This is a genomic window from Azorhizobium oxalatiphilum (assembly GCF_014635325.1).
GTDB lineage: Bacteria > Pseudomonadota > Alphaproteobacteria > Rhizobiales > Xanthobacteraceae > Azorhizobium > Azorhizobium oxalatiphilum.
Genome location: NZ_BMCT01000002.1, coordinates 1 through 114680 on the forward strand (window position 1 = coordinate 1; position 114680 = coordinate 114680).

Consider the following 114680-nt stretch of genomic DNA (forward strand, 5'->3'; position numbering starts at 1 on the left):
TCGAGGAACTTGGTGATGAGGTTGAAACAGGTGGTCTTGCCCGCCCCGTTCGGCCCGATCAGGGCGTGAATCGTGTGGCGGCGGATCTTCAGATTCACGTTCTTGACGGCCGCGAACCCTTTGAACTCCTTCGTCAGGCCTTCGGCCTCGACGATGTATGGAACATCCATTCTTCCTCCCTTTCGGACGTGCGATTTTCGCTTCTGTCCATGAATGCTGACGGTACCGCGGCTCGGCGATGTGCGGTCGTTGGTCCGTTGCTCGGTAAACTTCCTCTATCCGTCCGGCGGATCCCCGGATCGTCCGTCAGCCCCCTGCGGCGATGATCGCATCGCAGGCTGCCATAGCGGGATGTCACAGACCTGAACGCAAGGGAAGCAATCAGGACGTGCCGAAGATGCAACCCCATGTTGCGGAGGCCGATTGTCTAGCCCGTCCGGGCAGGGCAGGGAAGGGCTTACGTCCCGGTTCAGGCCCTGGTGCCGAAGCGGGACAGGAAATCGAGCAGCTGCGGGTGACTGGCATAGGCCACATTGATGCGGAACGCCGCCGGGCCCGGCTGTCGATCGGTGCGGAAAACGTTGCTGGGCGCCAGGAAGATGCTGCGTTCCGCCGCCAGCCGGCAGACCTCCTCCTCGTCCGTGCCCGGCGGCATTTCGAGCCACAGATAGAAGCCGCAGTCGCGCGGCGGGGACAGGGAGAAGCCGATCGCCGAAAGGTCCGCCAGAGCCTGGATGGTGGCGCTCTCGATACGGCTGCGCAGCCGGCGCAGGTGACGCAGATAATGGCCATTGGCGATGAGCCCGTGGACGAGACGCTCCACATGCTCGGAGGTGGCGACCCCCGTCACCAGCTTGATGTCGGCGAGGGCATCCGCAAGCCCCCGGCGGGCGGCCACGAAGCCCACGCGCAAGGAGGCGGAGAGGGTCTTGGAGAAGGTGCCCACATAAAGCACGCGGTTGAGCTGATCGAGCCCGGCAAGGCGCGGGCTGGCGGGCGGCAGCAGATCGGCGAAGGGATCGTCCTCGACGATGGTGAAGCCATATTGCTCCGCCAGCCGCAGCAGGCCGTAGGCGGTGGTCAGGGAGAGCGTGGCGCCGGTGGGATTGTGGGCCAGGGACTGGGTGAAGAAGACCTTCGGCCGCTCCACCGCCAGCTTCGCCTCCAGATCTGCGAGGTCGGGACCGTCCGGCAGGCGGCGCACGCCGACGAGGCGCACCTTGCCGAGCCGCAGCTTGCCGAACAAAGGGTAATAGCCCGGCGTGTCCACGAACGCCGTGTCCCCCGGTTCGAGAAAGTGCCGCATGATGAGGTCGAGGGCATGATTGGCGCCGTGCGTCATCAGCACCTGTCCGTCGTCGCAGCGGATGCCGCGCTGGTTCAGGGTCTGCGCGATCTGTTCACGCAGCGGCAGAAAGCCGCGTGAGCTGCCGTAGCCGTGCTGGAAGGCGCCATGCGGCTTTCCGGCGCGGGCGAACTGGGCGCCGATCTCCGAGCCCTCCATCCATGAGGCGGGCGGGCGGCCATCGCCGGGGCGCAGTTCGTAATGATGATCCAGCTGCTCACGCAGCAGGGACACCAGATCGAGCGCCTCGGCCACATGGGGGCGGGGCTGCACCGCCGGCACCCAGTCGTTTGAAATGACGTAATAGCCGGAGCCGGGGCGGGCCTCCAACTGTCCGGTGGCGACCAGACGGTCATAGACCTCGGCCATGGTGTTTTTCGAGACGCCATGGCGTTCCGCCCCCTTGCGGACGGAGGCCATCTTCTCTCCCGCCTTCAGCTCGCTGGCGGCAATACGCCGCCCCAGCTCCTCCACCAGGGCATCCACTCTGGTCCGTGGCGGCTCTTTGCGTTCGAACTGACCCAGAGATATGACCATGACAGTCCCATTGAAACTCGGGAGAACTGTCCCTTGATTGCTGGCAATCGGGGGGACAGTCTCCGGAGCATACCGCCGGTTCAAAGGCGGAAAAAGGGAGAAGTCGGGAGGAATTCGAGGGGGTGGAGCCCGTCTCGAAAGCCCTGTTCTGTCTGCCTTTTCCGCCAAGACGGCGTTGCAGGATGCAGAGAGAAGGGGTGTTCATGTCCTCCACGTTTCCCCAGAATGCGCGCTCTTCGCGCATCAGCGGCTTCCACAAGATGTCCCCCGAGCAGCGCCTGGCTGAAGTGGAAAGCTTCGCCGGCCTCGACGCGGCGACCACGGCGCAGCTGGGCAAGGCGGGCAACATCGACCCCCATCTTGCTGATCACATGATCGAAAACGCCATCTCGACCATCTCCATCCCGGTGGGCATCGCCACCAATGTGAAGGTGGACGGGCGCGACGTGCTGGTGCCCATGGCCACCGAAGAATCGTCCGTGGTGGCCGCGGTCTGCAATTCGGCCCGCCAGTGCTACGACGCCGGCGGCTTCATCACCTCCATGTCCTCCACCAACATGATCGCCCAGATCCAGCTGGTGGGCGCGAGCGATCCCGAGAATGCCCGCATCCGCATTCTGGAGCGCAAGGCCGAGATCGCCGAGATCTGCGATGCCTGCGATCCCATGCTGGTGAAGCTCGGCGGCGGCTTCCGCGATCTGGAAGTGCGCATCATCGAGAGCAAGGGTGGCCCGATGGTGATCACCCACATCATCGTCGACACCCGCGACGCCATGGGCGCCAACGCGGTCAACACCATGGCCGAGCGCCTCGCGCCGCAGATCGAGGGCTGGGGGCAGGGCAAGGTCTATCTGCGCATCCTGTCCAACCTCGCCGATCGCCGTCTGGCCCGCGCGCGGGCGACCTGGCCGGTGGAAGCCATCGGCGGCGAGAAGGTGCGCGACGGCATGATCGCCGCCTACCAGTTCGCCGCAGCCGATCCCTACCGGGCCTCGACCCACAACAAGGGCATCATGAACGGCATCTCGGCCGTGGTGCTGGCCACCGGCAACGACACCCGTGCGGTGGAAGCCGGCGCCCACACCTACGCCGCCCGCAATGGCCGCTACACCAGCCTCACCCATTGGGAAGCCGACAAGGACGGCAACCTGACGGGCGCCATTGAGCTGCCGCTCGCCGTCGGCCTGATCGGCGGCGCCACCAAGATCCATCCCACCGCGCAGGCCTGCCTGAAGGTGCTGGGCGTCTCCACGGCTTCGGAACTGGCCCAGATCATCGCGGCCGTGGGCCTCGCGCAGAACTTCGGTGCCATGAAGGCTCTGGCCACCGTGGGCATCCAGCAGGGCCACATGTCGCTGCACGCCAACAACGTCGCCATCGCGGTCGGCGCGGTGGGCGAGGAAGTGGCGGCGCTGGCCGCCATCCTGGTGGAGAAGAAGCAGGTGCGTCAGGACGTGGCCGTCGCCGAACTCGCCAAGCTGCGCGGTCAGGGCTGATGGAAAACCGTCCTTCCGATCCCCGTGCCGCCGTGACCGACGGCGCCATGAAATATGCCGAGGTCTGGGGCGATACGGTCGACCTGAAGGACCTGGCCAAGGCCGTTGTGATCGGGGGCGTCATCGCCCTCGCTTGCTACCTTATCGCGGGGCGCGTCCTGATGGCCTATGCGCCCTCGGCGCAGATCGCCCGCACCTACGCCATGCTGTTCGGCCTTCTGGGCTGCATCGGCGCGGGCGCCCTGTGCGCCCGCCTTTTCGCCCCCAAGCGCGATCTCAGCGAGGGCACGCATGACGATGCGTGGCGCGATGAAGCCCTCGCGGCGCTTGCCGAAGGCGGCCGGTTCGGCCGCACCGAGGACCTGCCGGCGGTGGTGCAGGCAGAGATGAAAGAGCTCGGGCTCTACGACACATTCGTGCGTTATGAGGCGGTTCTCCGCCAGGATGAGGCGAAGAACTCATGACACCTCTCATGTACGACATCATGGTCGCAGTGGGCATGGGCCTGCTGGGCGCGGTGCTGTTCAGCGCCATCGGCCTGATCTCCGGCACCGACGAGACCACCACCATCGCGCCGGTGACGCTGCTGGTGGTGCTGCTGGGTACGCCGCCTGCGGGCGTGTTCACCTTCTGGCTGGCGGCGGCCGTCTCCAAGCACATGACGCATGCGGTGCCGACCGCGCTGCTGGGCATTCCAGGCGATACATTGGCGGTGCCGCTGATGCCGCAGGCCACCAGCCTGCGCAATCTCGGCGTGCCGCACATCGCCCTGCGCAAGATGATCTCCGGCGCCATCATCGCCGCCTTCGTCTCGGTGCCGCTGGCGGTGCTGTTCGCCGTGCTGCTGGCGCCGTTCGGACCCTACATCACCAGCTCCGCGCCCTGGATCTTCCTGGCGGCGGCGCTCGGCGTGGCCTATTTCTCGCCGGGCCGCTGGGCTTCGGTGGCGGCGCTCGTCCCGTTCGTCCTGCTGATCGTGGGCCTGCAGACGGTGACGAAGAGCTACGGCATCAGCCTCGGCGTGAGCTACTTCCTCGGCATCGCCATCGGCCCGCTGGTGGCGGACCTGTTCGCCGTGATCTCGCCGATCGATCGCCGGCGCATGATGCGCAGCGCGCCGCGCAGCTTCGTGCTGGCGCCGGACGTGAAGTCCTGGGGCGGCTACTTCCCCAACCCCTTCCGCGTGCTGGATCGCTCCCAGACCGGCTGGACCCTCGTCACCGCCGCCATCTCCTCGGCCACCTTCGTGTTCAGCCCGGTGGCGATGACGGTGATGCTGGGCGAAGTGGTGGGCGCGCGGGTGAAGCATGCCTATCATCGCCTGACCTCGGTGCTCGCCGCGCGAAACGGCGTGTCGGAGGCCACCTATGTGGCCGAGGCGCTGATCCCGCTCATCGCCTTCGGCCTGCCGCTGTCGCCGGTGGCGGCCGGTCCTGCTGCGCCGCTGTTCAACGCGCCGCCGGTCTTCACCATCAACAACGCCACGGGCGAGATCCATAACCTGCACACCATGATGACGCCGCTGGAGTTCCTCGGCTACGGCATGATCGCGGTGCTGCTGGCGGGTCTGATCGCTTATCCCTTCGCCATGAACTACGCCCGCTCGGCTGCGGCTTTCGTCTCGCGCAAGCTCAGCCATGAGGCCATCATCGCCACCTTCGTGGGTCTGGTGCTGGTCATCGGCACCTGGGAAGGCGGGCCGCTGGCCCTTATGGTGATCATGACCGTGGGTCTCGTGGGCGGCACCCTGTACCGGACGCTCGGTCTGAATACCGGCGTGCAGTTCATGGGCTATTACGCCGCCGTCCTGAGCGTGCCCACCATCGCGAAGCTCGTGACCGGAGGGTGAGCATGGGTATTCCATCGCAGGTTCGCATCGTCGAGGTGGGCCCACGCGACGGGCTCCAGAACGAGGCGACGCCCGTCTCCGTGGCGGCCCGCGTGGCCTTCGTCGAGGCGCTGGTCGCAGCGGGGCTGACCACCGTGGAGGCGGGGAGCTTCGTGTCGCCCAAGTGGGTGCCGCAGATGGCCGGGACCGATCAGGTGCTGGCCGCTCTGCCGGCGCGGCCCGGCGTGTGGTTCCCGGTGCTGGCGCCCAACATGCAGGGCTTCCTGGCGGCGCAGGCCGCCGGGGCGCAGGAGATCGCCGTGTTCGGTGCGGCCTCGGAGACCTTCTCCAAGCGCAACACCAACTGCACCATCGCCGAGAGCCTCGAGCGCTTCCGGCCGGTGTGCGAGGCGGCAGCCGCCGCCGGCATCCGCGTGCGTGGCTATGTCTCCTGCGTGCTCGGCTGCCCCTATGAGGGCGAAGTCCCGGTCAGCAAGGTGGTGGAAGTGGCCGGCGCGCTGGCCGCCATGGGCTGCTACGAAATCTCGCTTGGCGACACCATCGGCGTCGGCACGCCGCTCAAATCCCGCGCCATGCTGGAAGCGGTGGCGGGCGTGGTGCCCATGGAGCGCCTCGCGGTGCATTTCCATGACACCTATGGGCAGGCGCTGGCCAACATCCTGGCCTGCTTGGAAGCGGGCGTGAGCGTGATCGACGCGGCGGCGGGCGGCCTCGGCGGCTGCCCCTATGCGGCGGGGGCGAGCGGCAACGTCGCCACCGAGGATCTCGTCTACATGCTGGACGGCATGGGCGTGACCAGCGGCGTCTCGCTGGACGGCGTGCTCGCCGCGGCCCGCCTGATCACGGCGGAACTGGGCAGCGAGCCCCGCTCGCGCCTGTCGAAGGCCCGCCCGGCCATTCAGGGTTGATACGGGACCGCGCCGGCACATCGTCGCCGGCGCGGTTCATGACAATGGGCCGGGGGGCTAAGCCTCCAAGAGCCTTGTATTGTGTAAGGGAGTAGACCATGCCGAATGACCGCACCGCCACCCCGGCGGGAGCCGCCCCGCATGCGGCGGCCGGCGGCCCGCTGAAGGGCGTCAAGGTTCTGGACATCACACGCGTGGTGGCCGGCCCCTATTGCGCGATGCTCCTCGCGGATCTCGGCGCGACCGTGATCAAGGTCGAGCATCCGGACGATCCCGATTATGCCCGCTCCTTCCCGCCCTTCGTCGCCTCCGACGATGCGGAGCTGAGCGCCTTCTTCACCCAGTTCAACCGCAACAAGCTCGGCATCTCGCTGAACATGAAGACGGAGGACGGGCGCGCGCTGCTCAAGAAGCTGGTGCGCGAGGTGGATGTGCTGGTGGAGAATTTCCGCCCCGGCACCATGGAGAAGCTCGGCCTCGGATATGAGGTTCTGAAGCTCGAAAATCCGAAGCTGGTCTACACCGCCATCAGCGGCTTCGGCCGCACCGGCCCCAACTCCTCCCGCCCCGCCTATGACAATACGGGGCAGGCGGTGGGCGGGCTGTGGTCCATGAACGGCTATGCCGACCGTCCGCCGGTGCGGGTCGGCACCATCATCGGCGATCTGGCCGCCTCCCTCTATGCCGCCATCGGCACGCTGGCCGCGCTGCGGCAGGTGGAGCGTGGCGGCGAGGGGCAGGTGGTGGACGTCTCGCAGCAGGATTCGGTGCTTAGCCTCACCGAGAATGCGGTGGTGCGCTACACCACCAAGGGCGAGATCGCCTCGCCGCTGGGCAGCGAGCACCCCTTCGTGCGCCCCTACGGCCAGTTCCCCTGCAAGGACGGCTACGTCTTCTTCGGCGGCTATACGGACAAGTTCTGGAAGCTGACCTGCCAGATGTTCGGCGAACCCGAGGTGGCGAACGATCCCGAGATCGACACCATGGAGAAGCGCTTCGATGCCGATGTGGCGGAGCGGCGCGTGCGGCCTATCCTTGAGCGCTGGTTCAGCAATTACACCAAGGCCGAGCTGGAGGAGATGGCGGGCGACGTCATCCCCATGAGCGCCATCAAGAACATCAAGGAAGTGGTTGAGGATCCGCACATCGCGGCCCGCAACATGATCGTCAACGTGCCTGTGGGCGCGCAGATGGTGCGCATGTTCGGCCAGCCGGTGAAGCTCAGCGGCGCCCCGGAAGGCGATTTCGCCAAGGCTCCGGACGTGGGCGAGCATAATCTGGAGGTCTATGCCCGGCTTGCCGGTCTCTCGCGCGAGGAGATCGAGCGCCTTCAGGCCAGCGGGGTGATCTGACATGGCCATCGAATTCGAAAAGACCGACGGCATTGCCACCATCCGGATCGCCCGTCCGGAGAAGCTGAATGCCCTTTCCCTCCAGATGTATGAGGATCTGGGCAAGGCTTTCATCGCGGCGCGCGACGATGACGATGTGCGCGTGGTGGTGCTCACCGGCAGCGGCGAAAAGGCCTTCTGCGTCGGCGCGGACCTGACCGAATCCATTCCGGCGCTGGCCGAAGGGCGCTTCGACATCAGCGCCTGGGATCCGGCCCATGTGAAGGGGCTGGACTTCTACAAGCCGCTCATCTGCGCCGTGCGCGGCCTGTGCATCGGCGGCGGCTTCGAGATCATGCTGGCCAGCGACATCCGCATCGCCGCCTCGGACGCCGTGTTCCAGCTGCCGGAACCCGCCCACGGCTTCGTGCCGGCGGGCGGCACGCTGGTGCGCCTCGTGCGGCAGATCGGCTATGCCCACGCCATGGAAGTGATGCTCACCGGCCGCCGGCTGTCGGCGCAGGAGCTGGAGCGCTTCGGCATCCTCAACCACGTGGTGGCGGCGGACGAGGTGGAGGCGCGCGCGCAGGAAATGGCGGCGCGGATCGCCCGGCTGAGCCCGCTCGCCGTGCAGACCATCAAGAAGGCCGCCCTCACGCTGCAGGATCTGCCGTGGGACGAAGCCTTCGCGCGCGAGGCGATCCTCGGGCAGGAGACCTTCACCAGCCCCGACGCCAAGCGCGGCCTTGCGGCCTTCGCGGCCCGCGCCAGCAAGGGCTGAGCGGCGCGCCAACGCCGTCAGCCGGATCCGTGGCGCCGGTATTCGCCCGCGGAGAGAAAGATCACCCGCTGCCTTATCGGGCAGGGACACGTTTAACCGCCAGACAAACACAACAAAGGGATGGAAACATGACGACCAATCCGATGACTGCCCTGCGCAAGGCCATGCTGATCGCCAGCACAGCCATTCCGCTCTCGCTGGCGGCGCTGGCCCCGGCCGCCGCCCAGGACGCCAAGATCTCCGACGATGTGGTGAAGATCGGCCTCATCGAGGACATGTCCGGCGTCTATGCGGACATCACCGGTAAGGGCGCCGTCACCGGCGCACAGATGGCGGTGGAGGAGTTCGGCGGCAAGGTGCTCGGCAAGCCGATCGAAGTGGTGTTCGCTGATCACCAGAACAAGGCCGACATCGGCGCCGGCATCGCCCGCAAGTGGTTCGATGCCGAGAAGGTGGACGCCATCCTCGATGTCGCCTCCTCCTCGCCCGCGCTGGCCGCGCTTGAGGTCGCCAAGGAAAAGAAGAAGATCATCGCCCTCAGCTCGCCCGGCTCGGTGAGCATCACCAACGAGGCGTGCGGCCCCTATGTGATCCACTGGGCTTATGACAGCTACGCCATCGCCAACAGCACCGGCAGCGCCCTCGTGAAGCAGGGCGACAACAGCTGGTTCTTCATCATCGCCGATTATGCCTTCGGCCACAGCCTGGCCAAGGACACCGGCAACGTGGTGACGGCCAATGGCGGCAAGGTGCTGGGCAGCACCCGCCTGCCCGTAGGCACCACGGACTTCGCCTCCGCGCTGCTGCAGGCGCAGGGCACCGGCGCGAAGGTGGTGGCGCTCGCCAATGCGGGCAACGACACCATCAATTCCATCAAGCAGGCCAAGCAGTTCGGCATCACCGACAGCGGCCAGAAGCTGGCCACGCTGGCCGGCTTCATCAACGACATCCACGGCCTGGGGCTGAAGGAGGCGCAGGGCCTCACCATCACGGAAGCCTCCTACTGGGACATGAATGACGACACGCGGAAGTGGTCCAAGCGCTTCTTCGAGAAGGTCAACGCCATGCCCAACATGCTGCAGACCGGCGCCTATTCGGCGACCCTCCACTATCTGAAGGCGGTGGAAGCGGCCGGCACGGACGAGACCGAAGCCGTGATGAAGAAGATGCGCGAGATCCCGGTCAACGACATCTTCTACAAGAACGGCCAGATCCGCGAGGACGGCCGGATGGTGCACGACATGTACCTCTTCCAGGTGAAGACGCCGGCCGAATCCAAGCAGCCGTGGGACTATTACAAGCTGCTGGCCACCGTGCCGGCGGATCAGGCCTTCCAGCCGCTGTCCCTGTCGCGCTGCCCGCTGGTCAAGAAGTGAGCCAGGCCCCGCCGCGTCCCGGAGAGGACGCGGCGGGGGGAAGGCTCAGCAACGCGGGGCGCCGGCCGGCTGCTGGTATTGCGCGTCCGTGACCTTTTCCATCCAGTCCACGACCTTGCCGTTCTCGGCTTCCGCCATGGCCACATGACTCATGGCAGTGCCGGGGGCGGCGCCATGCCAGTGCCTGACGTGCGGCGGGATCCACACCACGTCGCCGGGGCGAATGACCTCCACCGGGCCGCCCTCGCGCTGGACGAGGCCGCAGCCGGAGATGACCACCAGCGTCTGGCCAAGCGGATGGGTGTGCCACGCGGTGCGCGCGCCGGCCGGGAAGTTGACCGTGCCGCCGCTGAGGCGGGACGGCGCGTCTCGCTGGAAGCGTCCTTCGGTGTGGACCTTGCCGGTGAAGTTCGCCTCCGGGGTCGGCGTCGGCGGAACCTTGCCGGGGCTGGTGATCTCGATGGCCGCGCTGGCCGGCGTGCTGGCCGCAACCGGCTTGGCGGCGGAGGCGGCGCGGCTTTCGAACACGCTCTTGAGCACCGGAACGGCGGACATGGCGCGCGGCCAGCCGGCATAGAAGGCCAGATGGGTCACGGCCTCGGTCAGCTGTTCCTGGGTCAGGCCGTTATCCATGGCCCGGTTGATGTGGAACGGCATCTGCTCCACCTGTCCGGAAACCATGAGCGCCACCACGGTGACGAGGCTGCGGTCGCGGGGCTCCAGATCCTTGCGCAGCCAGAGGTCGCGGAACAGAACTTCGTTGGTGTAGCGGGCGAGCGCGGGCGCGATGGGGGCGACCGCCGCATTCACCGCTGCCGCGCGCGGGGCATCGGCCTCGGCGTCGAAAGCCATCAGCGCGTCCTCGGCATCGGCCTTCATGGGCGGGAGCTTGCGCTTGGCGAACACCTCATTGGCGACGGCGACCGCCGACATGGAATTCGGCCAGCCGGAATAGAAGGCCAGATGGGTGATGATGGCGATGATCTCCTCGCGGGTCACGCCATTGTCGAGGCCGCGATTGAAATGGCCGGTCATCTGCGCGCTGTGGCCGCCGGCGATCAGCGCGGCGATGGTGATGAGGCTGCGGTCGCGGGGGGCGAGCTGGGGCCGCTTCCATACATCGGCGAACAGCACGCCATCCGTGTAGGCGCCGAGCGCGGGGGCGGTGTCGTGCACGAGCGGCGGGGCGACGCGCGGCGGGCGCTGGCGTTCCTGGGCTTCCACGGGCACGGCCATGCTGGCGAGAGCGAAGGCGGCGAGCGATAGTCTCATGATGATCGTCCTGCGGAAGGGGCGGGTTGCGGGCGGGCGATGCAGGCCGGTCCGGCGCAGGCTCCCGCAGCGAAAGGCAAAGGCTAGCGCCGCCCCTGGATGCGGATAAGCCGCTTCCGCCCGCATGCGCATATGTGTCGGATTCATCAATGGCGGGGCAGGGCGGCGGATGCCGCCCCGCCGGCATCCGCGCGCGCGGACATGCGGCTCAGAGTTCCTGCGCGGTGGGGCGGAAGAGGATTTCGTTGATGTCCACCTCTTCCGGCTGGCTGATGGCGAAGGCCACCACGCGGGCGAAGCTGATGGCCGGAATGGCGACGGTCTCGTAGAAATCCTGCACGCCCTTGGCCACGTCCGCCTCGGTGATGCTGGAGGGCAGTTCGGACTGCACCGCGCCGGGCGAGATGATGGTGGTGCGGATGTTGTAGGGCTTCACTTCCTGCCGCAGACCCTCGGAGAGCATGCGCACGCCGGCCTTGGTGGCGGCATAGACGGCGCTGCCCGGACGCACCTTGTGGCCGGCCACCGAGGAGACGTTGATGATGTGCCCGCTCTTCTGCGCCTGCATGTGCGGCAGGGCCGCGGCGATGCCATAGAGCACGCCCTTCAGGTTCACGTCGATCATCCGGTCCCAGTCGGCGATCTTGCCGCGCTCCAGCGGCGAGTGGGGCATGAGGCCGGCATTGTTGAGCAGCACATCGATACGCCCATGGGCCGAGACGGCGGTGTCCACCAGATGCTTCACCTGGGCCGCGTCGGTGACGTCGGTCTCGATTGCACCCGAGGGGCCGAGCTGAAGCTCCTGCGCCAGCGCCTGCAGGCGGTCGATGCGCCGCGCACCCAGCACGACCCGGGCGCCGAGGCTTGAGAGATGGCGGGCGGTGGCCTCGCCAAGGCCGCTGCTGGCGCCGGTGATGACGACGACCTTGCCTTCGATGAGATTGGACATTGTGTTTCCGATCCGGACAGCGGGCCGCGCCAGGCGCGGCCCGCGATTGGGATGTTCAGATGCCGACCATCTTCATGAGATGCGCGGGATAGCGCTCGCCTTCCACCGGGATGGCATTGGCGGCGGCCTCGATCTGGGCCAGATCGGCTGCCGTCAGCTCCACGTCCGCCGCGCCGAGGTTTTCCTCCAGCCGATGCAGCTTGGTGGTGCCGGGGATGGGCACGATCCAGGGCTTGCGGGCCAGCAGCCAGGCGAGGGCGATCTGGGCCGGCGTCGCGCCCTTGGCCGCGCCGATGGTCTTCAGCAGGTCCACGAGGGCCTGGTTCTTGGCCATGGCCTCGGGCGAGAAGCGCGGCAGGCCCTTGCGGAAATCGGTGTCGCCGATGGCCGTGGCGGCATTCATGGCGCCGGTGAGGAAGCCCTTGCCGAGCGGGCTGTAGGGCACGAGCCCGATGCCCAGTTCCTCGCAGGTCTCCAGGATGCCGTTGGTCTCGGGGCCGCGCGTCCAGAGCGAATATTCGTTCTGCAGCACCGCCACCGGCTGCACCGCATGGGCGCGGCGCACCGTCTGGGCGCCGGGCTCGGACATGCCGAAATGCTTCGCCTTGCCCTCGGCGATGAGGTCCTTGACCGTCCCGGCCACGTCCTCGATCGGCACCTCGGGATCGACCCGGTGCTGGTAGAGGAGGTCGATGGTCTCGATGCCGAGGCGCTTCAGGGAGCCCTCCACGGCGGCGCGGATGCGCTCGGGGCGGCTGTTCACGCCGTTCGGCTTGCCGTCGAGATAGCCGAAGCCGAACTTGGTGGCGATGACCACGTCATCGCGGATCGGGGCCAGCGCTTCGCCGACGATTTCCTCGTTGGTGAAGGGGCCGTAGATTTCAGCGGTGTCGAAGAAGGTGACACCCCGTTCCGCCGCCTGGCGGATGAGGGTGATGCTTTCTGCCTTCCCCAGGGCGCTGGCATAACCGAAGTTCAGTCCCATGCAGCCATAGCCGAGGGCCGAGACTTCAAGACCGCTTTTGCCGAGAATGCGTTTTTTCACTTGCCAATCCTCCAGAGCATGTCCGGCTTTGATTGCTTGGCAATCCAAGCCGCAAGACATTCTCCATCAATGATCTGGAGTGCTTCCGTGCTTCCATGAAACACGGGAGCACTCCAGGCCGCCGGATGCGGCACAATTTTAGGCAAGGGTGTTCATACGCCTCCGGCTCCGCACCGATTAGCTGGCACAATCCGCATGCGGCGATACTCTCCATTCATGAATGGGCGACGGATGGTGGCTGCGGGAGCGGTGCGCCATGGGCCAGACGGCCGTCCGCGAGGCGTATGATCCGGTCCGCGGACTCGAAATAACGGTCATCGTGGCTGATGACGATGCAGGTTTTGCCCTGCCGCTTCAGGTCCGGCAGGATCCTGCCGTAGAAGGTCGCCCGGAAGGACGGGTCCTGATCGGCGGCCCATTCGTCGAACATGACGATGGGGCGGTCTTCCAGACCGGCATGGACGAGGGCAAGGCGCTTGCGCTGGCCCGTGGACAGATCGGTGGTGGTGAAGCGGCCGTCGCGGATCGCCACCTTGCCCTCCATCTCCAGCTCCCGGAGCAGGCGGTCCGCCGCCGTCGGCGCCACATCCCGCCCGGCAAGGTCGGCGAAGAGATAATAGTCGGTGAACACGGTGGAGAAGAGCTGCCGGTAGTCGTCGCGGGTCTCCGCCGTCACCGGGCGGCCGTCGCGCAGGACGGTGCCGGCCTGCGGCACGTAGAGGCCGAGCAGGAGCTTGATGAGCGTGGTCTTGCCGGAGCCATTCTCGCCCACGATGAACAGCGTCTCGCCCGCATGCACCGTCAGGCTCAGGGGGCCGAGGGCGAAGGCCCGTGCGCCGTCTCCCGGCTGGAAGGCATAACGCACGTCGCGCAGTTCGATGGTGGAGAAGCGCTCCGGTGCCCGCCGCGTGCGGTCGAGCAGGCCGGTGTCGGAGCTGGACAGCTCGGCAGAGAGTTCGGCGATGCGCAGGAAGGAGACCTGCGCCTGTCCGATCATCGGCAGGGCCGAGACGAGCTGCTGCAACGGGCCCTTCACATAGAGCAGCACCAGCACGAAGCCGGACAGGGCCTCGTTGCTGACCGCGAACACGCCGCGCAACGCCAGCAGCAGGCCGATGAGGGCGAAGAACAGGATGGAGCTGAAGGCATTGGCCGACATGAAGACGCGCATGGCGGCGACCCGCAGGTCGCGAATGCCGGTGATGGTGGGCCCGAGCTGCCGGTCCAGCAGGAACAGCCGGCGCATGCGGCTGATGCGCAATTCCTTCGCGCCCTCGGTGAGCGCGCGATAGTGCTGCTGGAGTTCGTCCTGCAGGGTGCGCGCGGCCTCGAACCGCCGCCGGCCGGCGGCGCGGGCCATGCCGTGCATGATGCTGCCGATGGCTATCGCGATGATGCTCACCAGCGCCATGCCCGGGGAGAGCCAGACCAGATACGCCAGCGCGCCACAGCTCACCGCCAGCGCGATGGCGAGGCTGGAGAAGGCGAAGGTGAAGCCGCTCACCGTATCCACATCGGTGGTCAGGGTGGTGATCAGGCGATGCAGGCGATAGCGCTCCAGCTGATCGATGGGCGCGGCGAGGATGCGCTCGGAGACATCCCGCCGCATGGCCGCCACCACATGCTGGCCGACGAAGCTGTTGCCGAGATCCGACACGATCTCCCCGCCCACCACCAGCAGGCAGAGCCCGCCGAAGGTGAGCAGGGCGGCGGTGGGCACGCCGCCTTCCGCATGCAGCAGGCGGTTGATGGTGGCGAGCAGGAACGTCGTGCCGATGCCGCTGGCGATCCCCATGGCGGTCGCCAGCAAGGCGATGGGCCAGTAGGGGCGCAGAAGCCGCGTGGCCGCCGACGTCAGCGATACGGTAGATGCAGCCGTCATCGACGTCTCCCGAGCAGCCAGAGGAAGAGGGGGCCGCCGATCAGTGCCGATACCATGCCGGCGGGCAACTGCCATGGAAAAAGCAGGGTCCGGCCGATGAAGTCCGCCGCCACCATGAGCCCGGCCCCCGCCAGAGCACTCCCGGCCACCTGCTGAAGCGGCCGGGTGATGCCGAGGCTGCGCACCAGATGGGGGGCCATCAGGCCGACGAAGCTCAGGGGGCCGATGGTGAGGGTTGCGACGGCGGTGGCGAGCGCCGTCAGGAGCAGGAGCACCACGCGCGCCCGCCCCGTGGCGAGGCCGAGACCGCGCGCGCCGGCCTCGCCCAGCGACAGCAGGCCGAGCCAGCGCAATGCGAGCAATGAGCCACTGATGACCAGAACCGCCGCCGCGAGGCAGATCGCCGCATCGGCAAGCGTCACGCGGTAGGTCGATCCCGACATCCAGGCGAGCAGGACCGCCGTGCGGGGATCGCCCGAGGCCAGCAGCACGGAGGCGCAGGCGCTGAACAGCGTGGCGAGCGCCATGCCACCGAGCAGGATGCGGGACGCGGCATGGCGGCTCAGGAGCAGGATGACGGCCAGCGTGGCGGCGGCCCCCGCGAGTGCGGCGCCAGTCATGGCCTGAGCGGGGAAGGACGGTGCGGCGAAGAACAGCAGCACCACGCCCAGCGCGGCCCCCGACGACACGCCCAGAACTTCGGGGCTCGCCATGGGATGGCCGGTCATGCGCTGCATGAGCACGCCGGCCACTGCCAGCATGCCCCCCGCGCCGAGCGCGGCGAGGACGCGGGGCAGGCGCAGGAGGAGGATTTCCGGGTCTGCCATTTGCCAGCCGTCCGCCGCTCTGCCCCATACCAGCGCCACCGCCACCAGACAGGCCAGCCCCGCGCCGAGCGCCAGCAGCAGGGCGCCGGCATGCGCGGTGCGGTGCGTGCCGGGCGGTGTGCCGGGCTGGAGATCGGCGGCGCGCTGGCGCAGGACGAGCAGCAGCAGGAGCGGAGCGCCGAGCAGCGCCGTGGCGCTGCCGGTGGGCAGGTTGCCGCGAAACACGAAAGGCTGCTGGACGATCTCGTCGGTAAGCCACAGCAGCAGGGCGCCGAGCAGGCTGCTCCAGCCGAGCGCCTGCCTGAGCGTGCGTGCACCCGTCAGGCGAGCCAGATTGGCGGCGGCAAGACCAATGAAACCGATTACCCCCACTGCGCTCACGCAGGATGCGGCCAGCGCCACCGCGAGCGCCACCACTGCGCCACGCAGCCATTGGACGGGCACACCCAGTGCGCGTGCCGCACCATCCCCCAGCGCCAGTGCCTCCAGCGGCCGCACCAGCAGCACGGCGAGCCCGGCCCCGAGGGCGAGGCGAGGCAGCAGCGTGCGCACATTGGCCCAGCCGTTCTGCACCAGAGCGCCGCTCTGCCAGACGAACAGGCCGGTGAGCGTCTCGTGATTGAGCACGGCCAGCGCCGCGCCCGCCGCGCCGCACAGCAGGCTCACGGTGAGCCCGGTGAGCAGCAGCGAGACGGACGAGAAGCCCGCCCGCCGGGCCAGCGCCAGCACCAGCAGCACCGCGCCGCCCGCACCGGTGAGCGCCACCGCTTCCTGCCCGTGGTCGAGCAGCGAGGGCGCGAAGACGCCGGCGGCGGCAAGCGCCAGTGCGGCCCCCGAGGAAACGCCCAGCGTCGCGCCATCGGCCAGCGACGTGCGCAGAACCTGCTGGAACAGCACCGCCGCCACGCCGAGGCTCGCCCCCACCAGCCAGCAGACGATGAGGCGCGGCACGGCCATGTCGGCAAAGACGAGGGCGACCACGCTGCGGTTTTCGCCGGTGAGTGCTGCGCTCCAGAGACCGACGGGCAGGAGGACGGCGAGGCGGGCGGCGCAGAGCCCCAGCGCCGCGAGCCCCAGCGCGCCCGCGAGGGCCGGCAGGATGGGCAGCACGGGGCGCCGGGTGCGCGCGGGCAGGCTAGCCACGGTCGGGCGGCATGAGCGCATCGCTCAACAGCCGGACGCAGCGCCAGACGGAGGGCACGCCGCCGAGGGCATAGAAGGGAGGAATGGCGCGCACCCGTCCCGCCTGCACCATGGGCAGGGCCTGCCAGAGCGTGCTACGGCTGAGCAGGCGCTCGGCACGGCGGGTGCGCGCGCCCTGATCCAGATAGAGCAGGGTGGCCTCGGGCGTGGCGGCGAACTGGGCAAGGTCCACCAGCGCATTGCCGAAAGCGGAGGTGGGGCGGTCGAGCGCATTGCGCAGGCCGAGGCGGTCCATCACCGTCTGCACCCAGCTGCCGGGCCCGTAGAGGAAGACCTGCGTCCCATTCTCATGCAGCACGCCCACATAGACCGGATGCGGCTCCGCTTGCCGGGCCATGGTGCGCGCAAACCCGTCCAGCGCGGCATCGAAGGCGGCAAGATAGGCGGCTGCCTCCCGTTCGCGGCCGAGGCGCGCGCCGAGCCGGGTGAGGGCGGTGCGCGCATTCTCCAGCGGATCGGTGCGCGGCACGATGATGGAGATGGTCTCGGTGGGGCCGAGGGCGCCGAGCAGCCCTTTCAGGTTGGCCTGCCAGTTGGAGATGAGGATCAGCTCGGGCCGCAGCGCTGCCAGCTGCTCCATATTTGGCTCGGCGCGGGAACCGAGGTCCGGCACGCCATCGGGCAAGGGGATCTCCGGCAGCCAGTCCCGATAGGTGCCGGTGTCGGAGACGGCGAGCGGGGCGATGCCGAGCGCCAGCAGGCTCTCTGCCCCCGCCCAGTCCGCCGCCGCGATGCGGGGCGCGGCCTGCGCTGATGCGGGCAGCGGACACAGGGCGGCCGACAGGAGCGCCGTGAGGCAACTCCTGCGGCTGAGGCCATGCCCGCCGCCCCGCATCTCCACGCCCCCGGGATCAGAAATCGAACGTGGTCGAGATCAGATAGGTGCGCGGGGCGCCACGGGCGAGGCCGAAGCTGGAGGAGGCCGCCGCCCAGTAGCTCTCGTTGAACACATTCTCCACATTGGCCCGGATCGTGACCGGCTTGCCGTCCGCGCGGTCGAAGACATAGCGGGCGCCGACATCGGTGCGGTTCCAGTCCGGAATGCTCTGGAGATTGTCCACGCTGGCATATTGCGAGGATGTGTAGATATAGCGGCCGGTGAGGGTGAGGCCCTTCACGAAGGGCAGATCCCATTCCGCGCCGATGTTGAGCTGGATGTCAGGAATGCCCACGGCGGCCTTGCCGTTATAGGTGCCCCCGGCGGTCTTGGTCTGCACGCCGTCCATGAAGGTGACGCCGCCGAGGATGCGCAGTTCGTCGGTGAGGGCGCCGAACACGTTCAGCTCGATGCCCCGGTTCCGCACCTCGCCGTCCACGTCATAATAGTTGGTGGCGGCGTTGAGGATGCCGTTGGGCTGCGAAATCTGGAAGGCGCTGAGCGTCGCCGCCACCTTGCCGAAATCCACCTTCACGCCCGCCTCGACCTGCCTGGACTGGATGGGTGCGAAGATCTGCCCCACGTTGGAGGAGCCGGCGGGGGCCGTGGGCCCCTGGCTCAGGCCCTCCACATAGTTGGCATAGAGCGAGACCCGCTCCCACGGCTTCACCACGATGCCTACCGCCGGTGTGAGGGCCTCATCGTCATAATGGGCGCCCGCCGCGCCGGTGGTGGCGTTCCAGGCCTGCTGGTCCACGCTCTGGTAGCGGGCGCCGAGGATCAGTTGCAGGCGGTCGTCGAAGGCATAGAGGCTGTCGGCGATGGCGACGCTGGACAAGGTGGCGGTGCTGGTCTTCGGCGCGGAGGTGGCGCGGCCGACAAGGCTGGGCGGGGCCACCACGCTCGGGGCGTAGATATTGCCCTTGTAGGTTTGCACCACGGGGGCGATCACGCCCAGCTCGCTCTGGAAGCCGGAATAGCTGACCACCAGCTCATGCCGCAGCGCGCCGGTCTGGAAATTGGCGCGCACGCCGGTCTCGCCGGTGATGGTCGAATTGTAGGAGGGCTGGAAATAGACATTGGCGTCGAAGGCGCCGGTGGGATTGGTCAGATAGATGAAATTGTAGAAGCCGAGGAAGTCGTTCTTGCGCCCGCCCAGCGTGCCGTAGACGGTGATGTTGTCGGTGACATCCACCTCCGCGCGGACGATGCCGAGAAAGTCCTTCCCGTCCGCATAATAATAGTCCTGCCCCAGGTTGGCCGAGGCCGGCGGCGCGGCCGGGACGGGCAGGGCGCCGGCCCGCAGATAGACGGGGCGGGCCGGATTATCGGAAGAATTCTTCTGGTAGATGATGTCGGCGGAAAAACGCGCGCGGTCATTATGGGCGTCGAGGGCGATGGCCGCCTCGCCCAGTTCGTTGCTCTGGCTGGAGACGGGCGTGTCGCCGTTCGAATAGCTGCCGTTCACCCGCACGCCGAACTGCCGGTCGTCGCCATAGCGCCGCGACACGTCGATCTTGCCGCCGAACTGGCTGTCCGAGATGTAGCCCAGCGTCAGCCGGGTGATGTCGTCCATGGGGGCGTGCTTGGTGGTCAGATTGACCGTGCCGCCGATGCTGCCGCCGGGCGGCATGCCCATGACGAAGGCGCTCGGCCCTTTCAGTATCTCCACCCGGTCCACCCATGCGGTGCCCGCCATCTGGTAGGGCACGAGGCCGTAGAGGCCATTGATGGCGATGTCCGTATTGGCCACCGGGAAGCCACGGATGACGAACTGGTTGGAATAGCTGCCATCCGCCCATGTGGTGCGCACGGAGGGATCGTTCTTGGTGACGTCCGCCACCGTCCGCGCCTGCTGGTCGGCGATGGTCTTGGACGTGTAGGTGATGACGTTGAAGGGCGCGTCCATGAAGTCGCGATTGCCCAGAATGCCGAGGCGGTCGCCGGTGGCCACCTGTCCGCCCGCATAGGGGGCCGGAAGGCTGCCATCCACCTGCACCGTGTCGAGCTGGATGCCTTCGCCGCCGGTGACGCGGCCATCCGGGCCCGTGGTGGCGGGGTCGAAGATGCGCACCACATTGGCGGCGCTGAAGCTGTAGCTGAGGCCGGTGCCCTCCAGCAGCCGGCCCACGGCCTGCTGGCTGGTCATCTGGCCGCTGAGGCCACGGGTCTGCTTCCCGGTGGTGAGGCTGCTCGGATAGAGCATGCGCAGATTGGCCTGCCGGCCAAGATTGAGGATGCCGCTTTCCAGCGGCCCGGCGGGAATGGAGAGGGAGAGGCTGGCCGGGACGGCGGCAGGCGTGGTCTGCGCCTGTGCGAGCACAGGAGCGGACAACAGCGAAAGTCCCGCCAGTGCGGCACCAGCCACCGTGGAGCGTTCCCGTTTGCGTGCCACCATCCCCATCTCCCACTTCGTCATCCGGGCGCCCCACGCGCCTCCTGATGATGAAGAGCGGAAAGCGGGGGCGCCTCCTGACGTCGTCCGCGCGAATTTTTTCAGCGGGAGCTCACCAGCACCACCATGCCGGTGAGGTGCGTGATGCGTACGGGCAGGCTCTGCTCCAGCACGGAGAGGGCCTCGTCGGTGTCGGCAAGGTCGAAGATGCCGGAGACGGTCTGGTTCGCCGCCGCATCGTCCAGAATGAGGATCTGGCCGTGGCGATAACGGCGCAGGGTGGCCAGCACGTCGCGCAGCTTCTGGCCGGAGAACACCAGCTTGCCGTCGCGCCAGGCCGTGTCGCTCGACACATCGGCGCGGCTGACGGCAAGGCGGCCGCCGCCCGCGAGCCGGGCCATCTCGCCGGGGCCGAGGATCACGCGCTCCTGCGCGTTGGCCACTTCCACGCGTCCCTCCTCGACGCCGACGCCGCCGGGCCCGTCCGCGCCGGTGAGCCGCACGCTGAAGCGTGTGCCCAGCGCCGTGGCGCTCAGGGCGGAATCCGCCACCACGAACGGGCGATCCGGATTTTTCGCTACGCTGAAGAAGGCTTCGCCGCGCAGCAGCTCCACCCGCCTTCGGGCCGCCGTGTAATGCACGGTGATGGCGCTGTCGGTGTTGAGGTCCACAATGCTGCCGTCCGCCAGCGTCACGCGCCGCACCTCGCCCACGGCCGTATAATGATCCGCGCGCAGGCGCTCCAGCAGCCCCATGCGATAGGCGGTGGTGCCGAGCCCGGCGATGAGCCCGAGGGCGACGATGTTGCCGATGACGCCGCGGCGGGTGAGACCCGCCTTGGCTGCCTTGCCCTCCAGCGGCACGTCCCTGAGATCGGCCCACAGCCCCTTCATTTCCTCGAAGGCCGGGCGGTGGGCGGGGCTGCGGCTGACCCAGTCCTCGAACGCGCGCTGATCGTGCGCGGTGGCGTCGCTGGATTGCAGGCGCGCGACCCAGCCCGCCGCCTCTTCCGCGAGGCGGTCCATGTCGGGCGTGCTGCGTGCGGCTCCTGCCATCCTGCGCAACCTGCTCTAGAGCATGTCCGGCTTTGATTGCTCCGCAATCCAAGCCGAAAGACATTCTCTGTCAAAGAGTTAGAGCGGCTCAGTGTTTCCATGAAACACTGAGCCGCTCTAGAGGGAGAGTTCGGCCCGGACCTTTCGGCAGGCGAGAAGCGCCCGGATGATGTGCTTCTCTACCATATTCCGCGAAATGCCGAGACGGGTGGCGATCTCGCCATTGGGCAGGCCGTGCAGGCGGCTCAGGATGAACACCGTCTGGCAGCGGTTGGGCAGTTCGCGGATGGCGCGGGCCATCAGCAGCAGGCCCTGCCGGGCGGCGACGATGCGCTCCTGTCCGGGGGCGTCGTCGGCGAGATCGACGCCGTCCGTCCCGGGCGCGAACAGGCCCGCATCGGCGACCCGGCGTGCCACCACGCCGGAGGCGACGGAGCGTGCCACCTGAAACAGATAGGCCTGCGGATTCTCGATGATGGTGGTGGCGGGCAGGCTGAGCATGCGCAGGAAAGTCTCCTGCGTGGCATCGGCCGCATCCTCGCGATTGCGCAGCCGGCGCTGGAAGAAACGCCGCAGGCGTCCCTCCTCTTCGGCATACTGCAGGCTCTGGATGGCGCCAGTCATGAATGTCCGCCCGGTTGGAAGGCCATGCCGGGCATAGGGGACGCCCACCGCAAGATCCAAAGCCAGCCATACAGAAAGAGTTTTAGGCGTGCAAATTCAATAGTCTGTATCTATTCCAGACTTCATCGCGCGAGGGGGCGTTTGTCTATGCGTTTCTTGGCTTGCGCGGTCAGGGGCGCTCCAGCGGGCAGGTGGTGCAATAATCCAGTTCCGCCATCAGATAGCGCACGCAGCAGACCCGGCGGGTGCGCCCTTCCGCTGTCCGCCGGATGGGCTCGAACAGCGGATTCGCCGTGCCGTCCGGGAGCCGCCGGGCGGCCATGAGCGCAAGGCCGTCCTGCGCCGCCGGCAGCTTCATCTGCGTTGCGGTGTGGACGATGTTCTCGAACAGGTTGCCGAAATTGCTCCACAGCACCTTCGGCCCCACGCCGCTGGTCTTCGCCACCGCCGTGATGAGCGGACGCAGATGCCCTTCCATGAGCGGCCGGAAGCGCTCGGCGCCGGTGGACACGGGCGTGCCGGCATGGGGCAGGATGAGGGTGCGGGTGGCGCCGCCTGCGTCCGCGATCAGGCGGGTCTCGGCAAGCGCCACGGGCAGATCCCGTCCCAGCATCAGATTGGCGGCGATCACCGGGGTGAGTACGTTGGAGAAATGATGCTTGGCCCAGAGCGAGGCCACCGCGCGCCGCTCCGGCTGCGTGAACCTCCGGGCGAACTGGTCGAGGCGCCGGTTCAGCATCTCCGGGTCCAGCAGGGCTGTCGCCGGCTCCGAGCCGGCATCCTGCGGCGCGAGGCCGAGCGCATCCGCATAGGGCGCCAGCGGGCCGGTAAAGAGCGGGGCGAGTGCGGGGATCATGCCGGCCGCCGCCACAGCAGCCAGAGCACGTAGCCGCCGCCGATGAGGCTCGCCACGAGTCCGGCCGGCATCTGCCACGGAAAGGCGAGGGTGCGGCCCAGAAAGTCCGCCAGCACCATCAGCAGCGCGCCGATGAGCGCGGCGGCGATCGCCTGTGGCAGCGGCCGGTTGAGGCCCATCAGCCGCGCCATGTGGGGGGCCATGAGGCCGGCGAAGGAGAGCGGCCCCACCATCAGCGTGCCGGCGGCGGTGGCCACCGCCGCCACTGCCAGCAGCAGAGGGCTCACGCTTCCGCCAAGGCCCAGCGCACGGCCGAGCGGGCGGCCCAGCGGCACGATCTCCAGCCAGCGGCGCAGCAGCGGCAGGGCCAGCAGGACCGCCAGAAGCACGCCCCCCGCCTGCGCCGCCTGCGAGAGGGTGACGCCATAGGTGGAGCCCGACAGCCATTCCAGCAGGATGATGGTGCGCGGATCGCCGGTGAACAGCACCACGGCGCCGATGGCGGACAGCAGGGCAGTGAGCGCCACACCCGCCAGCAGCAGGCTCTCGCCCGCGAGGCTGGCGCGCCGCGCCAGCGCGACCATGATGGCCAGCACCGCCCCGGCCCCGAGGCTGGTGGCGCCGAGCATCAGGCCGGGCGTGACGGCCGGCGCCAGGAACAGCACTGCCAGCAGGCCGAGGCCGGCCCCGGCGGACACGCCCAGAAGTTCGGGGCTGGCCAGCGGATTGCCCGTGGCACGCTGGAGGATCTGCCCGGCAATGGCGAACAGCGCCCCCGCCGCCGCGGCACCGGCAACACGGGGGCCGCGCCAGTGGAACATGGCGGTGAAGTCCTCGCCCGTCACCAGAGCCCAGCCGCCGGGCGCGCGCCCAAGGCCGAGCGCCACGAGGGTGAGGGCGGCAAGTCCTCCCGCCAGCAGCAGCAAAGGCCACGCGCCTGTGCCGCGTGCGGGCGGCGCGGCGGCGAGGATGGGGGCCGCCACATGGCCCGCCCGCACCCGGCGCAGCAGAAAGAGCAGCAAGGGCGCGCCGAGCACGGCGGTGACGGCGCCGGTGGGCATGGCGCCGCCCAGCAGCATCTGCACCAGTTGATCGGTGAGGGCCAGCAGCGCCGCAGCCATCAGCGGGGCCTGCCAGAGCCGCTGGCGCAGCGTCACCGCGCCCGCCGCACGGGCAAGCGCGGGGCCGGCGAGCCCGATGAAGCCGATGGCCCCCACCGCGCAGATCACCGCCACCGCCAGCCCGACCGCGAGCATCAGGGCGGCAAGGCGCAGGGGGGCCACCGCCACGCCGAGGCTTTGGGCGCCGTTTTCGTCCAGCTCCAGCGCGGTGAGGGCGCGGATGAGGGGGATGGTGGCGAGGGCGCCCAGCGCCAGCACGCCCGAGAGCGCCAGCGCCGGCTCCCAGCTGTTCTGGCTGAGACTGCCGGACTGCCACACCAGCACATCGGTGAGCGCCTCGTGGTGAAACAGCAGCAGTGCCTGCGCGAGCCCGTCACAGACGAAGGTGACGACCAGCCCGCCGAGGATCAGCACCAGCGGCGCGAAACCCCGGCGCGCACCGAGCAGCGCCACGGCGCCGAAGCTTGAGAGCCCGCCCAGCAGCGCCGCGCCCTCCGGACCGAAGGTGAGCAGCACCGGCGCGAAGAGCGTGGCGGCCATCACCGCCAGCTTTGCGCCGGAGAAGACGGCGAGCGTGCCGGGCTCCGCCAGCGGATTGCGCAGCACCTGCTGGAACAGGGTTCCCGACAGGCCGAGCGCGGCCCCTGCCGCGAGGCTCACCACGAAGCGCGGCAGCAGTGCATCGCGCAGCAGCAGCGTCGCCATCTGGCCAGGGGCGGGATCGCGCAGGGCGTCCAGCCAATAAGCGGGCGGCACCAGATGCGCCGCCGCCCGTGCCAGCAGCGCCGCCGCCACCAGCAGCAGCGCGAAACCGATGAGGCCGGCAAGGCTGGTGGCACGGCTGGTGGCGCGGCCGGGGAGGGGACGGGCCGGGTGGGAACCTGTCTGCGACGTCATGACCGGCTCGAGCGGGGCGTGATTTCGGGCCGTGGCTGTTCTCGTGCCCAGCCTTGCCTGCCCTCTCCCAACTGTCCCTTGCGAGGGAGCGTTGGGGAGGGGGCAGGGACGCGCCACTCGGTCTCAAACAGACGCTCAGCCATGAAGATCCGTCCGCGCGGTGAGCAGCGTTTCAGTCTGGCGGGCGAAGCGCACAGCGGAATGCACGCCGCCATTGGGGTGGATCACAGGCATGGACACCACCCGCCCCGCAGCGACGGCGGGCAAGGCGTTCCAGAACGGGCTGCGGGAGAGCCGGGCCATGGCGCGTGCCGTCTCGACACCGCGATCGAAATGGACGATGAGGGCTTCCGGCGCCGCCGCCAGTTCCTCAATGCCGATGGCCGCGACCCCGCTGGCGTTTCCGCGTCCGGTCCAGGCATTGGAAAGGCCCATGCGCACGGCGGCATCGCCGATCATGGAGCGGCTGCCGCACACCGCCGCGTGCCGGCCGTTCTCCATGAAGCGCAGGAAGAAGACCGGCCGCCGGATTTTTGTCCCCACGGCGTCCCGCGTGGCGGCCAAGGCCGCGTCCAGCTGGTTGTTGGCCGCGATGGCCGCCTCCTGACGCCCGGTGCGTTCGGCCAGCGAGATCAGCATCTGCTCAATGTAGGCGATGGGCGTCACGCCGGCTTTTGGCGGCGGCATCCACAGCACCTCGGCGATGCGAGTCAGCTCCTCCTGCCGGAACCCCTGCCACGCCATGCCGATGATGAGATCGGGCTTCAGCGATTGCAGCAGCTCGCGATTTGGCTCCTGCAAGGTGCCCACGTCCACGGTGGCGGCAGGCAGGGGCGGGGAGGCGACGAGGCGCTCGTAGAGGGGGATGTTGGCGCAGGCGAAGGGCGGTGCGCCGAGGGTAAGCAGCTGCTCGGCAACGAGCAGGTCGAGCGCCACCACGTGCAGGGCCGGCGCGGCGGTGCCCCGGACAGCAAGAAGGGGGGATGCGAGCATCCCCCCCAGAACAGCCCTGCGGCTCGGCCTCATGCGCTCACCAGCGATAGGTGAGCGTCGCGGAGACGGTGCGCGGCGAGCCGTAGCGGCAGCCGTCGGAGGCCACGCACACCAGATATTCCTCGCCGAACAAATTCTTGGCGTTGACCGCCAGAATGGCGCCCTTGAGGTTCGGATTGAAGGATTCCAGATCATAGCGGATCATGGCGTCCACCAGCGTGTAGCCCGGCACGGTCTGGCCCACGTCCGGCATGTTCATGTCGGACAGATACCGCACGCCGGCACCGACGCGCATGCCGCGCAGGCCCCAGTCGTCCAGCCCGTAATCCGCCCACAGACCCACCGCATTGTAGGGCACGAGCGCCTCGCGCTGGCCGATCTCGGTGGGATCGATGCTGTCGGTGATGCGGGCATCCGTATAGGCGTAGGAGGCCACGAGGTTGAGCTGGCCGTACTTGGCGTGGGCCTCGAACTCGAAGCCGCGCGAGCGCACCTCGCCGATCTGATACTGGTTGCCGCTGGCATCCAGCGTCAGCACATTGCTCTGGGTGATGTCATAGACCGCGCCGCTGAGCAGGATGTTGGAACCCGGCGGCTCGTAGCGCAGACCGCCCTCGTAGCCGAGCCCCTCGGTGGGCTTGAAGGCATCGCCGGTGATGGCATCCGCGCCCACCTGCGGCGCGAAGGACTGGCTGACGCTGACATAGGGCGCCAGCCCATTGTCGAACAGATAGACGAGGCCGGCGCGGCCGCTGAAGGCGGCGTCATCCTGCGTGGTGGTGCGGCGGGTACTGTAGGCCAGCGTCTCCGAGTTCGACCAGTCGTAGCGCCCGCCCAGCAGGACGACGAACTTGTCGTAGATCTTGATCTGATCCTGCAGATAGACGCCGAACTGTTCGCCGGTGCTGTCGGAACCGAAGTTGGCGCCGTAATTGATGGTCGGCAGCGCGGTCAGGTTGTTCGGCGTGCGGATGTTGAAGGTGTAATCGAGGCCGCTGCGGAAGCGGTCCGAGTCATAGGTGCGGTAGTAATAATCGAAGCCCGCCAGCACGGTATGGGCCACCGGGCCGGTCTGGAACTTCATTTCGAGATTGGTGTCGGCGGCGATGCCGGTAGACGTCTCTTCGCGGTCGCTGGCGCGGCGCACCAGCGTGCCGTTGCCGAGCAGCCCGCCCCACTGCATGTAGTCCCACGTCACGTCCGCCTGGTAGTAGCGCATCGTGTTGTGTAGCTTGATGCCGTTGTCGAACTCGTGGTCGAAGATGTAGCCGGCGCTGTAGGTGTCGGAGATGTAGGTGTCGTAATTGGCGTTGCCGATGAACAGCTTCTGCGGCAGGCCGTAATCTTTCACTGCCGAATAGGGGATCGGCGCCGCGAACTTGGTGTCGATGCGCTGGTAGTTGGCGAGGATGGTGAGCGAGGTGTCCTCGTTCTTCCAGGTGAAGGCGGGCGCCACATAGATGCGGTCGTCATTCACATAATCGACCGAGGTGTCCGCCTCGCGCACCAGCGCGGTGAGGCGATAGGCCATGTTGGACGAGCCGGCGACCGGCCCGCTCAGATCGGCCGAGAGCTGGCGCTTGTCATAGCTGCCGATCTCAAGATTGACCTCGTTGACCGGCGTGAAGGTGGGCCGCTTGGACACCGCATTCACCACGCCGCCGGGGCTGAGCTGGCCGTAGAGGATGGACGAGGGGCCACGCAGGATCTCGATGCGCTCCAGGCCATAGGGCTCCTGCCCGCCGTCATAGACGTTGGACTGGTACTTCAGGCCGTCGCGCAGCATGCCCGTATTGCCGTTGGCGACGTTGAAGCCTCGGATGGTCAGATCGTCCACCATGCGGCTGAAGGCGGGGGCCTGCGCGATGACGCCGGGCGTGTACTGGATCGCCTCGGTGATGGTGGTGGAATTGGTGTCGCGGATCAGATCGCTGGTGACGACCGAGATGGACTGCGGCGTCTCGATGATCGGCACCGCCATCTTGGAGGCGGTGGCGCTGGACGTCGCCAGATAGCCGTCCACGTGCGCGGTGGGGTTCTGGGTGCCGGTCACGGTGACGGTGTCGAGCAGGATGCCGCCCGCGCCCTCGCCATTGCGCACGGCGGTGGGGGCGATCAGCGTCGCCGTCACCGGACCTGTGAGGTTCACGCGGATGCCGGTGCCCGCCAGCATGGCGGTGAGCGCATCCAGCGGTGCATAGCTGCCGGACACGGGGCGCGAGCGCAGGCCCTCCACGAGGTTGGAGGAATAGCCCACCTGCCAGCCGGTGGCGCGGATGAAGGCGTCGATGGCATTGGGCAGCGGCTGGGCGGGAATGGAGAGGCTCAGCGCCTGCGTACGCGCCGCGACCGCCGACTGCGCCAGAGCGGGCGCAGGCACGAGCGGGCCGGCGAGGCAGAGCGCGGTCGAGGCGCAGAGCCAGCGCGCCCATCCAGAAAGTGCCGGAGCCTTGCCCGTGTCGCGCACACCCGTCCCAGCCATCGCCACCAATCCCATCACATGTCACAGGGGGAGCGCTTTCGTGCTCCGATGAGGCTGAGACGTATGGGGGGAGGGCACCTCACAAAAAATTCCGCCTCCTTCCCGTAGATTGGAGGCGTTCAAGGGTGCGCGACGGCTTCAGCGCAGGATGATCAGGCCGCCGGGCAGGACATCCATGCGCGCGCCCATGGCCTCAGCCAGCGAGCGCACGATGAGTGCGGGATCATCGAGCCGGTAGCTGCCGCTTACTTCCCGATCGAGCAGCCCGTCGGCCATGACGAGGATGGTGCCGTCATGATAGCGGCCTACGTCCTCAAGCACCGCGCCGAGCCGCCGCTTGCTGAAGCTGAGGCGGCCGTCCATCCAGGCCAGCTGGCGGGCGGTGTCCACCTGCTGGACGGCGGAGAGGCCGCCATCCCCCACCGACACCATGTCACCCGGCACCAGATGCGCGGCCGGCTGGGCGCCGGCCAGCGGGCGCACGGCCACGGCGCCGCGCGCGAGCACCACATCGTCCGCCCGCGCGCCGGCCCGCACCGCGAAGGCGGTGCCCGTCACCCGCACCTCGCCATAGCGGCCGTCCACCAGGAAGGGATGGGCGGTGTCGTGCACCACGTCGAAGAAGGCTTCGCCCTGAAGCAGGCGCACGGTCCGGCGGCCATTGGAGAAATCCAGCGCGACCGCCGAGGCGGCATCCAGCGTCATGCGCGAGCCATCGGGCAGCGTGATGTCGCGGCGCTCGGCCGTGGTGGTGGTGTAGTCGGCCCGCATGTGCAGCAGGAGGCCCGGCCCGTAGAGCGCGCCGGCCACCAGCAGCAGGACGGCAGCGGCGGCGGAGGCCCAGCCGAGCACGGCACGATGGGGGCGCTGCGCCACGGCCGTCTCGCGCCGGCGCACGGCGGTGGCGAACTCCGGCATGCCCCACATGGCGGCGATGCGCCGGAAGGCGGCGTCATTCTCCGGCTGCCGGCGCCAGCGCTCGAATTGCGCGCGCGCATCGGGCGGCACGTCCCCCGACTGGAGCAGGGTAAACCAGTCCAGCGCGGCCTGATGGGCCGTGCCGGCCCCCCCGCCCGAGATGCGTTCGCCTGTAGTCCGATCGTTCACGTGAGAGTCCCGGCTGGATGGCCCTGCATATCTGAGAATAAGACGATGCAGCACCCCCGATCACACAACGCAGGATGCAAAGACATGGCGCTAGCCCTCTTCGAGACGCATCAGCGCATCGAAGCATTGGGCGAGGGCGGCGCGGATATCGTTGTAGACGGTGTTGGGCGAGACCCCGAGATGGGCGGCGATGCGGGGATAGCTCCAGCCATGCAGACGGTTGAGGATGACCGCCTGCTGCGCCCGTACGGGCGCGCCGGCAAGCGCGCGCTCGAACGCCTTGAGGCGTTCCATGTCGATGACGCGCTGCTCGGTGGAGACGGCGGTGTCGGCGATCTCCGCGATCTCGCCGGCCTCCGAGGGGCGCACTTCCACATTCCGGCGGGTGCGCTCACGCCGCAGATGATCGAGCGCGAGATTACGCGCCGTCTGGTAGAGAAAGGCCTGCACATGGGCTATGGGGCGCTCGCGCACCGCATGCACGGTGCGCAGATAGCTTTCCTGCACCAGATCCTCGGCGGTCTGCCGGCAGCCGACCAGCCGGAACACGCGCCCGATGAGCGAAGCGCGCTGGTCCAGGAAGATCGTATCGAGGGAGGTGGCCATGGCTGCCCGGCCGATCGCGGCGCTCAAGTCACGCAGGGCGCGACCGTGAAGATCATCGGGAACCGCGCGGCCGCTTCACGGCGACGACGGAGCCCGACCCGGCCATTAGCCCAGCGTCGCATAGCTCGCAATGGCTATGATTTTGAGCGATTTCAATCAAGCCGCGCAGATGCGGGGCGGGCGCCTGTCGCCATCCCCGCAGCGCTGGTCCCTCACCGCACCAGACGGAAGCCGCCACCGGCGATCTCTGCGGCGATCTGCGCCGGCAACTGTTCTTCCCAGCCGAGATAGGTGTGCATGGCCTGCGGATTGCCGTCGTGGCGATCGTGCGCCCAGAACAGATAGTCGATGCGGGCGGTGTCCGGCGGAACGGAGGGGCTGGCCTCCACCGGCAGTCCGGCCTCGCGCCATGCGGACACGCCGCCCGCGACCGAGACGATGCGCGCCTTCGACACCTCCCGCAGATCGACGGCGGCAAGTGCCGCGACGGCCGGATCCTGCGCGAACAGGACGATGACCGGCGCCGACGTCACCTCCTGCGGCAAGGCCGAGAGGCGGGGGCGGATGGTCCAGAGCGCACCGGCGGCGTGTTCCGTCCGGAAGGCCGCGCTGGCGTCGAGGGAGAGCGCCCGCCCGCCCTCGGTCAGCAGGGCGGCGGCCTCGATGGGCGACACCTGTTCCAGTGCCGGCGCCTGCCCTTCGCCGGGCACCGGTTGTGGCAGTGCGGGCACGCCGTCATGCACATGCACGTCCTCGCCGATCTGGATCAGCCAGTGGGCGGTCAGGCGGGCGCGCACGCCGTCGTCGTCGAACAGGACGATGCGGGCGCGCTGCACGCCCACCCAGCGGTCGAGCGCCTGCACCAGCTGTCCGCCCGGCGCGGCGATGGCCCCCGGCACGGGCCGGGCCGCACGGGCCGGGGTATCGCGCAGGTCAAACAGGAAGGTGGTGCGGTGGTCGCGTTCCGCGCCGAGCCATGCGGCCAGCGTCGGCGTTTCCACCAGCGGGACGCCGTAGCGCACGCGCACGGCCTCCGCGCGGGCCTGCGCCTGTGGCGCGGGTTCGGCGGGCGCGCGGGCATCGGCGCCGGAAGCCAGCTCCAGCCCGGCAAGGCGCCAGCCCTGCGTGCCGCCCTTCAGCACCTGCACCCGGTTCGGCACCCCCGCATCGATGAGCGACTGGGCACCGATGATGCCGCGCGTGCGCCCGGCGCAGGAGATCACCACCCGCTGCTCCGGCGAGGTGACGAAACGGTCGAAGTTCAGGACCAGATCGGCGCCCGGGCAACTGATCGCGCCCGGCACATGGAAGCGGGCGAATTCCTCCGGTGTCCGGCTGTCCAGCACGACGAGATCAGCGCCTTCCGCCTTCAGGCGGGCGAGATCCTGCGCATCGATGGCCGGCGTGTGAAAGGCATGCTCCACCACTTCCGCGAAGGCCTTGAAGCGACTGTTGGTGCTCTTGTAGACCTCGTATCCGGCCGCCACCCAGGCCGGCACGCCGCCCGCCAGCACCGAGACATCGCCATAGCCGATCGCCGCGAGGCGGTGCGCGGCCCGTGCGGCCACGCCGTCGCCGTCGTCGAGGAGGACCACGCGCGCGGAGCGGCGCGGCGCGAGGGCGGGCACGTCCAGTTCCAGCCGGCTATAGGGGGCATTGATCGCGTGGAAGAGATGGCCCTCGCCGAACTGTCCTTCCTCGCGCACGTCGAGCACGGCGATCTCGCCGTCTCCCGCCAGCAGGTCGCGCAGCAATTGCGGGTCGATGAGCCGGGTGCCGGGCGTGGTGGCGGAGACTGCGATGGTCATGCGTGGATGTCCTTGTCTAGGGCTGCCGTGTCCCCCGCGTGTTGTCCGCCACCGGAATGGCGACTGGCGATCCGCCAGCGCCAGCGGAACGGAGGGTGGCTACGTCGGCTCAGAGCCGCAGGCCCGCCTGCTTCAGCAGCGGCAGCACCGCCTCGCCGAAGAAGTCGAGATCCGGCTGGAAATCGAAGAAGGCGACCTGGATGCCGTCGATCCCGGTCTGCTTGAGGCGGATGATCTTCTCGGCCACCTGCTCGGGGGAGCCGATGATCTGGATGTTGCCGCCGAGCACGCGGTGCTCGCCCTTGTGGTTCTTCCACGCCTGACTGTCGCCCGCCGCATGATGGGCCATGAAACCCTGCACGGCCTCGGTGTCGGCATGGGCGATGATGGCGGCGTGATACGCCCTGGCTTCTTTCTCGGTCGGCCGGCAGACGATCATGGGATTGATCAGTGCCCGGATTTCGCGGCCCGCCGCCCGCGCACGGGCCTTCAGGTTCGCCACATGGGCGGGGAGGGCGGCCAGCGCGGCCTCGATCTCCGCGCCCGCCGGGCTGGTGATGAAGACGAGATCGGAATGGCGCGCGGCATAGTCGAAGCCGGCGGCAGATCCCGTGGCATTGACGAGGACGGGCCGGCCATATTTCGGCCGGGGCGAGACGAAAGCCTCTTCCAGCTTCCAGTACCGGCCGTCGATGGTGACGTTCTCGTTCGACGACCACAGCCGCTCGACGATGCCGACGAACTCGTCCGCGCGGGCGTAGCGCTCGTCGTGCTCGATCTGGGTGGTGCCGAACATGCGCGGCTCGCGCGGGGCGTAGCCTGTCACCATGTTGATGCCGAAGCGCCCGCCCGAGACATGGTCCAGCGTGGCCGAGAATTTGGCCAGATGCAGCGGGTGCCACGGCCCGTAGAGCACGTGGATGGTGGAGATGAGCAGGATGCGGCTGGTGAGCGAGGACAGCGCCGCCACCGTCACGAACGGGTCGATGGTCTGCTCGCGATACTTGAGGGCGCCGCCATAGCCGTCCTTGCCGATCCACTGGGCGAGGCCGAAGGCGAGGTCGAAGCCGAGCGCCTCGGCCTTCAGGGTCAGCGCCTTGTTGTAGTCGAAGCTCCAGTCGGTGGTGCGCGGCAGGGTGGAGGGCGACCAGCCGCCGTTCTGGATCGGCAGGAACAGGCCGAGCAGCAGCGGCTGCCTGAGCGCCTGCGCCAGCGGGCTGTCGGGGAAATCGGCGGGAGAGGGCGTGAACCGTACGGTCATGGCGACTGCTCGAAACGGGGTGATTCAGCTAAGCCGTGAGATGGAACCGCGGCATCGGCGCGTTGCCTTGTGCGCCTCGCGGGATGCCGCGCGCGGAATTTGGTCTGGCAGGTCTCGAAGACGCCGGTTCCACACCCTCAGTCCCTCTCGTGTAGGACCGGGATTTTCATTTGTCGATAAAAAATATTAATTTAATTTATTTATGAGGCGCGGCCACTGGGCCGAGCGCTGTGCGATCCCGCCGCCGGAGCCAGCGCGCAGCTGGCCTAGGGCAATGATCTGACGAGCCTTTTCCGGTGTCGTGCGCCCGGACTGCGACGTCCGGGCGCACACGGGTTCAAGGCAGGCAAGCTGCCCGCGCAGCCGGCCTACGGAGCCGGGCTGCCGTGGATCTGGTAGATGGCGTTCACCTGCTCAACCACTTCCGGCGACAGCGTGATCTCGCTGGTGGCGAGATTCTCCTCCAACTGCGCGAGACTGGTGGCGCCGATGATGTTGGCGGTGACGAAGGGCCGGGACGTGACCCAGGCCAGCGCCAGCTGGACCGGCGTCAGCCCGCTGTCGGCGGCGAGCTTCAGATAGGCATCCACCGCTTCCGCCGTGCCCGGCTTCTCATAGCGCTGGGCGCGGTTGAACAGGGTGGTGCGGGCACCGGCCGGCCGCGCGCCATTCTGATACTTGCCGGTCAGATAGCCCTGTCCCAGCGGCGAATAGGCCAGCAGGCCCACCTGCTCCTGCTGCGCGAATTCCGCCAGTCCGGCCTCATAGGTGCGGTTCAGCAGGCTGTAGGCATTCTGGATCGAGACGATGCGCGGGCCGTTGCCGCGCTCGGCTTCCAGCAGGAATTTGTGGGCGCCCCATGCGGTCTCGTTGGACAGGCCCACGTGGCGCACCTTGCCGGCCTTCACCAGATCGTCGAGCACGGCGAGCGTGTCCTCGATGGGCACCACCGTGCCGTCACCCGCGCCGCGCGCCCGCGAGGTGTTGTCGTGGCCGAACAGGGGGACGGGCCGATCCGGCCAGTGCAACTGGTAGAGGTCGAGATAATCGGTCTTCAGGCGCCGCAGGGAGCCCTCGATGGCCGCCAGAATGTTGGCGCGGTCGAGCTTCGTGGTGGTCTGGCCGGGGCGCAGATAGGGATTGTCGCTGCGGCCGGCCACCTTGGAGGCGAGCACGATTTTATCGCGTCCGCCGCGCGCCTGCAGCCAGTTGCCGATGATGCGCTCCGTGGAGCCCTGCGTCTCCGCCCTGGGCGGGATGGAGTAGGTCTCGGCGGTGTCGATGAAATTGATGCCCCGGTCCAGCGCGAGGTCGAGCTGGGCATGGCCCTCCGCTTCGGTGTTCTGCTGGCCCCACGTCATGGTTCCGAGAGCGATGGACGAGACCTTGATGTCCGTGCGGCCGAGAGTGCGATACGCAACCATTGAGAACTCCAGAAGAGGGATGGGCAGATGAAGCGGGGACGGCCGATGCCGCGGTCGCGGGATGCAGAAGGCCGGAAAAGGGAAGACTGACGGCGGGGAGGCTTACACAACGGCCTCGGCAGGGGAATGCCGTAGCAGGCCGGGCGTCGGGTCGGGCAGGCTGCCGAGGCCGGGCACCGCTGTCAGCAAGTGATCAATAATAGACCACGCCCGGCTGGCCGCCGCCGACCGGGATGAAATCCCCCGTGATCGACACGCTGCGCGGGGAGGCGAGGAAGGCGATGACGTCGGCGATCTCGTCGGCATGGACCAGCCGCCCGAGGATGTTGGCCGCCCGGCGGCGCTCGGCATCTTCGAAGCTCACGCCGAGGCGCGCGGCTTCCTGTGCGAGCTGATGGTCGGTGGGCTCGGTGCGGGTCTGGCCCGGATGCACGCCCGTCACATTGATGCCGTGCGGCCCCAGTTCGTCCGCCAGATTCTTGGTCAGGGCCACCACGCTCACATTGCGAATGGTGCGGGTGATCGACAGGGTGGAGCGCGCGCCGAGGCCGCTGATGTTGATGATGCGGCCCCAGCCCTGCCGGATCATCAGCGGGCTGATGGCCCGCGCGGTGCGCAGATAGCCCACCAGCTTCACGTCGATGTCGCTGTAAAAATTCTCGTCCGTCGTGCCGGCGAGGCCGGGATGCCCCGCGCCCACCTGCTGGTTGGAGGCGGAATTGACGAGGATGTCGGCGCCGCCCAGTTCGTCCTCTGCCCGCTGCGCGAGGGCGCGGACCGCCGCATCGTCGCGGACATCGGTGGGGACGGGGATGGCCTTGACGCCATATTCGGCGGTGATCGCCTGCGCGGCAGCGGCCAGCACCTCCGCATCCCGCGCCGCCAGCACCAGATCCACGCCCTCGGCGGCGAGTGCCCGCGCGGCGGAGAGCCCGATGCCCTTGCTGCCGCCGGAGATGACGGCCCGTTTGCCCTTGAGTTGCAGGTCCATGGTGTCCTCGTGCCTCGCTGTTCGCGGCGCGGCGTGAGACCGCCGGACCGTTGATCCGGCTGGCGCTGAGAGCAGGGATGCCGCAGCCGGGGAGGGCGAAAGGAGCCTGCGGCGATCATTTTGTCAATTAAATCTATTGTATTAGTTTTATATGCAGTGCAGTCTTTGGACAACGCCCGTATCCGGGCACTCCGGTGCGCTGCTCACCCGGCCCCTTCCTTGCGAGCGTGGCCACACGCCGGCTCTCTCCGGTCGCCCGGCGCGGCCTTCCTGCTGTCTCCCATGTGGCGGTTTGCATGACGATCGATTCCCTTGCGGCCCCGTCCGCCGTGCCCCTTGCCTCCTCCGGATGGATTGCGCTGCGGCCGGCCGCCCGCAGCGCCGGATCTTCCGGCCGCTTCCGGGGCGCGGACGCGACGCGGCTGCTGCTGCCGGTCGGTCTGCTGCTGCTCTGGCAGGGGGCCTGCTCGTTCGGCTACATCGGCCCGCGCACGCTGGAATCCCCGCTGACCGTCGCCCGCACCCTCGTGGAACTGACGGTGTCGGGCGTGCTGTGGGAGAGCCTTGTCGCCTCGTTCAACCGCGCTTTCGCCGGCTTCGTGATCGGCGGCGGGCTGGGCCTGCTGCTGGGTATCATCGCCGGCCTGTCGCGGGCAGGCGAGCGCGCCTATGACGCGCTGCTGCAGATGCTGCGCATGGTGCCGTTTCTGGCGGTCATCCCTTTGTTCGTCATCTGGTTCGGCGTGGACGAGGAGCCGAAAATCCTCCTCATCGCGCTCGCGTGCATCTTTCCGGTCTATCTCAACACCTTCTCGGGCGTGCGCAATGTTGACCCCAAGCTCATCGAGGCCGCCACCGTCTTCGGCATGAGCCGCACCGCCATCGCGACCCAGATCGTCGCGCCCATGGCCTTGCCCTCCATCATGGTCGGCGTCCGCTATGCCATGGGCGTGGCGCTGCTGTCGCTGGTGGCCGCCGAGCAGGTGAATGCCACGTCCGGCATCGGCTATCTGGCGCTCAATCCGCGCGCTTCGCTGCGCACCGACATCATCCTCGGCGTGGTGCTGCTCTATTCCGTGCTCGGCCTGCTGGTCGATCTGCTCCTGCGCACGGCGCAGGGCTACCTGCTGCCGTGGCATCGCACGGTGATCGAGAAGGCACGCTGACATGCCCCCTGCCATCCTCTCCTTCCCGAAATCCGCTCCCCGCCCGCTCGCGGAGGATGCGGTCCGCCTGACGGGGGCGACCAAGGGCTTTGGACAGAAGACCCTGTTCGAGGGGCTCGCCCTCACCATCCGGCGCGGCGAGTTCGTCGCTCTGCTCGGCGCATCGGGCTCCGGCAAGACGACGCTGCTGCGCGTCCTGCTGGGCCTCGACAGTCTCGATGCCGGATCCGGCGAAGTCACCGCGCCGCGTGCCGCCGTCTTTCAGGAGCCGCGCCTCGTGCCTTCCCAGCGGGTGTGGCGCAATGTGCTGATGGGCGTGCCGCGCGCCCGGCAGAGCCGGCGGCTGGCGCTGGATGCGCTGTCGGAAGTCGGCCTCGGCGCCAGCGCGGATGCGTGGCCCGTCACCCTTTCCGGCGGCGAGGCGCAGCGGGTAGCGCTCGCCCGCGCGCTGGTGCTGGAGCCGGCGCTGCTGCTGCTGGACGAGCCGTTCGCGGCCCTCGATGCGCTGACCCGCCTGAAAATGCAGGATCTGGTCCGCCGCCTCTGCGACCGCCATACGCCGGGCACGCTGCTCGTGACCCATGACGTGGACGAGGCGGTGCGTCTTGCCGACCGCGTGCTGGTGCTGCGGGACCGGCGGATCACGCTGGACGCCACCGTGGGCGAGGCCCGCGAGGGCAGCACGCCCGCCGGCGCCCGCCTGCGCGCGCAGCTCTATTCCGAACTCGGCGTCGACACTTTCGTGCCGGGCGCGGCCGATCACGCGCCGCACGCGCCCGGCGGCGCGCAGGCCTGACCTTTCTTCCCCGAGATCCTCCCCCCGATCTTCCCTCAGACAAGGATATCGTGATGACTGCCCCGACCTTCCGTCTCTCCCGCCGCCGGGCGCTTGGCCTCGCGCTCGGCAGCATCGCGGCTGCCCATGCCGGCGCAGCGATCCGCCCGGCCGTGGCGGCCCCGCCGGTGGATCTCAATGGCGTGACGCTGCGCATCGGCATCTTCGAGGACGTCACCCGGGACGCCATCGAGGCCACCGATTTCCTGAAGGGCACGCCCTACAAGATCCAGTGGGCGCGCCTGAACGGCGCCGGCCCCACCGTGCAGGCGCTGGGCGGCAACGCCATCGACATTTCGTGGGGCCTCAGCGACACCGCGCCGGCGAAAGCCTCGTCGGAGGACCGCCAGAACTGGACGGCGGAGAACGCACCCCTGAAGGTGATCGCGCTGCTCAAGCCGATCGACTCGCAGAACTTCTCCAACTCCCTGATCGCCGCGCACAAGAGCACCGGCATCAAGTCGCTGGCCGACCTGAAGGGCAAGACCTATGCCTTCAACGAAGGCGGCAACATCCACGCGCTGGCGTTGCTGGGGCTGGCCAATGCCGGCTTGACGCTGAAGGACGTCCAGCCGCGCCTGCTGACCTATGACGCGACCTCGACAGCGCTGATCGCGGGTGCCGTCAATGCCGCTCCGGTGTCGCGGGCGCGCGTGGCCGATGCGCTCGCCGACGGCACGCTGGTGGAACTGGTGCGCGACATCGACGTGGGCTTTCCCGGCTATGTCTCGGTGACGGCGCGCACGGCAGCCCTGAACGATCCCAGGCTGGAAGCGGCCATCGGCGATTTCCTCGGTCGCCTCGCGCGCTATCTGCAATGGGCTTCCACTCGGCAGGAAGAGACCGCCAAATCCTATGTGAAGACGCAGCAGCTGAACGAAAAGGATGCGCTCTTCGCCGCGCGGAGCAAGACCGTCACGCTGATCCCGGTCAATCCGGGCAGCGAGGGCTATGACAAGGAGATCGTCGCCACCAGGCTGCTGGCGGAGGCGGGCTTCTATCCGCGCCCGGTGGACTTCGCCACAGTGATCGATGCCCGCTTCACCGACGCCATCGTGAGCGGCAACAAGGCGACCACGAACTGAGCATCGACTGTTCGGTGTCAGGGACAGCAGGCCGTGGGACGCGATCCGCATCCCACGGCCCTGTTCTTCCGGAGATCAGCGGCCGGGCGAAACCCGCTCCACCAGCGCGCGGGCCAGCGCATCCAGCGCGAAGCCGATGATGCCGATGACGAGAATGGTGGCCATCAGGTCCGGATAGGCGAGGCGGTCGCGGGCATCGAGGATGGAATAGCCGAGGCCGGCGGAGACACCGAGCATCTCGCAGGGCACCAGCACGATCCACGCGATGCCGATGGCCAGTCGCACGCCGGTGAGCACATGGCCAAGAACCGCCGGCAGGATGACGCGCGACAGCGTCTCCCAGCCCGTGGCGGCAAGGCTGCGCGAGAGCAGGAGCCATTGCGGATCGATCTGCCGCACGCCGGCCGCCGTGGACAGCAGGATGGGCCACACGGTGGCGAAGGCGAGCAGGAAATAGATGGGCGCATCGCCGACCCCGAGCACCATCACCGCGATGGGCATCCAGGACAGCGGCGAGATCATGCGCAGGAACTGGAAGGCGGGTGTGGTGGCCGCTTCCGCCTGCCGCGAGGCGCCCACCAGCAGGCCCACCGGCACCCCCACCGCCAGCGCGATGCCAAGCCCCACCAGCACCCGCTTGAGGCTGACGAAGATGTGCAGGGGCAAATCGGAATGGAACACCAGATCCCACAAGGCGGGGAGGGCTGTGGAGGGCGAGAATTTCTGTGCGAAGCTGCCCGGACGGGCGAGCACATCCGAACCGAGCCACCACAGCAGCAGCAGAATGACGAGGCCCACGCCGCCCAGAAGCAGGCGGCCCGCCCCCGAGGTGGTGCGGGCGGCTTTCCGGGGCGCGGTCATCGGCGGGCTGCGGGGCGGCTCGGTTCGTGCGTTCACGCGGAGATCACTTCCGTGCGGGTGAAGCTCTCGGGCAGGCCGAAGGCGGCAAGGCCGCCATTCTGCGCCAGCGCGGCCTTCACGAAGCGGTCGTCCACCAGATCCTTCGCGGCAAACGCCGGGTCCAGTGCATCGAGGAAGGCGCGGTTGCCTTCCACCAGCGTGCCCTTGAGGCGCGTCACCAGTTCCTCCGTGTAGCTGGGGAAGGGATAGGGCTGGAAGTCGATGCGCTTCTCGCGCCATTCCGGATTGCGGATGGCGCCGGAGGCCACATAGGCGCTCTCGTCAGACGGGGCGGGATCGAGCACGCGCCTGAGCACCTCGACGCTGTGCGGGGTGTATTTGTTGGGATTGTCCTTGGAGAGCAGTTCGGCCGTCTCGCCCCGGTTCGTACGGGTCCAGGCCTGCGCCTTTACCATGGCGTTGACCACCTTCTGCGACCATTCCGGGCGCTCGTTGAGGTCCTTCTCCTGCATGAAGACCACGCAGCAGGCATGGTCCTTCCACACATCGCCGGTGAAGCGCAGCACGCGGCCCACCTTCAGCACCTCGGCGGCGGCATTGAAGGGCTCGGCCACGATGTAACCCGCGATCTGGTTGGCGGCGAGCGCGGGCACCATGTCGGCGGGCGCCATGATGGCGAGGTTCACCTCGTTGGCGGCGGGCGCGCCGGTCTTCTTCGATACCGGCGTCAGGCCGTTCTCGCGCAGCAGGGTCTGCAGCACCACATTGTGGATCGAGTACCAGAAGGGGATGGCGACGGTCTTGCCGCCGAGATCCTTCACCGACTGGATGTCCGGGCCCACCGAGAGGCCCGAACCCGCCGTGTGGTTCCACGCCACCACCTTGGCCGGGGCCTTGCTGCCGTAGCGCGCCCACACGGTGATGGGCGAGAGCAGGTGCACCACGTTCACCTGCCCGGAGAGGAAGGCTTCCACGATCTGCGCCCAGCTGCGGAACAGCACCGGCTTCTCGGCCTTGAGGCCCTCGGCTTCATAAAAGCCCTTGCCGTGGGCCACGAGGAGCGGGGTTGCGTCGGTGATCGGCAGGTAGCCCACGCGCACCGGGGCGTCCGGCTCCTGCGCCCGCGCGGCACCCGCGCTGATGAAGGGCGCGGCGCCGGTGGCGGTGAGCAAAGCGGACAGCCGCATCACGTCGCGGCGCGAGAAGAAATCTTCGTTCATGGTGTTCCCCCGATCAATGGTCGCGAATGGCGGCCCGCAGCGTGGTCAGTATCTCCACGCGCAGGGCGCCGAGTTCCGCGAGAAAGGCCCCTCGCGGCTTGGGCAGTGCGATGCGCCACTGGCCGATCTCCCGCCCCGGCGTCCCGCCCAGCAGGATCACCCGGTCGGCCACCAGCAGCGCCTCGTCGATGTCATGGGTCACGAGCACGGCGGCGGTGCCGAAATCGGCCACCACCTTCAGCAGCAGATCCTGCATCTCGGCGCGCGTCACCTCGTCCAGCGCGCCGAACGGCTCGTCCAGCAGCAGCACCTGCGGCTTGCGGGCAAGGCAGCGGGCCAGCGCCGCGCGCTGCGCCATGCCGCCGGACAAGGCCGCCGGCTTGAGGCGGCGGGCGTGATCGAGGCCGACTTCCGCGATGGCGGTGTCCACGCGCTGGCGGCGCTCCTCCCGCGAGAGCTTCGGCTGGCGCTTGAAATCGAGTCCGAAGGCGACGTTGCGCTCCAGATCGAGCCAGGGCAGCAGGCCGGGGCTCTGGAAGGCCAGCGCAAGCCGGGGATGCACGGTGGTGACGGGAACGCCGTCCATGCTCACGCGCCCGCTGTCGGGCGGCTGGAGGCCGGCCAGAACGCGCAGCAGGCTGGACTTGCCGACGCCGGAGGGGCCGAGCAAAGCGACCACCTCACCGGCGGCAAGATCGAGCGAGAAGTCGGCCAGAACCGGCCGCTCCGCGCCGGCATAGCGCAGGAAGATGTCTTCGGCCGTGAGGGCGGACGCAGGCATGCTCATGCCGCGCTCTCGCGCTGCTTGGCGAGCGCGGATTTCAGCTGCACGAGGCTGGGGGTAATGACGGGAATGAAGGCGGCCTCGCGGTTGCGGCGGGCGAAGTCGCGGCCGGGGCCGGCCAGATAGGCCCGGCCGCCGAGCGCCTGAAGTTCGAGGCTGACCGCTTCGGCCACCACGTCCGCCAGCGCGATGCGCAGCTCGAACAGGCCGGAGGCATCGGCCTCGAAGCTGCGGGCGTTGAGGCCGGCCGTCAGCGCGTTGGTGGCGGCCTCCAGCCTCTGGGTGGCGGACTGGATGGGGGCGGCGAGGATGCCGCGTCCGGTGCCTGCCGCCAGCCGCGCCTCGTTTAGCGCCCGCCGGGCAAGACCGATGGACAGGCCGCATTGCAGGCCCACAAAGGCCGGGCGCACGCGCGGCAGCCATTCGCGGGCATTGGCGGAGATGATGCGGTCCGGCCCGATGGGCACCTGCTCAAGATCAAGCGCCGCCGTGCTGGTGGCGCGCAGGCCCATGAGTTCCAGATCGGGTGTGCGGGTGAGGCCGGCATCGTCATGGGCGAAGCTGGCGACGAAGCAGCCGCCGTCGGGTCCATCCACCGCCGCCGCCACGTGGAAGGCGGCGGAGCGCAGGTTCGTCACCCACGGCATCCTGCCATCGACGGCAAGGCCACCGCCTTCCGCCTGCGCGGTGAGCTGCATCGGCTCGATGCCGGCCAGGTGCTTCATGGCATTGGACAGGCCGGTGGCGCCCGCAAGGGAGCCGTCCAGCAAGGCTGGCATCAGGGCCTCGCGCAGGCCCGCATTGGGGCTCTGGAGCAGATACTCGATATAGGTCCGATGCCCCCACAGCACGAAGGCGGCGGCGAGCGAATGCGTCGCCGCCTCGGCCAGCACGGCGATGGCGTCAATGATCGTGCCCCCGCTGCCGCCGAGCGCCTGCGGCACGCCGATGGCGGGCAGGCCGGCCTGCGCCAGCCGGGGCAGGAGGTCCGGGGCGAGCGCCGTCTCGGTGTCGAGCGCGTGCGCCTGCGCGGCCAGCCAGCCGGCGCAGGCGGGGTCGAAATCCGTCGGGGCGGCGGGGGCGGGCGTGGTCATTCGGCGGCTGCCGTCTTGGACGCCGGCTCCCAGCGGAAGGCAGCCAACTGCTCGTTCAGCGGCGGCTGGCCGAGATTGTTAGCGAAGTTGCACAGCGTCGCGAGGCTGACGCCCAGCACCACCTCCAGCGCCTGCTGGTCGTCGAAGCCGGCGGCCTTGAAGGTGGCGAGAGCGGCGTCCGGCACCGCACCGCGATGGGCGATCACCGCCTCGGTGAAGCGCGCCACCGCATCCAGACGCGCATCCGGCACGGGCGCCTTTTCCCGCAGGGCTTCGATGGTCTCGCCCGGCAAGTTGGCCTTCTTCTGGGCGATGGCGGTGTGGCCGGCCACGCAGAAGCCGCAGCCATGGGTGGCGGCTGCGGTGATCTGGACCGCCTCCCGCTCGGGCAGGGTGAGGGAGGCCCGGCCATTGATCCCGGACACGGTCAGATAGGTCTCCAGGGCGACCGGCGCGTTCGCCAGCACGCGCAGAAGGTTCGGCAGAAAGCCGTTGTTCTTCTCGGCCGTCGCGAGCGCCTCGCGGGCAGCTTCCGGAGCGTCATCTGGGGTGCGAAGGGGCAGACGGGACATGTCATTCTCTCACGGCTGTTTCGGGTTCTGATATAAATCCGAAAAATTCTGTGACAAGTAACGTTCATTCCACATGGCTGCGTGAAATGCGTGTTGTGCGTGGCGGACACGTGAAATCGCCCCTTGGACGGCAGCCGGAAGTGAACGCGCGCATGGGTTCTCCGGCGAGTGCCATTAAACGACATTCAGAAATTGTTGTTTAAAATTAATTCCATAAAAATAGTTGACTAAGTTATCGGCGCGCTGCAAGAGGCGTTCACACCGACGCAAAGTGTGCGTCCCGTCGTCCCGCGATCTGCCTGTGCGAGGTCGCTGCGGTGTGCCCGGAGCTTTACCGAAATGTCCGTTCTTTCGCTGACCCGCCGCCAGATCCTCGCGGGCGCCGCCCTCTCGGTGGCCGCCCTCTCCGCCGGCGGCGCCTTCGCCGCCGATGGCACCCTCAAGATCGGCCTGCTGGCTCCGCTCACCGGCACCGGCGGCCCCTATGGCAAGGAAGAGGAGCAGGGCGCCAAAGCCGCCGCCGAGCTGATCAATGCCGCCGGCGGCGTGCTGGGCCGCAAGATCGAGATCGTGGTGGCCGATGACGAGAGCACCCCCACGGCGGGTGTCGCTGCTGCGCGCAAGCTCATCGACGTGGACCAGGTGGCCGCCATCACCGGCGTGTGGAGCAGCGCGGTGGCGCTGGCCGTGCGCCCCGTGGCGCTGGAGAAGGGCACCGCGCTGTTGGTCAACGGCTCGGCCGACGAGATCACGCAGGGCGACACCAAGGGGCTGGTGTGGCGCTTCCAGACCACCGGCAAGGCGTGGGGCAGCGCGTTTGCCCGCACGGTGAAGAAGGATGGCGCCAGGACCGCCTCGCTGCTGGTGCTCCAGACGCCCTTCACGCTGTCCACCGTCCAGCCCTTCATCGACCAGTTCAAGGCCGACGGCGGCGAGGTGCTGGACGTGATCTATTTCAACCCGAACCAGCCCTCCTACCGCACCGAGGTGGAGAAGGTGTTCGGGCGCAATCCCGATGCCGTGTTCGTGGCCAGCTACATCCCCGAGTTCAGCGCCATCGTGAAGGAGGTCTACCGCTCGGGCTATGCGTCCAAGCTCTATACCTTCAGCCATGCGGCCGACAGCCAGGGCAAGTTCGTGCAGAACGTGGGCAAGGCCGCCGCCGAGGGCGTCAACCATGTGCAGGCCGTGCCGGTTGGCAATTCGGAGGCCTACAAGCTCTATCTGAAGGGCACCGGCCAGCCGGCGGGCACCATCGTGCCGTTCGGCGCGGCGGTGTTCGACCAGATCATCGTGCTGGCGCTGGCCATCGAGAAGGCCAAGAGCGACAAGGCCGTGGACTTCGCCAGGCAGATCGCCTCCATCGCCAACGGCCCCGGCCCGGTGGTGGCCGATCCGGCCGAGGCGCTGAAGCTGATCCGCGCCGGCCAGCCCTTCCGCTACAGCGGGGCGACGGCGGACTTCAAGTTCACCGCCACCGGCGACCAGACCGATCTGGACTACGGCCATTTCCGCGTGCTCGACGGCACCAGCAAACTCGTCGGCACCACGAAGTGAGCCTGTCCGACGTGGTTCTGGCGGCGCATGGGGTCGGCGTCCGGTTCGGCGGCTTCACCGCCTTGCAGGACGCCAGCGTCGCCTTCCGGCGCGGCGCGATCACGGGGGTGGTGGGGCCGAACGGGGCGGGCAAGTCCACTTTGTTCAACATCCTGTCCGGCCGCGTCCGGCCCACCTCCGGCGCCGTGCTCTACAAGGGAGAGGACATCACCCGCCTGCCGGGCCATGCCCGTGCGCGCCGGGGGCTCACCCGTACGTTCCAGATTTCGCGCGAACTGGGCGGCCTCACCGTGTTGGAGAACCTGCTGCTGGCCACCCCGGGCCATCCCGGCGAGGGGCTCGTCGGCGGGCTGTTCGGTGGCCGGGCCGCACGGGCGGCGGAGGAGCAGGCGCGGGTGGATGCCCGCGGCCTGCTGGAGCGCGTGGGCCTGTGGCGGCTGGCGGATGCGTCCGCCAGCGCCTTGTCCGGCGGCCAGAAGAAGCTGCTGGAACTGTGCCGCGCCCTGATGCTGCGGCCGGAGATGATCCTGCTCGACGAGCCCGCCGCAGGCGTTAATCCCGTGCTCATCGGCGAGGTGGCGGATTTCATCCGCGTGCTGCAGAGCGAGGGCGTCAGCTTCGGCATCGTGGAGCACAATATGGACCTCATCGCCGCGCTCTGCGACCCGATCTATGTGCTGGCCGAGGGGCGGGTGCTGCTGGAAGGCAGCTTTGAGGCCATCTCCGCCAATGAGGCGGTGATCGAAGCCTATCTCGGGGGCGTCCATTGAGCGCATTCGAACTGGAGGCGGTGGTCGCCGGCTATGGCGGCCGCGCGGTGCTCCATGGCGTCAGCCTGTCCATTGCCGCCAACGGCAGCCTCGCGGTGGTGGGGCCGAACGGCTCCGGCAAGTCCACGCTCATGAAGACCGCCGTGGGGCTGGTGCGGCCGACCTCCGGCCGCGTCCTGCTCGAGGGCGGGGACGTCACCCGTCTCGATGCTCCCGGCCGGGCCAGGCGCGGGCTCGGCTATGTGCCGCAGGAGGCCAATGTCTTCCGCAACATGAGCGTGCGGGAGAATCTCAAGATCGGGCTGGAGTTCGTGCCGGGCCGCGTGCGCGCCTCCTTCGCGCAGCGCCTCTCCGCGATGCTGGAGCTGTTTCCCGAGCTTGAGCCGAAGCTCGGGACGCTGGCGGGCCATCTGTCCGGCGGCCAGCGGCAGATGGTGGCCATGGCGGCGGCGCTCATGCCGGCGCCGTCCTTCCTCGCGCTGGACGAACCTTCCGCCGGCCTCTCGCCGCGCAATGCGGCCCTGCTGTTCGAGGTCATCGGCCGCGTCGCCCGCTATGGCGTCACGCTGCTGATGATCGAGCAGAACACCCGCCTCGGCCTCGGCGCGGCGGACGAGGGCCTCGTGCTGGTGTCCGGCGAGGTGAAGGCGAAAGGCCCGGCCGCCGGCCTGCTGGACGATCCGCAGATGCGCAGCCTCTATCTGGGAAGCCGGTGATGGCCCAACTGCTGTTCAACGGGCTCGTCACGGGCCTGCTCATCGCGCTGCCGGCGCTCTCCCTGTCGCTGACCTTCAGCGTGCTGCGTTTCGCCAATTACGCCATCGGCGCGCAGATCACACTCGGCGCCTATGCGGTCTATCTGTTCAACGTGCCTTTGGGCTGGCCGCTGCTCCTCTCCACCGCCGCCGGCATGGTGCTGGCGGTTGCCGTCGGGTTGCTGGTGCAGGCTCTGGCCTATGAGCCGCTGCGGGCGCGCTCCTCGGTGACGCGGCTGGTGGCCTCCATCGGTGTCGCCCTGGCGCTGGAGAATGTGGTGCGTTTCTTCGCCGGCAATTCCCCGCGCGGCTATGGGGTGGAGATCGCCCGGCCGCTGCGGATCGCGGGCCTGCGCATCAATCAGGAGCAGATCACCATCATGCTGAGCGTGCTGGTGGCGCTGGTGCTGGTGTGGGTGGTGTTCCGCTTCACCCGCCTCGGTCGCGCCATGCGGGCGGTGGCGGATGATGCGGACCTTGCCGCCGTGCGTGGCATCCGGCGCGGCCGGGTGGTGGCCATGGTGTGGGTGCTCGCCAGTGCGCTGGCGACGCTGGCCGGGGTGCTCATCGGCCTCGATGCCACGCTGGATCCGCAGATGGGCTGGAACTATGTGCTGCCGGTGTTCACGGCGGCCATTCTGGGCGGCATCGCCAACCCCATGGCGGCGGTGGCGGGCGCGCTCACGCTCGGCATCGCCAGCGAACTGGCGACACTGGTGATGGCGCCGCACTATCGCGCCATCGTCGCCTTCCTCGTCATGGCGGTGCTGCTGCTGGTGCGGCCCTCCGGCCTGTTCGGCAAGCAGTGGGTGGCGAAATGATCTCCTATCTCATCGCCACCTCCGCCCTCGTCATCATCGCCGCCATTGCCGGGCTGGCGCTCAATCTGCAATGGGGGCTGGGCGGGCTGGTCAATTTCGGCCTGTTCGGCTTCTACATGCTGGGCGCCTATGTGTGCGGCCTGTTCTCCGTGTGGGGGGCGCCGCCGCTGGTCGCCATGGCCGGCGCCATCGTGCTGGTGGCGCTCGCCAGCGCGGCCACCAGCCTCATCTCCATCCGGCTGTCGGAGGATTATCTGGCCATCGTGACGCTGGGGTTCGCCGAATGCCTCAAGCTGTTCATCTCCTATGAGGAATGGCTGACCCGCGGCACGCTGGGCATTCCCGGCATCGTGCGCCCCTTCGCCGCTTACGTGCCGCAGGGCTATGGCGATGCGGCCTTCCTCGGCTTCGCCGTGCTGTGCCTCGTGGTGGTGTTCGCGGTGTTCGAGCGCGTCGCCCGCTCGCCCTTCGGCCGCCTGCTGCGGGCGAGCCGGGAGGACCCGGCGGTGGCCGACACCCTGGGCAAGAATGTGCTGGTGCTCAGGTTGAAGACATTCGCGCTGGGCGGGGCGGCGCTGGGCATCGCCGGCAGCCTGCATGCCTTCTATTACACCTATATCGACCCGACGCAGTTCGGCACCATCATCACCGCTTATGCCTTCATGGCGGTGGTGATTGGCGGGCGGGGCTCCAATGTGGGCGTGCTCATCGCCAGCTTCACGGTGATCGCGCTGCTGGAAGGCAGCCGCTTCCTGATCGATGTGTTTCCCGTGCTCGATGGCTCGCAGCTCGCCGCGCTGCGGCTGTTCCTTGTCGGCGCGGGTCTCGTCGCTATCCTGATCTTCAAACCCGATGGGCTGGTGCGCGAATATCGCCTGCGTGCCACCCGATCCTGAAACCGGAGCCTGCCATGTCGCGTGTTGCCCTGAAGACGCGGGAAGACCTGCCCGCCGAGCTGCATCCCTTGTGGGACCGCATGACCACCTATGGCGATTTCGCCGATCAGGCGGGCGCCATGGCCCAGCGCCTGCCGGTGTTCAAGCATGTGTGGTCGCTGCTCACCGATCTGTCGGACGAGGCGGTGCTCTCCAAGCGCCATCTGGAGCTGGCGTTGGTTACGGTTTCGCTGCTCAACCAGTGCAGCTATTGCGTGGCCCACCATGCGCCGAAGCTTGCCATTCAGGGCGTCTCGGAAGCCGGTGCGCAGCGGCTTCTGGACTATCAGGATCATCCGGAGCTGACTGAGGTGGATCGGCTGGTGGTGGAATACACCATCGCCGTGACCAACAACTGGAGCCGCACCCGCGACGAGATCTTCGTGCGGCTGAAGCGGCATTTCTCCGAGCCGCAGATCGTGGAGCTGACGTGGCGCATCGCCCTGTGCGGCGCCTTCAACCGCTTCAACGATGTGCTGCAGGTGGAGGTGCCGGAAGAGACGGTCCCCGCCGCCGCTGAGTGAGACGCCCGCCCGCCGCCCGGGCAGCGTTGAAGTCCCGGCGGATGCACGCAAGCGCGGCAGTTCGGCATAAGGCTGGTCACTTGATCCGATGATCTTGTTGATCAGCCTTTGTCCATGTCATCGGCTGCCCGCCTGTACCAAGGCGGGCAGCGCGTCTTGACCTTCAGGAGAGACCGTCTTCCTGGCGGGCGTCCGCAGTTCAGAAGTAGGCGGCGTTAGGCAACGGCGTGCCGTCGAGCACATGCTGGCCTATGGCGCGCGCCTTGTAGGACACCGGGTTGTGGGAGGCGATGGTGCGGATGTTGCGCCAATGCCGGTCGAGGCGCTGGCGCTGGGTGGCGGCGGATGCACCGCCGAGTTCGAACAGCTGGTTCGAGGCCCCGAGCGCCAGTTCGTCCACAATCACCTTGGCCTGCGCCGCCTCCAGCGAGGCACGCAGGAACAGCGCCTCGTCCGGCGTGCCGGCGGTGACGCTGTCATAGGCGGCGGCGAGGGCTTCCGCCGCGCGCTGGACGCTCGCCTCGGCCACATAGGCGACGCTCGCCAGCCGGCCGAGCGCCTGCTGGAGCAGGGGATCCTCCGCAGGGCGGGCGGCGGTGGCGTGGTAGAAGTTGCGGCCCCGGCCCAGCACCAGTGCGCTGGCATCCCGCACCACCGCGCGCAGGATGCCGGCGATGATGGTGGTGAGATAGAGCTGCGGGAAGGTGGCGTCATAGGGCAGGCGGCGATCCTCGGCGGCGATGTCGATCACCTCCTCCGGGCGCACCGGAACGTCGTCGAAGCGGGTCGCGCCGCTGGCGGTCTGCCGCTGGCCGATGCCGTCCCAGTCCTGCGCGATGGTGACGCCGTCGCGATCCGTGGGCACCACGGCATTCACACGCCGACCCTCGGGGGTCTGGGCGTTCACGACGATGAAGTCGGAATAGAAATTGCCGGTGCTGTAATATTTTGAGCCGCTGAGCCGGAAGCCGTCCCCATGCGGCGTCAGCAGCGTCTCGCCGCCGCCGGCCCCGATGTTCTGGATGCCGAGTTCGCTGGCACCGAGCCCGAACAGGCGGCCGGCGCGCGCGTCATCCAGCCAGCCCCGGTACTTGGCATTGTCCTGCGTGCGCAGGGCGCGCTCCACGAAGGCGAAGTGGTTGCGTAGGATGTGGGGCAGGTTGGAGTCCGCTTCCGCCAGCCGCAGCACGAGGCCGAACAACTGCGGCAGCGTGGCCCCGCCGCCTCCTTCCGCGCGGGGCAGCCGGAAGGCGCCGAGCCCGGCCCGGCGGATCGCCGCGATGGCGGCCTGCGTCGCCTCCACGTCCCGGTCCTGCGGCAGGGAATTGTCGCGCAGGGTATCGAGAAGGTCGTCCAGCGCCTGCGCGCCGGGGGCAAGGGGAAGCTGCGAGCTGGCCGGGAAACCGGGCGTGGCGATGTTCATGGGAGATCCTGACGTACGAAAGGGGAAGAGGCTCAGCGCGCGGCGGAGCGGAGCGGGGCGGGCCGAGCGGCGACGGGCACGCGCCGCTCGGGACGGGCGAGGCCGAGATGGTCGCGCAGGGTCGTGCCCTCGTAGCTCTCGCGGAAGATGCCGCGCCGGCGCAGCAGCGGCACCACGTGGTCCACGAAGGCTTCGAGGCCGGTTGCGATCACATCCGGCATCACGTTGAAGCCGGCCACCGCGCCGCTGGCGAACCATTCGGCGATGTTGTCGGCGATCTGCTCCGGCGTGCCGACGATGATGCGATGGCCGGTGCCGCCGCCCTGCGCGCGGATCAGCTGGCGCACCGTGAGATTGCCGCGTTCCGCCAGCGTGAGGGCACCGCGGAAGAAGGTCTGCATGCCGTCCACCGGCAGCGCGAGGTTGGCGGGCAGCGGCTTGTCCAGATCGAGACTGGCGGGGTCCACCTGAAGGATGCCGGCGAGGCGGCCGAGGCCGTATTCGATCGGCACCAGCTCCCACAGCTCCTCCTCGCGCCGGCGGGCTTCCGCCTCGGTGCCGCCGATGACGGTGACGAGGCCGGGGAAAATGCGGATGTCGTCCGGCCCGCGCCCGTACACGGCCGCGCGGGCGCGCAGGTCCCGGGCATAGTCGATGGCGTCGGGCAGGGAATGGGCGACCGAGAACACCGCATCCGCATGGGCGGCGGCAAAATCCTTGCCGTCGTCGGAGCCGCCGGCCTGCACCACCACGGGCCGGCCCTGCGGCGGGCGCGGCACGTTCAGCGGGCCGGCCACGGAGAAGTGCGGACCCTCGTGATCGATGGCGTGGACACGGGAGGTGTCGACGAAGCGGGCGCTGGCCTTGTCGCCCACCAGTGCATCGTCCTCCCAACTGTCCCAGAGGGCCTTCACCACGTCCGCGAATTCGGCGGCACGCTCGTAGCGGATGCGGTGGGGCAGGCGCTCCTTGAGGCCGAAGTTGCGCGCCGAGACGGGATCGGCGGTGGTGACGATGTTCAGCCCCGCCCGGCCGCCGCTGGCATGATCCAGCGAGGCGAAGCGGCGGGCGATGTTGTAGGGCTCGTTATAGGTGGAGGAGGCGGTGGCGATGAGGCCGATGTGCCGGGTGGCGGCGGCGATGGTCGCCAGCACGATGGTCGGCTCCAGCGACTGGAAGGGGCGATAGTCCGGCCGGTCCGACAGCGCCGGGAAGTCGGCGAGGAAGATGCTGTCGAAGGTGCCACGCTCGGCGAGCTGCGCCGTGCGGACATAATATTGCACGTCGGCGAAAGCCGATGGCGTGGAGGCCGGCCAGCGCCAGGCGGATGCGAAGGTGCCGGCGTTGAGGAAATTGAGATTGAGGTGGAGCTGCTTCTGGGCGCTCATGGTGTTCTCCTTGCGCGCGGGATCAGTTGCCGCCGGTGGTGGCGGCGTTGAAGGCGCGGTTGAATTCGAGGCTGACGTCGATCTTGCGGGGCAGGTCGCCGGAGGCCACGAGCACGTCGGCAATGGCCTGCTCGCGGGCGATCACCGCATCGTCCAGCGGCCGGAAAGTGGCCTTCAGATAGACGGTGGAGATCTTTGCCCGCGCCGGGCTCTGCTTCACCTTCTCGGTGTAGATCTTCTCCACCGTGTCGAGATTGGCGGCATACCAGTCCCAGTGCCGGCGCACGCGGGCGAGGAAGTCCGCCAGCGCCTCGCTCTTGGCCCGATCGCGCACCACGTCGCCACGCGCGGTGAAGACGTTGAGGGCCGGGATGTCGAGCTGGTCGCTTGTGAGCAGCGGCTTGGCATCGCCGCGCTCCACGGCCTCCGCGACGGCGGCGAAATTGCCGGAATAGACATCCGCCCGCCCGGCATTGAAGGCGGCTGAAGTGGCCGACTGGTCGCCGAGCTGGATCGGCTGGATATCGGCGGGCTTGAGACCCGCCTTCTGCAGCGACAGCACATACTGGAGATAGTTGAAGCCGCCGAAATTATAGGCCCAGCGCTTGCCGCGCAGGTCCGCCAGCGTCTCGATCCTGGCATCCGTGCGGGTGACGGTGATGATGGGCGGATATTGGGCATCCGTCGCCCGCCAGCCGGCGACGATCTGGAGCGGCACGTTTTCGGCGGTCCAGGGCGTGCGCGCCTTGCCCTGCTCGATGATGAGCGAGGTGTCGCCCATGTGGCCCACATCGATGGCCTTGGAATAGAGCGCGGAGAGCTGCGCCGCCGGCCCCGGCAGGATCACCCATTCCACGTCATAGGGCGTGCCCTCCAGCACCTTCGAGGCGGCGACCGTCTCGGGCAGGGTGGTATCCTGAAAGCCGATCAGGAGCTTTACGCGCGACGTCTGCGCCTGTGCCGGGGCCAGGGCGGCGCCCGCGAGCAGCAGGCCGGAGAGGGCAAGGCCGAAGGTCCGGCGGGACAGAAGGGGACGGGTCAAGGACGGGCTCCGTGCAAATGGGCAGAAGACGGGAAGGGTGGGTTCAGCGTGGGTTCAGCCATGGCCCTCGGCGCTGCCGACGCCGAGTTCGGCCAGCAGCCGGGCGCGCAGCACACCGAAGGCGCGGTCACTGCGCTGGCGGGGACGGGGCAGGTCCACCGCCGTGTCGAAGGCGATGCCGCCGCCGGACAGCACGATCACCCGGTCCGAGAGCAGGATGGCCTCGTCCACGTCATGGGTGACGAGCAGCACGGCCGGCAGGTGCCGGCGCCAGAGCTGGGCGACCAGATCATGCATGCGGATGCGGGTGAGGGCGTCGAGCGCGGCGAAGGGCTCGTCCAGCAGCAGCAGGCTTGGCTCGCGGGCCAGCGCCCGGGCCAAAGCCACGCGCTGCGCCTCGCCGCCGGACAGGGTCTTGGGCCACGCATCCGCGTGACGCGAGAGGCCGACCTCTTCCAGCGCGGCGCCGGCAAGGCGGCGGGCTTCCGCATTCGGCCGGTGGCCGATCACCACATTCTGCCAGACCCGTTTCGCGGGCACGAGGCGCGGCTCCTGAAACACCACCGAGCGTGCTTCGGCCACCCGCACCGTGCCGCCGTCCGCGCGGTCGAGGCCGGCGAGGATGCGCAGCAGCGTGGTCTTGCCCGTGCCGGAGGGGCCGAGCAGGGAGACGAACTCGCCCCGCCGCAGCGTGAGGTCGATGCCGTCGAGCACGGCGCGTTCGCCGAACACCCGGCGCAGGCCGCCGAGTTCCACCGCCACCGGAGGCGGGGCCGCGCCGGAGGGGACGAGCCGGGGTGTTGCGGGAGACAGGGGGCTATGCAGGGACAAGGCTCGGCCTCCATGGCAGGCTGACATGCTCAATGACGCGCATGACGAGATCGATCACGATGCCGAGCAGCGCGTAGACGATGATGCCGGCGATGATGATGTCGGTGCGCTGGAACTGGTTGGCGTTCAGCAGGATGAAGCCAATGCCGGAGCGGGCGTTGATCTGCTCGGCGGCCACCAGCGCGAGCAGCGAGACGCCCGCCGCATAGCGCAGGCCCACGAGGATGGAGGGCAAAGCGGTCGGCACGATCACCCGCCAGGCGATCTCCAGCGGCGACAGGCCGAACACGCGCACCGCCTCGATGAGCTTCTGGTCAACGCCGCGCACGCCGGCATAGGTGTTGAGATAGACCGGGAAGATCGTCGCCGCGTAGATGAGCGTGATCTTGGCTTCCTCGCCGATGCCGAACCAGATGATGAACAGCGGGATCATGGCGATGAAGGGGATGGTGCGCAGCATCTGGAGGGGCGCATCCACCAGTTCCTCGCCCACCCGCCACAGGCCGGCGAACAGGCCGAGCGCCAGCCCCGTGAAGGCGCCGAACAGCAGCCCGACCAGCGAGCGGGCAAGCGAGGTGGGAATGGCGCTCTGCAATTCTCCGGTGCGGATCAGTTCCGCGAACGCCTCGATGATGACGGTGGGCGGCGGCAGGGCATCCGGCGAGACCCAGTTCCGATCGGCGGCCACCTGCCAAAGAGCGAGCAGGGCAAACGGCACGAGGGTGCGCGAGACCAGTTGCCGCGCCCGGGCGCGGCGGGCACGAGGCTCCGTGCCCGCCGTCCGGCCGCTGAGGTCCACCAGAACCGGCGGTGGAGCCTCGGCCAGTGGCGTGTCCGGCGTGTGCCGGTGGGTGGCCGTCATGGGCGCCTCCCTCAGGCCTTGAACGCCACGTCGGCCACCGACGTGAAGGCGCCGAACGGCGTCTGGTTGACGCCCTCGATCTGGTTCGAGACCACGCGGAAGAACTTCAGCTCCAGCAGGTTGACGGACGGCAGGTCACGCTGGGCGAGGATCTGCAACTGCTGGATCAGGGCGCGGCGCTTGTCCGGATCGCCCTCGATCAGGCTGGCCTCGATCAGCCGGTCCGCCTCCGCGGACTGGTAGCCCGAGATATTGCCGCCGGAAGTCGTCACCTTGGCCTTGGACCAGTAGCGGCGGAACACGCCGATCTGCGGGTCGGCGAAGGCGGCGGCGAAGGTGGAGGTGGTGTCGAAATCGCGCTCCTTGTAGAGCTTGCCGAAGAAGGTGGCGACGTCGAAATTCCGGATCTCCACCTGGATGCCGACCCGTTTCAGTGACTGCTGGATCAGCTGCGCCGCACGCACGAAATCCTGGCTGTAGGGGATCGGCAGATTGTCGATGCGCAGGCGGATGCCGTCCGCCCCGCGCTTCAGGCCGGCGGCATCGAGCAGCGCCTCGGCCTTCTTCGGGTCGAAGGGATATTGCTCGGTCTCGCCGGTATAGAAACGCTTCTGATAGCTGGGCACCGGGCCGGTGGCGGGGGTGGCGAAGCCGTAGAAACCGTTGCGGGCCAGAAGCTCGCGGTCAATGGCATGGGCGAACGCCTGCCGGACGCGGATGTCCTTGAAGGTGGGGCGGTCGAGATTGAACTCGAACGAATACATGGGCGCATTCGCCTCCCAGCCGGAGGTCTGGATGGCGTATCCGCCCGGACGCGCCGCCACCTTCTCCGCATCCAGCAGGGGGATGGCGGGTAGAGGCGCATACTGCACCTCGCCGGTCTCGAAGGCGGCGGCGCGGGCGCCGGCATCGGGAATGATGCGGAAGGTCAGTTCGTCCACGAACGGCCGGCTCTTGTCCCAGTAATCCGGATTGCGGGTGAGCTTGATGTGGCTGCCGCGCACCCATTCCTTGAAGATGAAGGGGCCGTTGCCCACCGGCTTCACGTTGAGCGGATTGGTGATGGCAGGCGCGCCTTCATAGAGATGGCGCGGCAGGATCTGCGTCTTGGCGCCGTCCAGCACCGACCAAAGCGCCTGGGAGGGATGGGAGAAGGTGAGCACCACCGTGTGCGCATCCGGCGTCCCGATATCGGTCAGCGTGGCATAGGTGGGGCCGGCGACGGGGCTGGTGGCCTTGATGGTCTCGATGGAGAACTTCACGTCCGCCGAAGTGAAGGGCTGGCCGTCGTGCCATTTGACGCCCTCGCGCAGCTTCAGGGTGACGACCTTGCCGTCCTGCGATTTGGTCCAGCTGGTGGCGAGCTGGGGCACCGGGTTGAGATCGGCGTCATAGGTGACGAGGCCGTCGAACAGATTCTGCGATACGACGATGGAGGGGTTGGCATGGTAGAGGCCGCCGATGAGCCCGGCCGGCTCCGGCACGAGGCTGACGGCGAGATGCCCGCCCTTGCGCCCCTCGGCGGCGAGCGCCCAGTCCCGGCTGTAGAGGGCGGCGGCCGGCAGGGCGGTGACGGCAGCGGCGGCTTTCAGGAAATCACGGCGGTTGGTCATTGGGATCTCTGTCTGGGGCAGATGCGATCCGCCCCGGCATGCAGCCAAGGGGCGGATCGCCAACGGATGTCTGATCAGGCGGCGGGATAGGTGGCGAAGGACACGCTGCCGTCGCGGGCCAACTGGTCGAGCAGGCCGATTTCCCACGCCAGATAGTCGCGGAAGGCCTGATGGCGGTCGCTGTCCACCTGATAGGGCGAGCGCCACACGTCATCGGTGGGATGGTGGAGCCGGGTGTCGCCCGTCTCCAGCGGCAGGCCGGCAGCGCGCCACGCGGCAGTGCCGCCGGCAAGAACGCGTACGTGACGCTTGGACGCCCTGGTCAGCCCTTCGGCGGCAAAGCGGGCAAGGGTCGCGTCCGGCGACGTGAGGATGATCTGACCGGCGGGCAGGTTCTCCGCCTGCCGTACAAGGCGGGCGCGAATGGCGAAGCGGGCGCCGGGCACGTGGCCGGCGCGATAGGCCAGGCTGGTGTCGAGATCGAACAGCACCGCCTCACCCGCCGCCAGCAGGCGCTCCAGCTCGTGCGGGGAAACGCTCTCCACCTCGGGCACGGGCGCGGCGAGCGGAGGCCGTTCGGGGCCCTGCTCCAGTGTGGCCTGGGCGAGGTCCAGGGCGAGGACATAGACTTCGCGCCAGCCGAGCTGCACCAGCCAGGAGGCGGTGATGGCGGCACGCACGCCGTCCGCATCGTCCACCAGCACGATGCGGCTGTTACGGGTGCCGACCCAGCGGTCCACGGCCTGCACCAGCTGGCCGCCTTCCGCCCACAGGGCGCCGGGTAGGTGGCCGGCTTCATATTCGGCCCGGGTGCGGACGTCATAGACATAGAGGGAACGGCTATCCCGCTCGCTCCGGAAGGTGGCGAGCGTCTGCGCATCGATGTGCCGGATGCCGAAGCGCTTCGTCAGGACGGCAACGGAACCGCGTGCCTTCTCGCGCGCTTCCGCCGACGGCTCGGGCGGACGGGCGGGGCGGCCCTCGTCGAGCTTGTAGCCTTCGAACAGCCACGCCATGGTGCCGTTCTCCAGCGCCGCCACCTTGTTCGGCACGCCGGCATTGATCAGCGCCTGTGCGCCGATGATGGAACGCGTGCGGCCGGCGCAATTGACCACCACCAGCGTCTCCGGCGACTTCACCACCTCGTGGATGCGATAAGGCAGTTCCGCATTGGGCACGGCGTGGGCGCCGGGGATGGAGAAGTTCTCGAACTCCTGCAGCGTGCGGCCGTCGAGCACCACGATGTCCTCGCCGGCATCGAGGCGCTGCTTCACCTCGCGGGCAGAGAGGTGCGGCGTGTTGTATGCATGCTCAACGAACTCGCCGAATGCCTTCGAGAGCACGTTCGAGCCGGTGTAGGTCTCGAAGCCGGCCACGCGCCACGTGTCGATGCCGCCATCGAGCAGCGAGACGTCGGGATAGCCGAGCTTGCGCAGCTTGAGGGCGGCGCGGAAGGCCTGATCATCGGTGGCGTCGTCATAGATCACGAGGCGGGTCGCCTGACGCGGCACGAGCGTGGCGATGCGCAGCTCGATGAGGCTCAGCGGCAGCGGCACGGACTGAAGGATGTGCCCGTCGCGGGAGCGAACGCCCTCGTCGCGCACATCCAGGATTGCGATCTCACCGCTGCCCGCAATGGCGTCACGCAGCTGGGCGGCCGTGAGCAGGGGGAAGGGAGCGACGGGGGCGAGGACGTTGGGAAGCACGGTGGTCATGGCGTTCTCCTGCGGCCGGATAGGGGGCGGCATCAGGCCCTTCGCGGCGGCTCTGGCGCGGCGGAACTGGCCTTCGGAGAACCATAGGACTGAATCAGTTTTTATGTCTATCGATTTAGTATAAAATAATCGGAGACGAGAAAGCCGGTTCCTGTGGTCCCGTCGTGGGCACGCGCAGGCAAGCACCATCACGCGATGACCTCGTCAGGGGTCTCGCGTGATGGCTCTGGCTGTCATGACACGTGAACCCGCGGTCTCAGGCGACGGCGCGGCTGCCCGTGTGGCTCTGCTTGAGACGGGCAGTGCCGCCAAATCTGGTGCGCAAGGCAAGCTCCGTATCGTCTGCCCCGAGCAGGCGGCGGCGCAGGAGTTCCGGCACCACGTGGCCCGCGAAATCGGCGAGGGCATCCGGAGGCAGGGCCAAGGCGAAGCCGTCCACGTCTGCGTCCTCTATCCACCCTTCCAGATGATCGGCAACCCGCGCGGGCGAGGCGTTGGCGGGGAGGGATGCCAGGATGGCGAGAGCGGAGATGTCCTGCGGGGCGCGTCCGAAGGACGGTGCCTGCGTGCGGATGTCCCGCACCTGCGTGGCCACATCCACCGGCGAGTCGCCGGCCACCAGCACCGCCTCCGCATGGCGGGCGGCGAAGCGCCGACCCTCGGGCGAGGCGCCGGCATGGAGGAGCAAAGGCGTGCGCTGGGGGGAGGGCTCGGTGAGATGCACGGTTTCCAGATCGAAATGGGCCCCGTGATGGGAGATGCTGTGCACCTTCGTGGCATCTGCGAACACCCCGCTGGCCCGATCCCGCACCACCGATCCGTCCTCCCACGAATCCTGCCAGAGCCGGTAGGCGACGTGCAGGAATTCGTCGGCCCGGTCGTAATCCGCCGCTCGGGCGAGACCGGAACCCTGCCCGCGTGCTTCCGCCTCGGTATCCGCATGGCCGGCGACGATGCTCCAGCCGATGCGCCCGTCCGTCAGATGGTCGAGGGTCGAGAGGCGGCGAGCGAGCACGGCCGGGATCTCAAGCGCTGTGCTGGCGGTGACGGCGAAGCCGAGATGCCGCGTGACGTGGGCCATGGCCGTCACCAGCATGAACGGATCGAGACGGGGGACCGGAGCACCGCCCTCGCTGGACGGCGTGCTCTGATGGTCGGCGAGGATCAGCGCATCGAACCGCCCCCGTTCCAGCGTGCTGGCAAGTCTGGCCCATGTGGCAAGGTCGAGATAGGCGCCGGCCTGCGCGGGCGGAAGCAGGGGACTGGCGCTGACGAGGGCGGTCAGGCGAAAAGGCTGGGTCATCGGGAGGGATCCGCTCTGGATGGCGTTCGGGCAGGGGCGGGCTGGCGTCTTCAGCCGGCCGCACGCTGCAAGGGCTCGGCCGACAGCGGCCGGTGGCGGCTGCCGGGATGGGTGTCGCGCAGCCGGGCATGGCCCGCGCCGTAGAGCTTTTCCCGCAGGGTGCCGGGCGCGTAATCCTGCTTGAACCGGCCCCGCCGTTGCAGCTCGGGCACCACATGGGTGCCGAAATCACGGAAGCCACCGGGGGTGATGGCATAGGACAGGTTGAGCCCATCCACATCGGTGGCCTCGACCCACGCCTCGATCTGGTCCGCCACCTGCGCCGGTGAGCCCACGAACACCGGGCCGCGCCCGCCGATGGCATTGTGCTCGGCCAGTTCGCGCACGGTCCAGACGCGGTTGGGATCGGCGATGGAGAAGGCTTCAAGGGCAGAGACGAGCCCCTGCGAGCCGCTGTCGAAGGTGATGGGGGCGTCGAGATCCCATTTGGAGAAATCGATGCCCGTCCAGCCGGAGAACAGGATCAGCGCGGCCTCCGGATTGATGTAGCGCCGATAGTCCGCAAGCCTGGCGCGGGCTTCTTCCTCGGTGGCGCCCACGATGGTGGTGGCCATGGAGAAGAATTTCAGGTCGCGCGGATCGCGCCCGGCCGCAGCCGCCCGGCGGCGGGTGTCGGCAACCACCGGACCGATCACCTCCGGCGTCGGCCCGCTCACGAAGATGCACTCGGCATGGCTGGCGGCGAAGGCCCGCCCGCGACTGGAAGCGCCCGCCTGGAACAGCACGGGTGTACGCTGGGGCGAGGGCTCCGACAGATGGGGGGCATCAAGCTGGAAATGCGGGCCGTCCTTCACGACGGCACGGACCTTGGCCGGGTCCGCATAGGCTTCGGCCGTGCCGGCGGGCTGCACCGCATCGTCATCCCAGCTTGCTTCCCAGAGGGCGTAGACGGCCTCCAGATAGTCTTCCGCTATGGCATAGCGCTCGTCGTGCGGAGTGAGGCTTTTCTGCCCCACGGCCCTGGCACCCGAGACAGTGTGGCCGGTGACGATATTCCAGCCGATGCGCCCCTTCGTCAGGTGGTCCAGCGTGCTCATGCGCCGCGCGAACGGGTGGGGCGGCTCATAGAGGGCATTGCTTGTGATGCCGAAGCCGAGATGCTCCGTCACCAGCGCCATGGCCGACACGATCACCATGGGATCGAGCTTGGGGATCTGCGCCCCCACGCGCAGCGCCGCATGATAGGAGCCGCCATAGACCTCGCTGGACGCCATGCTGTCGGCGATGAAGAGCGCATCGAACTTCCCCGCCTCCAGATCCTGCGCGAGGTCCGTCCAGTAGGCGAGGGAGGTGAAATCCAGCGAGCGGTCCTCGGGATGCCGCCAGAGGCCGGGCGAATGATGCACCGGGGAAGCCATGGCGAAGGCATTGACGCGGATTTCCTTGGACATCGGCAGGTCTCGTTCAACGAAAAGGGTGCGCCTGCGGCGCTTGGGGCGGCGGCGGGAGGTCGAGGGAAACAGCCTGTCTGGAGTCTGTCAATTTTTATCTTGATAAAATCGATAGACAATATTTTATGGAGTCATCCCGGACGGCTTGCACGCTTGCGCCGTCGCCCCAGCCCGGAATGGCTATGAATCAAATCCTCCATGACCAGCTGCTCAATGATGCAGCAGTCCCAAGCGCGTCCTCCTCCAAGCTTCAGGCGTTGATCGCGCTGATCGCGGAAGGGTCGGCGGAGCGCGAGGCATCCCGCACGCTGCCGTTCGAGCTGATCGGGCTCATCCGGCAGGCCCGTCTCGGCGCCCTGACGATTCCCGCCGAGGCGGGTGGCGGCGGCGCGTCCTTCCGCGCGTTGTTCGAGGTGGTCATCCGCCTTGGCGCGGCGGATGCCAATGTGGCGCATATCCTGCGCAACCATTTCGTTTTCGTGGAGCGCTATGCGCGCCGGCCGCGCGATGCCCAGCAGCGCCTCTGGCAGCAGGCGGTGCTCGATGGCGCCATCGTCGGTCTTGCCAATAACGAGCCGGCGGCGCCGGTGGTGGGCGCATCGCCGCTGGACACGGTGCTGCGGCCCGATGGCGACGGCTTTCGGATCACGGGCCGCAAATTCTACAGCACGGGCACCCTGTTCTCCGATCTGGTGCTGGTGCGCGTGTCATCCGAGGATGGGCGTCCGGCATCGGCCATAATCCCGCTGGACCGGGCGGGAATTGAGCTTGTGGATGACTGGGATGGCGTGGGGCAGCGCCTGACCGGCAGCGGCACGACCCTCCTCACGGACGTGCGCGTCGAGGCGGCCGAGGTGGTCTACGACACGCCGACGCAGGGCTATGGCCTGCCTTATTCCAGCACGCTGCCGCAGCTCTATCTCACCGCCGTCAATGCCGGCATCCTGCGCGCGGTTCTTGCGGATGCGACGGCCCTCGTGCGGCGGCGTGAACGCAGCTTCTTCTTCGCGCCCGCGCCGGTGCCGACCGATGATCCCATCCTGCAGCAGGTGATCGGCGAGATCTCCAGCGCCGCCTTCGTCGCCGAGGTCGCGGTCCTGTCCGCCGCCGAGGCGCAGGATGCGGCCGAGGCGCTGCGGCTTGCCGGCCAGCCCGACCTTGAGGCCACGCACCAGGGCGCCATACGCGCCGCCAAGGCGAAGGTGGTGGTGGATGATCTGGTCATCCGCTCAGGCTCGCAGCTGTTCGATGTGGGCGGTGCCTCGGCGGCGCTGAAGACGCATAATCTCGACCGCCACTGGCGCAATGCCCGTACGCTCTCCTCGCATAACCCGCGCCTCTACAAGGCGCGCGCCATCGGCCAGCTGGAGCTCAACGGCACGGCACTGCCGTCCACGAGCTTCTTCTGATCGTAGGATCACTTTCGCCCGGCAGGGCCCGTATGTCCTGCCTTTGCTCTCGGCCCGGGGCCCCAGCCCGAGGCAGGAGTTATCTTATGTCCGTTTCCGGAGTTGCCCTGCCGGATGCGCGCGTCCTGCGCTATCTCGGCGTGCGCGTCCTGCAGGTGATCCCCACGATCCTCGCGATCGTGGTGCTGAACTTCTTCTTTCTCCGTCTCGCGCCAGGCGATCTGGCGGAGGTGATCGCGGGTGAGGCCGGCTCGGCCTCGCCGGAATACATGGCGATTCTGCGCCAGCAATTCGGGCTCGACCAGAGCATCTGGGTCCAGTTCACGAAGTATCTGACCGAGCTGGCGCAGCTCAATCTTGGCTATTCCTTCCGCAACTCCCTGCCGGTGCTCGACCTCATCGTCTCGCGGGCACCGAACACAGCCCTGCTGATGCTCTCCAGCCTGCTGATCGCGGTGGTCCTCGGCGTGCTGTTCGGCGCCATCAGCGCGCAATGGCGCGGGAAATGGCCGGATGGCGTCATCTCCGCCTTGTCCACGGTGGGCTTCGCCACACCGCTGTTCTGGGTCGGGCTGATGCTGATCGTGCTGTTCTCGGTGGAACTGCGCTGGCTGCCGGCCGGCGGCATGCAGGATCTGGAGCACAGCTACACCGGCTTCGCCCATATGCTGGATGTGGCCCGGCACATGGTGCTGCCGGTGTTCAGCCTCGCCTTCTTCTACATCGCCATCTACACGCGGCTCACCCGCTCGGCCATGCTGGAGGTGCAGGAGCTGGACTTCGTGCGCACCGCGCGGGCGAAGGGGCTGAACCCGCTGCCCGTCACCTTGCGCCATGTGCTGCGCAACGCGCTGCTGCCCATCGTCACCATGACCGGCCTTCAGCTCGGTGCGCTGCTTTCCGGTTCGGTGGTGATCGAGACCGTGTTCGCCTGGCCCGGCATGGGGCGGCTCGCTTTCGACGCCGTGTTCCAGCGCGACATCAACCTCCTGCTGGGGGTGCTGTTCTTCTCCTCCTTCCTCGTGATCGTGTCGAACCTCGTGACCGATCTTGTCTACGCCCTCCTCGACCCGAGGATCGACATCCGATGACCTTCGAAACCCTGTCCGCCCGCTTCGCTCCCGCGCGCGCCGTCCGCCGTCCGCGCCGGGTGCGGACCTCCTCCTTCTCCTATCGTTTCTGGCGCAGCCGCACCGCGCTCATCGGCACGGCGGGCCTCCTGCTGGTGGTGCTGGGCGCCATCTTTGCCGGCCGCATCTTCGAGGCCGACCCGCTGGACATGGTGGCGCGGCCCTTCATCTGGCCCTTCACCGATGCCGCCCATCCGCTCGGCACCGATATGCTCGGCCGCGACATCCTCACGGGCCTCGTGCATGCGGGGCGCGTCTCACTGGCGGTGGGCTTTTCCGCCGCCGCGCTCGCCGTGATGCTCGGGGTCGTGTTCGGCGCCGTGTCGGGCTATTTCGGCGGCTGGGCCGATCAGATCCTGACGCGGGTGACGGAAGTCTTCCAGACCATGCCGCCGCTGGTGTTCGCGGTGGTGGTGGTCGCCATCCTCACCCCATCCGTCGGTTCCATCGTGCTCGGCATCGCGGTGACGTCCTGGCCGCAGATCGCGCGGCTGGTGCGGGCCGAGACGCTCCGCCTGCGCGATGCCGAATATGTGCAGGCGGCGCGGGTGATGGGCATGGGGCACACGCGCATCATCCTCACCCACATCCTGCCCAATGCCATCTCGCCGGTGGTGGTGGCGGGCTCGATCCTCGTGGCCTCGGCCATCCTCACCGAGGCGGCGCTGTCCTTCCTCGGTCTGGGGGATCCCAACCTCATCTCGTGGGGCAGCATGATCGGGGCCGGGCGCGAGGTGCTGCGCACCGCCTGGTACATGACTGCGCTGCCTGGGCTCGCCATCTCCTTCACCGTCATGGCGCTGAACCTGCTCGGCAACGGGCTCAACGACGTGCTCAATCCGCGGGTGTCGCTGTCATGACCGCGCATGCGTCACCGGCGGTGCTCGATGTCGCCGATCTCACCGTGCGGTTCCGCACGCCCACAGGCCTGCTCACCGCTGTGGACCAGCTCTCCTTCAGCGTGTCCGCCGGCGAGACGCTGGCCATCGTCGGCGAGAGCGGCTGCGGAAAGTCCGTGACCGCCATGGCGCTGCTGCGCCTCCTGCGCTCGCCCCCGGCCGAGATCGGCGGACGTCATGTCCTGTTCGAGGGGCAGGACCTGCTGCGGCTGCGGGAACGCGCGCTGCGCAACATCCGCGGCAACCGCATCGCCATGATCTTCCAGGATCCGCTCTCGGCGCTGAACCCGGTGCTGACTGTGGGCGACCAGATCATCGAGACGCTCAAGCGGCACACCGGCCTGCGCGGCGCGGCAGCGCATCGGCGGGCGGTCGAACTGCTGGACCTCGTGCGCATTCCCGAGCCCGCGCGGAGGGCGAGTGACTATCCGCACCGCTTCTCCGGCGGCATGCGCCAGCGCGCCATGATCGCCATCGCGCTCGCCGCCAGTCCGGCGGTGCTGATCGCGGACGAGCCCACCACCGCGCTCGACGTGACCGTGCAGGCGCAGATTCTGAAGCTGCTGAATTCGCTCCAGCGCGAGCTGGGCATGGCGCTGATCCTCATCAGCCATGACCTCGGCGTGGTGGCGGAGACGGCGGACCGCGTGCTGGTGATGTATGCCGGGCGCAAGGTGGAAGAGCGCTCCGTGCTCGACCTGTTCGCCGGGCCGCTGCACCCCTATACGCGTGCCCTGATGCGCGCCCGGCCCCGGCCGGAGGAACTGCGCGAGTTCCTCGACGAGATACCGGGCATCGTGCCTTCGCTGGCCGATCTGCCCCCCGGCTGCGCCTTCGCGCCCCGCTGTTCGGTGGCTTACGAGGCGTGCAGCGCCACCCGTCCGGCCCTGCTGCCCTCGGGCGACGGTGGCGCCGTCGCCTGCATCCGCGCCCCTCTCGCCGCCGGAGGCGTCGTCGCATGAGCAACGTTCTCGAAATCAACGATCTGGTCGTGTCCTATCGCACGGCGCGCGGCCACCTCACCGCCGTGGACGGCATCTCCCTGCATCTGGCGCCCGGCGAGACGCTGGGGCTGGTGGGCGAGAGCGGCTGCGGAAAATCCTCCCTCGGCAAGGCCATTGTGCAATTGGTGGAGCCGTCCGCCGGCAGCATCAGGGTGGAGGGGCATGACCTCAGCACCCGTTCGCGCGCCGAGCGGCGGGCGCTGCGGCCGAAGATCCAGATGGTGTTTCAGGATCCCATGGGCGCGCTCGACCCGCGCCAGCAGGCGGGCACCATTCTCGAGACACCGCTCAAGCTGCACGGCCTGCGCGATGCCGCCGCACGGCGGGCGCGGGTGGCAACGCTGATGGAGCAGGTGGGGTTGCGACCGGAATTCATCGACCGGCTGCCGCACGAATTCTCCGGCGGCCAGCGCCAGCGGCTCGGCATCGCCCGCGCACTGGCGCTCAATCCCAGCGTCATCGTCTGCGACGAGCCGGTGTCCGCCCTCGATGTATCGTTGCAGGCGCAGGTGCTGAACCTGCTGCGGCGGGTGCAGCAGGCGCAGAAGGTGAGCTATCTGTTCATCAGCCACGATCTCTCGGTGGTGGAGCATATCGCCGATCGTGTGGCCATCATGTATCTGGGCAAGATCGTGGAGGTGGCGCCGCGCAGCGCGCTGTGGCGGACGCCGGCCCACCCCTATACGCGCGCGCTCATCGAGGCGCTGCCGCGCACCGATCCCGCCCGCCACCGCATTGCCGACAAGCAGGTGATCGGCGGCGACCTGCCGAGCCCCTACAACCCGCCCGCCGGCTGCCGCCTGCACACGCGATGTCCGCTGGCCTTCGCCCGCTGCGCGGTGGAGGAGCCGAAGCTCGCCACCATCGGTGACGGTCATTCGGTCGCCTGTCATCTGCACGATGCCGCGGTGGCCAAGGCCGCCTGATCCGCTGCTCACGGCACGCGCGTGAGCGGCCGGCAGCGGCCCTTTCAATCCCGATGCGCCCGCCGGAGCGCCTCCCGCCAGTGCGGGAGCGTGGCGCGGTTGCGCGCCTCGACGGCCCGGCGCGCGCGCGGGCCATCGTCCGAAATCCCCCCCGAAATCCCCCCAGGAGACAACAAGTTATGTGGAAGGTTCTGGTTGCAGCGCTGGCCGTGGTGGCCGGCGCGAGCGTGTCGTCGGCCGTGCCGGCGGTCGCGCAGGAGACGAAGGTCCCCGTGAAGGGTGGAACGCTTGTGGTGGCGCTGGAGCCGGAGCCCTCGCGGCTCTATCTCTCCTCGCAGACGGCGGTGATCGTGCAGTCGCAGATCTACGAGAACCTCGTCACCCTGTCGAAGGACTACAAGCCGCTCCCGCGCCTCGCGGAGAGCTGGGAGATTTCGGCCGACGGCAAGACCATCACCTTCCATCTGCGCAAGGGGGTGAAGTGGCATGACGGCAAGCCCTTCACCTCCGCGGATGTCGCCTTCTCCATCCTCGAGCTGAACAAGAAGTTCCATTCGCGCGGCCTGAGCAATTTCGGCACCGTGGAGGCCATCGACACGCCGGACGAGAACACGGCGGTGTTCCGCCTCTCGGCGCCCTCGCTGGCCATTTGGTCTGCCTTCGGCGCCGATAATGCCACGATCGTGCCCAAGCACCTGTGGGAGGGCAAGGATCCATTCACCAACGAGTGGATCAACAAGCCCATCGGCACCGGGCCGTTCGTGTTCAAGGAATGGGTGCGCGGCGACCACATCACGCTGGAGCGCAATCCCGATTATTGGGATGCGGGCAAGCCCTATCTCGACCGCGTGCTGTTCCGTGTGATCCCCGATGCCGGTGCCCGCGCGGCGGGGCTGGAGACCGGGCAGGTGCATTATGTGCCGGTGACGCCGGTGCCGCTGTCGGATGTGGAGCGGCTGAAAAAGCTGCCGAACATCGACATCGTCACCGATGGATTCGGCACCTTCGCACCCATGTATTTCTTCGACTTCAATCTGGAGAACCCGATCTTCAAGGACATCCGCGTCCGGCAGGCCTTTGCCCACGCCATCAACAAGCAGGCGCTGGCGGATGTGGCCTGGTATGGCTTCGCCAAGCCCGCGACCACGCCGGTGCCGAGTGACCAGAAGCAGTTCCACGCCAACGACACGCAGCAATATGCCTATGATCCGGCCAAGGCCGAGCGCCTGCTGGACGAGGCCGGCTACAAGCGCGGCAAGGATGGCGTGCGCTTCAAGGTCACGCATTTGCCGGTGGCCTATGGCGAGGATTTCCGTCGCTCGGCGGAGTTCATCCGCCAGCAGCTGAAGCGGGTGGGCATCGAGCTGGAGATCGTCAATTACGATCTGGCGGGCTGGCTGCGCACCGTGTTCGCCGAGCGCAAGTTCGACACCATGACCGCGTACTACGCCGCCAATGCCGACCCGCAGATCGGCGTGCACCGCCGCTTCTGGAGCAAGACCTTCAATCGCGCCAGCTGGACCAACGCTTCAGGCTACCAGAACCCGGAGATCGACAAGCTTATCGAGGCGAGCCACGTGGAGGGCGACCCCAAGAAGCGCGCCGAACTGATCCGCGAGGTACAGCGTGTGGCCCAGCGGGATCTGCCGTCCATCACCTTGCTGGAGGTGAGCCTGTTCGGGGTGAAGGTGAAGAAGCTGCACGGCCTCGATCCCAACCCTGATGGGCTCTACGGCTCCTATGGGAGTGCATGGCTGGAGAAGTAGGCGCCGAAGACGGAAGGGGCGCCTCAATGCGCCCCTTTCTCTCATCCGTGCTGAACGCACGGAAGTGTCGCCATCGGGGCTGTGCTGCGGTCCCAAGCCGGGTGGATCACGCCTCGGACAGTGGAGCCCAGCGGGCGAGGGCTTCCGGGAGACCGACTTCGCGCCAGGGCAGACGGCGCTCCTGCGCGGGTGCCTGATCGATCCAGGCGGGGTAGGATACGGCCACGGTGTCGTCTTGCCGGTGCCGGATCATCTGCCGGGCGCCAAACTGCGGAAAGGCAGGGATATCCGCAGTCTCCAGCAGACGCTGGAAGCAGCAATCCGCAGCGCCGAGCCGCTCTTCCCACTCAAGGGCGGAACGGGTGAGGAAGAGCGCTTTCAGCTCGTCGACGAGCTGGATCTGGGGCAGGGGATCATCATGCCGGGCGACCAGATCGGCACGCCCGATGGCCGCGCAGAAATTGCCCCAGAACGCCGGCTCCAGCGCACCGAGCGCGATGAAGCCGCCGCAGGCCGCGCGATAGATGTTGTAGCCGGCGGCACCCCCGTCGATGGAGCCTTCGCCACGGGCCGCCGGCGGGGCGATGGAGGCTTCCGCCAGATCCGCCGCCTGCCATGACAGCATCACGTCGGTCATGGCAATGTCGATGAAGCAGCCCTGTCCCGTCCGCTCGCGGCGCAGCAGGGCGGCAGCGATGGACAGGGCCGCCTGCTGACCGCTGGCATAATCCGAGATGGGCAGCCGGCCGCTGACCGGACGGTCTGCCGTGCCCAGCCGGGCGAGGCCGCCGCCGGCCGCCATGTAGCCGATGTCATGCCCGGCGGCGCGGGCGAGGGGGCCGTTCTGGCCGTAGCCGGACAGGGCGCAGTGGATCAGGCGGGGATTGAGCCGCGCGAGATCGTCCCGTCCCAGCCCCAGCCGCGCCAAGACGCCGGGCCGGAAGGATTCCAGCAGCACGTCGGCTGCCGCGACCAGTGCCTGCGCATGTGCCTGCCCTTCGGCCGATTTCAGGTCTGCAAGAACGATGCGCTTGCCGTCATTGAGTGCGGCGTAGGCGGCCGAAACCCCATCCGCCCGTGCCGCGCCGAGATGGCGCATGGGGTCGCCGGCGGGCGGCTCGATCTTCACCACGTCGGCGCCGAGGTCGGCCAGCTGCAATGCTGCGAAGGGCGCCGGGATGTATTGTCCCAGCTCCACCACGCGGATGCCCTTGAGAAGGTCTGCCGGCATGCCGGGTCCGCTCCCTTTTCGTACGGATGTGTGCGGGGTTGGCCCTGGCAGACATGGCAAAATGAGCCCCGCCGACCTGCGCCGGCGGGGATCGTCCGGTCAGGCGACGCGCAGGACCGCCTTGCCGAACACGGTGCGGTCGATCATGTCCTGAAGCGAGGTGGGCAGCTCCTCCAGCGGGCGCAGAGAGGAGATCTGCGGCTTCAGGCTGCCGTCCGCCACGAGGTCGAGCAGGGCCACGAGGTCGCCGCGGGTCCAGCAGTTGGAGCCGACCACGCTGATCTCGAACGACCAGATGAAGCGGATGTCGGTCTTCGGATCATAGCCGTTGGTGGCGCCGCAGGTGAGCATACGGCCGCCGCGCTTCACGCAGCGCAGTGCCCGCGCCCAGTCGTCGCCGCCCACGAAGTTCACCACCACGTCGGCGCCGCCGCCCTCGTCGAACACACGCGGCTTGCCCCACAGCGCCTGCGTGGACTTCACGAAATCCTCTTCGGCCACGTTGATCACGTGATCGACGCCGATGGCGCGCAACTGCTCGGCCTTGGCGGCGGAGGAGGTGGCGGCGGCCACTTCCGCACCCGCCAGCTTGGCCAGCTGCACGGAACACACGCCCACGCCGCCGGTGGCGCCGAGCACCAGCACCTTCTCGCCCGCCAGCACCTTGCCGCGCTCGCGGATCATGCGATAGGCGGTGCCATAGGCGATGGGCAGCGCGGCGGCGTCCTCGAAGGACACCGCATCCGGCACCCGCACCAGATTGGTGACTGGCACGGTGACATATTCGCAGGCGCCGCCGCGCACGGTCTCGCCGAACACGCCCTTCCCGCGAATGAGCGGGTCGATCAGCACGCGGGTGCCGACGGCGAATTCACCGGCATCCGTGCCGGGGCCGAAGCCGGCCACCTCGCCGGAGATGTCGCCGCCGGGGATCATGGGCAGCGGGGTGTTGATGCCGGGGATCTTGGCGAGGATCATCGGATCGAAGCCGTTGAGCGCCACCGCCCGCACGCGCACCAGCGCCTCGCCGGCTGCCGGCTCGGGCGCGGGAATGTCGGCCACCTTCAGGTTGGAAACGGGGCCATGTTCTTCGAAGATGACGGCTTTCATATCGGTCCATCTCAGGTGTTCGGGCTCTGGTGCGGCCCTTTGGGAAAAAGCGGACCAGCGCGCCGGCCCGCCGTGCTTGAGCAAAGTACTGGAGCGGATTTTCGTGCCTCACGCGGCGCCGAGATAGGCCTTGCGCACCTGCGGGTCGGAGGCCAGATCGCGCGCGGTGCCGGAGACGGCCACGCGGCCATGCTGGAGCACATAGGCGCGGTCCGCCAGTTCCAGCGCCATGCGGGCGTTCTGCTCCACCAGCAGGATGGTGATGCCCTGCGCCTTCCAGCTCTGCAGCACCTCGTAGACCTGATCCACGAAGCGGGGCGACAGGCCCATGGAGGGCTCGTCGATGCACACCAGCGTCGGCTTGCGCAGCCAGGCGCGGGCCAGCGCCAGCATCTGCTGCTCGCCGCCGGACATGGTGCCCGCCAACTGCGCGCGCCGCTCCTTCAGGCGCGGGAAGGCGTCATAGACGCGCTCCAGATCGCCGGCCAGCTCGCGCGCCTCGCGTCGGCGCGGATAGGCGCCGAGCAGCAGGTTCTCGTAGACCGACATCTCCGGGAACACCCGCCGCCCTTCCGGCACGCTGGCCACGCCCCGCGCGATGATGGCGTCGGGCCGCTGGCCATTCACAGGAGCGCCGTCCAGCGTGATGGTGCCCTTGGTGGGGCGCACGAGGCCGAGCACGGACTTGATGGTGGTGGACTTGCCGGAGGCGTTGCCGCCGAGCACGGCCACCACCTCGCGCGCGCCCACCGTCAGGCTGACGCCGAACAGGGCCTGCACGGCGCCGTAATGCACGTCGATGGCGTCGATGACGATGCGGGGTTGGGTCTCAGCCATGGTGTGCGTCCTGGAAATTGGAGCCCGCGCGCGGGCGGCCGAGATAGGCTTCCACCACTTCCGGATGGTCGAGCGCGTGATCAGGCGTGTCCTCGATCAGCACCTTGCCCTGATTGAGCACCACCACCCGGTCGGCGATCCGCCGCACGAGGGAGAGCTTATGCTCGATGACGAGGATGCCCATGTGGGGATGGCTCCGGCGCAGGTCGAGGATGAGCTGGGTCAGTTCCTCGGTCTCGGTCGGGTTCATGCCGGCGCTGGGTTCGTCGAGCAGCAGATAGCGCGGCTCGGCGGCGAGCAGGCGGGCGATCTCCAGTCGCCGCCGGTTGGCGTAGGACAGGCCGAGGGCCGGCTGGTCGCGGCGCGGCCACAGCCGGTCGCCGAACAGCTTCAGGGCGGTCTCGGCCGCTGCCTCCTGCGCCGCTACCCGGCGGCGCCAGAAGGGCAGACCCAGCAAGGCGCCGAGGCTTTCCGTCACCGGGTCCAGCAGGCGGCCCGAGGCGGTCGCGATGAGGCGCGGCTGCACGCCCACCAGCACGCTGTCCCACACCGAGAGGGCGGGGAAGACGCGCGAGGTCTGGAAGCTGCGGCCGACGCCGAGCCGCGCGATGCGGTCCGGCGGCAGGCGGTCGGTGCGTACGCCGTCCACATGGATGGTCCCGCTGTCCGCCTTGTCCACGCCGCTGATGAGCTGCACGAGGGTGGACTTTCCGGCGCCGTTGGGGCCGACGATGGCGACGGTCTCCCCGCGCGCCAGCTTGAGGCTGGCCCCATCGACGGCGCGCAGGCCGCCGAAGATGCGCGAGACGTTGTCGACGATAATGCCTTCGCCGGCCATCAGCGTGCTCCCAGCAGGCCCTGCGGGCGCACGCGCAGCGCGACCAGCAGCAGCAGTCCGTAGATGATCATCCGCCATTCCTCGAAACCGCGGAGGAACTCGGGCAGGATGGCAAGGGCAAAGCCGGTGAGGACCGCGCCGCTGAGATTGCCGAGCCCGCCCAGCACCGCCATGGTGAGGATGAGGATGGAGGTCTCCACCGTGAAGCTCTCCGGGCTCACCACCTGCTGCACATAGGCGAACAGGCCGCCCGCCAGCCCGGCCAGCGCGCCGGAGATGGCGAAAGCGAGCAGGATGTAGCGCCGCACCGGCAGGCCGGAAGCCTGCGCCGCCAGCCGGTCCTCGCGGATCGCCCGCCAGGTGCGGCCGATGGGCGAGGAGACGTAGCGCTCGGCGATCACCACAGCGATGACCACGAGGCCCAGCACCAGCCAGTATTTCTGGCCCGTGGTGGCGAAGCGCAGGCCGCCGAGCACCTCCAGCACCGGGTGGGGAATGTTGAGAATGCCCATGGGGCCGCGCGTCACCGACACCCAGTTCAGGAACACGAGGAATCCGATCTGGCCGATGGCCAGCGTGCCGAGCGCCGCCGTGTGGCCGCTGAGCTTCAGCAGCGGGATGGCGGCGATGAGCGCCACCAGCGCGGTCAGGACCACGGCGGCCAGAAGCGTGACATCGGCGGAGAGCCCATAGGGCCGCGCGAGCACCGCCACCGCATAGGCGCCCACCCCGAAGAAGGCCGCATGGCCGATGGAGAGGATGCCCGCTGCGCCGGATACGAGGCTCACGCTCACCGCCAGCAGCGCGAAGATGAAGCCGTAGATCAGCGCCTGCAGCACATAGGTGCTGGAGACGAGGAGCGGCACGAGCGCGAAGGCCGCGCCCACCACGAGGAAGCCCCATGCGGGCAGATAATAGGCTCGCGTCGCGGAGAGCTGGCTGGAGGCGGAGGCGAGCAGGCTGGTGGTCGGCATGGCGCCGGCCGCCGCCCCCGAGCCGCCAAGCGCGTTGAGCTTGCCGCCGCCGAGCAGGCCGTTGGGGCGCACCAGAAGCATGAGCAGCAGCAGGCTGAAGGCGATGGCGTCGCGATAGCTGTCGCCCACATAGGCGCTGGCCAGCGTCTCGCCGATGCCGAGCAGCAGGCCGCCCACCACAGCGCCGGGAATGCGGGCGAGGCCGCCGAGCAGGGCTGCGGCAAAACCCTTCAGGCCGAAGGGAATGCCCATCTGCGGGAAGACGCTCTGGAAATAGAGCGCCACGAGGATGCCCGAGAGCGCACCCAGCGCACCGGCGAGGCCGAAGGCGATCTGGCGCATGACGTCGGTGCGGATGCCGAGCTGGGCCGCCGCCGCCGGATCCTGCGCGGTGGCGCGCAGCGCGCGGCCGGTCCACGTGTAGGACACGAACAAGGTGAGGGCGATGGTGGCCGCCGCGCCGAAGCCGAAGATCACCAGGTCGGTGACGGTGATGTAGGCGTTGCCGATAAAGAAGGTGGTGCTGGAGATGGAGGCCGGGAAGGGCTGGCTTTCCGGCGACCAGATGATCTCCGCCGACTGGTCGATGATGGTGCTGATCGCCAGCGTGGACAGGAACGGCGCGATATAGGGCGCGCCCATCAGCGGGCGCAGCGCGATGCGCTCCAGCAGCAGGCCGAGGATGGCGACGATCACCACCGAGACGATGGCGGCCGGGATGAGCGGCAGGCCGAACCATGCGATGGCGGAATAGGCGATGAAAGCGCCCAGCATGAACAGCGCGCCCTGCGCGAAGTTGATGATGTTGGCGACGCCGAAGACCAGACTGAAGCCGAGGGCGATCAGCGCATACACCTGGCCGATGGCCAGACCGTTCAGGATCTGGCTGAGAAACAGCTCCATGGGATGGGCAGCCTTGAATGGGCACTGGGGCCGGAACGCGAAAGGGAAAAGGACGCCGCCCCCGATGACCGGAACAGGCGGCGTCCGCGTCTAGGCCGGGTCTCAGTAGAGGACGTAGGCGCCGCTCTTGATGACGATGAAGGTGCTCTTCTTCTCCACCTCGCGGTTCTCGTCATACTTGGTCACGCCGGTCAGGCCTTCGTAGGCCGGCGCGGTGGCGATGGCGTCGCGGACGTTCTCGCCGGTCAGCGGCTTGCCGGACTTCAGCATGGCCTTCACGCCGTTCACCGCGACCGCGACGGAGTCATAGGCGAGCGCCGAGTACTGGTCGGGCAGGCGATTGTACTTGGCCTTGTAGGCGTCCACGTAGGACTTCACTTTCGGGTTGTCGGCGAAGAACATGGTGTAGAGCAGCACGCCCTCGGCATCCTTGCCGGCCAGCTCCAGGAACTTCGGGTTGCTGAGCGGGTCCGGCGCGCCGATGGGGGTGGTGACGCCGGCCTGCCGCAGCTGCTGCACGAAGGCGGAGGCTTCCTGATAGTGAACGGGCAGGAAGATCACGTCCGGGTTCAGCGACTTGATCTTGCTGACCAGCGGGCGGAAGTCGCGGGAATTGGGGGCGATGGGCTCGACCAGAACCACTTCGCCGCCGCGCTTCTCGATTGCCGCCTTGGTGGTGTTGGCGGTCACGAGGCCCCAGTCGTCCTGGAAATAGGGGATGGCGATGCGCTTGCCCTTGAGCTTGTCGAGCACGATCTCGGCGTGCAGCGGGGCCAGCTGATCCTGCCGCACGTTCTGGCGGAAGGTGTAGGGGCTGAACTTGGGCCAGTCCGGATGGGAGGACGAGGGGCTGATCTGCGGGATCTTGGCTTCGGTCAGGATCGGGGCGGCGGCCAGCGAGGCGGTGGTGCTGAAGGAGCCGATGACGGCCACGAGGCCGGGCGTGTTCGCGAACTTCTGCGCGATGCTGGCGGCTTCCTTGGGCGAGTTGCGGTCGTCCTCGAACACCACTTCCAGCTTGCGGCCGTCGATGCCGCCCGCCGCGTTGACCTGATCCTCATAGAGCTGCACCGACTCGCGGAAGCGCTCGCCGAAATTGGCGACATTGCCGGTCAGGGGCGCGAAGAAGCCGATCTTGATGGGATCGGCCGCATAAGCGGTGGCGCCTGTCAGAGCAAGGCCCAGCGAAAGAGCGACGCCTGCAGCGGCGCGGCGGATGGTCATTTTGAACTCCGTAGCATAGTAAGTTGATAGACATTATTGGATGCTTTGCTATCATGTCAATCAACGCGATTGTGAATTGCGTCAATTCCCGCTCCTGACGGTGGGAATTAGCATGGGACAAGCGGGAAACACGTTGATGGCAAACAATCTCTCCGACGTCCTGCGTGGCGGAAAGTCCGGGGATCTGGCTCTGATCGAGGCCACGGACGCGGGCGTGCGGACGTTCACCTATGGCGAGCTGAACGACCAGGTGAACGCGCTGGGGCGCGGTTTTCGGGCGCGTTTCGGCGGCGCGCCGTTCAAGGTCGCGGTGCTGGCGCGCAACAGCGCGGACTATGTGGTGATCTATTTCGCCGCCATGCGTGCCGGCGGCACGGTGGTGCCCTTCAACTGGCGGGCCAGCGACGAGGCCATCGACTTCTTCCTGCGCGACGCCGGCATCGATCTGGTGCTGACCGACGATGCCGAGCGCCACGGCCGGCGCGACGGCGCCATCCTGATCGGCAGCTCAGCTTGGGCGGCATTGCAGGACCCCGGCCCGCTGGAGCCGGCCGAAGTCTCCGACACGGACATCGCCCAGATCCTCTACACCTCCGGTTCCACCGGAACGCCCAAGGGCGTGCCGCTCTCTCATGCCGGCCAGTACTGGGCGGTGGAGGAGGGCGCGAAGCTGATCACCGATCCCGCCTCCTACCGGGTGCTGGTGGCCGCGCCGCTGTTCCACATGAATGCGCTCTTCAACATCAAGCGCACCTTCTTCACCGGCGGCAGCGTCGTGGTGCTGCCGGGCTTCACGCCGGCCGGCTTCGCCCGTGCCGTGGACATCTTCCGCTGCGACTGGGTGTCCGGCGTGCCGACCATGATCGCCATGCTCGCCCGCCATCTGGGGGACGCCGTGCCCCGCGCCTTCGCCGGCGTGCGCTTCCTGTTCATCGGCTCCGCGCCCTATGGCGACAACCTCGTCGCCGAGGCCCGGCGCCTGTTCCCTAATGCCGAGATCGCCAATTTCTATGGCACCACGGAGGCCGGCCCCACGGTCTATGGCCGCCATCCCGACGGGCGTCCGTCCCCCGCACTGTCCTGCGGCTATCCGCTGTTCCCCGAGAACCTGCGCCTCGTCGGCGCCGACGGGGCGCTGGTGACGGGGGAGGGCGAGGGCACGCTGCACATGCGCACGCCCGCCACCATGCCCGGCTATCTGAACCGTCCGGAGACCAATGCCGCCGTTCTGCGCGACGGCTGGTACGACAGCCGCGACATCATCCGGCAGGATGCGGACGGCTTCCATTATTTCGTCGGCCGCGCCGACGACATGTTCATCTCCGGCGGCCACAACATCTACCCCGCCGAGGTGGAGCGGGTGCTGGAGCAGCATCCGGTGATCGAGCAGGCGGTGGTGGTGCCGGTGCCGGACGATCTCAAGCACGAGGTGCCGGCGGCCTTCGTGGTCACGCGCGGCGGCGTCCCGCTGGACGAGGCGGCGGTGAAGGCCTGGTTCGTGGAGCAGGCGGACCCCTATCTGCACCCCCGCCACATCTTCGCCGTGCCGGAGATCCCGCTGGCGCAGACCAACAAGATTGACCGTTCGCGCCTCAAGGCGGAAGCTGCGGACCGCACCGGGCGCAACAAGGCGGCGTGAGGCAGGCGATGACGAACACGCTCTCCATTCTTGAACGGCGGCGCATCGAGGCCGAGATCATCAAGCCGATCTATGACGAACTCGTCGCACGCTTCGGCGCCGACGAGGCCAAGGCGGTGATCGGCACGGCGGTGCGGGAGAACTCGATCCGGCAGGCGGCCTCCTTCCGCACCGAGCTGGGCGAGAATTCGGGCCTTGAGGGTTTTTACTCGACCCTGCATCTGTGGACCATGAACGGGGCGCTGGAGATCGAGGTCAAGGACCAGTCCGCCACCGCCCTCGATTATGACGTGAAGCGCTGCCAGTATGCGGAGATGTATCGCGACATGGGGCTGGCGGAGATCGGCCACCTGCTCTCGTGCCAGCGCGATGCCGTGTTCTGCAAGGGCATCGATCCGCGCATCGAGATGGAGCGGACGCAGACCATCATGGGCGGCGCGGACCATTGCGATTTCCGCTACCGCCTCGCGGACGCCCCGCCCGCCGAATAAGGCGCGGTCCAAGGCGTGCCCGGCGGAAAGCCGGGCACGCCTTTCTGATGCTCAGGCGCTCACCCGCCATGCGGCATCGCGGTCCTTGGTGAAGGCGGAGGTGACGCCCTGCGGCGCCGCCCGCTGGACCGGCAGATGTGGCAGCACCATCTCGGCGAAGCGATAGGCCTCTTCCAGCAGCGGCATGCCGGAGGCGATCAGCACCTCGATGCCGGCATCGCGGTAATCGTTGATCCGCTTCACCACCTGCTGCGGGCTGCCCACCAGCGCGGTGCCCGGCCCGTGCCGCACCAGCCCGATGCCCGACCACAGATTGGGGGCGATCTCCAGCTCGCGCAGATCCTTCGGCTTGCGCCCGCCATGCAGGGCCGACATGCGCTGCTGGCCCACGGAATCGATACCGGCCACGTAGGCCTGCGCGCCGGCGACGGCATCCTCGTCCATGTGGTCGTAGAGATCTTGCGCCGCTGCCCATGCGGCCTCTTCTGTCTCGCGCACCACCACATAGAGGCGGATGCCGAAGCGGATGGCATCCGCGCGCTCGTGCTTCGCGGCGAGCGCCCGCACCTCGCGCACCTTGATTTCCGCCTGTTCCGGCGTCTCGCCCCACGAGAGGTAGGTGTCGATGTGCTTGGCGGCCACCTCGTGCGCGGCGGGCGAGGAGCCGCCGAACCAGAGCGGCACCTTGGCCTGCGTCGGGGGCAGCGGCAGGCCCGCCTCCACCACATGGATGAAGCGGCCCTTGAACGTCACCGTCTCGCCCCGCAGCAGGCCGCGCAGCACGGTGAGGAATTCATCCGTATAGGCATAGCGGTCGTCATGGCTGAGGTGCACGCCATTTTGCGCCATCAGCTTGGCATCGCCGTTGACGATGTTCACCCGCAGCCGGCCGTTGGAGAACTGGTCGAAGGTGGTGATCATCTTCGCCAGCAGGGTGGGGGAGATCAGCGGCGGATGGGCCGCGATCAGGTGCTGGAACTGGTCCGTATAGGGGATCAGCGCCGCGCCCTGAATCCAGGCGTCGTGCGAGCCGGTGGCGAGCAGCGCGCCGGTGAATCCCAGATGATCCACCGCGCGGGCGATCTGCTGGAAATAGGCGTAATTGAGCGGGCGCGCGCCATCCTTGCGCCAGGGGTAGCGGCCATCGGGGCCGGTCAGATACCAGAGCACGTCCATGGTGTGTTCCTTACGGGGTTCAGGCCGCGACGGCGAAATGGGAGGCATCCACCGTGTCGCTCACGTCCACGGCGCGGGGGATGATGCCGAAGCGGGCGAAGATGTCGGCGTGCGCCTGCTGCTCGGCGAGGAAGGCGGCATCGGGTGCGGCGACGCCCCATGGCCGCGCGGTCAGCGCCGGCAGCCATTGCTCGGCCGAATGGCCGTTCAGGCCGTGGAGCAGCTCCGCCGCTCCCTCCGGATCGGCGGCGGTGGCGGCGTCCGAAGCGATCAGCTCGGCCAGCAGGAGGCGCACGGCCTCCGGATGGCGGCGAAGGATGTCGGTCGGCGCCCAGAACACGGTGCGGTTCGAGAACGCGCCGCCCGGCAAAGCGAGGATGCGGATCGGGGTGGCCGCGAGGATGTCGGAATAGAGCGGATCGGTGGCCACGATGGCATCGAGCAGGCCGGCGAGAAAGGCATCCTTCGCGGTGGCAGGGATAATCTCGGCGGCCCGCACATCGCTCCAGTGCAACCCGGCGGCGGCCAGCTCTGCGGCGAGGAACTGGGTGTGCCAGGAGGTGGGCATCAGGCCGATGCCGCGCCCCTTGAGATCGGACAACCGGTTGATGCCGGACTGCGCGCGCACCAGCAGGCCGCCGCGCTCATGGCGGGGCGCGCCGATCCCGAACACGGCGGTGGAGAGGCCCTCCGCCTTGGCGAGGATGGGCGGCGTGGCGCCGGTGCCGGCAAGGTGGATGACGCCGGATTTGAGCAGCGGAATGGTCTGCGAGCCCGCGCCATAGGTGAAAAACGACAGGGCATGCTCGGCAAGTCGCCCGACCGCGTCGCGGCGGCGCGCGAGAATGGAGAGGGAGGGGTTCTGAGGGTGAGCTCCGATGACGAGCGGCATGAGCGGATCTCCTTGGGGCGGGGGACTGGGGGAGGAAGCTGGCGGAAGGGAAAGCGGCGCGAGTGACGATGGAAGTCCCTCGACATGAATTGCAAAATATGAAATCCATGGACTTAGTCAATTAACGGAGGCGATTTCGTGCCCGGCCTGTCGGGGCTGTAGGCTTCCGGAAGGGATCAGCGGGCCGAGGCCGAACGGGTTTCACCTGGGGCACGTCAATCCCGTTTCACGCGCCGCGCGGGAAGTAAGTCATGACTCAGCAGAAACAGCTTCGCTTCAACGCCTTCAACATGACCGCGCCGAGCCACAACTGGGCGGGGCTTTGGAGCCATCCGCGCGACACGGCGGCGGATTACAACACGCTGGATTTCTGGGTCGATCTCGCCCGCACCGCCGAACGCGGCCTGATGGACGGCATCTTTCTGGCGGACGTGTTCGGCGTGTACGACGTGTTCGGCGGCAATGCCGACACTGCCATCCGCACCGGCGCGCAGCTGCCCAACACCGATCCCGTGCTGATCGTGCCGACCATGGCCCATGTGACGCAGCACATCGGCTTCGGCGTCACCGCCAATCTCACCTATGAGCATCCCTACCAGTTCGCCCGCCGCTTCTCGATGCTGGACCACCTCACCAAGGGGCGCGTCGGCTGGAACATCGTGACCGGCTATCTGGACAGCGGCGCGCGCGGCATGGGTCACGCGGGCAACCGCCTGCATGACGACCGCTACGAGGCGGGCGAGGATTTCCTTGCCGCCACCTACAAGCTCTGGGAAGGGAGCTGGGAGGACGACGCGGCCGTGCGCGACCGCGCCACCGGCGTCTTCACCGATCCGCGCAAGGTCCATCGCGTGGTCCATGACGGCCCCTATTACAAGGTGGACGGCATCCATCTGGCGGAGCCCTCGCCCCAGCGCACGCCGGTGCTCTATCAGGCCGGCACCTCCGGGCGCGGCAAGGCGTTCGCGGCCAGGCATGCGGAGGCGATCTTCCTCAACGGGCAGACGCGCCCCATCCTCGCCCGGGCCGTGCGCCAGATCCGCGAGCAGGCACAGGCCTTCGGGCGCGATCCCTATGACATTCGGGTGTTTTCCGGCGCCACCGTCATCGTCGCCCCGACGCGGGCGGAGGCGCAGGAGCTGCACGCCGAATATCGCCGCTACGTCAGTCTGGAAGGGCAACTCGCCCTCGTGTCCGGCTGGACGGGCATCGACTTCTCCACCTTCGACCCGCAGCAGGCGGTGGAATATGTGAAGAGCAACGCCATCCAGTCCATGGTGGAGAACCTCACCGTGAACAGCGAGACGCCCATCAAGGTGGGCGATCTCGGCACGCTCAGCCCCACCGGCGCGCGCTCGCCCTTCGTGGTGGGCTCGCCGCAGGACGTGGCTGACGAGCTGATCAGCTGGGCGCAGGACACCGACATCGACGGCTACAATCTGTTCCGTCTGGTGTCGCCGGAATCCCTTGAAGCCTTCGTCGATCTGGTGGTGCCGGAGCTGCAGTCGCGCGGCGCCTACAAGACCGAATATGGCGCGGGCACCCTGCGCGAGAAACTGTTTCCGGGGTCCGGCCCGAAGCTGAAGGCCAGCCATCCGGGTGCCGGCTTCCGTTATGGGGCGCCGGTGGCGGGCGCGCGCCGCATCGGCTAGCACGTACGCGGTGAGCATCTGCTCGCGATCCCCCGCTGCACGGCTCAGGCCTTGTCCGCAGCCAGCCTCGGCTGGGCGGCCAGACGCCCGGCCGTATAAGCGTGGCGCGGCGATCCATAGACCTGCGCCACCGATCCCAGCTCCAAGAGCGTGCCGAGATGGAGCGCAGCGACGCGGTCACACAGGTGCCGCACCACGGAGAGATCATGGCTGATGAACAGAAGGGGGAGGGGATCTCGCCCGGCGCCACGGCGAGCGAGACGCCGTCCACCGCGCGCACCCGCCACGCGGGCAGGGGCACCGCCTGCGCCGCCTCCACATAGGCCGTGGAGTTTTCGGCTACCGCCGCTCCGTGCATGGCGTGCGCAAAATAGGCGTACTGGGCCGTGGCCAGCGCGGCAAGCATGCGTGGGCCGGACGGCCGGACTCGATCGTTATCGGCGCGGCATTTGGATTGCGGTTCGATCTCGTCTAGAGCTTGGCGACCCAGTTGCAAACCAGATGCAGTCATCGATTGGCGCCATGGCCCGCACGTCCACTTCCCCTGTCCTGCCTCCGGCATTGAACGTTCAGGAAACCCAGCAGCGGGCCAGCGACCGCTGGAACCCGTGGCATGCCGGGCAGGCGGAGCTGCTCGCAGCCCTGGGCGAGGGCGCACAATGACGGTGCAGGTAGAGGTTTCGGAACAGACCGTCGTCGATCTGATGAATGCGGGACGCCTGGACGAGGCGGAACGGCTCCTGCGCGGGCTGCTGGCGGCCAGCACGGCGCCGCTGCACCTCGTGCGGCTGCTGGCACTCGCGGTACGCGGACAGGGGCGCATCGCCGAGGCGCTGGATCTTCAGCTTCAGCTGGTGGACGCGCTCCCCGGCGATTTCTCCAGCCGCTTCGATCTGTCCGAAAGCCTGCTGCTGCTGGGGGATTTCGAGCGCGGCTGGCGCGAGTATCAGTGGCGCTACCGGATGCCCCACACGTCGGCCATCGAACGCAAGGTGCAGCGCCCGCGCTGGAACGGTGCGCCCATGCCGGGGCAGACGCTGCTCATCCATGACGAGCAGGGGTTCGGCGATACGCTGCAATTCCTGCGCATGGTGCCGGCCGCCAAGGCGCGCAGCGGCGCACGGGTGGTGCTCGACGTGATGCCGGAACTCCTGTCGCTGGCACAGCGCATGGAGGGTATCGACGCCGTCACCGAGAAGGGCACCCTGCCGCCGGCTTTCGACAAGCACTGTGAGCTGATGTCCCTGCCGCAGGTCACGAAGCTGACGCTTGATGACCTGCCGGGGCCGGTGCCCTATCTGACGCCGGATCCGAAGCATGTGGAGATCTGGCGCAAGCGGCTCGCGAACCTGCCGCGCCCGCTGGTGGCGCTGGTGTGGGCCGGCCGGCCGACCCATGGGAATGATGCCAACCGCTCCATGAGCCTTTCCGATTTCGCCCCGCTGGCGGGATTGGGCCTCACCTTCCTCGCGGTCCAGAAGGGGCCGAAGGCAGCGGAGGCCCTGACCCCGCCGGCCGGGCTGCGGGTCGAGGCGCTGGATTCGCATATCAACGGATTCGAGGACACGGCGGCCATTCTCAGTATCGCCGATCTGCTGGTATCGGTGGATTCCTCGCCCGTGCATCTGGCCGGTGCCCTCGGGCGGCCAGCATGGGTTCTGCTGCCCTTCGTACCCGACTGGCGCTGGCTGCTGGAGCGCACGGACAGCCCCTGGTATCCGAGCCTGCGGCTCTTCCGGCAACGGTCGCGCGGTGATTGGGCGACGGTGATCGGAGAGCTGGGCACGGCCCTGGCTGCCCTGCGCGGATAGGAATTCAGCGGCGTCGCCGGCGCGCTGGTGTTCAACCGCTCCGACGACATCACCTTCGCGGCCGTCATCTCCGGCTCGGGTACGCTGACCAAGCAGGGCGCGGGCACGCTGACGCTGACCGGCGCCAACACCGTGACAGGCGGCAGGGCCAGAGGAAAGTCCTCCGGGGCGGATCGGTCAGGACGACGCCGTGGCGAAGTATGGAATGCACGCCAGGACGACCATCAGCTGGACCGCATTGGCGAGCATGCCGCCCCAGTGCAACTGCCGCAGCCGGCGCGCGCCGTCGGCACTCCCGGTGTCCGGGTCCCTGATCCACGCGTCCACCCGCTGCAAGAACCAGCGCCGTGACAAGGCGGCAACGGCGGCAATCAAGCCAATGCCGAGTGCCAGGCTGAGGTGGCCGGTGACGGTAACGGCGATTGTCCCGATGACGCCTGCCCCGGTCAGCGCTACGAAATATCCATTGAACATCGCGCGCAAAAGCCGCGCCACAGGAGGTATGTCCAGCCTGACCATCAGGAATGCCGGCGCTGCAAGAAATAGATACACCATCGGAAGGAGCAGGACGATACTCGAGAAGACGATAGAGGTATCTGGCATCACCCGAATCCTTTATTTCGGAGTGCGTTTCAGCTTGTATTCAATTCATATGAACGATTTTAAGTATTAAATTGCGTAATTTGAATAGCGCGCTATGCCGCTTGTACTGGGTTGCTCCAACGGGAGCAGGGGGATCCGGCGCTATCAGTCATACTATCAGTTGTATCGGGTGTTGATGCAATTGTGCATTGGTTGGGTATGTGAGCGCTTGCCTGCGCAGCCGGTATAGGCCGGGTGGCTAACAGCATTGGCGCATAACGTCCGCGATCCCCATGGAATGAATGGCGAAAGTCATGACTGCCGCGCCGGGGAGATCGTGTCCGATGCAACGAGCGGAAAATGACAGGCGACGAAATGGCCGGCTTCGGCTTCCTGCCATTCTGGCGCGCGCGCCGCGCATAGGGGTGCCGCGCGCGGGCATCGTGTCCGAAAGCGGCAGCCGCTCGGCGGGTTCATGGGAGAGGGTAGCTCTCCGGCGAGCAGATGTGACGGTGAGGGGCTCCAGTCCGGGTCCATGACGGGAATGGCGGCCATCAATGCCGCCGTGTAGGGATGCAATGGCGCCGCGTAGAGCCGCGCCGATGGCGCGAGTTCACACAGGCGGCCGAGGTACATCACCGCGACGCGGTCGCTGATGTTCTTGACCACGGCAAGGTCATGACTGATGAACAGCAGCGTCAGGCCGTAGCGCGTCTTCATATCCTCAAGACAGTTGAGGATCTGCGCGCGCACCGAAACGTCGAGCGCCGAAACCGGCTCATCGCAGATCACGAGCTGCGGCTCCGTGACCAGCGCCCGGGCGATGGCGATGCGCTGGCACTGGCCGCCGGAGAATTCGTGCGGCCGGCGGTCCATGATCTGATCGGGATCGAGGCCGACGGTTTCGAGCACGGCACGGACGCGGCGTCTGCGGTCTTCGGTGCCGCCGATGCCGGCAATCGCCAACGGTTCGGCGACGATGTCGCCTACCTTGCGGCGCGGATTCAGCGAGGAGATCGGATCCTGGAAAATCATGTGCAGGCGTTTGCGCGCCCGCCGCAATGTCGCGGTGTCGAGCTTTGCGAGGTTGCGCCCCTCGAAGATCACCGAGCCCCCGGTCGGCGGCGGAAGCTGCATGATCGCACGTGAAATCGTCGATTTGCCGCAGCCGGATTCACCGACCAGTCCGAGCGTCTCGCCCCTGTAGACCGTAAAGCTGACGTTCGCGACGGCCATCAGCCGTCGCCCTCGTGGCAGAGCGTAGGTGACGGACAGGTCGTCGATGACGAGGAGTTCTGCCGGGCTCATGCGGATGCTCCGGGAGATGCGACCGGGTGCCAGCAGGCATAAAGGTGCGCACCCACCGCATCGGACGCCGACAGCGTCGGCCGTTCGTTTCGGCAGATGTCGGTTGCGTGGTCGCAGCGTGGTCCGAAGCGGCATCCCGGCGGCGGCAGCACCATGTCCGGCGGGCGTCCCGCGATCGCGCGCAACCGCGTATGGGGCGGATCGGACAGGTTCGGCGCGGACCGCATCAGGGCCGCCGTATAGGGCATGCGGCAGTTCCGGAACAGCGATCGCGTGGATGCCTGTTCGACCACCTGCCCGGCATACATCACCGCAACCGCATCGGTGTATCCGGCCACCACGCCGAGGTCGTGCGATATGAGGATCATCGCCATGTCGTGAGCCTTCTGTCGGCGGTGCAGCAGGTCGAGGATCTGCGCCTGGATCGTGACGTCGAGGGACGTGGTCGGCTCATCGGCGATGAGAAGCTTGGGGTCGCAGGCGAGCGCGATGGCGATCGCGACCCGCTGGCGCATGCCGCCGGACAATTGGTGCGGATACTGGTGCAGGCGCTCCTCGGGGAGAGACAGGCCCACGGATGTGAGCAACTCGGTTGCCCTCGACCGGGCGGCGCAGCCGCGCAAACCCAGATGCCGGGCAAGCACCTCCGTGATCTGGACGCCGATGCGCTTGACCGGATTGAGCGACGATGTCGGATCCTGGAAGACCATTGCGATGTCCCTGCCGCGGATGTCGCGCATGTCCGGCTCGGACAGGGTCAGCAGATCGCGGCCCTCGAATGCGATGCGGCCGGTGGTGGTCGTGCGCCGCTTCGACAGAATGCCGATGATGGTTCGGGCGAGGGCGCTCTTGCCGGACCCCGACTCGCCGACGATCCCCAGCGTCTGCCCCCGCCGGAGCGAAAACGACACGCCATCGACGGCGCGCAGCGGGCCGCGCGGCGTGTGGAAGTGCGTTGTGAGGTTGTTCACCTCAAGCAGAGCCGGGCCTGCGTCCGTCATAGCGCGCTGCCACGCAGGTCTGTCCGTGCGCGCAGGCGCTCGCCGATCAGATTGATCGACAGCACAGTGAGAAACATCAGCGCGGCGGGAATGAAGGGAATGTAGGGCAATGTGGCGAGGTCAACCTGACCGTCCGCGATCATGTTGCCCCAGGTCGGCCACGGCGCCGGCAGGCTCAGGCCGAGAAAGGACAGCACGCCCTCGACCACGATGATGCGGGAGATCACGAGAAGCGCGTAGATCAGCATCGGGATCACAACGTTCGGCAGGATTTCCAGCGACAGCACCCGCCAGTGGGTCGCGCCCATGGCGCGGGCCGCCAGAACGAAGTCGTGCTGGGCGAACACCAGCGTATTGGCGCGCGCGACCCGCATGAAGGTGGGGACGGTCAGGACGCCGAGCACGATGACCAGAAGCGGGACGCTGGCTCCGACATAGGCCGTGACGGCGAGGACGACGAGGATGCCGGGAAACGCCATGACCGCATCCATGGCGGCAGCGATGACGGCTTCCACGCGCCCGCGAAAATAGCCGGCTGCCATGCCCAGAAGCATGCCGATGCCAAGTCCCAGAGCCGGCGCCAGCAGGCCGACGGTCAGGGATATCCGGGCGCCGAAGATCGCTCGGGAGAGGATGTCCCGGCCGAGTTGGTCGGTGCCGAACCAATGGGTGCGATCGGGCCAGTTGGAGAGCGCCGCGAAGTCCGTCTCGATCGGGCTCGGCAGCGGCAGAAGATTGGCTGTGGTGGCCAGCGCGACCACGATGGCGATCCAGACCGCCGGGAGCCAGAAGCGAAACCCCAGCCGATCGCGCACCTGCATCGGGCTCGGCGCTGCCATGGCCGATGCGGTCTCATGCCCGGGATCGTCGGCGAAGGCACTCATTGCCGCACGCGCGGATCGAGCAGCGCGTAGATGAGATCGACGCCGAAATTGATCAGGACATAACCGACGGATATCACCGCGACACATCCCTGCACGAGCATCATGTCGCGATTGTAGACCGCGCCTGTCAGCATGCGGCCGATGCCGGGCAAGCCGAAGATCGTCTCCACCACCAGCGCGCCGGCAATGGTGGCGGCGATCTGCAGGCCGGAAATCGTCACCAGCGTGAATGACGATGGCCGCAAGGCGTGGCGGAACAGGATGAAAGCGGGACCGAGGCCCTTGGCCTTGGCGAGGGCGATATAGTCCTGTTGCAGCGTCCTGATCATGTCGGCACGGAGCACGGCGAAGAGGGACGGCCATTCCGCCAGCGCGATCGCGAGCGCGGGCAACGCAAGATGCGCGAGGTTCCTGACGGGATCGGTCATGAACGGCACGTAGCCGGTCGATGGCAGCCAGCGCAGCTTGAGCGCGAACAGGAACATCAGGAGGATTGCGAGAATGAACACGGGGGCGGCGAGCAGAAGCAGCGCCACCGCGTTCGCGAACTGGTCGATCCTGCTGCCGGCCTTGTAGGCGCACAGCACGCCGGCCGGAACCGCGATGAGCAGCGCCAGTCCCTGGCTCAGCAACATCAGCTCGATCGTCACCGGAAGGCGATCGAGGATGGATTCCATCACCGGCACCTGCGTGATGTAGGAGCGGCCGAGGTCGCCGCGCAGGAAGCCGCCCAGCCAGTGCAGGTAGCGCAGCAGGAGCGGCTGGTCGAGGCCGAGTTCGGCGCGGACCTGCGCGACCGCTTCCGGCGTCGCGTCGTTGCCGAGCAGGGCCAGGGCGACGTCACCCGGGAGCAGAGTCATGAGCAGGAAGCTTGCTGCCGCCACCACCAGCAGGACGACGCCCAGGCGCAGCAGCTTGCGCAGGAAGTAGGACATCATGGCCGGCACCCTGCGGTGTGATCCTGCATGCGAATGCTATCTGGGATCGACCCATGCTTCGTTGAGGCGCACGAGACCGCGCCGCATCAGCGGGATGTTGTGGACCCGCGGCAGTGTGATGGCGAAATAGTTCGATTGCATCCGCAGCAGGATCGGCATCTGCAGGGCCATCTCCTTGCTGAAATCACAGTATGCTTTCTTGCGGACGTCGACGTCGAGGCTGCGACGGCCGGTCTCGATAGCCTGATCGAGAACCGGATCCTTGATCCTGGTGATGTTGCCGCCGCTCTTCGAGAAGAAGGCCTGATAGACCTGAAAGTCGGGGTCGGGCACATCGGCCACTTCCCACATGGCGAGCTGATAGTCGCCACGCAGCACCGGGTTGATGTAGGAGGGGCCGCCCTGAATGCTCCTGATCTCGGTCTCGATGCCGACCTTCTGCCAGAAGCTCTGGTAGAGCTGCGCCGGAATGCTCATGATTGCCGTCGGCTGCACCTGGAGCACGATCTTCACAGGCTTGCCGTACTCCTGCAGGAGGGCTTTGGCCTTCTCCGGATTGTATTCGGGATAGCCGACATCCGGGCAATGCCACTCGGAATTCGCGCCCCAGAAGCTGGTGGCGAGCGTGCCGACGCCGTCGAAGCCGACCTTCAGCTCGATATTGCGATCCAAGGCATGGGCCAGCGCCTGACGGACCCGGACATCGTCGAACGGCGGCACGGAGGTGTTGATGTTGACGGTGGAGGCGCCGGTGCCGACGTATTCAACGACCTTCAGCCCCTTGTCGCCGCGCGCCGCCACGACCTGCTTGCCGAGGGGCTCATAGAAGATGTCGATGTCGCCGGTCTTCAGGGCCGTGAAACGTGCGGTGGGATCGGGCAGGAAGCGGATGACGATCTTGTCGAGATGCTGTGCCTTCGGATTCCAGTAGTTGGGGTTTTTCTCGAAGGTGATGCTGTCGTCCTGTTTCCATTCCGTCATCATGTAGGGGCCGGCGCCGATCGGCCGGCGATTGAGGTCGGGGCCGGCGGTCTTCTCATGCTCGGTGGGCATCACCCAGATCAGGAAGTTGTCGATCAGAAAGATGCTCGGGAAGGCGGCCCAGGGATAGGCGAGACGGAATTCAACGGTGGTATCATCGATGGCGACCGCCTCTTTCAGCGAGCCCGTCGCAGCCGCGAACATCTGGTTCCGCGACGGATTGAGGATCCGCTGAAAATGGTTCGCCACATCGTGCGCGGTATAGGGCGCCCCGTTGGAAAACTTGAGGCCGGGCCGCAGTTTGAGCGTCCAGGTCAGGCCGTCAGGCGAGCTGTCGAGCGCGGTCCCGAGATCCGGAACCCGGTCGCCCTTGTCGTTCCGCGTGAAGAAGTTGGAGAACACCAGCCCGCCGGCCATGGTGGTCTCGCGATTGGCCGAGCGCGTCGTCAACGCATCGAAGCCCTGGACCTGGGCGGTCGTCGCCATGACGATCGTGCCGCCGTCCTTCGGTTCCGGCTCGGCCGCGCCGCACGGCTGCAGCCCGATGAGTGCAAATGCAATTGCTCCAATGATCGGACCGGCCAGGCTCTTCATGTGGCGTATACCCCCTCTATCTATTATTGATTTTTGAGAATTTATCGGTGGGACGCGAAGTATTGATGGCTTGCGATTGGTGTATGGCTTCCGATCCGGGCACGCGCAACCGAAGAGCTCAGGGCCACTGACATGGCTCCGTTCTTCATTCCCTTGCACCGGCGCTTTGTAGAGTGTCCTCGGGAGGTGTCGCGATGCCGTCGCGATCATCCTTTTAATTGCAACCTACTGTAGGGCTCGCTCCAATGTTTGACAACTCGTTGCACCCGAGATCGGGCTCAAGAACAGCGTGATGGTCGTCAGCACTTAGTAGGGGTGGTTATCCGTTCGCCCGTACAGTGTTCGGACATCGTGGCTGATCTTGAAGGCCGCGCGCATGCGATGTCGGATGCGAGGTGCGCATTCGGTGTATAATAATAGTATGCAATCAATTTGAATGTCTTCGATGTGATGTTCCGGATGCACAGATGATCGTGCGCCGCAACGAATATATGCCTTGCCGAATCGAGAAAAATACTTGCACCGACATGTCCTTAGATGCTCATATGGCTGCGCATCAGCTGGCAGCTTGCGAGGTCTGGGAATGTCGCCTGCCGTCTCCTTCCAGTGTTGGAATTTGGCATCCTTTTGACTGTGGTCGAAGGTGAGAAATACGTGCGCCGCATGTGAGCTGTTGCGGTATGTCGCTCCAGCTCTCTCCCGCGCGCAGATCGACCCAATGTCGGTAGTCCTTCGCGTCAGGCGCGGGAGGTCCCCACGTCATGTCGGTACGGTTCGTAAGCGTCCTGTTTGCTGCGGGAGTCGCGCTGTTGAGCGCGGGATTGCCATTTGCCGCCAAGGCGGCTGAAAATGGGATCGGCTTCTATCTTCTGGGCAGTCGCGGCCCGATGGCGGGGTATCTTCCGCCGCCCGGCGTCTATCTTCAGAACGATGTGTATTTCTACGAGGGGAGCGGCGGAAGCGGGCGCATCTTCTCATCCGGTGGTCGGCTGATTGCCGACGTCAGCAGCAAGGCGCAGGCGGATTTCCTGACTGGCACATGGGTCCTTCCGGCCGATGTGCTGGGCGGTCATCTGGCGGTCGGCGCGATCCTCCCTGCGGGCCATGTGTCTGTGAATGCCGGGGCGGCGCTCTATGCGCCGCGTTTCGATGCCGTGTTCGCCCGCGGGGTGCAGGATGATGCCTGGATCGTCGGCGACCCCGTCCTTTCCGCTGTGCTCGGCTGGCATGCGGGCAATTTTCACTGGAACGTCACGGGGCTGCTCAATGTCCCCGTCGGCAACTATCGGAACGACGCGCTCGCAAATCTGGCCTTTCACCGCTGGGCGGGGGACGTGTCCCTCGCGCTGACGTGGTTCGACCCCAAGATCGGGTGGGATCTGTCGGGCGCCGTGGGCTTGACCTTCAACGGCACCAATGAGGCGACGGACTACACCACCGGCACCGAGTTCCATGCCGAATGGGCACTTACGAAGACCCTCTCGAAGGAATGGTCCGCCGGTCTTATCGGCTATTACTATCAGCAGATCACCGGAGACAGTGGATCGGGCGCTCAGCTTGGCGCCTATGAGGGGCGCGTGGCAGCCCTGGGCGGCACCATCGCCTACAATTTCGAGGTCGGAAAGACGCCGGTCTCCGCGCGCCTGAAGGTCTATCGCGAGTTCGCGGCGGAGAACCGGCTGGAGGGGACGCTCGGCTTCCTCACGGTCGCCTTTCCTCTCTCCATCGACAGCAAGTAGAGGCGTCCATGGGTACACAGGCCCGAAAGCGGCTCGCCGCCAGATCCCAATCCCTTGAAACGCCGATGGTGGCCATACGCGGCGGTACCTTTCTCATGGGCTCGGACGACCATTACGCCGAAGAGAAGCCGGTACACCGGGTCACGGTGAGCGACTTCGAGCTGGACGAGACGCCCGTCACCAATGCCCAGTTCCGCGCCTTCGTCGAAGCCACCGGGCACGTCACGTTCGCGGAGATCGCCCCCGATCCGAAGGACTATCCGGGTGCCAGGCCCGAGATGCTGAGAGCGGCCTCGCTCGTGTTCTCAGCCCCCGATCATCCGGTGGGCCTGAAGGATTTCAGCCAGTGGTGGGAGTTCCGTCCCCGCGCAAACTGGCGGCGCCCCTATGGTCCGGGAAGCTCCATCAGGGGGCTCGATGATCATCCCGTCGTCCATGTGGCCTATCGCGATGCGCAGGCCTATGCGGCCTGGTCGGGCAAGGAACTGCCCACCGAGGCGGAGTGGGAATATGCCGCGCGTGGTGGCCTTGAGGGGGTGGAGTTCGCGTGGGGCGATGAACTGGCACCCGGCGGGGTCCATCTTGCGAACACGTGGCAGGGGGAATTCCCTTTCCAGAATCTCGCTGCCGACGGCTTCGAGCGCACCTCGCCGGTGCGCAGCTATCCGGCCAATCCCTTCGGCCTTTACGACATGATCGGCAATGTCTGGGAATGGACCTCCGACTGGTGGTCGAGCCGTCATCCGGATGATGCGCCGAAGGCCTGCTGCGTGCCGAAGAACCCGCGCGGCGGGCCGCCGGAGCAGAGCTACGACCCGCGCCAGCCCCAGATCCGCATTCCGCAGAAGGTGCTGAAAGGCGGCTCCCACCTTTGCGCGCCCAACTACTGCCGCCGCTACCGGCCTGCCGCCCGCCACGCGGAAGCGGTGGATACGTCCACCAGCCATGTGGGCTTTCGCTGCGTGCGGCGCGCGCCGGGATAACGGACCGCGCTTCGGGCTCGCACATGAGCCGCGCACATCAACCAACGCATGGAGGAGGGGTCATGAGCGCCCGCCAGTCCGTCGCCGGGATCCAGAGCCGGATGAACCGCTCCATCATCGGCCAGGAGAAGGTGGTCGAGCGCCTCATCATTGCGCTGCTGGCCAACGGCAACGTGCTGCTGGAGGGCCTGCCGGGGCTGGCCAAGACCCGTGCCATCCGCAGCCTCTCGCAGACGCTGGAGAGTGAATTCCGGCGCATCCAGTTCACGCCCGATCTGCTGCCTTCCGATGTCACCGGTGGCGAGATCTATCGCGCGGAGGGGACGGGCGCGGGCAGCTTCGAATTTCGCAAGGGACCGATCTTCGGCAACCTCGTGCTGGCCGACGAGATCAACCGCGCGCCCGCCAAGGTACAGTCGGCTCTGCTGGAGGCGATGGAGGAGCGGCAGGTCACTGTCTCGGGCACCACCTACAGGATGCCCGACCTGTTCATGGTGCTGGCGACCCAGAATCCCATCGAGCAGGAAGGCACCTACCCGCTGCCGGAAGCGCAGATGGATCGCTTCCTGATGCATGTGCGCATCTCCTATCCCAGCGACGAGGACGAGACCAAGGTGTTGCGGATGGTCCGCGGCGAGGAAGGCGGCGGAGACGGCGCGCCGGAGCAGAAGATCGCGCAGGCGGAGATATTCGCCGCGCGCGGAGAGATCCGCGCCGTGAAGATGGTGCCGTCAGTGGAGGCCTACATCGTCGCGCTGGTGGCGGCGACGCGCCGGCCGTGGGAGTTCGGCGACCAACTGAAAGTCTGGATCGCCATCGGCGCCAGCCCGCGCGGCACGCTGGCCCTCGACCGCTCCGCGCGCGCCTATGCGTGGTTGCAGGGCCGCGACTACGTGACCCCGGAGGATGTGCAGGCCATCGCCCATGACTGCCTGCGCCACCGTGTCTCGCTGACCTATGAGGCAACGGCAGACGGCAAGGGCACGGACGATGTGATCGATGAACTGATCCGACAGGTGGCGGTGGCTGTCTGAGGGAGGGAGGCCGGCATGACGCAGGACGCCCGTATCCACGTGACGCTCGACGATCTCCTGCGCCTGAAACACCGGGCCAAGGGGTTCAGCTTCCTGCCGCGCCAGCCGGTCCATTCCCTGCTGGCGGGCCGCCACGGCTCGCGCCTGCGTGGGCGCGGGCTCGAATTCGAGGAACTGCGCGCCTATGCCGAGGGCGATGACGTGCGGGCCATCGACTGGCCGTCCACCGCCCGCATCGGCATGCCGCAACTGCGCGTCTACACCGAGGAGCGCGACCGGCAGGTCATCCTGCTGGTGGATCAGCGGCTCGGCATGTTCTTCGGCAGCAGGCGGGCGATGAAGTCCGTGGTGGCGGCGGAGGCGGCGGCGCTGGCCGCCTGGCGCGTCACCTCGCTGGGCGACCGCGTGGGCGGCATCGCCTTTTCGGAGAACGGCCTGGACGAGATCCGGCCGCGCGCCCGTCAGGCCGCCATCGGCCCCCTGTTCGAGGCCATCGTGCGCCACAACAGGGCGCTGCGGGCGGATGATCCACGCCCCTCCGATCCGACGCTGCTCAATCAGGCCATCGCGCGGGCGCTGTCCCTGCTGCCCCATGACGGCCTCCTGACCCTGATCACCGATGCCGCGGGCGCGGATGCCGAGACCGTGCGGCTGATCACGCGGGTCACAGCCCATAATGACGTGCTGATGGTGTTTGTGTCCGACCCGCTGGAGGCGAGCCTGCCGGACATCGGCCGGGCGGTCGTGGAGGAGGGCGGCCGGCAGATGGAGATCGACACCTCCGCGCGCGGCATCCGTGCGCCGTTCGCCGCCGGCTTCCGGCAGCGGCGGGAGGCGGTGGAGCAATTCTCCCGCAGGCGCGCCATTCCCGTGCTGCCGCTTTCCACCGGCCGCGACACGACGGAACAGTTCCGCGAACTGCTCGGCCGCAGGCTGGCGCGGGCTGCGGTCCGGCAAGGGAGGACCGCCTGATGGACGATCCCGCCGACCTCTCCCGCCTCGCGGACATCGCCCTGCCGCCGCCCGTGCCGTTCTGGCCGCCGGCACCGGGCTGGTGCGTTCTGGCCGGCGCGGCGGTGATCGCGTTTCTCATCCTCGTCTGGGCGTGCGTGCGGCATCGGCGGCGGACGGCCTATCGGCGGGCGGCGCTGGCGGAACTCTCAGCCATCGGCCCGGCCTCCGATGCAGAGCGGATGGCGGCCATCTCGGCCATCCTCAAGCGGGCAGCGCTCGTGGCCTATCCGCGCGCCGAGGTGGCGGGCCTCACGGGACAGGGATGGCTCGCCTTTCTCGATCGCACCTCGGGCCGCAGCGACTTTACCGAGGGGGCGGGCCGAGCCCTCAGGAATGCCCCATTCGGCGCGCCCGCGGGCGATGGTGCGGCGGTGCTCGCGGCTGCCGTGTTCTGGGTCCGGACGCATCGGGCGGAGGCGCCGCCATGCTGACCTTCGCCTATCCGCTCCTGGCGCTTCTGCTGCCGCTTCCCTTGCTTGTCTACTGGCTGTTGCCCGTGCACGAGACCCGCCGGGCGGCGGTGAGGGTGCCTTATTTCATCGCGCTGGCGCGGATCGGCGGGGCGGCCACCCGGCAAGGCATCGGCCGACGGGGGCTTTGGAGGACGCTGATGCTGGGGCTCTGCTGGGGGCTGGTGCTGCTGGCCCTCATGCGCCCGCAATGGGTTATGCCGCCGGTCCATCACGAGCGTCCCGCGCGCGATCTGCTGCTGCTGGTGGACCTCTCCGGCTCCATGGACACACAGGACTTCACCGATGCTTCCGGCCGGACGGTCAGCCGTCTCACCGCAGTGAAGCAGGTGCTGGACGACTTCCTCACCCGTCGGGATGGCGACCGCGTGGGCATCGTGGTGTTCGGCAATGCGCCTTTCGCGCTGGTGCCGTTCACCACCGATCTGAAGCTCGCCCGGCAGATGCTGGCCGAGATGCAGGTGGGCATGGCCGGGCCGCGCACGGTACTGGGGGATGCCATCGGCCTCGGTATCAACCTGTTCGCCGCCTCGAAGGCTCCGTCCAGGACCATGATCGCGCTGACCGACGGCAACGACACCGCCAGCAGCGTGCCGCCCGCTGAAGCCGCGCGCATCGCGAAGGACCGGGGCATTGTGATCCACACCGTCGCCGCGGGCGATCCTGCTGCCGCCGGAGAGGAGAAGCTCGACGAGGCCGCGTTGCGCGATGTCGCAACGACGACAGGCGGCGGTTTCTATCGCGCCCTCGATCGCGCGGGCCTTGCTGACATCTACGACAGACTGGACAAGGTGGAGGCCCGCAAGGTCGAGACGGTGAGCTTCCAGCCGCGCATGGAGGTCTATTGGGTGCCGCTGGCGGCGCTGCTGGTGCTGTCCATGCTGTTTCAGGCGCTGCGCCTCGTCCGCTGGCCGCACCGCCGGATGGCGGAGGCAGCGCCATGATGCAAACCATCGCGGCATTTCACTTCATCCGTCCCTGGTGGCTGCTGTTGCTGCTGCCGGCGCTCTTCCTGTGGTGGCGAGAACGACGGGAGGCCGACACGACAGCGCGCTGGCGCGCGGTGATGGATGGCCCGCTGCTCGCGGCCCTCAGCGTCGGCGGGGCACAGAAGCGGCGCATCGGCCCGGAGGATCTGCTGCTGACGGCCTGGATCATCGGCGTCGTTGCCGTCGCCGGCCCCACGTGGCGACTACTGCCATCACCCTTCGCGCCATCCGCCCGGCCGGCCATGTTCGTGCTGAAGGTGACGCCTTCCATGCTGGAGCGCGATCTGCCGCCGAGCCGCCTCGATCGGGCGCGTGAGAAGATGTCTGATCTCCTGAGTGCGCGGCAGGGGGCGCCCACCGGCCTCATCGCCTATGCCGGCTCGGCGCATCTCGTCCTGCCGCCGACGCCGGATACGGCGGTGCTCAATAGCATGGCAACTGCGCTCAGCCCCGACATCATGCCCCGGCAGGGCGACGCGCTTGCCGATGCACTGGCCCTGGCCCAGCGGACCCTCGCGGATGCGGGGCAGGGGGGCTCCATCGTTGTCTTCGCCGACACGGCACCGACGATCGCCGCCCGGCCCTCCGGCAACGCTCCGGTGGTGTTGTTCGCGACCTTGCCGCCGCTGCGCGCACAGGCGGATGCATCCCTGCTGGCGGCGACGCAAGCGCTCGGCGCGCGGCTGGTGGCGCCGACCATCGACGGGGCGGATGTCGCCGCGCTCGCGGCCCGGCTGGCCACGGCCGGTGCTCCGCCACCCGTGCCGGGGGAAGCGCCGCGCTGGATGGAGGCGGGCTGGTGGCTGACACCGCTGCTGGCCCTGCTGGTGCTGCTGTGGTTCCGTCGCGGCTGGGTGCTGGCATGACCCCCCTCCGCGCCATGGCCGCCCTCTCGGGTGCCGTTCTCATCCTCCTGGGTGGCGCCGCCTTCGCGCTCGGCTGGCAAGACCTCTGGGCCAGCCCGGACCAGAGGGGGCGGCGTCTGTTCGATCAAGGCCGCTTCGCTGAGGCTGCCGAGGCCTTTCGGGACCCCATGTGGCGGGGCGTGGCGCAGATGCGGGCCGGGGACTTCAAGACAGCGGAACAGACCTTTGCCGGCCTCGATACGCCGGAGGCGGCCTATGATCAGGCGAACGCCCTCGTGATGCTCGGTAAGTATCAGGAGGCGGTCGTCCGATATGATCATGCGCTCACCTTGCGGCCCGGCTGGACGGAGGCGCGGGCCAACCGCGAGATCGCCCGGCTGCGTGCCGGGCGGATGAAGGCGAGCGGTGAGGATGCGGGCGATCAGCGCGAGGGCGCCGACCAGATCGTTTATGACAAGGACGCCAGGCGGCCGGGCGGGCAGGAGACGGACGTCTCCGGTGCGGCGATGGACGATACGGCGGTGCGCGCGCTCTGGCTGAAACGGGTGCAGACCCGACCTGCCGATTTCCTGCGTGCGCGCTTTGGCTACCAGCTTCAGGCACAGACGCAGACAGCACGGGAGGCGAAGCCATGAGGCGGTTCCTTGTCCTGCTGTTCGTCCTTCTGGCCGCCCCGCTGGGCGCGCAACAGATTTCAGCTCCGTCGCAGACGCCACAGGTGATCGTCCGCGAGAGCCTGTCTCCCGCGAGCGGCGCGGTGGTCGGCCAGCACGTCGCGTTGCGGGTGGACGTCCTGTTCGCGGACGAGATGCCGCGCCCGCCGCGCGTGAGCCTGCCGGAGGTGCCGGGCTTGCAGGTGCTGCGCTTTGAGACGCAGGGCACCGGTCTGCGTGAAACCATCGACGGCAGGGCCTATGTGGGCCAGCGGTTCGAGTTCGCACTCTACGCCCGGCGAGGTGGGGCATTCGACATCGCGCCGGCAGCAGTCACCCTCCTGGACCGCGCCGGGGCGATCACCGGCACGGCCGAGGGGCAAACCGTGCCGCTGCGGATCACCGTTCCGCCCGGCGTCGATCCATCCGGTGCCGTGGTCGCGACCCGCACGCTGACGCTCACGCAAAGCTGGCAACCCTCGCCTGCGGGACATTTCAAGGCCGGCGACGCCGTGGTCCGCATCATCACACGCACCGCGGAGGATATCCCGGGGCTGGCCATGCGGGACGTTGCCTTCGAGGCCCCCGAGGGGGTGCGCGTCTATGCCGATCCACCCGACATTTCAGACCGAAGCAATCGCGGTGTCGTGACCGGGCAACGGGTGGATCGCGTCACCTATGTCTTTGAGCGGGGCGGGACCGTCAACCTGCCATCCCTGACCCAGCCATGGTGGGATCTCAGCTCCGGCACGTTGAAGCATGCCGATGCCGGCGGGACGCGCGTGGAGGTCGCATCGGTCGAAGTCCCTGCCGTGGACGCACGCCAACCGTCCGTGCGGCTGGCTGTCGTGGTCGTGCTTGCGGTGCTGCTGGTGGGCGGGGCAGGGGTCCTGTTGCTGCGGCGAACGCGCTCCCGTCAGGCCGATGAGAGGATGGCCTTCGAGGCTGTGCGCCGGGCGTGCACGGAAGGGGACGCACATGCGGTCTATCGGGCGCTGTGCACATGGCGACCCTGGCTTTCATCGGAACCGCGACAACAGGTGCGCACAGCGACGGCTGATCTTGATCGGGCACTTTTCGCCAGCCCGCCCGCCGACTGGCGGCCCGATCAATCCAGGGCACTGCTCCGCCGCCTGGAAGATGTTCGCCGCCCGCCGGCAACGGCTGCCCAGGTGGCTGTCCTGCCACCATTGAATCCTCGATCAACATGAAAGGAGGCAACTCCCGCTGACCGGTCTTTCCTTTTACGCCCCAGCCAAATCGGAAAATTGCTGATCAGATCAAAAAGGAGAAGGTGATGTCACGTGAACGGGATAATGCAGACCATAACGCAAACTGGTCTCGCCGGTCTCTTCTGGCGGGATCCACGGCGCTGGTCGCCGCAGCAGCCACGCTCGGGACCGGCGGGAGCACCGTCGCGCAGACGCGACCGGCCCAGGCCCCTTCTCCGGCGCCGGCCCCGGCTGCCGCCCCGGCAGCGGGAGGCAGGCCGCCGAACATTCTGGTGATCTTCGGCGACGACATCGGCATCTCGCAGATCAGCGCCTACACAATGGGGCTGATGGGCTATCGCACGCCCAACATCGACCGTATCGCCAATGAGGGGGCGCTTTTCACGGATTCCTACGGCCAGCAGAGCTGCACCGCCGGCCGTGCCTCCTTCATTCTGGGGCAGGAACCCTTCCGCACGGGGCTCCTGACCATCGGCATGCCGGGTGATCCCCATGGCATCGTCGACTGGATGCCGACCATCGCCGACGTGATGAAGACCAAGGGCTATGCTACCGGCCAGTTCGGCAAGAACCATCTGGGCGATCAGGACCAGCATCTGCCCACGAACCACGGCTTCGACGAATTCTTCGGCAACCTCTACCACCTCAACGCGGAGGAGGAGCCGGAGGGCTATTTTTATCCGAAGGATCCGGAATTCCGGAAGAAGTACGGCCCGCGCGGCGTGATCCGCTCCAGCGCAGACGGCAAGATGGAGGATACGGGACCGCTCAATACCAAGCGCATGGAGACGGTGGACGAGGAATTCCTCACCGCCGCGAAGGACTTCATCGATCGCCAGCACAAGGCGTCGAAGCCGTTCTTCGTCTGGTTCAACGCCACCCGCATGCATGTCTTCACACACCTGAAGGCCGAGAGTAACGGCAAGACCGGCAAGGGCCTGCACGCCGACGGCATGGCCGAGCATGACGGGCACGTGGGGCAGCTGCTGAAACAGCTGGACGATCTAGGCATTACGGACAACACCATCGTCCTCTACACCACTGACAACGGCGCCGAACTCGCCCTGTGGCCGGACGGCGCCATGACGCCGTTCCATGGCGAGAAGGGGACCACGTGGGAGGGCGGCATGCGCATTCCCATGATGGTGCGCTGGCCCGGCGTGGTGAAGCCGGGCACGACGATCAACGACATCGTGACGCTGATGGACTGGATGCCGACCTTTGCGACTGCGGCCGGCATTCCGAACCTGAAGGAGACCATGAAGACGGGTTTCACCTCGGGGACAAAGACCTTCAAGGTGCATCTGGATGGCTACGACCTGACATCGCTGCTCAAGGGTGATGCCAAGACCCCGCCGCGAGACGCCATGTATTATTTCGATCAGGGCGGCAATCTGAATGCCATCCGCTGGAATGACTGGAAGCTCAGTTTTGCGGTCGCCAGCGAGGGCAATATCGCGACGGCTTTGCGCGAGACGCCGAGCTGGGCTGTCATCGCCAATCTGCGAATGGACCCATACGAACGCGGGATGAAGGAAGGGGGCGGGGCCATCGAGTTCCTGGCCCGGAACATGTGGCTGCTTGTGCCCATACAGGGGAAGATCAAGGAGTTCTTCGCCGACTTCGATCAGTTCCCCTATCAGGAGGGAAGTACGCTCAACGCGGGCGGCATCAACTATGGGATGCTCCGCCAGCAGGCGGCGTTGAAGCGCATACAGGACATCGAGCGTCTGACGCCCGCACGATGAAGCGAAACCGGCGGGGGCGCCGACAGGTGCCCCTGCCCACCCGGCTCAACCCCCTGATCTCTGACACGTGTACGGAAGACGTGATCTCAGATCTCGCATGCCGATGTGGTCGATGAACTTGTCGATGTCTTTCAGGACGTGCTCTGCCGGGATCTGGCGCAGTGTGCGTCGTGCCACATTAGGCGGATCTGCCGGTAGCATTTCGGGCTCACCTGGCGCCATGATGCCGTGCGGATAAGACAAAAAGGGGGAAACAAAAAATGGCGCATCGCATCTATGTTTTGAATGGGCCCAATCTCAACCTGCTGGGCCAGCGCGAGCCTGCCATCTACGGGTCCACGACCCTGAAGGAGATTGCCGACAGCTGTACGGAGCGGGCGCATGCGCTCGGGTTCGAGGTCGATTTCCGGCAGACGAATTTCGAGGGCGAACTGGTCGAGAGCGTGCATGAGGCGCGGGAGAATGGCGCCGGCATCATCATTAATCCCGCAGGCTATACCTTCACCTCGGTGGCCCTGATGGATGCGTTGAAGATGTTCGACGGGCCGAAGATCGAGCTGCACATCTCCAACGTCCATGCACGCGAGAGCATCTACCACAAGTCGCTGGTTTCGCCGGTGGCCACTGGCATCCTCATCGGCTTCGGTGCCAATGGCTACCTGCTGGCGCTGGAGGCCATGGCAGCTCTGCTCGCCAAGGGCTGAGGCCCGGCGCCGGGAGCGGGGAGCTCAGCGCCGGAGCATGGCGAGAATGGTCTCCACCACCGTCTGCCGGCGCCGCGCCAACACCTCCGGCGCGCCCATGTCGTGATCGAACACCTGCCGGATCGTGGCACGGTTCGACACGTTGTAGAAGCTCAGCGCGCTGGTGGTCAGGTGGATGTCGAGCGGCGAGAGGCCGGGCCGGAACAGACGCTGGGCAACGCCGCGCTCATAAATGTCCCGGATCACGCCGATGATGGACAGGTTCAACTCGGCAATCTTGGCCGAGCTGGAGAGATGACGGGCGTGGTGGATGTTCTCGATCATCACCATCCGTACGAAATCCGGATTTTCGGCGTGATAGTCGAAGGTGAAGCCGGCCAGTTTCGCCATCGCCTCGCGGGGGGGCAGCGCCGAGAGATCGAGGCCGCGCTCGAAGCTGCGAATGCGCTCGTACATGGCCTCCAGCACGGCGCGATAGAGCCCCTCCTTGTCCCCGAAATAATAATAGATCATCCGCTTGCTGGTGGCGGTCTTGGCGGCGATCTCGTCCACCCGCGCGCCCCTGAGCCCATGCTCGACGAACTCGATGCGGGCGGCTTCAAGGATGTTGCGGCGCACACCTTCCGGGTCCTGTGTCCAGGACTGCGTCTTGCGTTCGGGCCGCGTTGAAATCTCGGTCTTGTCCATCACATCCGTCGCCGCCGACCGTTACGCTCACTGGGTTTGCGAACCAAATGTACTGCGTGGTCCATTTGGCTTGACCAAATGAACCATCTGGTACATTTCAATGGTAGCAGAAAATTTGCGCAAGCCGGGTGTCCGGTGCGCTCTCGATCCCAGGCGCTCGCAGAAGCGCCGGCATAAACCGCAACGGACCGGCTCCTAGAAGGCCGGCCGTCGAGGAAACGCCATGAACTACGTGCTGGATTTCACGCCGGTCATCGATGGGCTTCCGGACCTGCTCGCCGGATGCCTCGGCACCTTTCTGCTCGCCCTTGGGGGCATGCTGCTGGCGATCATCATCGGCATCGGCGGAGTGGTGCTGCGGGATTCGCGTTTCCCCGCCTGCCGCTGGGCGGTGAAGGCCTTCGTGGAGCTGATCCGCAACACACCGTTTCTGGTGCAGATCTTCTTCATCTATTTCGCCTTGCCGCTCGCCGGCCTGCGCCTCGATCCGACTCCCACCGCCATCATCGCGCTGGGCATCAATGGGGGGGCGTATGCCATCGAGATCATCCGGGGCGGCGTACAGTCCATCAGCAAGGGACAGATCGAGGCCGGCCTCGCCCTCGGCCTGCACAGGGCGCTCGTGTTCCGGCTGATCGTGCTGAAGCCTGCGCTGCGGGCGGTCTTTCCCTCTCTCGCCAGCCAGTTCGTGATGCTGACGCTCACCACCAGCGTCGCCTCGGCGATCTCCGCCTATGAACTCACCTCGGTGGCGCAGCGGATCGAGTCCGAGACCTTCCGCAGCTTCGAGGTCTTCGGCACCATCACTTTGATGTATCTCGTCATCTCGTGGATGATGATGGCCTTCTTCTCGCTGATCTCCGCCCGCTATTTCAGCTATCCGGTAAAGTGAGGAGGGCGGAATGAATCTCGGTGAATTCCTCTTCCTCCTCTCGGGTCTGAAATGGACCGTGGCGCTCTCGGCCATCGCCTTCGTGTTCGGGTGTGCCGGGGGCCTTGCCATCGCACTGATGCGCACGTCCGGCATCGTGCCGCTGGAGCGCGCGACGGCGGGCTACATCGCTCTCTTTCAGGGCACGCCCCTGCTGATGCAGCTGTTCGTGGTCTATTACGGGCTGGCACTGCTCGGCCTGCATCTGAACGCCTGGGTCGCCGTCTCGCTCGGCTTCACCCTGCATGCCAGCGCGTATCTGGGCGAGATCTGGCGCGGCGCCATCCAGGCGGTGCCGCGCGGCCAGACGGAGGCCTCCAGCGCGCTGAGCCTGAAATATGTGTCCCGCATGAAGGATGTGGTGCTGCCGCAGGCGTTGCGCATCTCCCTGCCGGCGACCATCGGCTTTCTTGTGCAGCTGATCAAAGGCACCTCGCTTGCCTCCATCGTCGGCTTCACCGAACTGGCACGGGCCGGAAACATGGTCTCCAACCAGATCTTCAAGCCGCTGCTCGTGTTCGGAGTGGTCGGCATTCTCTACTTCCTGATGTGCTGGCCGCTGTCGCTTTACGGCGCGCATCTCGAACGCCGCCTCGCTGCTGCCGAGCGCTGAGGGCGGGCCAGGAACCAACGGGAACACCGGACAGGAACGGACAGAAAGACCGCAAAACAAAAACCTCGAAGGGAGAAAACAGATGAACCGCTTTGCGCCAAATCGTCGTTTCGTCGTCGCTGCGCTCGCCACAGCGCTCGCTTTTCCCATATTCGCGCCTGGGCCCGCCGCCGCCATCACGCCCGCGGAGATCAAGGCCCGCGGCAAGCTGATCGTCGGCATCCAGGGCGATAACGCCCCCTGGGGCTTCGTCACCAGTGAAGGCAAGCAGGATGGCATCGACGCCGACATCGCCCGCCTCTATGGACAGGAGCTGGGCGTGCCGGTGGAGTTCATGCCGCTGGAGGTGAACAACCGCATTCCGGCGCTGACGGCGGGCCGGGTGGACGTGCTCTTCGCCACCATGGCCATGCTGCCGGAACGGGCCAAGGCCGTGCAGTTCAGCAAGCCCTATGTGGCGAACGCCATCGTGCTGATCGGCCCCAAGGCCGATGAGATCAAGAGCCCGGCCGACATGGGCAAATACACCATCGGCGTCGCCAAGGGCGCGGCGCAGGATACGCAGGTGACGAAGAACGCCCCCTCCGGCACCACCATCCGCCGCTATGACGGCGATGCGGCCAGCATTCAGGCGCTCGTGTCCGGGCAGGTGCAGGCGCTGGGCGGCAACATCTTCTATCTGCAGCGTATCGATCAGGCCAAGCCCGGCGTGTTCGAGAACAAGCTGGAATTCCAGAAGCTCTACAACGGCGCCTGTACACGCCTCGGCGAGAAGGAATTCAACGCCTCCATCAACGCCTTCATCGACAAGATCAAGGCCAATGGCGAGCTGCAGAAGATCTACGACAAGTGGATGAAGGTGCCGGTGCCGCAGTTCCCGGACAGCATCGAGGGCGTGCCCTTCACCGCCGGATGATCAGCGGCTCGCTGGTCACAGCACGAGGAGAACTGGCCATGACGAGGCATGACACCGCCATGAGCGGAACCGCCGCGGAAGCCATGATCGTCATGGCCGAGGTCGAGAAGTGGTATGGCAGCTTTCAGGCCCTGTCCGGTATCAACCTGTCGGTCCGCCGGGGCGAGAAGATCGTCCTGTGCGGGCCGTCCGGGTCCGGCAAGTCCACGCTCATCCGCTGCATCAACCATCTGGAAGCCTATCAGAAGGGCGAGATCCGGGTCGGCGGCACGCTGCTGGGCGATGACGGCCGTACCATCGACGCTGTGCGCCGCGAGGTGGGCATGGTGTTCCAGCACTTCAACCTGTTCCCGCACATGAGCGTGCTGCGGAACTGCATGCTGGCGCCCATGCGGGCGCTTGGCATCGGCCGCAAGGAGGCCGAGGCGACGGCGCGCGATCTGCTGGCGCGGGTCAAGATCATCGAGCAGGCGGATAAATACCCCGCCCAGCTGTCCGGCGGCCAGCAGCAGCGCGTCGCTATCGCCAGGGCGCTGTGCATGCGCCCGAGCGTGATGCTGTTCGACGAGCCCACATCCGCCCTTGATCCGGAGATGGTCAAGGAGGTGCTGGACACCATGGTCGCGCTCGCGGAGGAGGGCATGACCATGATCTGCGTGACGCATGAAATGGGCTTCGCGCGGCAGGTGGCGGATCGGGTCATCTTCATGGCCGAGGGCAGCATCGTCGAGGAGGCGCCGCCCGATATCTTCTTCACCCAGCCGCGCCATGCGCGCACGCGCAAATTTCTCGGCGAGATCCTGCGGTCCCATTAAGGGCGCGGAAGGCGGCATATCCGGGCAGGAGCGGGGACCCTGCCCGTCGAGCGGATCGGGACACGGCATGATCACGGGAACAACACGGCTTATCGGCCACATCGGCTTTCCGACCGAAAGCTTCAAGTCGCCGATGATCTACAACCCCTATTTCGAACGCGAGGGCATCGACGCCGTGGTGGTGCCGCTGGGGTGCCGCAGCGCAGACTATCCGGCCTTCCTCAAGCTGTTCTTCGGCCTGACCAATGTGCTGGGCACCCTGATCACCATGCCGCACAAGGTGGCCACCCTTGCGCTGGTGGACGAGGTCTCGCCCACCGCCGCCATCGCTGGGGCCTGCAATGCGGTGCGGCGTGACGGGGACGGCCGGCTGATCGGCGACATGTTCGACGGGGAAGGGTTCGTGCGCGGCCTTCGTCGCAAGGGGCGCGCCATTGCCGGCGCGCGGGCGCTTGTGGTCGGTGCTGGCGGGGTCGGGTCGGCCATTGCCGCTTCGCTCGCGAAGGCCGGTGTGGCGGAACTCGGCCTGTTCGATCATCAGGGAGGGATCGCCGAGGCGCTGGGCGGGCGCCTCTCCCGCCATTATCCCGGCCTGCATGTGGCGATGGGAACGGATGATCCCGCAGGCTTCGACATCGTCGTCAATGCCACGCCGCTCGGCATGCGTGCAGGCGATCCGCTTCCTGTGGACGTGGCCCGCATCGCGCCTTCCGCCTTCGTGGGCGAGGTGGTGATGACGCATGAGGTCACTCCCTTCCTGGCCGCCGTCCGCGCGCGCGGATGCGCGTTCCAGGTGGGCACCGACATGCTGTTCGAGCAGATACCCGCCTATCTCGAGTTCTTCGGCCTGCCGTCCACCACAGCGGACGAACTGCGCACCAGTGCGCGGCTCGTGTGAAAGGAGCGTGCCATGATCCCCTCCATTGCCACCGTGTGCGTTGCCGGAACTCTCGTGGAAAAGCTGGAGGCCATCGCGGCGGCGGGCTTCCCCATGGTCGAAATATTCGAGAACGACCTGATCGCCTTTCCCGGCTCGCCCGCCGAGGTGCGGCGGATCTGTGCCGATCTTGGCCTCGCCATCATCACCTGCCAGCCGTTCCGCGATTTCGAGGGCATGCCGGAGGCGCGGCGGCAGCGTACTTTCGATAGGGCCGAGCGTAAGTTCGACCTGTTGCAGGAGCTGGGCAGCGACCTGCTGTTCGTCTGCTCGAATGTCTCCCCTGAAGCGCTGGGTGGCATGGATCGCCAGGTGCAGGATTTCGTGGAGCTGGGCGAGCGGGCGGCGCAGCGGGGCCTGCGTGTGGGCTATGAGGCGCTCTCCTGGGGGCGCCATGTCTTCGATTATCGCGATGCCTGGGAGATCGTGCGCCGCGCGGACCGCCCCAATGTGGGCGTCGTTCTGGACAGCTTCCACATCCTCGCGCGGGGGCTGGAGCTGGCCTCCATGGGGCGCATTCCGCGCGAGAAGATCGCCATGGTGCAGATGGCGGATGCTCCGCTGCTGCAACTGGATCCCCTCTCGTGGAGCCGGCACTGGCGCTGCCTGCCGGGGCAGGGCGATCTCGATCTGTCCGGCTTCATGGATGCCCTCGTGAGCACCGGTTATGACGGCGTGCTGTCGCTGGAGATCTTCAACGACCGCTTCCGCGCCGGCTCGGCGCGCTCGGTGGCGCTGGATGGCCATCGCTCGCTGATCTGGCTGCTGGACGAGACCGCGCGACGGCACCGCCGTCCGGTGCCGGGCGCGGTGCCGATGCCGCCGCCGGGGCCGGTGGAGGCGGTGGAGTTCATCGAGTTCGCCGTCTCGGAGACCGCGCGCCCCAGCCTGGAGCATCTGCTGGCCGCCCTCGGCTTTGCCCAGGCCGGGCGGCATCGCTCGAAGGACGTGACGCTCTGGAGCCAAGGCGACATCCGCATCGTGCTCAACAGCGATGCGGAGGGCTTTGCGCACAGCTATCAGATCACCCACGGCACGTCGGTCTGCGCGCTGGCCTTGCGGGTGCCCGATGCGCGGGCGGCGATCGAGCGCACCCGCGCGCTGCGCGACGTGCCCTATGCGGGCGCCATCGGGCCGGGCGAACTCGATATTCCAGCGGTGCGCGGGGTGGGCGGCAGTCTGGTGTATTTCCTCGACCGGGCCTCGGCGCTGGGGCGCTGGTCGCTGGTGGATTTCGAGCCCTCGCTCAACGCCGTGCAGGGCGTGGGGCTGCTGCACGTCGATCACGTCGCCCAGACCATGCAGTATGAGGAAATGCTGACGTGGCTCCTGTTCTATTCTTCGCTGTTCGACACCCGCAAGACGCCGAGCCAGGCGGTGATGGACCCCGGCGGGGTGGTCCAGAGTCAGGTGGTGGAGAGCGGCCTCGACAGCACGGCCGGGCAGGGGCTCAGGCTGATCCTGAACGGCTCGCAGAGCCATCGCACCCTGTCCGCACGCTTTATCCATGAGGCGTTCGGTTCCGGTGTCCAGCACGTGGCCTTCGCCGCGTCCGACATCGTGGCCACCGTGGGTCGTCTGCGCGCCGCTGGCGTGCCCCTGCTGACGATCCCGGAAAATTACTACGACGACCTTGAGGCGCGCACCGATTTGCCGCCGGAGGAGATCGCGCGGATGCGCGCGCTGGGCATCCTCTATGACCGGGATGGTGCCGGCGAGTTCCGGCAGGCCTATACCGTGCCGCTGGAAGGCGGGCTGTTCTTCGAGATCGTCCAGCGCGACGGCTATGAGGGCTATGGCGCGGCGAATGCCGGCATCCGGCTGGCGGCGCAGGCGCGCTTGCAGCAGATGGAGGCTGCGCCCTTCGAGTGAAGGGGCGCGCCCTGCTGTTGCTAGGCCGGACCCAGCCGCCGGATGTTGCCGAGCAGTTCCTCGGCGAGACGTAGCGCGCCGCCGCAGGCAAGGACCATCTGCGGCAGCACGAGCCATTCCACCGTCCATGCAGCGCCCGAGCGCTCCTGCTCGTGGACCATGGCCTGTTGCAGTGTCCCCGTCGCGCCGGCGGTGAAGCGGGCCAGTGCCACCAGCATTTCGGCGGCCACCGGATTCTGTTTGTGCGGCATGGCGGAAGAGCCGCCACCGCCGGAGAGCGCGATCTCCTCTCCCATCTGGGCCATCAGCGCCACATCCTGCCCGAGCTTGCCGAGGCTGCCGGTGATGAGTGCCATCGCGTGGCCGATATCCATGATGAGCGTGCGATCGGTATGCCATTGGGCGAGATCGGCTAGGCCGAGAAGGTCCGCCAGCGTCCCCCGTACGGTCGGTCCGTGATGTCCAAGGGCTGCCAACGTGCCCGTAGCGCCGCCAAACTGCACCGGCAGTCGCAGGGCCGCCAACCGGGCAGCGTGGGACGCCAACGGCGCGCGCCACGCACCGAGGCGGTCGGCGACGGTGATGGGCGTGGCCGCCTGCATGCGCGTGCGCCCCATGAGAGGCCGCGTGCCGAACGCGGTGTTCAGCGCGTCGAGACGGTCCGTGATCCGGCCGAGGCGCTGCTGCATCAGCACGAGGATGGGCTTGAGGCGGAGCATCAGCGCGGTATCGATCACATCCTGGCTGGTGGCCCCCAGATGGACGTGAGACGCATGGGCGGCTCCGACCGCCTGCCGCAGCTGACGCACCAATTCCGGCACCACTACGCCATCACGCGAAGTCGCCGCCGCAAGCGCGGCCATGTCGGGCGTGAAAGCAGAGCAGACGCGCCGGATCCCGGACGCTGACGCCTCTGGCACGAGGCCATGGCGCGCCTGCGCTTCGGCGAGCGCGACCTCGAAGGCGAGCATGGCCGCGATCTCCCGCGCTGGCGACAGGGCGTCGCGCGTTTCCGCGTCGCCGAGCAGGCCGGAGAGCCAGGGGTGGTCGAATGCGGTAGTGCCCATGTCTCTGCTCGATCATCCCGCTTCCGGTGTGTCTCCTTCTCAGATGTCGAAGAAGACGGTTTCCTGCGGCCCCTGGAGATGGATGTCGAACACATAATGCGGGGCGGTGCCGGTGGCGATCAGGGTCGACACCCGATCCCTGTGCTCGATGCGGGCCAGCACGGGGTCGGCGGCATTGGCCTGTGCCTCGTCCGGAAAATAAAGGCGCGTATGCAGCCCGATGTTGATGCCGCGCGCTACGATCCATAGCGTGACGTGCGGTGCCATCGGGCGACCGTCAGGATAGGGCACCCGACCGGGCTTGATGGTCTCGAAGCGGAATTCGCCCGTTACGGCGTCCGCGGGGCCGCGGCCCCAGCCGGCAAAGTGCGGGTCGGCGCTGCCGCGGGTCTCGCTGGGGCTGTTGTAGAGCCCGGCCGCGTCCGCCTGCCAGATCTCGACAACGGCGTCCTTCAGCGGCGCACCGGCTCCGTCGAACACCCTGCCGGTGATGACGATGCGCTCCCCCTGCGTGCGTTCGTTCACCAGGGCGGTGCCAAGATCCTGCGGGTAGACACCGGTGATATCGCAGAAGTTCGGGGTCAGGCCGATATGCACATACGGGCCTGCGGTCTGGGAGGGGGTTTCCTTCAGATAGCCGAGGGACTGGGCCATCAGTTGCCCTCCCTGCGGTTCTCGAACAGGGTCGAGCGCCGGCCGCGCAGCACGATGTCGAACTTGTAGGCGCGGCTGTCCATGGGCACCGTATTGCCCCAGTCCATGGGCGCGATCAGCTGCTCGATGGCGGAGCGGTCGGGGATCGCGTTCACGATCGGGCATTTCCAGATCATGGGGTCGCCCTCGAAATACATCTGGGTGATCAGGCGCTGCACGAAGCCGTGGCCGAAGATGGAGAAATGGATGTGGGCCGGGCGCCAGTCATTCACACCGTTCGGCCAGGGATAGGCGCCGGGCCGAATGGTGCGGAAGGCATAGGCGCCGTCCGCATCGGTGATGGTGCGTCCGCAGCCACCGAAATTGGGGTCGATGGCGGCCAGATAGGTTTCCTTCTTGTGCCGGTAGCGCCCTCCCGCATTGGCCTGCCAGAACTCCACCAGCACGTTGGGTACCGCGCGCCCGCGCTCGTCCAGCACCCGGCCATGGACGATGATGCGTTCGCCGATGGCGCTCTCGCCGGGGCGAGCGAAATTATGGATGAGGTCGTTGTCCAGCTCGCCGATCATGGCATGACCGAACACCGGGCCGGTGATTTCGCTGAGCGTGCTGCCCAGCGAGAGCAGAGCCCGCTGCGGCGAACGCAGGACAGAGGTCTTGTAGCCGGGGGTGTAGGCCGGCGGATGCCAGCTCCGGTCGCGGGCGAAGAAGGGGCCGGTTTCGGGCTGGCTGTTGGATTTATCGAACATCCTGTTCCTCCCCGCCGAACGCGGCATCGGCGTCCAGCTGATCAAACGTCTTCTTCGCAATCTTGATCGCGTGATTGGCGGCGGGAACGCCCGCATAGATGGCCACATGCAGGAGAGCCTCGCGCACGTCCTCGCGCGTTGCGCCGGTGTTGACCGTGGCGCGGATGTGCATGGCCACTTCCTCGTCCTGGCCGAGGGCCGCCAGCAGGGCGATGGTGACGATGGAGCGTTCGCGAGGGGTGAAGTCCGGGCGGGACCACACGTGCCCCCAGGCGGCCTCGGTGATCAGCTCCTGAAAGGGGGCATCGAAGGGCGTGGTCAGTGCTTGCGCCCTGTCCACATGTGCGCCGCCGAGCACGGCCCGGCGGGTGGCCATGCCTTGCGCGTGACGCACCGAAAGCGGCTTGGCGTCAGACATAAGAAGAGCCCTCCGTGAGTGCGGCGAGGAAAGCGCGGATGTGGGAGGCGAGGGCGGCGGGCTGTTCGATGCAGGGGAGATGACCGCAGTCCGCGATGACGGCGAACCCGGCCTCCGGGATGAGGTTGGCGAGGCTCCGCACCACGTCGGGCGGGGTCGCTCCGTCCCGGTCGCCCACGAGGCAGAGCGCGGGCACGGTGATCGCGCGGGCCGCCTGCGTGTAATCCGCGTCGCGGATCGCCGCGCATGTGGCGGCGTAGCCCTGCGGTGACTGGCGGGCCAGCATGTTGCGGTAGCCCGCATAGTCCGCATTCTCCGCCACCCGGTAGGCCGGCGTGAACCAGCGCTCCATCACCGGATCGAGCAGCGGGGCGAGCCCTTCCGCGTCCACCGCCGCAATGCGCGCATCCCAGCTTTCGGCGGTGCCGATGCGGTGGGCGGTGTCGCAGAAGACTACCCCCGCCACGAGATCTGGGCGGCGCTGGTGGAGCGCCAGCGCGATCAGCCCGCCGACCGACAGGCCACAGAGGAGCACGCGGGCGATGCCCAGTGCGCCGAGAAGGCGTTCCAGATCGCCGGCATGGTCCTCGATGCTCTGGGGCAGTGCGCCGAGATCCGACAGGCCGTGCCCGCGCTTGTCATAGAGCAGGAAGGCCGCATGGGGCGCGAGTTCCTCTGCCACCGTCTCCCAGATGCGGAAGTCGGTGCCGAGGGAATTGATGGCTACCACAACCGGCTGGCGCGAGGCGTTCCCGCACAGGCGGTAATGGATTGCGACCTCCCCGACGCGCATGAAAGGCACCTGCGCCACCTCCACCTTTTCTGCCATTTTGAACAGCGCGTTCGGTGAGGAAAAATGATATTTAGGGCCTCTGGAATAACCCCACGGTTATGGTTCCATGATCGACAGCCGCATCAAGGTGCGCCACCTCCAGACCTTTGTGGAGGTGGCCCGGCAGAAGAGCGTGATGCGGGCCGCGGCCCTGCTGAACGTGAGCCAGCCCGCAGTGACCAAGACCATCCGCGAGCTGGAGGAGATCCTCGGCATTGCGGTGATCGAGCGCGACGGGCGCGGCGTGCGCCTTACCCGACATGGGGAGGTGTTCCTCAAATATGCCGCGAGCGCCATTGCGACCATCCGGCAGGGGCTGGATTCCGTCTCGCAGGACGGGCAGGGCACGGTTGCGCCGGTGCGTGTCGGGGCTCTGCCCACGGTGTCCTCACGCATCATGCCGCGTGCCATGGAACTGTTCTTCAGGGCGGAAACCTGGGGGCGGGTCCGCATCGTCACGGGCGAGAATACAGTCTTGCTCGACCAGTTGCGGGTGGGGCAGCTGGATGTCGTGGTTGGACGGCTGGCCGCGCCGGAGAAGATGGCGGGATTTTCGTTCGAGATGCTCTATTCCGAGCAGGTGGCATTTGTCGTGCGGGCGGGCCATCCGCTGCTGAAGGCCCGCGAGAAGCTGTTCGCCCGTCTCGGGGAGCATATCGTCCTGATGCCGACGCCTTCCTCCGTCATTCGGCCGCTCGTGGACAGCCTCCTGATCGCGCATGGGCTCGCAAATTTGCCCCACCAGATCGAGACGGTGTCGGACTCCTTCGGTCGTGATTTCCTGCGCCGCACCGATGCAGTGTGGATCATCTCACGCGGTGTCGTGGCGCATGATCTCGCAGATGGCTGGCTCCTGGAGCTTCCCATAGATACCCGAGAGACAAGAGGAGCCGTGGGATTGACCGTGCGTGCGGATGCGGAGCGTTCGGCGTTGCTGGCTCTGGTGATGCAAACCATTCGCGAAGCGGCGCGGGAGGCGTCCGATTGCCATAGCGTCATCGTCCGGAGGCCATGAAGGCCACTAACCGGAGGATGCCTTTTGAAGGCGTGGCGCATCGGTTCGTCGGCCTCGACCTCCATCGCTCACGGAAACTCGACGACGGGTGGGCTGCGGCGGTGTCTCGGAAGGATGAGGGGCGTGCTTCGATGTCGCCCAGGCATGTCCTTAAGGGCGCTGGGCTTCTGACTGATGGACTATATCACAATGGACATCTTGACTTTAAATATTTGCAATGTCGGGGCGTGACAATGGGCGACGCTTTTATTATCGTCCTGTAGACAGGGTCGATGCATAGATCTAGGGTTTTGCGTTGCATTTATCTCCGCGGGAGGTGATGAAATCGCGAATGCTAGCCATATTTAATAGCGCTTACGCTGTCTGGCTGCGGTGATCCGCTGGCGAAGCCTGTGAGGACCTGATCCCCGTTTTTACGGCCAGTCAGAGCTGGCATGTCCAGTTCCGGATGGCCCGAACGCCTGCTTCACGGGACCCCCTTCGCAGGGACAGGCCAGTAAATAGCGCAATACAGCCATCGTAGAAGGGCATCGTAGAAGGGATCTGCGAACGATCGCTATCGAAAACTGGTAGCCTCTGGCGTTCCGCTGCGATGCGCCGAAAAGAACGTGCTCGCACCGTCTCCGCTTTGGACTGCAGAATACCCAGTAACGACATTTGACGAAATCTGGCATCGGGGGATTGCGGATGACGTTTCTTGCCGAGTTCGACGCAGCGGCTGGCAATCCGCCGGCGCAGGTCGGTGTCGTCATCAAGTGGCTGCGCTCCAATTGGCCGGCGATGTATGCCGAACTGCGCGCTGATCGGCCCATCCTTCCGACCGCGGCATTCACCATGGTCACGCGGGCAACCGACGTCCTCGCCGTGCTGGCGCAGCCCAGTTTATACTCGGTGCGCGGCAACCAGCGGGCGATGGACCCGGCGGTCGGGCCGTTCATGCTCGCCCGCGACGAGACCGAGATCAACTGGGAAGAAAAGGGTCTGATGCGCGCGCTGCTGCGCTGGGACGATCTTCCCCGGGTTCGGGCGCTGGCCGGCCATGTGAGCGCGGCAGCAATCGCCAACGCCGTTGGGAAAGCAGGCGCAACGGGACCGCGTCTCGATGTCGTGCCGACGATCGCACGCGCGGTGCCGCTTGCGATCGTCCAGCACATTTTCGGGTTCGCTGCGCCGAGCGACGACTTGCTGCGCTGGTCCTTTGCGACCCAGCACGGCATGTTTCGCAATTCTCCCTTCAGTGCCGATGTACTGGCGAGCTGCCACAAGGCCGGCGAAGAGATGCGGGCGTGGCTGAAGCCCTTCCTCGCCGCAAAACGGGCGTACGCGCCGTCAGGCGGCATGGATGCAGTGAGCCGGCTCATCGATATCAGCCAAGCGCCCGCAGCAGGGATTTCACCCGAACGTGTGCTCAGCAATGTCTGCGGATTGCTGGTCGGCGCGATCGAGACGAGTTCGCAGGCGATCGTGCAGATCATCGACCAGTTCCTGGAACATGCCGATTGGCGCGAGGCAGCGCTCGCCGCCGACGCAGCGGGCAACATCGCTGCTTTCGACGCATACGTATTTGAGGCGCTTCGCTTCAATCCCATCACCACGATCCAGTTCCGCTTCGTGGAGCAGGACCGTGTGCTGGGCGAAGGAACCACCTATGCGACGCCGGTCAAGGCTGGGACCGTGCTCGCGGTCTGCACTGGATCGGCGATGTTCGATGCCGCGCTCATGCCCGACCCCGATCGCTTCGATGCCACCAGGCCAGCGAACGCCTATCTGCACTTCGGCGTGGGCCATCATGAGTGTCTCGGTCGCTACGTCGGACAGGTGTCGATCCCCGAAGCGGTGCGTCAGCTCCTGCGGCAGCCGGGCCTGGCCCGTGCAGCCCATCCCGCCGGTGCGATCGACTTTGCGGGCGGCCCTTTCCCCGAGCATCTCGTCGTGACCTGGAGCGGCGGGGCGACTGCGGCGAAACACTGCATGGTCACTCGCACCGACACAACGGAGTCCGCCGCTTGACCGGGCAAGCCAAGCGCAGCAAGCGCCGTGACAAATTCGTCCCCCGGCTGCGGGTCTTCGTCCTCCAGAATTTTGCGCCTTTCTGGCGCGTCGTCGAGCGTATTCCGCTGCTCGCGCGGCTGGTCAACGGGCTCATCATCAATACTGCCTGCAACGCATCGGCGTTCCGACCGCATGTCATGAGCACGCTCTGCGACTATACGTCGTGGACCTCGCTCACCGATCGCACCTATCTTGGCCGGGCCGTGCCTCCGCTGCCCGCCGCGGCGACGAACTGTCCTTCGATCGAGGACACGACCGCGCTTTTCGTGCCACAAGGGCCACAGCAGCAGTGCCCCAAGTCGACACTGCTCTTCCCGATATTCGCCCAGTATCTGACTGACGGCTTCCTGCGGACCAGCGCGACCGATCGCACCAGGACGACATCCAATCACGACATCGACCTCTCGCCGCTCTACGGACGAACCTTCGCGCAGACTGCAGCGCTCAGAGCGAAGCCTGAACAGGTCGAGGGTCGAAAGGGGCGCCTCAAGTCGCAGCTGATCAACGGGGAGGAGTTTCCGCCCGAGCTTTACCAGCTTGGCACGAGCACCCTTTCACCCGATTTTGTTGACGATCACGGTCTGTCCCTGCTCGACAAGCCGCTTGGCATGGGCGCCGATCCGCCCTGGGCGAATGGCGAGCACTCGAGACGTAGGCTCTTCGCGGTCGGCGGCGACCGCGTGAACTCGACCGCGCTGGTCACGATGCTGAACACGTTATTCCTGCGCGAGCACAATCGGCTGGCGGGCGAGATCGAGGCGCGCAATGCGGGGTGGGACGACACCCGTGTGTTCGAGACGGCGCGCAATATCGTCATCGTACTGTTCATCAAGATCGTGATCGAGGAGTACATCAACCACATCTCATCGGCCTGCTTCAAACTCCGCGCTGATCCGCAGGTGGCCTGGCGCGCGCCGTGGAACAGACCGAACTGGATGACCGTCGAATTCGCGCTGCTCTACCGCTGGCACTCTCTGGTGCCGGAAACGATGATCTGGGACGGCGCGCAGATCGAGACAGCCGCGATCCTGCTGGATAACAGCAAGCTGGTCGAGGCGGGTCTTGCCAAGGCGTTTCAATGGGCGGGCAAAACACCGGCTGCGCGGCTCGGTCTCCACAACACGGCAATTTTCCTCGAGCATCAACTCACGGTGGAGTCGCTCGCCATCAAGCAGAATCGCGACCGTCATCTTCCCGGTTACAATGTCTACCGCAAGGCGATGGGCATGAACCCGGTCGACGACTTCGATTGCATGACCGGCGACCGCTCGCGCCAGAAAGAGCTTCTTGCGCTCTACAAGTCGCCCGACGCGGTCGATTTCTATGTCGGCCTGTTTGCCGAGGATCCCGGCCTCAACACGCCGATGCCGCCGTTGCTGGGGGCCATGGTGGCGCTCGACGCTTTCTCGCAAGCGCTCAACAACCCCCTGTTGTCGAAGCAGGTTTATTGCAAGGAGACCTTCACCGCTTATGGCATGGAGGTCATCGAGGGGACTGCGACCCTATGGGATGTCCTTTCGCGGAACATCGGCCCGAATCCGCCGGCGGATCTGCGCGCCGAGCACGTCCGCATGACACGGCCTGA

The 114680-nt window shown here is 67.4% G+C and carries 102 protein-coding genes and 1 pseudogene (1 of these 103 running past the window's edge); 47 read left to right on the forward strand and 56 right to left on the reverse strand.

The window, feature by feature from the left end; all coding sequences use genetic code 11:
* Positions 1–170 (reverse strand): ATP-binding cassette domain-containing protein (locus tag IEW24_RS08535; protein ID WP_188577498.1); only part of this gene is annotated, 170 nt, incomplete at its 3' end.
* A gap of 299 nt (positions 171–469) precedes the next feature.
* Positions 470–1831, reverse strand: coding sequence for an aminotransferase-like domain-containing protein (locus tag IEW24_RS08540; protein ID WP_244644262.1), 1362 nt, complete (start codon positions 1829–1831; stop codon positions 470–472).
* Between the two features lie 254 nt (positions 1832–2085).
* Here IEW24_RS08540 and IEW24_RS08545 point away from each other — a divergent pair, with 254 nt between their 5' ends.
* The 7 genes from IEW24_RS08545 (at position 2086) to IEW24_RS08575 (ending at position 9623) form a co-directional block, all read left to right on the forward strand.
* Positions 2086–3378 (forward strand): hydroxymethylglutaryl-CoA reductase, degradative, encoded by a 1293-nt coding sequence (locus tag IEW24_RS08545; protein ID WP_188577503.1) that lies wholly within the window; start codon positions 2086–2088, stop codon positions 3376–3378.
* A gap of 32 nt (positions 3379–3410) precedes the next feature.
* The gene (locus IEW24_RS08550) at positions 3411–3842 is read left to right on the forward strand and encodes a hypothetical protein (RefSeq protein WP_210324163.1); all 432 of its coding nucleotides are present in this window, start codon (positions 3411–3413) and stop codon (positions 3840–3842) included.
* Positions 3839–5227, forward strand: a complete 1389-nt coding sequence (locus tag IEW24_RS08555; RefSeq protein WP_188577504.1) for a tripartite tricarboxylate transporter permease — start codon at positions 3839–3841, stop codon at positions 5225–5227. The genes IEW24_RS08550 and IEW24_RS08555 overlap by 4 nt, the downstream gene beginning before the upstream one ends.
* A gap of 2 nt (positions 5228–5229) precedes the next feature.
* Entirely contained in the window at positions 5230–6135 is a 906-nt protein-coding gene (locus tag IEW24_RS08560; protein WP_188577506.1) for a hydroxymethylglutaryl-CoA lyase, read from the forward strand.
* A 98-nt stretch (positions 6136–6233) separates the two neighbouring features.
* On the forward strand, positions 6234–7487 hold the full coding sequence (locus IEW24_RS08565; protein WP_188577508.1) for a CaiB/BaiF CoA transferase family protein: 1254 nt from the start codon (positions 6234–6236) through the stop codon (positions 7485–7487).
* Between the two features lies 1 nt (position 7488).
* Positions 7489–8247, forward strand: a complete 759-nt coding sequence (locus IEW24_RS08570; protein WP_188577510.1) for an enoyl-CoA hydratase/isomerase family protein — start codon at positions 7489–7491, stop codon at positions 8245–8247.
* A 152-nt stretch (positions 8248–8399) separates the two neighbouring features.
* Positions 8400–9623, forward strand: a complete 1224-nt coding sequence (locus IEW24_RS08575) for an ABC transporter substrate-binding protein (protein ID WP_244644318.1) — start codon at positions 8400–8402, stop codon at positions 9621–9623.
* Between the two features lie 45 nt (positions 9624–9668).
* Here IEW24_RS08575 and IEW24_RS08580 read toward each other — a convergent pair whose 3' ends face one another.
* The 19 genes from IEW24_RS08580 to IEW24_RS08670 form a co-directional block, all read right to left on the reverse strand.
* Positions 9669–10895 carry a (R)-mandelonitrile lyase gene (locus IEW24_RS08580; protein ID WP_188577512.1) on the reverse strand — a complete coding sequence of 409 codons (1227 nt, stop codon included), beginning with the start codon at positions 10893–10895 and terminating at the stop codon, positions 9669–9671.
* 208 nt (positions 10896–11103) lie between these two features.
* Entirely contained in the window at positions 11104–11844 is a 741-nt protein-coding gene (locus IEW24_RS08585; protein ID WP_188577514.1) for an SDR family oxidoreductase, read from the reverse strand.
* A gap of 55 nt (positions 11845–11899) precedes the next feature.
* Positions 11900–12889 (reverse strand): aldo/keto reductase, encoded by a 990-nt coding sequence (locus IEW24_RS08590; protein ID WP_188577516.1) that lies wholly within the window; start codon positions 12887–12889, stop codon positions 11900–11902.
* A 214-nt stretch (positions 12890–13103) separates the two neighbouring features.
* Positions 13104–14771, reverse strand: a complete 1668-nt coding sequence (locus tag IEW24_RS08595; protein WP_188577518.1) for a cyclic peptide export ABC transporter — start codon at positions 14769–14771, stop codon at positions 13104–13106.
* A complete protein-coding gene (gene fhuB / locus IEW24_RS08600; RefSeq protein WP_210324164.1) occupies positions 14768–16741 on the reverse strand; it encodes a Fe(3+)-hydroxamate ABC transporter permease FhuB in 1974 nt (657 codons plus the stop codon). Before fhuB (IEW24_RS08600) ends, IEW24_RS08595 begins: the two co-directional genes overlap by 4 nt.
* Entirely contained in the window at positions 16734–17636 is a 903-nt protein-coding gene (locus IEW24_RS08605; protein WP_188578762.1) for an ABC transporter substrate-binding protein, read from the reverse strand. The genes fhuB (IEW24_RS08600) and IEW24_RS08605 overlap by 8 nt, the downstream gene beginning before the upstream one ends.
* 16 nt (positions 17637–17652) lie before the next feature.
* Positions 17653–20076, reverse strand: coding sequence for a TonB-dependent receptor (locus IEW24_RS08610; protein ID WP_188577522.1), 2424 nt, complete (start codon positions 20074–20076; stop codon positions 17653–17655).
* 98 nt (positions 20077–20174) lie between these two features.
* The gene (locus IEW24_RS08615) at positions 20175–21128 is read right to left on the reverse strand and encodes a FecR family protein (protein WP_188577523.1); all 954 of its coding nucleotides are present in this window, start codon (positions 21126–21128) and stop codon (positions 20175–20177) included.
* Between the two features lie 117 nt (positions 21129–21245).
* Positions 21246–21752 (reverse strand): RNA polymerase sigma factor, encoded by a 507-nt coding sequence (locus IEW24_RS08620; RefSeq protein ID WP_188577525.1) that lies wholly within the window; start codon positions 21750–21752, stop codon positions 21246–21248.
* Between the two features lie 169 nt (positions 21753–21921).
* Positions 21922–22608 (reverse strand): siderophore-iron reductase FhuF, encoded by a 687-nt coding sequence (gene fhuF / locus IEW24_RS08625; protein ID WP_188577527.1) that lies wholly within the window; start codon positions 22606–22608, stop codon positions 21922–21924.
* Complete coding sequence (gene fhuB / locus IEW24_RS08630; protein ID WP_188577529.1) at positions 22605–24626, reverse strand: Fe(3+)-hydroxamate ABC transporter permease FhuB; 2022 nt, start codon at positions 24624–24626, stop codon at positions 22605–22607. Before fhuB (IEW24_RS08630) ends, fhuF begins: the two co-directional genes overlap by 4 nt.
* A 135-nt stretch (positions 24627–24761) precedes the next feature.
* The gene (locus IEW24_RS08635) at positions 24762–25619 is read right to left on the reverse strand and encodes an ABC transporter substrate-binding protein (protein WP_188577531.1); all 858 of its coding nucleotides are present in this window, start codon (positions 25617–25619) and stop codon (positions 24762–24764) included.
* Between the two features lie 37 nt (positions 25620–25656).
* The gene (locus IEW24_RS08640; RefSeq protein WP_188577533.1) at positions 25657–28101 is read right to left on the reverse strand and encodes a TonB-dependent siderophore receptor; all 2445 of its coding nucleotides are present in this window, start codon (positions 28099–28101) and stop codon (positions 25657–25659) included.
* A gap of 138 nt (positions 28102–28239) precedes the next feature.
* Positions 28240–29208 (reverse strand): FecR family protein, encoded by a 969-nt coding sequence (locus IEW24_RS08645; protein ID WP_188577535.1) that lies wholly within the window; start codon positions 29206–29208, stop codon positions 28240–28242.
* A 90-nt stretch (positions 29209–29298) separates the two neighbouring features.
* Positions 29299–29814, reverse strand: a complete 516-nt coding sequence (locus IEW24_RS08650) for an RNA polymerase sigma factor (RefSeq protein ID WP_188577537.1) — start codon at positions 29812–29814, stop codon at positions 29299–29301.
* A 212-nt stretch (positions 29815–30026) separates the two neighbouring features.
* Positions 30027–31622: a rhodanese-like domain-containing protein gene (locus IEW24_RS08655; protein ID WP_188577539.1), complete on the reverse strand. Its 1596-nt coding sequence runs from the start codon at positions 31620–31622 to the stop codon at positions 30027–30029.
* Between the two features lie 109 nt (positions 31623–31731).
* Entirely contained in the window at positions 31732–32883 is a 1152-nt protein-coding gene (locus IEW24_RS08660; RefSeq protein ID WP_188577541.1) for an LLM class flavin-dependent oxidoreductase, read from the reverse strand.
* Positions 32884–33251: 368 nt separating this feature from the next.
* On the reverse strand, positions 33252–34307 hold the full coding sequence (locus IEW24_RS08665; RefSeq protein WP_188577543.1) for an aldo/keto reductase: 1056 nt from the start codon (positions 34305–34307) through the stop codon (positions 33252–33254).
* Between the two features lie 193 nt (positions 34308–34500).
* Positions 34501–35298, reverse strand: a complete 798-nt coding sequence (locus IEW24_RS08670) for an SDR family NAD(P)-dependent oxidoreductase (protein ID WP_188577545.1) — start codon at positions 35296–35298, stop codon at positions 34501–34503.
* Between the two features lie 296 nt (positions 35299–35594).
* Here IEW24_RS08670 and IEW24_RS08675 point away from each other — a divergent pair, with 296 nt between their 5' ends.
* From IEW24_RS08675 to IEW24_RS08685, 3 genes are read left to right on the forward strand one after another with little or no spacing between them, the layout of a single operon-like run.
* Complete coding sequence (locus tag IEW24_RS08675) at positions 35595–36464, forward strand: ABC transporter permease subunit (protein WP_188577547.1); 870 nt, start codon at positions 35595–35597, stop codon at positions 36462–36464.
* A gap of 1 nt (position 36465) precedes the next feature.
* Complete coding sequence (locus IEW24_RS08680; RefSeq protein ID WP_188577549.1) at positions 36466–37260, forward strand: ABC transporter ATP-binding protein; 795 nt, start codon at positions 36466–36468, stop codon at positions 37258–37260.
* Positions 37261–37313: 53 nt separating this feature from the next.
* Positions 37314–38384: an ABC transporter substrate-binding protein gene (locus IEW24_RS08685; RefSeq protein ID WP_188577551.1), complete on the forward strand. Its 1071-nt coding sequence runs from the start codon at positions 37314–37316 to the stop codon at positions 38382–38384.
* Between the two features lie 75 nt (positions 38385–38459).
* Here the strand turns inward: IEW24_RS08685 and IEW24_RS08690 are convergent, their stop codons facing one another.
* From IEW24_RS08690 to IEW24_RS08710, 5 genes are read right to left on the reverse strand one after another with little or no spacing between them, the layout of a single operon-like run.
* Complete coding sequence (locus tag IEW24_RS08690; protein WP_244644264.1) at positions 38460–39281, reverse strand: ABC transporter permease; 822 nt, start codon at positions 39279–39281, stop codon at positions 38460–38462.
* The gene (locus tag IEW24_RS08695) at positions 39278–40465 is read right to left on the reverse strand and encodes an ABC transporter substrate-binding protein (RefSeq protein ID WP_188577553.1); all 1188 of its coding nucleotides are present in this window, start codon (positions 40463–40465) and stop codon (positions 39278–39280) included. Before IEW24_RS08695 ends, IEW24_RS08690 begins: the two co-directional genes overlap by 4 nt.
* Before the next feature lie 13 nt (positions 40466–40478).
* Positions 40479–41252 carry an ABC transporter ATP-binding protein gene (locus tag IEW24_RS08700; RefSeq protein WP_210324166.1) on the reverse strand — a complete coding sequence of 258 codons (774 nt, stop codon included), beginning with the start codon at positions 41250–41252 and terminating at the stop codon, positions 40479–40481.
* The gene (locus tag IEW24_RS08705) at positions 41249–42343 is read right to left on the reverse strand and encodes an acyl-CoA dehydrogenase family protein (RefSeq protein WP_188577555.1); all 1095 of its coding nucleotides are present in this window, start codon (positions 42341–42343) and stop codon (positions 41249–41251) included. Before IEW24_RS08705 ends, IEW24_RS08700 begins: the two co-directional genes overlap by 4 nt.
* Positions 42340–42915 carry a carboxymuconolactone decarboxylase family protein gene (locus IEW24_RS08710; RefSeq protein ID WP_188577557.1) on the reverse strand — a complete coding sequence of 192 codons (576 nt, stop codon included), beginning with the start codon at positions 42913–42915 and terminating at the stop codon, positions 42340–42342. Before IEW24_RS08710 ends, IEW24_RS08705 begins: the two co-directional genes overlap by 4 nt.
* Positions 42916–43254: 339 nt before the next feature.
* On the opposite strand from IEW24_RS08710, the gene IEW24_RS08715 reads away from it, so the two are divergent.
* The 6 genes from IEW24_RS08715 to IEW24_RS08740 are packed head-to-tail and all read left to right on the forward strand — an operon-like array spanning position 43255 to position 48277.
* On the forward strand, positions 43255–44472 hold the full coding sequence (locus IEW24_RS08715) for an ABC transporter substrate-binding protein (protein ID WP_188577558.1): 1218 nt from the start codon (positions 43255–43257) through the stop codon (positions 44470–44472).
* Positions 44469–45242 carry an ABC transporter ATP-binding protein gene (locus tag IEW24_RS08720; protein ID WP_188577560.1) on the forward strand — a complete coding sequence of 258 codons (774 nt, stop codon included), beginning with the start codon at positions 44469–44471 and terminating at the stop codon, positions 45240–45242. Before IEW24_RS08715 ends, IEW24_RS08720 begins: the two co-directional genes overlap by 4 nt.
* Complete coding sequence (locus tag IEW24_RS08725) at positions 45239–45958, forward strand: ABC transporter ATP-binding protein (RefSeq protein ID WP_188577562.1); 720 nt, start codon at positions 45239–45241, stop codon at positions 45956–45958. Before IEW24_RS08720 ends, IEW24_RS08725 begins: the two co-directional genes overlap by 4 nt.
* Positions 45958–46818: a branched-chain amino acid ABC transporter permease gene (locus IEW24_RS08730; RefSeq protein WP_188577564.1), complete on the forward strand. Its 861-nt coding sequence runs from the start codon at positions 45958–45960 to the stop codon at positions 46816–46818. Before IEW24_RS08725 ends, IEW24_RS08730 begins: the two co-directional genes overlap by 1 nt.
* A complete protein-coding gene (locus IEW24_RS08735; protein ID WP_188577566.1) occupies positions 46815–47714 on the forward strand; it encodes a branched-chain amino acid ABC transporter permease in 900 nt (299 codons plus the stop codon). Before IEW24_RS08730 ends, IEW24_RS08735 begins: the two co-directional genes overlap by 4 nt.
* A 14-nt stretch (positions 47715–47728) precedes the next feature.
* The gene (locus IEW24_RS08740; RefSeq protein ID WP_188577568.1) at positions 47729–48277 is read left to right on the forward strand and encodes a carboxymuconolactone decarboxylase family protein; all 549 of its coding nucleotides are present in this window, start codon (positions 47729–47731) and stop codon (positions 48275–48277) included.
* Positions 48278–48476: 199 nt separating this feature from the next.
* On the opposite strand, the gene IEW24_RS08745 is transcribed toward IEW24_RS08740, so the two are convergent.
* From IEW24_RS08745 to IEW24_RS08785, 9 genes are all read right to left on the reverse strand, one after another.
* The gene (locus tag IEW24_RS08745) at positions 48477–49700 is read right to left on the reverse strand and encodes an acyl-CoA dehydrogenase family protein (protein ID WP_188577569.1); all 1224 of its coding nucleotides are present in this window, start codon (positions 49698–49700) and stop codon (positions 48477–48479) included.
* 32 nt (positions 49701–49732) lie between these two features.
* Complete coding sequence (locus IEW24_RS08750) at positions 49733–51088, reverse strand: LLM class flavin-dependent oxidoreductase (protein ID WP_188577571.1); 1356 nt, start codon at positions 51086–51088, stop codon at positions 49733–49735.
* 22 nt (positions 51089–51110) lie between these two features.
* Positions 51111–52130 carry an ABC transporter substrate-binding protein gene (locus IEW24_RS08755; RefSeq protein ID WP_210324167.1) on the reverse strand — a complete coding sequence of 340 codons (1020 nt, stop codon included), beginning with the start codon at positions 52128–52130 and terminating at the stop codon, positions 51111–51113.
* A gap of 54 nt (positions 52131–52184) precedes the next feature.
* Entirely contained in the window at positions 52185–52892 is a 708-nt protein-coding gene (locus tag IEW24_RS08760; protein ID WP_244644319.1) for an ABC transporter ATP-binding protein, read from the reverse strand.
* A 55-nt stretch (positions 52893–52947) separates the two neighbouring features.
* On the reverse strand, positions 52948–53823 hold the full coding sequence (locus tag IEW24_RS08765) for an ABC transporter permease (protein ID WP_188577575.1): 876 nt from the start codon (positions 53821–53823) through the stop codon (positions 52948–52950).
* 11 nt (positions 53824–53834) lie between these two features.
* On the reverse strand, positions 53835–55436 hold the full coding sequence (locus tag IEW24_RS08770) for an ABC transporter substrate-binding protein (protein WP_188577577.1): 1602 nt from the start codon (positions 55434–55436) through the stop codon (positions 53835–53837).
* A 74-nt stretch (positions 55437–55510) separates the two neighbouring features.
* A complete protein-coding gene (locus IEW24_RS08775; protein ID WP_188577581.1) occupies positions 55511–57151 on the reverse strand; it encodes a rhodanese-like domain-containing protein in 1641 nt (546 codons plus the stop codon).
* Between the two features lie 256 nt (positions 57152–57407).
* Positions 57408–58454 carry an NtaA/DmoA family FMN-dependent monooxygenase gene (locus IEW24_RS08780; RefSeq protein ID WP_188577583.1) on the reverse strand — a complete coding sequence of 349 codons (1047 nt, stop codon included), beginning with the start codon at positions 58452–58454 and terminating at the stop codon, positions 57408–57410.
* Positions 58455–58504: 50 nt separating this feature from the next.
* Positions 58505–59905, reverse strand: a complete 1401-nt coding sequence (locus IEW24_RS08785) for an LLM class flavin-dependent oxidoreductase (RefSeq protein ID WP_188577585.1) — start codon at positions 59903–59905, stop codon at positions 58505–58507.
* A 182-nt stretch (positions 59906–60087) separates the two neighbouring features.
* Between IEW24_RS08785 and IEW24_RS08790 the strand changes: the two genes are divergently transcribed.
* The 6 genes from IEW24_RS08790 to IEW24_RS08815 all read left to right on the forward strand — a co-directional run bounded on the left by IEW24_RS08790 (position 60088) and on the right by IEW24_RS08815 (position 67039).
* Positions 60088–61314 (forward strand): acyl-CoA dehydrogenase family protein, encoded by a 1227-nt coding sequence (locus IEW24_RS08790; protein WP_188577587.1) that lies wholly within the window; start codon positions 60088–60090, stop codon positions 61312–61314.
* 86 nt (positions 61315–61400) lie between these two features.
* Entirely contained in the window at positions 61401–62405 is a 1005-nt protein-coding gene (locus tag IEW24_RS08795; RefSeq protein WP_188577589.1) for an ABC transporter permease, read from the forward strand.
* Positions 62402–63304 carry an ABC transporter permease gene (locus IEW24_RS08800; protein ID WP_188577591.1) on the forward strand — a complete coding sequence of 301 codons (903 nt, stop codon included), beginning with the start codon at positions 62402–62404 and terminating at the stop codon, positions 63302–63304. The genes IEW24_RS08795 and IEW24_RS08800 overlap by 4 nt, the downstream gene beginning before the upstream one ends.
* Positions 63301–64305, forward strand: coding sequence for an ABC transporter ATP-binding protein (locus IEW24_RS08805; protein ID WP_188577594.1), 1005 nt, complete (start codon positions 63301–63303; stop codon positions 64303–64305). The genes IEW24_RS08800 and IEW24_RS08805 overlap by 4 nt, the downstream gene beginning before the upstream one ends.
* The gene (locus IEW24_RS08810) at positions 64302–65273 is read left to right on the forward strand and encodes an ABC transporter ATP-binding protein (RefSeq protein WP_188577596.1); all 972 of its coding nucleotides are present in this window, start codon (positions 64302–64304) and stop codon (positions 65271–65273) included. Before IEW24_RS08805 ends, IEW24_RS08810 begins: the two co-directional genes overlap by 4 nt.
* Before the next feature lie 179 nt (positions 65274–65452).
* Positions 65453–67039, forward strand: a complete 1587-nt coding sequence (locus tag IEW24_RS08815) for an ABC transporter substrate-binding protein (RefSeq protein WP_188577597.1) — start codon at positions 65453–65455, stop codon at positions 67037–67039.
* A 106-nt stretch (positions 67040–67145) separates the two neighbouring features.
* Here the strand turns inward: IEW24_RS08815 and IEW24_RS08820 are convergent, their stop codons facing one another.
* The 6 genes from IEW24_RS08820 to IEW24_RS08845 form a co-directional block, all read right to left on the reverse strand.
* Complete coding sequence (locus tag IEW24_RS08820; RefSeq protein WP_188577599.1) at positions 67146–68270, reverse strand: CaiB/BaiF CoA transferase family protein; 1125 nt, start codon at positions 68268–68270, stop codon at positions 67146–67148.
* Between the two features lie 99 nt (positions 68271–68369).
* Positions 68370–69380 carry a zinc-binding dehydrogenase gene (locus IEW24_RS08825; RefSeq protein ID WP_188577600.1) on the reverse strand — a complete coding sequence of 337 codons (1011 nt, stop codon included), beginning with the start codon at positions 69378–69380 and terminating at the stop codon, positions 68370–68372.
* 108 nt (positions 69381–69488) lie between these two features.
* Complete coding sequence (locus IEW24_RS08830; RefSeq protein WP_188577603.1) at positions 69489–70217, reverse strand: ABC transporter ATP-binding protein; 729 nt, start codon at positions 70215–70217, stop codon at positions 69489–69491.
* The gene (locus IEW24_RS08835; RefSeq protein WP_188577605.1) at positions 70210–71055 is read right to left on the reverse strand and encodes an ABC transporter ATP-binding protein; all 846 of its coding nucleotides are present in this window, start codon (positions 71053–71055) and stop codon (positions 70210–70212) included. Before IEW24_RS08835 ends, IEW24_RS08830 begins: the two co-directional genes overlap by 8 nt.
* On the reverse strand, positions 71055–72932 hold the full coding sequence (locus tag IEW24_RS08840; RefSeq protein ID WP_188577607.1) for an ABC transporter permease: 1878 nt from the start codon (positions 72930–72932) through the stop codon (positions 71055–71057). Before IEW24_RS08840 ends, IEW24_RS08835 begins: the two co-directional genes overlap by 1 nt.
* A gap of 102 nt (positions 72933–73034) precedes the next feature.
* The gene (locus IEW24_RS08845) at positions 73035–74156 is read right to left on the reverse strand and encodes an ABC transporter substrate-binding protein (protein ID WP_188577609.1); all 1122 of its coding nucleotides are present in this window, start codon (positions 74154–74156) and stop codon (positions 73035–73037) included.
* A gap of 136 nt (positions 74157–74292) precedes the next feature.
* On the opposite strand from IEW24_RS08845, the gene IEW24_RS08850 reads away from it, so the two are divergent.
* Positions 74293–75795 carry a class I adenylate-forming enzyme family protein gene (locus IEW24_RS08850; protein ID WP_188577611.1) on the forward strand — a complete coding sequence of 501 codons (1503 nt, stop codon included), beginning with the start codon at positions 74293–74295 and terminating at the stop codon, positions 75793–75795.
* A gap of 8 nt (positions 75796–75803) precedes the next feature.
* Positions 75804–76286, forward strand: coding sequence for an L-2-amino-thiazoline-4-carboxylic acid hydrolase (locus tag IEW24_RS08855; RefSeq protein ID WP_188577614.1), 483 nt, complete (start codon positions 75804–75806; stop codon positions 76284–76286).
* Between the two features lie 51 nt (positions 76287–76337).
* On the opposite strand, the gene IEW24_RS08860 is transcribed toward IEW24_RS08855, so the two are convergent.
* Positions 76338–77462: an LLM class flavin-dependent oxidoreductase gene (locus IEW24_RS08860; RefSeq protein WP_188577616.1), complete on the reverse strand. Its 1125-nt coding sequence runs from the start codon at positions 77460–77462 to the stop codon at positions 76338–76340.
* A gap of 19 nt (positions 77463–77481) precedes the next feature.
* Entirely contained in the window at positions 77482–78354 is an 873-nt protein-coding gene (locus IEW24_RS08865; protein WP_188577618.1) for an ABC transporter substrate-binding protein, read from the reverse strand.
* 251 nt (positions 78355–78605) lie between these two features.
* On the opposite strand from IEW24_RS08865, the gene IEW24_RS08870 reads away from it, so the two are divergent.
* Positions 78606–80006 carry an LLM class flavin-dependent oxidoreductase gene (locus tag IEW24_RS08870; RefSeq protein WP_188577620.1) on the forward strand — a complete coding sequence of 467 codons (1401 nt, stop codon included), beginning with the start codon at positions 78606–78608 and terminating at the stop codon, positions 80004–80006.
* 44 nt (positions 80007–80050) lie between these two features.
* Here IEW24_RS08870 and IEW24_RS08875 read toward each other — a convergent pair whose 3' ends face one another.
* Entirely contained in the window at positions 80051–80203 is a 153-nt protein-coding gene (locus IEW24_RS08875; protein ID WP_188577622.1) for a hypothetical protein, read from the reverse strand.
* A 462-nt stretch (positions 80204–80665) separates the two neighbouring features.
* Between IEW24_RS08875 and IEW24_RS08880 the strand changes: the two genes are divergently transcribed.
* The gene (locus IEW24_RS08880) at positions 80666–81817 is read left to right on the forward strand and encodes a glycosyl transferase family 8 (protein WP_188577624.1); all 1152 of its coding nucleotides are present in this window, start codon (positions 80666–80668) and stop codon (positions 81815–81817) included.
* Between the two features lie 18 nt (positions 81818–81835).
* A pseudogene (locus tag IEW24_RS29095) lies at positions 81836–81961 on the forward strand (autotransporter-associated beta strand repeat-containing protein); the annotation flags it as partial.
* Positions 81962–81994: 33 nt separating this feature from the next.
* On the opposite strand, the gene IEW24_RS08885 reads toward IEW24_RS29095, so the two are convergent.
* The 6 genes from IEW24_RS08885 to IEW24_RS08910 form a co-directional block, all read right to left on the reverse strand.
* Positions 81995–82420, reverse strand: a complete 426-nt coding sequence (locus IEW24_RS08885) for a hypothetical protein (RefSeq protein WP_188577626.1) — start codon at positions 82418–82420, stop codon at positions 81995–81997.
* A gap of 291 nt (positions 82421–82711) precedes the next feature.
* Positions 82712–83707: an ABC transporter ATP-binding protein gene (locus tag IEW24_RS08890; protein WP_188577628.1), complete on the reverse strand. Its 996-nt coding sequence runs from the start codon at positions 83705–83707 to the stop codon at positions 82712–82714.
* Positions 83704–84708, reverse strand: a complete 1005-nt coding sequence (locus IEW24_RS08895) for an ABC transporter ATP-binding protein (protein WP_188577630.1) — start codon at positions 84706–84708, stop codon at positions 83704–83706. Before IEW24_RS08895 ends, IEW24_RS08890 begins: the two co-directional genes overlap by 4 nt.
* Entirely contained in the window at positions 84705–85547 is an 843-nt protein-coding gene (locus tag IEW24_RS08900; protein ID WP_188577632.1) for an ABC transporter permease, read from the reverse strand. The genes IEW24_RS08895 and IEW24_RS08900 overlap by 4 nt, the downstream gene beginning before the upstream one ends.
* A 41-nt stretch (positions 85548–85588) precedes the next feature.
* The gene (locus tag IEW24_RS08905) at positions 85589–86530 is read right to left on the reverse strand and encodes an ABC transporter permease (RefSeq protein WP_188577634.1); all 942 of its coding nucleotides are present in this window, start codon (positions 86528–86530) and stop codon (positions 85589–85591) included.
* Between the two features lie 36 nt (positions 86531–86566).
* Positions 86567–88315, reverse strand: coding sequence for an ABC transporter substrate-binding protein (locus IEW24_RS08910; protein WP_188577636.1), 1749 nt, complete (start codon positions 88313–88315; stop codon positions 86567–86569).
* A 677-nt stretch (positions 88316–88992) separates the two neighbouring features.
* On the opposite strand from IEW24_RS08910, the gene IEW24_RS08915 reads away from it, so the two are divergent.
* The 11 genes from IEW24_RS08915 to aroQ all read left to right on the forward strand — a co-directional run bounded on the left by IEW24_RS08915 (position 88993) and on the right by aroQ (position 99537).
* A complete protein-coding gene (locus IEW24_RS08915) occupies positions 88993–89844 on the forward strand; it encodes a SphA family protein (RefSeq protein ID WP_244644266.1) in 852 nt (283 codons plus the stop codon).
* 8 nt (positions 89845–89852) lie between these two features.
* Positions 89853–90827: a formylglycine-generating enzyme family protein gene (locus tag IEW24_RS08920; RefSeq protein ID WP_507762629.1), complete on the forward strand. Its 975-nt coding sequence runs from the start codon at positions 89853–89855 to the stop codon at positions 90825–90827.
* 62 nt (positions 90828–90889) lie between these two features.
* A complete protein-coding gene (locus tag IEW24_RS08925; protein ID WP_188577642.1) occupies positions 90890–91861 on the forward strand; it encodes an AAA family ATPase in 972 nt (323 codons plus the stop codon).
* A 15-nt stretch (positions 91862–91876) separates the two neighbouring features.
* Complete coding sequence (locus tag IEW24_RS08930; RefSeq protein WP_188577644.1) at positions 91877–92833, forward strand: DUF58 domain-containing protein; 957 nt, start codon at positions 91877–91879, stop codon at positions 92831–92833.
* A complete protein-coding gene (locus tag IEW24_RS08935; protein ID WP_210324168.1) occupies positions 92833–93306 on the forward strand; it encodes a DUF4381 domain-containing protein in 474 nt (157 codons plus the stop codon). Before IEW24_RS08930 ends, IEW24_RS08935 begins: the two co-directional genes overlap by 1 nt.
* Positions 93300–94289 carry a VWA domain-containing protein gene (locus IEW24_RS08940; protein ID WP_188577647.1) on the forward strand — a complete coding sequence of 330 codons (990 nt, stop codon included), beginning with the start codon at positions 93300–93302 and terminating at the stop codon, positions 94287–94289. The genes IEW24_RS08935 and IEW24_RS08940 overlap by 7 nt, the downstream gene beginning before the upstream one ends.
* Complete coding sequence (locus tag IEW24_RS08945) at positions 94286–95200, forward strand: VWA domain-containing protein (protein ID WP_244644267.1); 915 nt, start codon at positions 94286–94288, stop codon at positions 95198–95200. The genes IEW24_RS08940 and IEW24_RS08945 overlap by 4 nt, the downstream gene beginning before the upstream one ends.
* Positions 95197–95835: a hypothetical protein gene (locus IEW24_RS08950; RefSeq protein ID WP_188577649.1), complete on the forward strand. Its 639-nt coding sequence runs from the start codon at positions 95197–95199 to the stop codon at positions 95833–95835. Before IEW24_RS08945 ends, IEW24_RS08950 begins: the two co-directional genes overlap by 4 nt.
* Positions 95832–97064: a BatD family protein gene (locus tag IEW24_RS08955; RefSeq protein ID WP_188577651.1), complete on the forward strand. Its 1233-nt coding sequence runs from the start codon at positions 95832–95834 to the stop codon at positions 97062–97064. The genes IEW24_RS08950 and IEW24_RS08955 overlap by 4 nt, the downstream gene beginning before the upstream one ends.
* A gap of 86 nt (positions 97065–97150) precedes the next feature.
* Entirely contained in the window at positions 97151–98833 is a 1683-nt protein-coding gene (locus IEW24_RS08960) for an arylsulfatase (RefSeq protein WP_188577653.1), read from the forward strand.
* 260 nt (positions 98834–99093) lie between these two features.
* Positions 99094–99537: a type II 3-dehydroquinate dehydratase gene (aroQ, locus tag IEW24_RS08965; RefSeq protein ID WP_188577655.1), complete on the forward strand. Its 444-nt coding sequence runs from the start codon at positions 99094–99096 to the stop codon at positions 99535–99537.
* Between the two features lie 24 nt (positions 99538–99561).
* On the opposite strand, the gene IEW24_RS08970 is transcribed toward aroQ, so the two are convergent.
* Positions 99562–100224, reverse strand: coding sequence for a TetR/AcrR family transcriptional regulator (locus IEW24_RS08970; protein WP_188577657.1), 663 nt, complete (start codon positions 100222–100224; stop codon positions 99562–99564).
* Positions 100225–100447: 223 nt separating this feature from the next.
* Here IEW24_RS08970 and IEW24_RS08975 point away from each other — a divergent pair, with 223 nt between their 5' ends.
* From IEW24_RS08975 to IEW24_RS09000, 6 genes are all read left to right on the forward strand, one after another.
* Positions 100448–101116, forward strand: a complete 669-nt coding sequence (locus tag IEW24_RS08975) for an amino acid ABC transporter permease (RefSeq protein WP_188577659.1) — start codon at positions 100448–100450, stop codon at positions 101114–101116.
* Between the two features lie 10 nt (positions 101117–101126).
* Positions 101127–101768 carry an amino acid ABC transporter permease gene (locus IEW24_RS08980; RefSeq protein WP_188577661.1) on the forward strand — a complete coding sequence of 214 codons (642 nt, stop codon included), beginning with the start codon at positions 101127–101129 and terminating at the stop codon, positions 101766–101768.
* An 82-nt stretch (positions 101769–101850) separates the two neighbouring features.
* Positions 101851–102684, forward strand: a complete 834-nt coding sequence (locus tag IEW24_RS08985; RefSeq protein WP_188577663.1) for a transporter substrate-binding domain-containing protein — start codon at positions 101851–101853, stop codon at positions 102682–102684.
* An 83-nt stretch (positions 102685–102767) separates the two neighbouring features.
* Entirely contained in the window at positions 102768–103499 is a 732-nt protein-coding gene (locus IEW24_RS08990; protein WP_188578776.1) for an amino acid ABC transporter ATP-binding protein, read from the forward strand.
* A gap of 67 nt (positions 103500–103566) precedes the next feature.
* Positions 103567–104397, forward strand: a complete 831-nt coding sequence (locus tag IEW24_RS08995; RefSeq protein ID WP_188577665.1) for a shikimate dehydrogenase family protein — start codon at positions 103567–103569, stop codon at positions 104395–104397.
* 12 nt (positions 104398–104409) lie between these two features.
* Complete coding sequence (locus IEW24_RS09000) at positions 104410–106308, forward strand: bifunctional sugar phosphate isomerase/epimerase/4-hydroxyphenylpyruvate dioxygenase family protein (protein WP_188577666.1); 1899 nt, start codon at positions 104410–104412, stop codon at positions 106306–106308.
* Positions 106309–106328: 20 nt separating this feature from the next.
* Here IEW24_RS09000 and IEW24_RS09005 read toward each other — a convergent pair whose 3' ends face one another.
* Genes IEW24_RS09005 through pcaD form a run of 5 tightly spaced genes read right to left on the reverse strand, consistent with a single transcriptional unit; the run spans position 106329 to position 109998 of the window.
* Complete coding sequence (locus IEW24_RS09005; RefSeq protein ID WP_188577668.1) at positions 106329–107375, reverse strand: 3-carboxy-cis,cis-muconate cycloisomerase; 1047 nt, start codon at positions 107373–107375, stop codon at positions 106329–106331.
* A 39-nt stretch (positions 107376–107414) separates the two neighbouring features.
* Positions 107415–108029 (reverse strand): protocatechuate 3,4-dioxygenase subunit alpha, encoded by a 615-nt coding sequence (gene pcaG, locus IEW24_RS09010; protein ID WP_188577670.1) that lies wholly within the window; start codon positions 108027–108029, stop codon positions 107415–107417.
* Positions 108029–108778: a protocatechuate 3,4-dioxygenase subunit beta gene (gene pcaH, locus IEW24_RS09015; RefSeq protein WP_188577672.1), complete on the reverse strand. Its 750-nt coding sequence runs from the start codon at positions 108776–108778 to the stop codon at positions 108029–108031. Before pcaH ends, pcaG begins: the two co-directional genes overlap by 1 nt.
* A complete protein-coding gene (pcaC, locus tag IEW24_RS09020; protein WP_188577674.1) occupies positions 108768–109196 on the reverse strand; it encodes a 4-carboxymuconolactone decarboxylase in 429 nt (142 codons plus the stop codon). The genes pcaH and pcaC overlap by 11 nt, the downstream gene beginning before the upstream one ends.
* Entirely contained in the window at positions 109189–109998 is an 810-nt protein-coding gene (pcaD, locus tag IEW24_RS09025) for a 3-oxoadipate enol-lactonase (protein ID WP_188578777.1), read from the reverse strand. Before pcaD ends, pcaC begins: the two co-directional genes overlap by 8 nt.
* A gap of 97 nt (positions 109999–110095) precedes the next feature.
* On the opposite strand from pcaD, the gene pcaQ reads away from it, so the two are divergent.
* The 3 genes from pcaQ to IEW24_RS09040 all read left to right on the forward strand — a co-directional run.
* Positions 110096–111043 carry a pca operon transcription factor PcaQ gene (pcaQ, locus tag IEW24_RS09030; protein WP_188577675.1) on the forward strand — a complete coding sequence of 316 codons (948 nt, stop codon included), beginning with the start codon at positions 110096–110098 and terminating at the stop codon, positions 111041–111043.
* A gap of 687 nt (positions 111044–111730) precedes the next feature.
* Positions 111731–113053, forward strand: coding sequence for a cytochrome P450 (locus IEW24_RS09035; protein ID WP_188577677.1), 1323 nt, complete (start codon positions 111731–111733; stop codon positions 113051–113053).
* Positions 113050–114680, forward strand: the 5' portion of a protein-coding gene (locus IEW24_RS09040) for a peroxidase family protein (protein WP_188577679.1). The gene runs 28 nt beyond the window's last position; 1631 of the gene's 1659 nt are visible here — the first part of the coding sequence; its start codon is at positions 113050–113052; its stop codon lies beyond the right edge, outside the window. Before IEW24_RS09035 ends, IEW24_RS09040 begins: the two co-directional genes overlap by 4 nt.

Excerpts from the sequence above, each read along its gene's own strand:
- IEW24_RS08545 (WP_188577503.1), top strand. The coding sequence starts at position 2,086 with ATGTCCTCCACGTTTCCCCAGAATGCGCGCTCTTCGCGCATCAGCGGC.
- IEW24_RS08555 (WP_188577504.1), top strand. The coding sequence starts at position 3,839 with ATGACACCTCTCATGTACGACATCATGGTCGCAGTGGGCATGGGCCTG.
- IEW24_RS08560 (WP_188577506.1), top strand. The coding sequence starts at position 5,230 with ATGGGTATTCCATCGCAGGTTCGCATCGTCGAGGTGGGCCCACGCGAC.
- IEW24_RS08565 (WP_188577508.1), top strand. The coding sequence starts at position 6,234 with ATGCCGAATGACCGCACCGCCACCCCGGCGGGAGCCGCCCCGCATGCG.
- IEW24_RS08570 (WP_188577510.1), top strand. The coding sequence starts at position 7,489 with ATGGCCATCGAATTCGAAAAGACCGACGGCATTGCCACCATCCGGATC.
- IEW24_RS08580 (WP_188577512.1), bottom strand. The coding sequence starts at position 10,895 with ATGAGACTATCGCTCGCCGCCTTCGCTCTCGCCAGCATGGCCGTGCCC.
- IEW24_RS08585 (WP_188577514.1), bottom strand. The coding sequence starts at position 11,844 with ATGTCCAATCTCATCGAAGGCAAGGTCGTCGTCATCACCGGCGCCAGC.
- IEW24_RS08595 (WP_188577518.1), bottom strand. The coding sequence starts at position 14,771 with ATGACGGCTGCATCTACCGTATCGCTGACGTCGGCGGCCACGCGGCTT.
- IEW24_RS08605 (WP_188578762.1), bottom strand. The coding sequence starts at position 17,636 with ATGCGGGGCGGCGGGCATGGCCTCAGCCGCAGGAGTTGCCTCACGGCG.
- IEW24_RS08610 (WP_188577522.1), bottom strand. The coding sequence starts at position 20,076 with ATGGTGGCACGCAAACGGGAACGCTCCACGGTGGCTGGTGCCGCACTG.
- IEW24_RS08615 (WP_188577523.1), bottom strand. The coding sequence starts at position 21,128 with ATGGCAGGAGCCGCACGCAGCACGCCCGACATGGACCGCCTCGCGGAA.
- IEW24_RS08620 (WP_188577525.1), bottom strand. The coding sequence starts at position 21,752 with ATGACTGGCGCCATCCAGAGCCTGCAGTATGCCGAAGAGGAGGGACGC.
- fhuF (WP_188577527.1), bottom strand. The coding sequence starts at position 22,608 with ATGATCCCCGCACTCGCCCCGCTCTTTACCGGCCCGCTGGCGCCCTAT.
- fhuB (WP_188577529.1), bottom strand. The coding sequence starts at position 24,626 with ATGACGTCGCAGACAGGTTCCCACCCGGCCCGTCCCCTCCCCGGCCGC.
- IEW24_RS08635 (WP_188577531.1), bottom strand. The coding sequence starts at position 25,619 with ATGCTCGCATCCCCCCTTCTTGCTGTCCGGGGCACCGCCGCGCCGGCC.
- IEW24_RS08640 (WP_188577533.1), bottom strand. The coding sequence starts at position 28,101 with ATGGCTGGGACGGGTGTGCGCGACACGGGCAAGGCTCCGGCACTTTCT.
- IEW24_RS08650 (WP_188577537.1), bottom strand. The coding sequence starts at position 29,814 with ATGGCCACCTCCCTCGATACGATCTTCCTGGACCAGCGCGCTTCGCTC.
- IEW24_RS08655 (WP_188577539.1), bottom strand. The coding sequence starts at position 31,622 with ATGACCATCGCAGTCTCCGCCACCACGCCCGGCACCCGGCTCATCGAC.
- IEW24_RS08660 (WP_188577541.1), bottom strand. The coding sequence starts at position 32,883 with ATGACCGTACGGTTCACGCCCTCTCCCGCCGATTTCCCCGACAGCCCG.
- IEW24_RS08665 (WP_188577543.1), bottom strand. The coding sequence starts at position 34,307 with ATGGTTGCGTATCGCACTCTCGGCCGCACGGACATCAAGGTCTCGTCC.
- IEW24_RS08670 (WP_188577545.1), bottom strand. The coding sequence starts at position 35,298 with ATGGACCTGCAACTCAAGGGCAAACGGGCCGTCATCTCCGGCGGCAGC.
- IEW24_RS08675 (WP_188577547.1), top strand. The coding sequence starts at position 35,595 with ATGACGATCGATTCCCTTGCGGCCCCGTCCGCCGTGCCCCTTGCCTCC.
- IEW24_RS08680 (WP_188577549.1), top strand. The coding sequence starts at position 36,466 with ATGCCCCCTGCCATCCTCTCCTTCCCGAAATCCGCTCCCCGCCCGCTC.
- IEW24_RS08685 (WP_188577551.1), top strand. The coding sequence starts at position 37,314 with ATGACTGCCCCGACCTTCCGTCTCTCCCGCCGCCGGGCGCTTGGCCTC.
- IEW24_RS08695 (WP_188577553.1), bottom strand. The coding sequence starts at position 40,465 with ATGAACGAAGATTTCTTCTCGCGCCGCGACGTGATGCGGCTGTCCGCT.
- IEW24_RS08700 (WP_210324166.1), bottom strand. The coding sequence starts at position 41,252 with ATGAGCATGCCTGCGTCCGCCCTCACGGCCGAAGACATCTTCCTGCGC.
- IEW24_RS08705 (WP_188577555.1), bottom strand. The coding sequence starts at position 42,343 with ATGACCACGCCCGCCCCCGCCGCCCCGACGGATTTCGACCCCGCCTGC.
- IEW24_RS08710 (WP_188577557.1), bottom strand. The coding sequence starts at position 42,915 with ATGTCCCGTCTGCCCCTTCGCACCCCAGATGACGCTCCGGAAGCTGCC.
- IEW24_RS08715 (WP_188577558.1), top strand. The coding sequence starts at position 43,255 with ATGTCCGTTCTTTCGCTGACCCGCCGCCAGATCCTCGCGGGCGCCGCC.
- IEW24_RS08730 (WP_188577564.1), top strand. The coding sequence starts at position 45,958 with ATGGCCCAACTGCTGTTCAACGGGCTCGTCACGGGCCTGCTCATCGCG.
- IEW24_RS08735 (WP_188577566.1), top strand. The coding sequence starts at position 46,815 with ATGATCTCCTATCTCATCGCCACCTCCGCCCTCGTCATCATCGCCGCC.
- IEW24_RS08740 (WP_188577568.1), top strand. The coding sequence starts at position 47,729 with ATGTCGCGTGTTGCCCTGAAGACGCGGGAAGACCTGCCCGCCGAGCTG.
- IEW24_RS08745 (WP_188577569.1), bottom strand. The coding sequence starts at position 49,700 with ATGAACATCGCCACGCCCGGTTTCCCGGCCAGCTCGCAGCTTCCCCTT.
- IEW24_RS08750 (WP_188577571.1), bottom strand. The coding sequence starts at position 51,088 with ATGAGCGCCCAGAAGCAGCTCCACCTCAATCTCAATTTCCTCAACGCC.
- IEW24_RS08765 (WP_188577575.1), bottom strand. The coding sequence starts at position 53,823 with ATGACGGCCACCCACCGGCACACGCCGGACACGCCACTGGCCGAGGCT.
- IEW24_RS08770 (WP_188577577.1), bottom strand. The coding sequence starts at position 55,436 with ATGACCAACCGCCGTGATTTCCTGAAAGCCGCCGCTGCCGTCACCGCC.
- IEW24_RS08775 (WP_188577581.1), bottom strand. The coding sequence starts at position 57,151 with ATGACCACCGTGCTTCCCAACGTCCTCGCCCCCGTCGCTCCCTTCCCC.
- IEW24_RS08780 (WP_188577583.1), bottom strand. The coding sequence starts at position 58,454 with ATGACCCAGCCTTTTCGCCTGACCGCCCTCGTCAGCGCCAGTCCCCTG.
- IEW24_RS08785 (WP_188577585.1), bottom strand. The coding sequence starts at position 59,905 with ATGTCCAAGGAAATCCGCGTCAATGCCTTCGCCATGGCTTCCCCGGTG.
- IEW24_RS08790 (WP_188577587.1), top strand. The coding sequence starts at position 60,088 with ATGAATCAAATCCTCCATGACCAGCTGCTCAATGATGCAGCAGTCCCA.
- IEW24_RS08795 (WP_188577589.1), top strand. The coding sequence starts at position 61,401 with ATGTCCGTTTCCGGAGTTGCCCTGCCGGATGCGCGCGTCCTGCGCTAT.
- IEW24_RS08800 (WP_188577591.1), top strand. The coding sequence starts at position 62,402 with ATGACCTTCGAAACCCTGTCCGCCCGCTTCGCTCCCGCGCGCGCCGTC.
- IEW24_RS08805 (WP_188577594.1), top strand. The coding sequence starts at position 63,301 with ATGACCGCGCATGCGTCACCGGCGGTGCTCGATGTCGCCGATCTCACC.
- IEW24_RS08810 (WP_188577596.1), top strand. The coding sequence starts at position 64,302 with ATGAGCAACGTTCTCGAAATCAACGATCTGGTCGTGTCCTATCGCACG.
- IEW24_RS08815 (WP_188577597.1), top strand. The coding sequence starts at position 65,453 with ATGTGGAAGGTTCTGGTTGCAGCGCTGGCCGTGGTGGCCGGCGCGAGC.
- IEW24_RS08820 (WP_188577599.1), bottom strand. The coding sequence starts at position 68,270 with ATGCCGGCAGACCTTCTCAAGGGCATCCGCGTGGTGGAGCTGGGACAA.
- IEW24_RS08825 (WP_188577600.1), bottom strand. The coding sequence starts at position 69,380 with ATGAAAGCCGTCATCTTCGAAGAACATGGCCCCGTTTCCAACCTGAAG.
- IEW24_RS08830 (WP_188577603.1), bottom strand. The coding sequence starts at position 70,217 with ATGGCTGAGACCCAACCCCGCATCGTCATCGACGCCATCGACGTGCAT.
- IEW24_RS08835 (WP_188577605.1), bottom strand. The coding sequence starts at position 71,055 with ATGGCCGGCGAAGGCATTATCGTCGACAACGTCTCGCGCATCTTCGGC.
- IEW24_RS08840 (WP_188577607.1), bottom strand. The coding sequence starts at position 72,932 with ATGGAGCTGTTTCTCAGCCAGATCCTGAACGGTCTGGCCATCGGCCAG.
- IEW24_RS08845 (WP_188577609.1), bottom strand. The coding sequence starts at position 74,156 with ATGACCATCCGCCGCGCCGCTGCAGGCGTCGCTCTTTCGCTGGGCCTT.
- IEW24_RS08850 (WP_188577611.1), top strand. The coding sequence starts at position 74,293 with ATGGCAAACAATCTCTCCGACGTCCTGCGTGGCGGAAAGTCCGGGGAT.
- IEW24_RS08855 (WP_188577614.1), top strand. The coding sequence starts at position 75,804 with ATGACGAACACGCTCTCCATTCTTGAACGGCGGCGCATCGAGGCCGAG.
- IEW24_RS08860 (WP_188577616.1), bottom strand. The coding sequence starts at position 77,462 with ATGGACGTGCTCTGGTATCTGACCGGCCCCGATGGCCGCTACCCCTGG.
- IEW24_RS08865 (WP_188577618.1), bottom strand. The coding sequence starts at position 78,354 with ATGCCGCTCGTCATCGGAGCTCACCCTCAGAACCCCTCCCTCTCCATT.
- IEW24_RS08870 (WP_188577620.1), top strand. The coding sequence starts at position 78,606 with ATGACTCAGCAGAAACAGCTTCGCTTCAACGCCTTCAACATGACCGCG.
- IEW24_RS08880 (WP_188577624.1), top strand. The coding sequence starts at position 80,666 with ATGACGGTGCAGGTAGAGGTTTCGGAACAGACCGTCGTCGATCTGATG.
- IEW24_RS08885 (WP_188577626.1), bottom strand. The coding sequence starts at position 82,420 with ATGCCAGATACCTCTATCGTCTTCTCGAGTATCGTCCTGCTCCTTCCG.
- IEW24_RS08890 (WP_188577628.1), bottom strand. The coding sequence starts at position 83,707 with ATGAGCCCGGCAGAACTCCTCGTCATCGACGACCTGTCCGTCACCTAC.
- IEW24_RS08895 (WP_188577630.1), bottom strand. The coding sequence starts at position 84,708 with ATGACGGACGCAGGCCCGGCTCTGCTTGAGGTGAACAACCTCACAACG.
- IEW24_RS08900 (WP_188577632.1), bottom strand. The coding sequence starts at position 85,547 with ATGGCAGCGCCGAGCCCGATGCAGGTGCGCGATCGGCTGGGGTTTCGC.
- IEW24_RS08905 (WP_188577634.1), bottom strand. The coding sequence starts at position 86,530 with ATGATGTCCTACTTCCTGCGCAAGCTGCTGCGCCTGGGCGTCGTCCTG.
- IEW24_RS08910 (WP_188577636.1), bottom strand. The coding sequence starts at position 88,315 with ATGATCGCGACGGCATCGCGACACCTCCCGAGGACACTCTACAAAGCG.
- IEW24_RS08915 (WP_244644266.1), top strand. The coding sequence starts at position 88,993 with ATGGCGGGGTATCTTCCGCCGCCCGGCGTCTATCTTCAGAACGATGTG.
- IEW24_RS08920 (WP_507762629.1), top strand. The coding sequence starts at position 89,853 with ATGGGTACACAGGCCCGAAAGCGGCTCGCCGCCAGATCCCAATCCCTT.
- IEW24_RS08925 (WP_188577642.1), top strand. The coding sequence starts at position 90,890 with ATGAGCGCCCGCCAGTCCGTCGCCGGGATCCAGAGCCGGATGAACCGC.
- IEW24_RS08930 (WP_188577644.1), top strand. The coding sequence starts at position 91,877 with ATGACGCAGGACGCCCGTATCCACGTGACGCTCGACGATCTCCTGCGC.
- IEW24_RS08935 (WP_210324168.1), top strand. The coding sequence starts at position 92,833 with ATGGACGATCCCGCCGACCTCTCCCGCCTCGCGGACATCGCCCTGCCG.
- IEW24_RS08940 (WP_188577647.1), top strand. The coding sequence starts at position 93,300 with ATGCTGACCTTCGCCTATCCGCTCCTGGCGCTTCTGCTGCCGCTTCCC.
- IEW24_RS08945 (WP_244644267.1), top strand. The coding sequence starts at position 94,286 with ATGATGCAAACCATCGCGGCATTTCACTTCATCCGTCCCTGGTGGCTG.
- IEW24_RS08950 (WP_188577649.1), top strand. The coding sequence starts at position 95,197 with ATGACCCCCCTCCGCGCCATGGCCGCCCTCTCGGGTGCCGTTCTCATC.
- IEW24_RS08955 (WP_188577651.1), top strand. The coding sequence starts at position 95,832 with ATGAGGCGGTTCCTTGTCCTGCTGTTCGTCCTTCTGGCCGCCCCGCTG.
- IEW24_RS08960 (WP_188577653.1), top strand. The coding sequence starts at position 97,151 with ATGTCACGTGAACGGGATAATGCAGACCATAACGCAAACTGGTCTCGC.
- aroQ (WP_188577655.1), top strand. The coding sequence starts at position 99,094 with ATGGCGCATCGCATCTATGTTTTGAATGGGCCCAATCTCAACCTGCTG.
- IEW24_RS08970 (WP_188577657.1), bottom strand. The coding sequence starts at position 100,224 with ATGGACAAGACCGAGATTTCAACGCGGCCCGAACGCAAGACGCAGTCC.
- IEW24_RS08975 (WP_188577659.1), top strand. The coding sequence starts at position 100,448 with ATGAACTACGTGCTGGATTTCACGCCGGTCATCGATGGGCTTCCGGAC.
- IEW24_RS08980 (WP_188577661.1), top strand. The coding sequence starts at position 101,127 with ATGAATCTCGGTGAATTCCTCTTCCTCCTCTCGGGTCTGAAATGGACC.
- IEW24_RS08985 (WP_188577663.1), top strand. The coding sequence starts at position 101,851 with ATGAACCGCTTTGCGCCAAATCGTCGTTTCGTCGTCGCTGCGCTCGCC.
- IEW24_RS08990 (WP_188578776.1), top strand. The coding sequence starts at position 102,768 with ATGATCGTCATGGCCGAGGTCGAGAAGTGGTATGGCAGCTTTCAGGCC.
- IEW24_RS08995 (WP_188577665.1), top strand. The coding sequence starts at position 103,567 with ATGATCACGGGAACAACACGGCTTATCGGCCACATCGGCTTTCCGACC.
- IEW24_RS09000 (WP_188577666.1), top strand. The coding sequence starts at position 104,410 with ATGATCCCCTCCATTGCCACCGTGTGCGTTGCCGGAACTCTCGTGGAA.
- IEW24_RS09005 (WP_188577668.1), bottom strand. The coding sequence starts at position 107,375 with ATGGGCACTACCGCATTCGACCACCCCTGGCTCTCCGGCCTGCTCGGC.
- pcaG (WP_188577670.1), bottom strand. The coding sequence starts at position 108,029 with ATGGCCCAGTCCCTCGGCTATCTGAAGGAAACCCCCTCCCAGACCGCA.
- pcaH (WP_188577672.1), bottom strand. The coding sequence starts at position 108,778 with ATGTTCGATAAATCCAACAGCCAGCCCGAAACCGGCCCCTTCTTCGCC.
- pcaC (WP_188577674.1), bottom strand. The coding sequence starts at position 109,196 with ATGTCTGACGCCAAGCCGCTTTCGGTGCGTCACGCGCAAGGCATGGCC.
- pcaQ (WP_188577675.1), top strand. The coding sequence starts at position 110,096 with ATGATCGACAGCCGCATCAAGGTGCGCCACCTCCAGACCTTTGTGGAG.
- IEW24_RS09035 (WP_188577677.1), top strand. The coding sequence starts at position 111,731 with ATGACGTTTCTTGCCGAGTTCGACGCAGCGGCTGGCAATCCGCCGGCG.